The following is a 111055-nucleotide window of genomic DNA, read 5'->3' as shown; positions in this document are numbered from 1 at the left end:
CCGCGAGCGACGACTGGGACGCCCCGATCCAGCAGGGGTACGGCGAGGGCGACGCGGGCGTCGCCGCGGTGAACGTCTCGGGGACGTACGTCCGGAACGTCACGATCCACACGCCGGCCAACGGGGTGTTGCTCCGCGGCGTGCCGGGCGCCGTCGTCTCCGACCTTCGGGTGGACGGCTCGGCGGAGTGGCTCGACGGCTTCATGGGCGTCATGGCGATGCACGAACCGGTCGTCGTGCAGGACTCGCGGATCGAGGGGGGCCGCGACGGCGTCTACCTCCACCGCGCACACGGCACCGTCGTCAGGAACAACACCTTTCTCGACCAGCGCTTCGGCGTCCACCTCATGTACACCTCCGAGACGCTGATCGCGGACAACGTCGCCCGCGGGCAGGAGGGCAGCGGCGTGGTCGTCATGACGCGGCCGACGGCGAACGCAGTCGTCGGCAACGACGTGCGCCACGCCAACGGGGGCATCTTCGTCGGCGGCTCGCGGAGCTACGTCGCCCGCAACGTCGTCGTCGACGCCGACCGCGGGATGGTGGCCTACGCCACCCAGTCGCGGTACGAACACAACGTCCTCTACGGCAACGAGGTGGGCTTCGCCGCCTCGACGGTGGTCCCCTCGAACCGCGTCGTGGCGAACGACTTCGTGGACAACGACCGCCACGCCACTGCCGGTCCCGGGCCACTCCGCATCTTCACCGCGGACGGCCGCGGCAACTACTGGGACGGCGCCTACGACACCAGCCTCGCGGCGGACGGGTCGCCGACGCTGGACCGCGCCTACTCGCCGACGGACGAACTCGACCGGCGGCTCCACCGGACCGACGCGGCGGTGACGCTGAGCGCCGCGCCGTCGGTCCGCGGCCTGCGGGCGTTCCGCGGGACGACGCCCGGTTTCCGGAAGGCGAGCATCGTCGACCTCGCGCCGCTCCGGCGACCGGCGAACCCCGACCTGCTCGCACGGGCGCGAAACGAGACGGCCGTCGACGTGGAGGGACGGGCCGCGTGACCGACGAGACCTACCTGCGCGCGACGGGGGTGGACCGGACCTTCGGCGACGTGACCGCCCTCGCCGACGTCTCGGTCGAGATCCCGGGGGGAAGCGTCGTCGCGCTGATCGGCCCGAACGGCTCGGGAAAGACCACGCTCCTGCGGGTGCTCGCCGGGCTCCTCTCCCCCACCGACGGCGACGTGACCTACGAGGGGCCGTCGGCGACCCGTCCGCTCGGCTATCTGCCCCAGGAACCGGCGTTCCGGCCGGGGTTTACGACGGCCGAGACGGCGGCGTTCTACGCGCGTCTCGTCGACGACGATCCGACCGACCTGCTCGACCGGGTGGGGCTCGGGAGCGTCCCGGACCGCCGCGTCGAGGCGCTTTCGGGCGGCATGACGCGCCTCCTCGGCATCGCACAGGCGCTCGCCGGCGATCCGCCGGTGCTCGCGCTCGACGAACCGGCCAGCGGGCTGGACCCGGTGATGAGCCGACGGGTGTTCGACATCCTCGAGTCGCTCGCCGAGGACGGCCACGCCGTCGTCGTCACGTCACACGACCTGCCGCTGGTCGAGCGGTCGGCCGATCGGGTGATCGTCCTCGATCGCGGCGCCGTCGTCGCGGCCGACACGCCCGCGGCGCTCCGTGACCGCACCGGCGGCCCGCTCCACGAGACGTTCGCGAGCCTCGTCGAGGCCGACGACGCCGTCTCCGTTCGGACGGAGGTGACGCGATGACCGGCCCCCTGGATGCGTTCTGGGCGGTCTTCGCCCGCGAGGTCCGCGGCGCCGCCCGGAGTCGAACGTATCTCCTGCTGGCGCTGGCGCTGGCGCTCGTCGTCTTCGGCCTCGCGGGGGCCGGGAACGGGCCGTCCGCGGGCTACGTCCCGACGGTGGTGGACGTGTTACTCGTCGTCGAGGTGCTCGTCCCGGCCGTCGCCTTCGCCGTCGGCTACCGATCGATCACCGACGACGCGGTCCGCGGGACGCTGGACGTCCTCGCGACGTATCCGCTCCCGCCGTGGGCGTACGTCGTCGGCGTCTACGCCGGCCGTGCCGTTGCCCTCCTGTCGGTCGTGCTGGTGCCGCTCCTGGTTCTCGGCGGCGTCGTCGCCGTGAGTGCCGGTCCCGACACGGCGGTGTTCGCCACCCACCGTGGCGTCGACTCGCCGCTGCTGTTCGTCCGATTCCTGGCGCTCACCGCCGGCTTCGCGCTCACGGCACTGGCGATGGCCGTCGCCATCTCCGCGCTCGCCGACTCCCGTCGGCGGGCCATCCTCTTGGCGCTCGTCGGTCTGCTGGTCGTGGCCGTCGGCGCCGACGTGACCGTCCTGCGAGCGTTGGCGGGCGGTCTCGTCGACGCCGACCTCGGCACGCTCCTCGGCGTCTCGCCCGCGAGCGCCTACCGCGGGCTGGTGTTCGAGACGGTGCTCTACGTCGCGTTCTCGGAGCGTGCAGGCTTCGTCTCGGTGCCCGTCGCTGCCACCGGCCTCCTCGCGTGGAGCCTCGCCTCGCTCCTCGTCGCCACCCTCGCCGTGGGGAGTCGGCGCGCCTAGTCGTCCGCGTCGGCGACGCCGTAGCCCCCGCCGTCGGCGGGGGCGGCCCCCCCAGCGACCGAGGGCGCCACCTCTCGGCGGAGCCGGTCGGTCGCCGCGGGTCGGGCGAGCGACACCTCGATCCGTCCCCGGGCGCCACGACTCGTCTCGACGACGCCGGCGTTCGACAGCGAATCGAGATGCCAGGAGACCGTACTCCGCGCGAGGCCGAGGCGGTCGGCGAGCGTCGCGGCCGGGAGTCGGCCCTCGTCGAGCAGGAGCGTGACGAGTTCACGGTCGGTCTCTCGACGGTAGAGCGCGAGCGTCCGACGCTCCCAGGCGTCGTATTCGGGGAGGAAGTAGTGAGTCCGTCCCCGAATCCGCTCGGCGACGACGTCGTCGCGCCGGCCGAGGCGGTGGAGGTGGTACTGCGCCTGCCCGGTCGCGATGTCGAGGTTCCGCGCGAGGGCGTTGAAGTGGACGCCGGGGTTGGCCCGGACGTGTTCGCGCACCCGCCGGCGAACGTCGGTCATACTCTCGATATTGTGCTCTATAAACAATTCTACCGCGACGATTCCCGGTCGCTGGGAACGGCGTCGGCCAGTCGGCGCCGATCAGCCCTGCGCGACCAGTTCCCGCGAGACGGCCTCCGCGGCGATGACGTCACCGCCGTACGTCGACGCGAACTCCGCGGCGGCGTCGCCGTCGCCGAAGGGGACGATGGCGGGTCCCATCGCCCCCTCCACGTCCGACCCGACCACCACCTCTAGGTCCTCGGTGGCGGCGAAGTGCTCGGCGGCGAGATGTGCCGAGATGACCTGCGCGCCACCCTCCCGGCGGACTCGGTAGTCGACGGTAGCGTAGTCGGTGAGATACGTCACCTGTGGCTGCCAGCCACGGCCCTCGGTCGCGAATCGGTGACGAAAGGTACACACCGTGCTACAGAAGCGCGCGGGTGGGTCGTGTCCCTCGGGGCTGTTGTCGCGGTAGTAGGTCTGTCCGGACGGCCCCGGCTGCTGGTCGATGACCATCCCACACTGGTCGCAACTCAGCGATGCGTCCAGCGAGATGGGTGCCGGGCGGTCCGAGGAACCCAGACAGCCGGCGATCCCGACGCCGAGGGCGGTTGCCGTGCCGAGGAGGACGCGTCGGCGCGACGTGTTGCGAGCGTGTCCGTCCATACGGCGAGTACGGACCTGTCACCTTTAGTTATCGTGGTGTGGGCGTCGAAGAACCGCGGCGCTGTGTGGGTCGGCGGCGCCGAAAAGATCGGTCGAAGCGGCGCTACTCCTCGTCTTCGGCGACGAACGCGACGGTGCAGTCGGCGTTCAGCAGGACGAGCTGGGAGACGCTTCCCATCAGGGCCTTTCCGATGGGCGTCTGCTTGTGCGGACCGAGGACGATGTAGCTGGCATCCCGCCTGTCGGCCTCACTGAGGATGCGCGGCGCCGGGTCGCCGAGCGCCCCCGCCACCGAGACGTTCTCGGGGTCGTCGAGCGCCAGTCGGATGGCGTTGTTCGCCACTTCTTCCGCCTCCTCCCGGGTCTCCGTCTCGGGCAGGACGTGGAGCACCACCAGCTCCTCGCCGAACGCCTGCGCGAGTTCGTAGCCGCGCTGTACGACATCGGTGTTCTCCGGATCGTCGACCGCAGCCAGGATTGACATAGCATACGGCTGTCGTATCGGCGTTTAAATAAACATTGGTGATAATTATCATTTCTAGAGAATATCTGACGCCGCCGTCCGCTCCGGCCACCCGGAGCGGCCGACTCTCCTGTCATCCTCCGATCCGAGATATTATCAGACGAGCTACTGGTTATCGAACCCGTTTCCGGACCGATACTGGCACGGGCGCCGTCGGAGCGGCAGTCGTTCACCCGAACGTATAGGTGACTCCCGGCCGCGATACGGGTACGATGGGTCGGGTCGTCAGCCTCGGGAGCATCAACGTCGACCACGTTCGGCGGGCGTCCGACGCCGAACTCGCGTCGCTCGCGGAGCGGTACGACTGGTTTCCGAGACAGGGACAGACCGTCCGCGTCGAGACGCTTCCGGACGAGTTCGCCCCCGATACCGACGAGATAACTCACGGTGGCAAGGGCGCGAATCAGGCCGTGGCGGCCGCCGCCGCCGGCGCCACGACGACGATGCTCGGCGTCGTCGGCACGGACCACGAGCGGTTCGGCGTCCGCCCCGCCCTCACCGACGCCGGCGTCGACGCCGACCGGGTCGGCGTCGCCGACGCCCCGACCGGGGCGGCATACGTCTTCGTCGACCCGAGCGGCGACAACCGCATCGTCGTCAACCCCGGCGCCAACGCGGCCGTAGACGACGCGTACGTGGACGCCCACTACGACGCCGTCCGCGACGCGGACTGTCTGCTCCTCCAGAACGAGATTCCGGCCGAACCGGTCGCGGCGTTGCTCGACGACCTGGCGGCCGAGTCGACCCGGCCGACGGTGATCCTCGACCCCGCGCCGCCGGCGGGCGTCGACCCGTTGCTCGGTCGCGACGCAGTCGACTATCTCACGCCGAACGAGGGCGAGTACGCGGCCCTCGCCGACGCCCTCGACGCGTACGACGGGGTCGTCGTCCGCAAACGCGGCGGCGACCCGCTGATCGTGACGGCGGGCGACGACCGATTCACGGTCGACCCCCCGACCGTCGACCCCGCCGACACCACCGGCGCCGGCGACGTGTTGAACGGCTATCTCGCGGCGCGTCTCGCCGCCGGCGCGTCGTTGCGGGACGCCGTCGAGACGGCCGTCGTCGCCGGATCGATGGCGACGCGGACGGCGGGTGCTCGGGCGGGGATTCCGACCCTCGACGAGGTGCGGGCGTTCCGGACTGAGTGAGCGGGACAGATACAAATGCCGACGCCGCGAACGTCCGACGAATGGTAACCGACGCCGGGGAGTCGGGAGCGTCGCTCGGGGAACGGGTGGCGTCGCTGACGGCCGATCTCGTGGAGTACCGCACGACCGAGGACCGCCCCGCGGAGATCGACGCCTGCCTCTCGCACGTCCTCGACTTCTTCGCGGACGAGGCGGTCGACGTCGAGCGGTTCGACCACGCGGGCGTCCCCTCGGCCGTCGTCTCGCTCGATGGGTCGCGGTCGCCGGAACTCGTCTTCCACGGTCACCTCGACGTGGTGTCGGCCGCCGACTCCCTGTTCACGCCGCGATACATCGACGACGGCGAACTCTCGGGTCGCGGGACGGCCGACATGAAAGGCGGGCTGGCGGCCATGATGCACGTCGTACGCGACCTGTCGCGGCGCGCCGATCCGCCGTCGCTCGCGCTGATGGTCGTCACCGACGAGGAACGCGGCGGCCACCACGGCGCCCGCTACCTCCTCGACGAGGCCGGCTACGACCCCGCCTTCTGTATCACGGGCGAACCCAACAACCTCGACGGCTACCTGGATATCGTCCACCGACAGAAGGGGGTGATTCGGCTCGATCTGACCGCGACCGGGGCGTCGGCCCACGCGGCGACGCCGGAACAGGGCGAGAACGCCATCGCGGCCCTCATGGACGCCAACCCCGAGATACGGGCGGTGTTCGCGGCCGAGGACGACGACTGGCCGACGACCGTCAACTACGGCCTGATCGAGGGCGGCACGTCCGTCAATCAGGTGCCGGACACGGCGACGCTCCGACTCGACGTACGGTATCCCGACGCCGACGCCCGAGACCGAGTGTTGACCGCGCTCCGGGCCATCGACGGTCTGACCGTCGAGAGCGCCGGCCACGGGGCGCCGGTCGACACCGACCCCGACGACCCGTACGTCCGTGGCCTCCAGCGCCACGCCGAACGGGTGATCGGCCGGGACGTGAACCTCGTCCGAAAACCGCACACGAGCGACCTGCGTCACTTCGCCGCCCACGGCGTTCCGGGCGTGGCGTTCGGGCCGGAGGCCTACGGCTCCCACGAGGGCTACGAGTATCTCGTCCTCGACAGCGTCCCCGACTACTGCCGGACGCTCGCGGCCTTCGCCGAGGGCGCGCCCTACAGTTCGAGTTCCCAGTAACGGTCGTGGGCCGCGACGACGCGATACTCGAGCCCCAACACGTCCAGCAGCGCCTTCACGTCCTCGACGACGTGCATAGTCGTCGGCGCCTCGGTCGGCGGATGCTGGAAGACGAAGGCGTCGCGTTGCTCACCCTCGCGAGTCAGCCAGTCGGGGATGAAGCCAGCGGGGTAGAACCCCGCCCGTTCGAGCGGCTCGTACAGCGCGACGAGCTGTCTCGCGTTGGCGTCGATGGGGACCATCAGATGTTCGTCGTCGTCGCGAACGGCCGCCAGAAGCTCCGACTTCGTCTCCGCCCACGGCTCGCTCCCCTCCGGCGTCACCTCCCAGAGGAAGCCGGCTTCGTGCGAGAGCGCCATCCGAAGCTGGGCCGCAGTGGGGTACGTGACCGTGTTGACCGTCCGAATCCGGCGCCCCAGCAGGTCGAGCGACGCCTGCGCCAGCGTCCGCTCGACGATGTGGCGGTAGCGCGCGGGGACGTACACGTCGCGTTCGGCGTAGCCGATGCTCGGGGTGTAGAGCATGATCGCCTCGCTCTCGGCGTCCGGCCCGAAGTAGCCCTCCTGTAAGTGTTTGTGAACCGAGTACGGTTCGAATCCGCGCGCGATCAGGTTGTGCTGGGAGGCCGGATGCGAGGTGACGGCCGCGGAGTAGACGAGACCGTCGAACGTGGGGTCGGCGTGCAGGACGTTCAGCCGGTGTTTCAGGAGCTCGCGACCCAGCCCCCGTCCCTGGTGGTCGGGGTGGACCGCCAGCTTACAGATCTGGGCGTTCCCCTCGTCGAAGGAGTCGTACTCGACGGCGGCGACGCCGACGACCCGGCCGTCCGTCTCGGCGACGAACGCCGCCATGGCGTCGTCCTCGACGAACGTCTCCCGGACGGCCGACGCCTCGACCAGCGGGTAGTCGGTCGCCGACGGGTACGCGGCCCCGTACACCCGCGCGATGGCCGGTGTGTCCGTCTCGTGGGCGCGTCTGACCACGTATCCCGACGGGAGGTCCGGCGTGAACGGGCGAGTAACGGTCTGCATGGGTTGGCACGCTCCCCCAAAACTACGTGCTCGGCACCGAAAATCACGCCCACCGTTCCTGACATTCGAGAATCATACCGATCGTTCATGCTGAGGGGTGCGGCGGTCGCTCAGGGACGCTCGTCCAGATACGTCATCGCCTCCTCGTCGGTCACCTGATCGAAGCGGTCGTAGAAGGCGCCGACGGCGCCGAAGGAGGCGGGCGCCCGCAGGACGACCACCTCGTCGGCGACGCCGTCGAGTTCCGACACCGTGTCCGGCGGGCCGACGGGGACGGCCAGGACGACCCGCTCGGCGCCACCCTCGCGGACGAGACGGAGGGCGGCGATGGCGGTCGACCCCGTGGCGACGCCGTCGTCGACGACGACGACCCGTTTTCCGGTCAGGTCGGGTGGATCGCGGTCACCGCGGTAGCGCGACGCCTTCTCGCGGGCCGCCTCGAGTTCGCGTTCGCGCTCCCGCTCTACGTACGCGTCGGCCACGCCCAGTCGGGCAGTTGCTTCGTCGTCGAGCCAGACGTGCCCGTCGCTCGAGACGGCGCCGATGGCGTACTCCGGGTTGCCGGGGGCGCCGATTTTCGACGCGACCACGATGTCGAGGGGTGCGTCGAGGGCGTCCGCCACCTCTCGGCCGAGCGGAAGGCCGCCGCGCGGAATCGCCAGCACGAGGTCCGCGCCGATCCCCCGGTCGACGAGTTCGGCCGCCAGCCGCTCCCCCGCGTCGGTTCGGTCGGCGAAACGCTCACCAGGTGGCATACGCTACCGTACGACGTGGAGACTCAAATATCCGGAGTTCGTTTCCGATCGGCAAGAACGGGTGCGGCGTCCGGCTCAGTCGTCTCCGGCGCCGGCCGCTCGCACCCACCACGCCACGAGCGCGTTCACGTTGTAAAAGAGGATAGCGACGGTGAGCAGCGTCGTAAGAAGGTAGATGATAAAGCCCGGCGGGCCGCCGACGGTGTCGCCGAGGAGGCCGCCGGTGATGCCGACGAGCGTGAGTTCGATCCACGTCACCAAGATTCGGGAGCCGAGCCGCGGGCCGGGTATCGCGTCCGACACGTCGCCCATCAGTACGACTCCTCCGCCTCGATCGGGCCGCTGAACGCGGAATAGAGGACGACGAAGTAGACGAACACCAGCGGCAGGAGGAGCGCGGCGCCGATGGACATGAGGTTGAGCGAGAGCGTCGGCACGATGGCCGCCTCGACGGTCAGCCCCGTCGCGGGGTCGACCGACGGGTAGAGAAGCGCCGCGACGACGGCGACGAGGGCGAACACGAGGCCCGCAGCCGCGACGAAGGCGAGGTAGTACCGATTCCGTCGCGTCGCTAGCGCGTACGCGGCGGCGAGGACGAGCGTGAGTCCCACGAGGCCGAGGACGAGCGGCGAGCGCATCGTCGCCCGGAGACTGGGCGCGAGGGCGTAGATGCCGGCGAGCGTCGCGACCACCAGTACGAGGTAGGCCGCGAGGGCACGGTAGCCGTCGGCCTGCAAGTCGGCGCGCAGGTCACCGCGAGTCTTCAAGCGCAGGAAGGCGACGCCGTCGACGACGGTCAGCGCGACGACGGTCAGGCCGACGAGGACGCCCGGGAGCGTGACGAGCGCCGTCGAGCCGAGGAGCCAGTTGGCGGTGAACAGCCCGAGGAAAAATGGGGTGGCGAGGCTGCCGGCGACGAACGACCGTCCCCACCAGCGCTGCCACCGCTCGTCGTGGCGCTGTTCGTACATCTCGGGCGCGAGGCCGCGGAGCAGGAGCGCCCCGAGGATGGCGAACATCAGCAGATAGTGGCGGCTGAACAGGTTGGCGTAGACGGGGGGAAAGGCGGCAAAGAGGGCGCCGCCGAAGACGACCAGCCACACCTCGTTGCCGTCCCAGAACGGGCCGATGGCGGCGAGAAACTGCTCCCGTTCGGCCGCGTCCTCGCGAGTGACGAAGAGGGCGCCGACGCCGAAGTCGAAGCCATCGAGAAAGAGGAAGGTCGCGAAGATGAAAAAGAGGAGGCCGAACCAGAGGTCGGGAAGCGGGAGGCCAAAGAGCGGGCCGCTCGACAGCGTTTCGACGCTAGTCATCGGCGGCCACCTCGCTCTCGGTCGGCGCCGTCGTCACGAGGTCGGCCCGATCCGGCGGGCCGGCCCGGATCAGACGGGTGATCACGTAGCCATAGAGCGTGAGCAAGCCGAGATAGGCGGCGGCGAAGCCGACGAGCGTGGCCGTCGCCTCGGCGCCGGTGAGGCCGGGCGAGACCCCCTCGCTCGTCTTCATCACTCCCTGGATGATCCACGGCTGACGGCCGACTTCGGTGACGACCCAGCCGAGTTCGACCGCGAGGACGCCGAGTGGCGACGACGCCATCAGCGCCTTGTGCAACAGGTCGTCCGCGAAGAGTTCACCCCGGTACCAGCGGTAGCCGCTCCAGAACGCGAGCGTGACGAACCAGAACCCGAGCGCGACCATGATACGGAACGACCAGAAGACGACCGCGACGGGGGGTTGTGGTCCCTCGAACTCCTCCAAGCCCCGGATGGTCGCCTGCGGGTCGCCGCCGCTCGCGAGCCACGAGGCGCCGCCGGGGATGCCGATACCGAAAATTTCCTTCGCCCGCGGATCGAGCAGGCTCTCTATGCTCGTCGGGAACGCGATCAGATACTCGGGGACGTAGGAGTCCGTCTCCCAGACGGCCTCCATCGCCGCGAACTTCTGGGGCTGGGTCTCGTAGACGTGGCGGGCGTAGAGGTCACCGTGAAACACCTGCAGTGGCGCGGTGATCAGTAGGCCGACGACGGCGATTTTGAGCGTCGTCTCCCAGAAGGTCACGTGGTCGACTGGGCGTTCCCAGACGTGGTGTTTGAAGACGAAGTAGGCGCTCAGCCCCGCCATCGCGAGCGACACCGACTCGACCGAGGCGTTCTGCATGTGGACGAACATCCAGAAGAATCGGGGGGTGGCGTAGGCCGCGATGGGGTCGACGAGGTGGATCACCTGCTCGCCGTTCCGGGTGACCAGCTCGTACCCCCGCGGCATCTGCATCCACGAGTTAGCGATGAGAATCCAGACCGCGGAGAGCCAGGTGCCGAGACCGACGGCAACGGCAGAAATCATGTAGAGCGCGTCGCCGACGCGCTCCCGGCCGAAGACGAAGACGCCGAGGAAGGTGGCTTCGAGCATGAACGCCATCATCCCCTCGACGGCGAGTGGGCCGCCGAACAGCGGACCGGCCGTCGTCGCGAAGGCGGCGAAGTTGGTCCCGAACTCGAACTCGAGGACGATGCCCGTCACGGTTCCGACGACGAAACTGACGGCGAAGATGCGCGTCCAGAACCGGCGTAACTGCTCGTACACCGGTTCGCCGGTTCGGATGTCCTTCCACGTGAAGTAGAGCAGGAAGGGTGCGAGACCCATACTGACCACGGGGAAGATGATGTGGACGATGGTCGTAAGCGCAAACTGGAGTCGGCTGGCGATGACTGGATCAACCATAGGTGGGCTCTGTGGGGGTCGGTGAGCGGATCGGTGGATCTCCGGGCCGCCTGCGGTTTAACTGTGCCCTGGTTCCCAGGTAGCAGGAACGGTTCTTCTGCCGATACTATTGACAATCCAACAAAAGTTAAGTCCATCGCTGCCGTCGGTTTCGGTATGCTCCTCCGTCTCGCCGCGTTCGTACTGGGCCTCCTCGAACTGCTCCGGCCCCGCAGCGTCGTCGACTTCTGGATGAACCTCGCGACCAGCGACGACGTATCGCTCCGCCCGTGGGTCTACACGGCCGCTCGGATCGAGGGCGTCTTCCTCGTGCTGTGGGCGCTCCGCCGGTCGCGATCAAAGTCGTCAGGCGACGGGGAGTAGCCCCACCGCGCCGACGGTTTCGAGCGCGACCCAGCCGACGAAGGCGACGTAGGCCGCGAGCAAGACGTAGGCCTCCCGGTCGGTGAGCGACAGGTCGGTCCGGAGCAAGGTGAACAGGACGAGCGTCGCGACGGTCAGACAGGCCATCATCGGAACGGCGGCGGCGAAGTCGACGGTCGTCGTCCCGACGATCAACACGCCTGCGGGGACGGCCACGAGCAGGTCGAACGTGTTGCTCCCGAGGACGTTGGCGAGGCTCGTCACCCCGCCATCCGGCCCTTCCGACGCGGCCCGGAGGCTCACGAACAGGTCGGGGAGGCTCGTCCCCGCGGCGACGACGACGAGCCCCCAGACGAAGCTGGGCGTATCGAGCAGGTCGCCGAGGCCGATGGCCGCCCGGACCAGCCCCTCGACGGCGACGACGATGAGGACGAGTCCGACGCACAGTTCCAGCCACCGTCGCCCGACCGCGACCGACTCGACCGGTTCGCCGTCGTACTCCGAGAGGTCCTGATACTGGATGAAGACGTAGAGGCCGTAGAGGGCGACGGGGACGAACGCGAGCGGCCGCGTCATCGTCCCGACGAGTCGCCCGTTCCCCGCCGGATCGTAGATGACGGCGAAGGCGAAGGTCAACAGGAGGACCGACACCGCGAGCATGTAGAACTGCGCTTCCTTGTAGACGAGCGTCCGGCTCGCTTCGAGTTCGCGCCCGCGGGAGAGGGCGCTCGCGGCCGGAATCACGAGGATGTTGAAGACGGCCGAGCCGACGATGGCGCCGACGCCGAGGTCGAACTGACCGTGCAGGAGCGTCGCGAGGACGGTACTCGACAGTTCGGGCATGCTCGATCCGACGGCGGCGACGATGGCCCCGCGGACGATGGGCGGCAACCCGTAATGTCCCGCCAGCCGCTCGCTCGCGCGGTCGAGGAGGCCGCTTCCCTTCCAGACGACGGCCGCCGATCCGGCGACGACGGCGGCGTACCACACCCCGGTGGCGAGGGTCATCGGCCGGCGCTACTCGGCCCCCCGGCAAACGTGCACCGATAGCGGACGCCCTAGACGGACGCCTCGGCGTCTTCGATCCGTTCCGCCAGCGTCCCGAGGAAGCGGGCGGCGTCGGCGCCGTCGACGACCCGGTGATCGAAGCTCAGATCGAGGGGGAGCGTCTCGCGGAACGCCACGCCGTCGTCGGCCTCCGGCCGACTCTCCGTGGAACGTCGTTCCACGCCCGCCGGTCGTGCTCGCTTCCGAACCCGGCTCACGCCGAGGATGGCAACCTCCGGCGGGTTGATGATCGGCGTGAACCCGTCGACGCCGAGGGGACCGAGATTCGAGACGGTGAACGTCCCCCCACGGAGGTCGGCCATCGCGTAGTCGCCCGATCGGACGGCCTCGGACAGGCGCTCGCGCTCGGCGGCGATGTCGTTCGGATCGCGCCCCCGCACGTCGGCGACGACCGGCGCGACCAGTCCGTCCTCGATGGCGACGGCGATGCCGACGTTGTGCTCCTCGTAGATCCGGTGGGTGCCGTCCTCGAACGTGGCGTTGAATGCCGGGTGGGCGTCGAGGGCGTCCGAGAGCGCGCGAACGAGGACGTCGACGAGCGAGACGCCCGCGGCGTCGGCGGCCGCGACCAGCGCCCCGGCGTCCACCTCGCGGCTGACGGTCACGTGGACGGCCTCGCGGTAGCTCTTCCCCAGCCGGTCCGCGATGGTCCGCCGCATCGGACTCGGCCGACGCTCCTCGCGGAGGGTCCGCGGGGCGGGCTGGTCCCCCACGCTCACCCCTCCGGCTGGATCCACGCCAGCGTGTCGCCGATGGTGAACTCGTCGTCCTCGTCGCGGACGATTTCGACGAGTTCGCCGTCGACGGGCGCGGGCACGTCGATACTCACCTTCTCCACCTGCACCTCGCAGATGCTTTCACCGGCGGAGACGCGCCGCCCCGGCTTCGCGAACCAGTTGACGACGACGCCCTCCTCCTCGTCGACGTCGTCGGGCGCGTCGGCGACGACAGCCACGCGGTCACCCTCGCTCATTGGACGTTCCGGACCGCGGCTTCGATGTCGGCCGCGGCGGGCATCACTTCGGTCTCCAGTTCGCGGGCGTAGGGGATGGGCACGTCGGGCATCGCCACGCGTTCGACCGCCTCCAGGGCGTCGAGCGCCTCCTCGGCGACGCTGGAGACGATTTCGCCCGTCAGGCCAAAGGAGCGGTAGTCCTCGTCGACGACGACGAGGCGGCCGGTCTTCTCGACGCTCTCGATCACCGTCTCGCGGTCCAGCGGCACGAGCGTCCGCAGGTCGATCACCTCGCAATCGATGCCTTCCTCGGCCAGCGTCGCCGCCGCGTCGAGGGCGCGGTGGACGTGCAGGCCGAGGGTGACCACCGTGGCGTCGGCGCCCTCGCGTTTCACGTCCGCCCGGCCGAAGGGGATGGTGTACTCCGCCTCGGGGACGGGCGTCTTCGGCCCCGTCGGGGAGGGCAACCAGCCCAGCCCCATCAGGCGCTTGTGGTACATGTAGACCACCGGGTCGTCGTCGCGGATGGCGTTGTGCATCAGCCCCTTGGCGTCGTAGGCCGTCGAGGGGACGACCACCTTCATCCCCGGCAGGTGCGCGAAGGTGCCGTAGAGGGTCTGGGAGTGCTGGGCGGCGTCGCTGTAGGTGCCGCCCACGGCGGTGGTCAGGACCATCGGCACGCTCACCGACCCCCCGCTCATGTAGGTGTTCTTCGCCATCTGGTTGTAGATCTGATCCATCGCGACGCCGAAGAAGTCGACGAACATCAGTTCCGCGATGGGGCGCATTCCTTGCTGGGCGGCGCCGACGGCCGCACCGAGGTAAGCCGTCTCGCTGATCGGCACGTCCATGATGCGGTCGTAGCCGAACTCCTCCAAGAGCCCCTGGGTGCTGTCGAAGATGCCGCCGTAGTCGGCCACGTCCTCGCCCATGTAGAACACCTCGTCGTTCTCGCGCATCTCGGTCCCGATGGCCTCGACGACGGCGCGACTCATCGTCAGTTCGCGGTCGACGGTCATTCCCCCTCACCCCCCGTCTCCGCGAGGTCGAACTCCGGTTCCGTGTCGGTCACGCCCGAGGGGGGATTGGTGAAGACGTCCTCGTAGGCGCTCTCGGCGTCGGGTTTCGGCTGGTCTTTCGCCCACGCGATGGCGTCGTCGACGCGGGCGTGGGCGTCCTCGCGAATCTCGGCCATCGCCTCGTCGTCGACGCCGTGGTCCCGGAGGTGGGCCGCCATGCGCTCGATGGAGTCGCGGTCCATCGCCGCTTCCTGATCCTCGTCGGAGCGGTAGCTCTGCGGGTCGCCCATGAAATGTCCCATCCGGCGGTGGACCTGCACGGAGAGGACGGTGGGACCGTTGCCGTCGCGGGCGCGGCCGACTGCCTCGGCGGCCGCCTCGTAGACGGCGACGGCGTCGTCGCGGTCGACGTGGACCCCCGCCATCTCGAAGCCGTCGGCGCGCTTCGAGGCGAACTCCACGTCGGTCACGCGCTCTTGAGGCATGCTGATCGCCCAGTCGTTGTCCTCGACGACGAACACGACGGGCAGGTCGTGGACGGCGGCGAAGTTCAGGGATTCGAGGAACCCACCCTGGTCCACGGCGCCCTCGCCGAGGTAGGCGACGGCGACGCTGTCGGTGTTGCGCTTTTTCGCCGCGAGGCCGGCGCCCGCCGCGGGCGGACAGCCCTGCGCGATGATGCCGCTACACGCGAAGTTCACGTCGGGGTCGAACAGGTGCATGTGACCGCCCTTCCCCCGTCCGAGCCCCGTCTCGCGGCCGAATATCTCCGCCGTCATCCGATTCAGGTCGACACCTTTCGCGATGGCGACGTGGTGAGGGCGGTGCGGGGCCGTTACCACGTCGTCGTCGCGCAGGTGGTGACAGACGCCGACGGCGGCCGCCTCCTGTCCCGCGGCGAGGTGGAGTTCGCCGGGAATCGGGCCGGCCGAGATGTCGAATTTCGGTTGTTTACCCTCCAGATACTCCTCCTGCAGGCGCTCCTCGTAGTACCGCGCCGTCACCATGTCGGCGTACATCCTCCGAAGTCGCTGTTCGGATATCATACTCTCTAGATGTCGGGACTGTCATACATAATTGTGTAGGTGAGAATGCACGTCTCGGCGGTGGGAGCCGGGCGGCCGACTGTGGACGTCGCCGGCCTCAGCGTACGTCGCGGTCGGTGGGGTCCCGTCGGGTGACGGTGAGTTCGAAGCCGGCGTCGGCGTCGACGAGTATCTCGTCGACCGCACGCACGTACTCGCTGGTGTGTTTGCCGTCGGGGCAGAGCCGGGTCCGTTCGGCGAGCAGTCCGGTTTCGGTGAGCGTGTCGAGTTTGCGGTACGTCGTCGACAGCGGCAGGTCGCAGGCATCGGCGAGTTCGTTCGCGGACATCGACGCCTCGCCGGTCGCATCGAGAACGGCCCGGCAGCCGTCGTCCTGGAGCGCGTACAGAATCGCCTGCACCTCGTCGGCGTCGGCGACTGTCGTTTCGTCGGGTGAGCGTTCGACGCGGGGTGGAGTGGCGATAGCCATCGTCGTTCTATCCGGACGAACGGCCGGGGCCACAACCAGTCTACACCCACGATACTGTGGGTGGTTTATACCCCTTCCCCCCACGACGGAGCGAGAGACACACTTACCCGTGTTCGTCCCGAACCTGACTGGCGATGGGAACGGGGATTCGCGCGGAGCTACGGGTCGACGCCGACGGAACCTGTCCCGTGGCGACGGCCGCGGCGGACGCCGGAACGTCCACCCTCTCCGTCTCCAGAGGCGTCGATCCCGACGGAACGGGCACGGTCACCGAGGAGTTCATGCTCGACGAGACGGCGACCGACACGCCGAACGTCGACGAGGGGCTGCAGTCGGTGTTCACCTACGGCTCGAAAACCGTCTATCGCTTCACACGCAGCCGGGGACAGGGCTGTCCCTGCGAGTGCGTCGAGCAGTTCGGCTGCCCCGTCGTCGACATCCACGCGCGCGACGGGATGTTGTCTCTGGTCTTTCACGCGGCCGATATGGCCCAGCTACGCGATATCATCACGACGCTCCGGGAGGAGTTCCCACAGGTCGACATCCAGCGGCTGCTCCGGTCTCGGGGCGAGCACCCCGACAACGACCTCGTGTTCGTCGACCGCGGACGACTCACCGAGCGACAGCGGGAGGTACTGGAGACGGCCCACCGGATGGGGTATTTCGAGCGCCCGAAGGGAGCGAACGCGGGGGAGGTTGCCGACGCACTCGACATCTCGCGGTCGACGTTCGCGGAGCATCTGGCGGCCGCACAGACGAAGCTGCTCGATGCGATTCTGGAGGGCGATAGTGGCGCGTGAAACCGGTTTGACTTTCAGTCGCTACTATCGTCCACGTCGATCCGACGCCCGCTCAGTTCGTCGGGGTCGAGTTCGTAGAGCCGAACGTCGAGTTCGTCTTTCGCCCGGTCCCACATCTCGAAGAGCGGGCGCTTGGCCGCGCCGAACCGTTCGACGTGGCTCGGCGTGAGCGCCGACCGCGGGAGGAGTTCGAGCCGACCGTTCGCGATCACGCTCCGGTAGGTCGGTCCGTCTTCCTCGTACACGACGAACCGGACCCGTGGCGAGTCGGTGAGGAATCGCTCCTTCTCCCCCCCGGGCGTCGACACCAGCCGCATGACGAACTGCCGTTCGGACGCGTCGTAGCCGTACGAAATCGGGATCGCGTACGGTTCGTCGTCGCGAGCGAGCGAGAGCACGCCGGTTTCGCGGCGGCCGAGGAGCGCGTCGGTTTCGGCGTCCGTCATCGCGGTCTGTTGCTCGACGGTCATGCGTGTCGTCTGCCGGGGAATGGCGGGGGGACGGTTTATATTTGTCCACCTGCAGTCCGCGGAAGCGGGCCGGAAAGACGAGGCTGTCGATGTGGCGGGCCGGAAGGGCTACCGTGTCCGCTCACTCGGGGGCGAACGCACTCGCCGACACCGTGGTCCCACAGACGACACAGCCGTGGTCGAGTAAGGCGTCTCGCATCGGCTCGTTTACCGACATGTCCTCGCCACAGTCGGGACAGTGGAACCTGAGGTTGCCGCCGCCACTCATCGTATATGGTCGTACGTGAACCAGCGATATATGAACCCCTATCGTTCCAACCCGTTGGGAACACCGTTCGCGTCGGCGGTTATCACCCCAGTGAGATGTCGAGATACAGCATCACGATCACGCCGAGCATCGTCCCCAGCGTCGCGACGCGCTCGTGGCCCCGCGTATGCGTCTCGGGAACGATTTCGTCGCTGATGACGAAGAGCATCGCGCCCGCGGCGAAACCCATCGCGTACGGCAGGAGCGCGGACACCGTTCCGACGGCGTACGCCCCGAGCACCGCGAGCGGAATCTCGACGACGCCCGACCGAATCCCGGCGAACACGGCGTAGGCGCGACGGTCGAGGCCGGCGTTGATCGCCGCCACCGAGACGGCCAACCCCTCCGGCACGTTCTGGATGCCGATGGCGAGCATCAGCGGGATGGCCGTCCCGAGGTCACCGCTCCCGAATCCAACGCCGACCGCGAGTCCCTCCGGCATGTTGTGGAGGGTGATGGCGAGGACGAACAGCACGACGCCCGCGAGTCGTTCGTCGTCGATGGGGAGGCTCTCCCCCGGCGCCGCGGCGTCGGCTCGTCGGCGCCCGGTGACGAGGTAGTGAGCGTGTGGGATCAGGATGTCCGAGCGATCCAGAAAGAGCGCGCCGAGTCCCACGCCCAGCAGGACGGGAATGGGATTGCCGTTCGAGTACGTCTCGATACCGGGGATTATGAGGCTGGTGAAGGCAGCCGCGAGCATGACGCCGGCGGCGAAGCCGAGCGCCCCGTCGAGCGCGCGCTCCGAGGGGTCGCGCCAGACGAAGACGAGCGACGCCCCCAGCAGGTTGAGCGCCGCGATGACGACGCCGCCGATGAAGCCGTTGACGACGGGGTCCCCCCCGAACAGCTGGATGACACCGGCGACTACCACGCCGTCTCGGCCTCCACGAACATGCGTACGTCTTCCGGTTCGGCGCCGCCGGTCTTGAAGATTGAGGCCGAGCGACGCCGTTCAGTCGGCGCCGAGGCGCTGTACCGCCTCGTCGATGTCGCGGATCTTGGCCGTCTGTGTGCCGTTGATCTCCGCGACCCGTTCGACCTCGGCCGAGACGCGTTCGGCCTGGTCGACGAGACCGTCGATCATGCTCGCGACTTCCTCGGTCGACGCCGCCCCGTCGTCCGTCGCCTCCGACACCTCTCGAATGCCGCGCGAGGCGTCCTGTACGGCGTCGACGATGTCCTCCAGTTTCGACATCGCCGACTCGATCCGTGCCATCCCACGATCGATCTCTTCGGTCGTCGCCTCGAGACTGTCGACAGTTTCGGCCGTCTCCGCTTTGATGTCACCCACCATCTCCTCGATGTCGCTCGCGTGGCGCTGTGACTCGCCGGCGAGGCTCTTCACCTCGTCGGCGACGACGGCGAAGCCGTCGCCGCTCTCGCCCGCCCGCGCCGCCTCGATGGACGCGTTCAGCGCCAGCAGGTTCGTCTGATCCGCGATGTCGTTGATCACCTCGACCACGTCGTCGATTTCGTCGATCCGGCTCTCGAGCGCGTCGACGTCGCTCGCCACGTCCCGTGAGGCTTCGTTCACCCGTTCCATCGCCGCGATGGACTCCGTCGCCGCCTCCTGTCCCTCGGTAGCCAGGGCCGCCGCGCGCTCGCTCGTGGCCGCCACCTCGTCCGCCGTCGACGCGATCTCCTCGACCGTCGCGCTCATGTTCGACACTTCGCCGGCCACCTCCGACATCGACTCGACCTGGTCGTCGGTCCGCTCGTCGATGGACGTCGTGCGCTCCGCCACCTGTTCCACCGAATCGCGTAGCTCCCCGATCGGTGCGGCCAGGTCCGCCTCGACGTCGGCCATGAGCCGCTCGCGGTCCTCGACCGTCTCCTCGAGTTTCCGGCTGTACGAGTGGATGTAGGTGTCCGCGACCACCTGCATGTCGAGGTTGATGGCTCTGAGGGTCGCGAGTAACTCCCCTTCCGTCTCGTCACGCGTCCCGCCGATGGCCCGCTCGACGGCCGCCTCGTCGGCGTCTGTCTCCGCCAGCAGCCGGTCGGCCAGCCGCTCCTCCATCCGATCCAGCAAGAGTGGGACGAGGAGGTCGTAGTAGACGCCGTACTGGCCGATGTACTGTTTCATCGGCATCTCCAGCAGGTCGTGGAGCTTCCCGATCCGGGCGCGGTTGCGGAAATAGTCCATTCCGTAGTCGCCGGCAGCCAGCGAGATCAGATAGGCCGACTGCGTCCGCTTCAACTGGTCGACGGTCTTCTCCGAGCGGTCGATCACCTCGACCGTCTCCTCGTAGCTCGTCAGGTTGTCGTAGAAGTCGTCGGCGACGTCGTCGGCGTGCGCGCGGAACACGCCCTCCAGATCCGACAGTCGCTCGGCGTCGCGCTCGTCGAAGCCGACGAACTCCTTTCGCCACTCGATTTCCGCCTCGTCCAGTCCACACTCCGTCATGAGGTCGTCGACGGACAGGTGCTCGTTCAGCCCGCCCTGCCCGAACGCGGCCGCGAAATCCTGCATGGACGCCATCGACCGGTCGCCGAAATAAATCCTCTCGTCAGTCTCCACTGCGTGATAATTGGCCGCTCGACGCCGGACGCGTCACTCCGACACCGGGCCGCGGGCCGTCAGCACCGGCACCGGCGCCGTCCGGACGAGCGCCTCCGCGACGCTCCCGAGAACGTACCGGTCGAACCCCGTCCGCCCGTGCGTGCCGACGACCACGAGGTCGACGTCGTGGTCGGCGACGTACGTCCGGATCACGCGAGGGATCGACCCGCCGAACTCGACGGCGGTGGTGGGATCGATCCCGACCGCACTCGCCCGTTCCGCGGCCGTCTCGACGATTTCGTTGGCGCTCTCTTCGAGCGCATCCACCTGAATGTCCGCGCGCACGTCGACGCCGAGGCTCGTCACGTCGACGACCGAGAGCAGGTGGACGGCGGCCCCGGCAGCGTCCGCCACGCCGAAGCCGACATCGAGGGCCGCGTTCGCGGGGTCGCTTCCGTCGGTCGGGATCAGAACCGTCCGGTACGGATACCGGACGGTCACGTCGTCGTCCGGGCGGATCGTCAACACGGGCACCTCCGATCGCCTGACGACCCGTTCGGTCGTGCTCCCGAGAAGGAAGCGCTGGAGACCACGCCGCCCGTGGGTCGGCATGACCACGAGGTCGATATCGTACGTCTCGGCGTAGTCGACGATGGTGCGGTACGGCTCCCCCTGTAACACCTCGGTGACGATGGGGACGCCCCGGTCGCGTCCCCGGGTCGCCGCCTCCCGGACCGTCTCGGCGCCACTCTGTTCGAGGGCGTCGACGACCTGGCCCCGAATCTGCGTGACGCTATCACGGGTCGTGTCCGCCACGTTGAGGACGTGAACCGTCGCGTCGTGGGCCTCGGCCACGTCGAGAACGTGATCGAAGACGGCGGTCGCCCCGTCGCTCCCGTCGGTGGGAAAGAGCAGCTTGTCGAACATACGACACCTAACGCGGGCCCGGAACAAAAAACGGGGCGTCGGCCACGGTCCCGTCCGAACTCCACGAACGCCGAACTTCGGGACTCTCCCTGACAAGAGTTAACACCCGCCAGCGGCAACGAATGAACGATATGCCAACGCCATCCGACCCCGCCCCGTGTAACCAGGACGAACAGCTCTACGAATGTCTGGAGTGTGGGAAACGCCTCTGTAGCGCGGCGTCGCCCACTGCGTGTCCCGGCTGCGGCGGCGTCCTGCAGAACCTCAGCCGTCCGCGCCCCGAGTAGTCGGGAGGTGGTCGGCGCGGGCGCACGTCGGGCCAACCGTTTTGCCTCCCGCCGCCGACGGTGTTCGAATGCGCATCAGCGAAATCGAGATCGACGAGTTCGACTACCGCGTCGAGCGAACGGGCACCGTCGGTGGCAACTGGGTGTACGACCCCGATTCGACGCTCGAACCGCCGGGGTTCGTCCTCACCGTCCGCACCGCCGACGGGACCGAAGGTCACTACCGCGGTTTCGCGTTCACGCCGCCGAGTATCGCACAGGTGAAGATGGTCGCCGAGGAGCACCTGCTCGGCCGCGACCCCCTCGAACGGCGGGGCATCTGGCAGGACTGCTGGCGCGCGCTCAGACACACCGACCACTTCGGCCTCGGCGCCGTCGACGTGGCGCTCTGGGATCTCGCCGGCAACCACCACGACGCTAGCGTCTCGACCCTCCTCGGTGGGTACCGCGACAGCCTCCCCACCTACGCCTCGACGATGTTCGTCGACGACAATGGCGGCCTCGACGGCCCCGAAGCCTTCGCCGACTACGCCGAGGACTGTCTGGACCACGGCTACGACGGCTTCAAGTTCCACGGCCACCCCGACGTGCGTCCGGACGTGGACGTCGCCATCTGCGAGGCCCTCGCCGACCGCGTCGGTTCGGAGATGGCGCTGATGATCGACAGTTCCAGCCTCTATCGCACCTACGCGGACGCGCTGCAGGTCGGCCGCGCGCTCGACGACCTCGACTTCTTCTGGTACGAGGACCCGATGCACGACGGCGGCGTGAGCGAACGGACGACGAAGAATCTCGCCGCGACGCTCGATACGCCGATGCTCGGCCTCGAACACGTCCGGACCGGGCCGTACGGCGCCGTCGACAGTCTCGCCAGCGAGTCCACCGACCTCGTCCGCGCCAGCGCCCACATGGACGGCGGGATCACGGGCGCGCTCAAGACAGCCGAGGCCGCCGAGGCGTTCGGCACCGACGTGGAACTCCTGCTCGGCGGCCCGGCACACATGCATCTCATGAGCGCGCTTCGCAACTCGAGCTTCTTCGAGCACGGCCTTCTCAACCCCGAGAGTACGTGGATTCTGAATCAGGGATTCGAGGGCGAACCGGAATCGATCGACGACGACGGACGGATGGCCGTCCCCGACGGCCCGGGGTTGGGCGTCGACATCGACTGGGCGTTCGTCGAGCGCCGACGCACCGGACACACCCTGATCGACTAATCGGTCGTCAACTCCTCGACCTGCCCGTGCAGGTCGTCGAACGCCGCGGCGACGAGCCCCTCGACCGCCGGGCCGTGTGACGCGACGAACGTCGAGGCGCCGACGCCCGCGTCCCCACAGTCACGTCGAGTCGAGATCCGGCAGCCGGATCACCACGGTCGTCCCGTCGTCGGTCACGAACGAGAGGTCGCCGTCGAGTTCGTCGACTCCCCACTTCAGTTCCCAGAGACCGAGTCCGCGGCTGTGCTGTAACGGGGTCTCCTGATCGGTCGCCAGCGGTTCCAGTTCGGAGTCGGGGATCCCCGGCCCGTCGTCACGGATTTCGATGGTACAGCCCGAATCGGTCGACTCGACCGAGACGCCGACGCCCGAGTCGGTGTATTCGACCGCGTTCTCCAGCGGGCTCCGGAGGACGGTGGTGAGGATTTCGGCGTCGGTAACCACCGTCGCGTCGCCGGGGATCGAGGTACTGATCGTAACGCCGTCGGTCTCGACGTCACGCAGCACCGCCTCGATCCGGTCGGCGAGATCGATCCGCGTCGGCTGGGGGTCCTTCGAGAGGATGTGGTCGATGTGGCGGGCGCGAGTGCCCAGCCCCGCCAACGTCTCGGTGGCCGCGAGGATCGCCGCTCGATGCTCGCTCTCGTCGAGGACCTCGGCGTGGCTGTCGATGACGTCGAGTTGGTTCCGGAGGTTGTGACGGAGGATGCGATTGAGGACGTCGAGCCGCGTGATGAACTGTTGCAGGTCGTGGTGCATCGTCGCGACCGACTCGCCGACGCGACCGGGAACGTCGGCGTCTAAGACGTCGTCGTCGAACGACTGCCGGGAGAGGGCTTCGGCCTGTTCGGTGATCGTCTCGACGTAGGCTCTGATGTTGTCGAAGGCCGACTGGACCTCCCCGACCTCGTCGTTTCGATCGCCGCGGTCGATATCGACGCCGAGATTACCCTCGGCGATGGCGTTGCCCTGTTTCGACAGCCGCTTGATCGATCGGATCGGCCCTAGCTGGATGACGGCGCCGATGAGCAGGAAGCCGGCCATCACGATGCCGACCACCAGCCAGAGGTCACGCTGCACCCGGTCGGTCACCGCCAGGGCCTTCGAGCGCGGCACTTCCTTGACGACCACCCAGTCGACCTTCTCACCGGGGACGCTGTAGTACCCTTTCACCTCCGTGTCGGTGAGCACGGCCCCGTGGATGTCGGTGGTCGGATCGGACTGAAGGATCGTTCGCCCGATGGTCGTGTTCGCCCGGTCGCCCTCGTAGGGGGTAATCCCGTCGGACTCGTTCTCGTCGAACAGGACGTAGGCGGTGTACCCCCCGAGGACGAGCGTGTCGGTGCCGTTGATCGCGCTGGTGAAGCGTTCGGCCCGGACGCTGGTCTGGTACTCGGCGACGAGGACGTGTTCCCCGTCCGGCATCGGCGACGCCAGCGCGACGAAGGTTTCGTCGCCGTCCGTATACACCAGCGAGAGGATCACGTCGTCGGTGTCCTCGAAGTTGAACCCGACCGTCGGTTTCCAGTTGGCGTCCGTCACCGACAGCGGCCGGCCAACGAACTGCGAGTCGGTGCTGGCGACGATGGTCTCGGTCGTCCCGTTGGAGTGTACGTGGGGGCTCCGCTCGACGATCGAGAGCGACGCCGTCTCCGGGGAGAGCGCGTCGAGTTCGGTCGTGAGCGTGGCTTGCGTTCGGTCGTCGGCGACCGGCGTCAGCCCCTCGTGGTTCGAGAGCGTCCGCACCACCTGCTGTTTGCCGTCGATCCACTGGCCGAGCGCACGCGCTTCGAGTTCGGCGTTCGTCTCGACCGACCGAAGCTGGTTGTCACGAACGCGATCGGACACCTGGAACACGGTCACCGTGGTGAGCGCCGTGATCAGGAGGACGATGAGCAGCGAGACGCCGAGCAGTTTCAGCGCGTAGCGCGAGCGGACAGGGTCGGGAAGGTAGGATTCGAGACTCATACCGGCATCCAGTGCGGTTCCTCGCCAACCCCGATCATATGCGACGATACCGCACGAGAGTCTTAATTTCGTCGGTGACGCGGTCCCGCCGGGACCGAGCGTGCATCTCCGCGGCGACAACGACCGTCCCGACGACGCGCTGGTCTCGATCCGTTAGAAGATTCGGAGGAGGCGAACCCCACAGCCATGGAGGGCCGATCCGCGGGGGGACGCGCGGTCAGTGGAGGCACGCTGTGACGACCGATCACCCGTCGGAGGGAACGGGCACGAGAACGGTGTGGCCCGACGATAATAGAAGGCGCTCCCCTGTTTCACCGTCGGAAACAGTCCCGGTCCGACGCTCGGGTCGATCCCTGGGCGAGGGAACTTAGAGGTATCGTACCTGTCCAGAGATTCTCGCCGCGACGCCCCGGCGAGAATCTCCGACGACGTCGGAGAACCCTCTCAGTCGGCGACGTCGACCGCCGTCTCGAGGCCGTCGTCGAGGGAGATAGAGAGCGACGTGGCGACGCCCTCGAACCGCTCCTTGTGGTGGCCGTCGTCACAGACCATCGTCTCCGTCCGGACGAGCCCCGCATCACGCAGTTCGTTGAGGCGGCGATACGCCGTTGCCCGTGAGACGCCCGCCGCCTCGGCGACGGCGCGGCCGCTTCGTGGCTGCGCCGTGACGGCCTGATACACGCGCCGGGTGTACTCGTCCCCGAAGAGGTCGAACAGTTCGGCCGCCGAGAGGCAGACGTCGTCCGTTCGATCCGTCCGGTGAGTCGGTCGAGGGGGTGACTGAGCGGACATACTACCGGAAAGCGGTCCCTCCCTACTGGAGTGCGTGGCTAGGTATGCAGACGGCGCGATACCCGCGACTCTAGGAGTGCAGATAGCGACGCTCGACGAAGGCCATCAGTTATGGTGATCCAGTATCGACGCCCATGTGAGTACCCGAAACCGATGTCCGGAACCGACAGCGCGGCGGACGTACGCACGCTCGTCGTCGACGACGAGCAGGAAGTAGCGGACGCGTACGCACTGCGACTGCGTGATCACTGTGATATCGAGACGGCCTACAGCGGCGAGGCGGCGCTCTCGGCCGTGGAGGACTCGTCCATCGACATCGTCCTGCTGGACCGGCACATGCCGGGGCTGTCGGGCGACGACGTGCTGTCGGAACTCGTCGACCGCGACTACTACGGACGCGTCGTCATGGTCACCGCCGTCGACCCCGGGATCGAAGTCCTCGATATGCCGTTCGACGACTATCTGTGTAAGCCGGTCGACCGCGAGGACATCCGCGCCGTCATCGATCAACAGCGACGGATTCTCGCGTACGAGACGCTCGGGGAGTACTTCAGCGCCGAAGCCAAACGAGCGGTGCTCGAAGCCGAACTGGGCACCGAGAAACGCCGGGAACACGGGAAGTACACGGACGTGGCCGAGCGAGCGGAGCGACTCGAACGCCGCGTCCGGCGGCTGCTGACCGACGACGACGTCCTCGATCGGTTCGACGCAATCGACCGCGAAGAGGTGTGACGATCACTTCGACCCGCTGGCCGCCCCCGTCCGCTCCGCGAGATACGCATCCAGGAGCTTCCGCTGACTGGCACGGAGGTGGTGCAGGAGCGTCGACCCCGTGATGTCGAGCGAGGCGGCGACTTCTTCGGCCGTGCTTCCCCGCGGCGACTCGAAGTAATCGGCGAGGTACGCGGTTCGAAGCACCGTCTGCTGGCGCTCGGTCAGCCGGTCGTCCAACTCGTCGCGGAACTCGCGGGCAGTCGTCACCGACCGCTCCCGTTCCTCCTTGGCGACGAACTCGGCGTCGTACTCGTGGCTGATCGTCTCCACGATCCGGCGAACGTCGCCGTCCGGGGGCAGATCGGCCACGAGGCGTCCCGTTCCACCCTCGAAGGTCGCGCGTCGAACGGTCCCACCCAGCGCGGCGACGGCGAGCAAGGGCGTCCCACCTCGGACGGTGATGCCGACGGTCCCACCGGACTCGGAGTCGTCGATGATACGTGTCTTCGCTATCGCCTCGACGTCCGCGGCCTCGTGCTCGATCCGCTCCACGTCGCCATCCTCCACCGAGACGAAACAGAGCAGCGTATCGTCGTCCTGTGGCACCATGCCTTCGAGTTGCAACGTCGCGTCGAGTGACCGACTCAGTCCAGTCAGCACCGATCCCTCGCCGAGTTCGAACGTGATCTCCGCGACGCGGTCCGAGAGCAACAGGTTCCGATTCCGAACCGCCGTGATCGCGAACCCGGCCACCTCGCCCAGCGTCTCGAAACTGGCGCGCTCCCGGTCGGAGAACGTCTCGGTGCCGTCGGCATAGACCCCGACCACGCCGTGGACGTTCGGCCCGTAGACGAGCGGAATCGCCAACGCCGACTGGACGCCGTCGGCGAAGCCGGCCGTCCGCACCGATTCGGGGACCGAAACACTGGCAGTGAGTGGCTGAACGTCCCGCAGTCGGCCGTTCTCGACGGCACGCTCCTCGGGCGTCGTCACGGTTCCATCGTCGACCGCGTCACGGACGGCCTCGAAGGTCTTGCCGGTCTCGCCCGCGACGGCGCGGACGACGAGTTCGTCGCGTCCCATGTCGCGCTCTCCAACCCAGGCGAATTCGTACAGTTCGGTCTCACCGAGCCCTCGGCAGATCGTTTCGGCAATCTCCTCACGAGACGTGGCATCGACGAGTGCTGCGAGGATGTCCGACAGCACGTCGTCGATGAGCCCGGTTCGTTTGCGTTCCTGGCGTAGCTGTTCGAGGGACCGTTTCTCGCGGCGCCGTGCCGTCACGTCCCGGAGATAGACGATCCCTCCCCCGTCGATCCCGACGACGGAGACGGCGAGCCACCGGTCGAGGTCGGGATAGTACTCCTCGAACTCCGCCTCGGTGACGGACGCCCCCTCGAATGCAGTGAGGAGCGTGTCGTCGACGGACCGCGGAACCACGTCGTCGAGCGTGGCGCCAGTCGGATCGGTCGTGACGCCGATCAGTGTCCGACCGGTCTCGTTGATGTCCGAGACGGTCCCGTCGGCCGAGACGTCGAGCATGCCGATCGGTGCCCGCTGGAGTCGGTCGTCCATCGCTACGACCACCGCCTCGATCCGTCGGTTTCGGTGAGGTGTTCGGTCATCGGGGTTGGAATCGGATTTCGAATCGCACGCCACCGTGTTCGGCGGTGGTGAGGCTCATCTCCCAGTCGTGTGCAGCGACGATGCGCTCGACGATTGCGAGGCCGAGTCCAGTCCCACCCTCTCTCGTGGAGTATCCCGGCTCGAAGGCCACCTCCCGCTCTTCGGGGGGAATACCGGGGCCATCGTCGGCGACGTAGAACCCGTCTTCCAACGTGCCGACGGTGATCGTCACGCTGCTTCCGGGCGTCACTTCGCCGTCTCTGTCGGGGACATCCTCGCCTTCCAAGCCGCGCTCTACGGTGCTACCGGCGCGGAAGCGCCGGTCGTCCGTGGAGCTGTGCTCCACGCTATCGTCGGCCTCCGACCGACTGCTCGTCGAACCGTGTTCGACGCTGTTCCGAAACAGGTTCTCGAACAACCGCCGGACGCGGTCGGGGTCGGCGGTCGTCGCCGGAAGCGGGTCCGAAAGATCGAGCGTGGCTCGTTCGGTATCGACCGACTGCCACGCATCCGTCGCGGCGGTTTCGATCGAGACCCGTTCCGACGGGTCCACGACGGCATCCCCCCGCGTGAGGGTGAGGACGTCGCGGATGATCCGTTCCATCCGGTCGTGGGCGCTCGATATCGACTCGAAGTGTTCCGGATCGCCCGTCTCCCGTGCGGCCTGGAGATGTGCCTTGGCGACATCGAGCGGATTCCGGAGGTCGTGGCTGATCACGCTACTGACCTGGTCGACGGCGGGCGAGTCTGCGACGTCGGGGCACTGCCCCAGATCGGAGAGGACGAGATACCCGGCGTTCTCGTCCGACGGGATCACCCGTCCGAAGAACGAGCCTCGCTCACCGTCGAGATATATTCCGACACGATCACCCCGAACGAGGTGGGTGAGTGGATCCTCGTCACCGGACGTCTCGATAGTGCCGAATCGGTCGAACACCGTCGAGACTGGCGCGTCGGGCGTGACGTCGTCGAACCGTCGCTCGAAGGCCTCGTTCACCGTCGTTACGCGGGCGTCGCGACCCTCCACGGCGTAGGCGAGGACGGGATCGGGGAACTCGTTCAGCGAAATCGCCGCATGGCGCTCGTCTATCATCGGTCGCCTGTAGTCCCCCCGTGAATCCGCCGCGAGACCGCCGATCCCGCCGACCGATCGTCAGACCACCGAGCACGGGGCCGAACGACACTCATATCCCCACGTTAGTTCGGACGTGCGTTTAGTGTTACTTCCTGATTCTGGCTCAGAAACACCGTGCCGGAATTCACCCCTTCGCTCGTCTCGTGTGGTTCGAATCCTTCGGCACGGGAACTGATTCACCGGTGAGCGACGCCTGATCGACCGTTCCCTCGCCCGACGCGACGACGCCGTCGAGCGGAATCTTGTCGCCGGGGCGGACGACGAACACGTCGCCGACGGCGACGAGAACGTCGTCGCGCATACGCGTGGATTCCGAGACGCGTCGAGAAGAGTGTAGTGCCGAAAATTCGGCGGCTCGGAGTACGGTTAACTGCGATGTGCCCACAATCGGAGGTATGTCTAGTCTCCGTACGTGGATCGATCAGCATCGCCTCCTGAGCTTCGTCGCGATCGCGTATGCGTTCACCTGGACGATTCAGGGCGCACTCGCGTATTCTGGGATGGAAGCCTCCTGGACGCACTCGATTCTGATCGGCTTCGGCGGATTCGGCCCGCCCATCGGCGCGGCGGTCGTCGTCTGGGCCTCCGGTGGCAGTCTCCGCACCTGGATCGGGCAGATGTTCAAGTGGCGCATCGGCGCGAAATGGTGGGCGCTCGCGATTGGACTCCCGTTCGTCATCCTCTCGCTCGGCGTTTTGCTGTTCGTCGCCGCCGGTGGTCCGATCGATCTCGGCGAGTTCGAGTCGCCGTTCATCTACCTCTTCGCGATGGCGTGGGGGACCGTGTGGGGTGGCGGCCAAGAGGATCTCGGCTGGCGTGGGTTCATGCTGCCCATACTCCAGGATTCCTTCAGCGCGCTGGTATCGAGTGCCATCGTGGGCGTCACGTGGGCCGCCTGGCACCTCCCACTGTTCCTGAACGCGACGACCACCCACGGCGGCTGGCCGCTCTCCCAGCAACTCCTCTGGATGGTCTCCATCCTCGCTGGCTCGATCCTCTGGACGTGGATGTACAACAGCACTGGCGGAAGCGTCCTCGCCGTCGCGGTCTTCCACGCCGGCGTCAACGCCATGGGCATCTTTCACCCCGCCGACCCGGAGGCGCTCGTCCCGAACGGCGTGCCCGATCCCTGGCTGAACCTGCTCGCCGAAGTCACGGGGGCGCTTCCCCTCGTGTTGATCGCACTTCTCCTAGTCGTCGTCTACGGTTCGGATCGCCTCGCAAATCGCGACCCACCAACCCCCCAAGACGCCGGCCTTCCGCCCGAGACCGAAGCGGAAGCGATCACGTAACCAACGGGGACGTCGGTTAGTACGGGCGGGTGACGGTCGCCAACGTATTTGTCGCGACCACACGACTGTCCTCCGTATGGCAGCATCGAACCCGACCGGACCGATCGGTCGGGTGTCGAAACGAATCGGGCGCTACGTCAACCACGACGACGTCCTCGTCCGATTCGTCTCCCTGTGGATCGTCGTCGCGAGCGTGTTCACCGCGGCGTGGATCCTCAGCTACCTCTTCTTTCCCCAGGGGCTGTTACGCGGCGGGAATCCGGGCGCATCTACGGGGTACGCGGGGAGTATCACACGGGAGTTCCTGTGGCTGTTCGGGTGGAACGTCGGCGTCTCCCTGATCGCTATCGGCGCGAACACGCTCCGCTCGGTGAACACGCCGATGGGATACGTCATCGAGGTCGTCCAGGCGCCCTGGTACGGGGCCGTCTGGGGGACCGGGTCGCTCGCCATCGGGACGGGAGCGCGCATCGTGCCGTCGCTGACCGTACTCGTCGAGCGGAGCGGGCCGATGGAGATCACCGCCATCGTCGCCATCGTGGTCGCCACCAGAGGCGTCATGATCTGGCATCAGCCGTCCGGCCCACGGTGGCGGGAAGAGTTCGATCGCGTGCAGTCGCCCAGCGACTGGTCGCTGACACAACGCGAGTGGGCACTGCTGATCGGTGGGTATCTGCTGTTGGCAGTCGCGTGCTACCGCGAGGCGGTCGCGATAGCACAGATCGCCGGGTGAGCGGAACCGCGATCGTGTGACTCCGGATGGGTTGTCCCTGTTGAGTTACGAGAACAGCGAGATGCCGAGCGTGGTCGCTATAGTAGCGTTTGTAACTGTTTGCACACCCGATTGCACGAAGTCCTGCGATAGGGTGTGCGATGACTTACAAACGCTACTACAGTCGTTCGCAGGGTGACCTGCGCCTCGATTGAGGCCGTAGCCCACCACGTGAACGCACGGGTCACTACTGGTTTATTATCTCTCCCACCGTCCTAGTGGTAGATATGTCCTCAACAGCCATTTCGACGGATGTAGAGCAGTCGCTCGTCGCCACCGTCACCACCGAGACCGTCCCTGGCCACGAGATCGTGGAGGTGCTCGGTATCGCTCGCGGCAACACCGTCCGAGCACGGAATGTGGGACGCGACATCACCCAGGGGCTCCGCAATCTCGCTGGCGGAGAACTCAAGGCCTACTCGACGCTGCTCGCCGATGCTCGGGATCAGGCGATCGAGCGGATGGAAGCGAATGCACTCGAGATGGGGGCTGACGCCGTCGTGAACGTCCGGATGGAAACGTCCGAGGTTACCCAAGGCGCTTCGGAAGTGATCGCCTATGGGACGGCTGTCAAACTCGCCTGAGGAGACTGTCGTGGCCAGCGTCGAGCAGTCGGAGGTTGAGCTTGCGACTGCTCGATACTACTCGCGACTGATCCGGTCGGTACTACACGTCGAGAGAACTGAGAGGACGTGCTCGCGGAGCCGATCGGTCGCAAGCGATCCAGTGACATGGCCGTTCTCCAGTACGGACAGTGACATTCCCGCGTAGGCCGGGCGTTGTCGGTCGTACTCGATGATACGGTCGTACCGGGCGAGTAATGGGGAACAATCATCCGTCCCGACGGCACTGAACTCCGCCTCGAAATCGAGTATCTCGCGGAGGTAGTCCGGCCGTCTCCGAGCCGGTTCGGCAGTCATCTTCCGATAGATGGACGAGACGAACATCTCGCCGAGCGCCGCCCCGGCGAAGATCGGGACGTATCGGTCGACAATGTCGAAGCACGCCCGGTGGAGGTTGACGGCCCAGCCACCGAGGCTGAGACCCGAAGCGAGGACTGGGCAACTGGTACGATCGTTCGCCTGTGTCGCGAGCGCGTCGATGAGGCCGACCGAAGCGGAGAGCATCCCCACGAAGTTCTCGAGGTCGCCCATCGCCCGGGCGTACTCCGTGTTCGACCCGTCGTGGAACGGAGCCCTGACGGCGATGACGTTGGCCGGGATCGCTTCGTCGGCCGTGACGAACAACCGCCGAAACGAGTTCGAACTGAACCGCCCGAAGTCGAACGGCCGCTCGCCACTCCCGTGGTGATAGATGAGCGTCGGATAGTCCGGGCCACGCCACTGCCAGGGCATATACGCCGTCTCGAACGTCCCGATCGGTGTGTCGACGGTCACGGACCGCTCGCCAGCACGACCGAGGTCGTCGACGGTGGCCTCCGATTCACTCGCCACCTCGACGAGCGGTCGTGAGTCGAGCGATCGAGCGAAGAACGTCGCATCACGCAGGAGGAGGGCACTGACTTGTATGGTTCCGACATCGAGGAGTTCGTGGATGTTCGGCATCTGATTTGGACGTTGGTTCGGAGGCGCTGTGCGTTCCGGTCGGTTCCCCGGAGTCACACGCCGCGTGTGGTCGACGAATCACGACGCTCCCGCATCTCACGCCGAGCCAGCAACCCCGTCCCGGTGGCGCCGATGGCCACGAGGGCGAGCAGCCACATGAACACGGCGTGGGAGACGTTCATCGGCGCGAGAGCCACCCAGTCCGGAACGCCTTCGACGATCGCCCGCTCCAGATCCAGCGGGACCAGTCCGCCGGCAGCGTTCTCCGTCCCGTGCATGAGCATCGCAAGGAGGATACTTCCGCCGGAGCCGTTGTACACCCACGCGATCAGGATCGAAAACGCGACGATACCGACGAAGTAGGCGAGCTGTGATTGCAGCGGCCACTGCGAGTGGATTACCGTCGGGTCGAAAAAGAGCGGCAGGTGCCAGCTACCCCAGAGTACCCCGACGATTACGGCGGCCCGCAGTCCCCCGTACTGCTCCTGCAGTTCGGGTTGGGCGAAGCCACGCCAGCCGAGTTCCTCCTGACCGCCGCCGATGGTGGTTCCGAGGAGGATTCCGATACCCAGGGAAACCGGATCGAACGCGAACGACGCGAACTCGACCGGGCCGCCGACCAGTTGGAGGACGGCACCGGACCCCAGCGCGACGATCACGGGGACCCCGATGGCCGCCGCGTACCACTTCGGATGCACACGCCAGCGGACGACGCGCCTAAGCCAGCCCCGAAGACTCTCACCGCTGATGGAGAGGACGATCCCCGCGGCGATTGCCGGTCCGAGGGCGCTGAGGAATCCACTGATGATCCATCGCGTCCAGGAGGGTTCCATTCCGAGTACCAAGACCGCGGCGTCCAAACTCCAGGAGATGGCGTACGCGAGAAGGAAGAAGGACGCCACGCGGTGGCTTCGTATCCAATTCCCCATAGAGACCATATCGACACATCAGATATCGGGTGGGTATACTATAAATATGTTTTTCGAACGATAGGAATCGTCGGAACCGGTCGATAGACCGAGCCCACGTAACGGGAGACTGCGGCGGGAACCCCGAGTGTCGCGGTTACCGCTCCCGGTTCGGGCCACTCCCCGTCGCGTCCGTTTCCGTCCCGACGAGTCGGTCGGCTCGGCGCTGGATTCCCCGCAACATCCCGTCGGTCATCAGCGACGACACCGGGTCGAGGACTGCGAGAGAGGTGGCTCTGATCACGGGGTTCTCAGGCAGACGGATCCGCGAGCGAACGAGCAGTCGTGTCGTCGTTTCGTCGATCGGCACGGCCGAGCCGGACCGCATCGCCGATCTTGAGGGTCTGCCAGTCCGGAATGATCCGCTCCGCGTTGTGGATATCGAGTCCGACGAGATTCTCTGCCCACTCGTAGCTGTAGAATCCGCCTTGCTCTTGGCCGAGCTGACGCAGCCACGGCCAGATAGCGTCGGGCGGGGCGTCGATGGTTATAGCCATGGTCGACTCGGCGTCTGCGTTCGGGAGCAGGTCGTCACCTGGGAGCGACCGGCTAACCTCCGCGGGCGTCGCGCCCCAGTTCAACATTCGCGGACGGACTAGCACCCAATAGACGGTACCGAGGAGTACGACCCCGAACATCCGTCCGATTCGTCGCCGCCATCGTCCCATCGTCGTCGAGGCCGTGTTGTCCGATTCGAACTGATCACGCTCCCCAGCTGTGGTCATACGATTGCCTCCTGACTCAAGATAGTCGCGTTGACGACATAGTCGTGAACCCGTACTCGCTGAATCTATGCCTCTTGGCGACCAATGGGACGGCGTTAGAGATGGACGCCGCCCGGATTGCAATCGTCGTGCTCGTGCTCACCTTCGTGGCGACGCCAGCGCTCGCACACGTGCCGGCGTTTCCCGGCGACAACACGGATCCCGACCGGGCACTTGCGGTTCCGGACGCGACCAAATCGTGGTCGTTCTACGACCGCCTAGAGCGTGGACAGGTCAAGTACTACAGATTGACCCTCAGAGATGGACAGCGGCTACGATTCGGGACCTTTACGCCGTCGAGCGGTGAGTTTACCCCCTCGGTAGTCCTGATGAGCGAGTCGTTGAATCGGACCGATCGGGTGCCGAGCGGAGTGTCCATACCGGAGGGAATGGGTGCGGTGGTGTTCGAGGGTGACCGTCCTGACACAGCGACCTACGAGCCGTTCACCCCATCCGCGAACTATCACACGATCAGCGTCGAGCGGACCGTCGAGGAGGGCGGGGTGTACCTGCTGGCCGTCTACGCGCCCCGAAACGCGAGCGGTCCGGTCGGCGTAACCATCGGTTACGAGGAGGAGTTCTCGCCGGCCGAGTACCTAACCGTCCCGTTCGACCTCGTTCGAGTCCACCTCTGGGAAGGCCAGCATCCACTCGTCGTCGCCGGTCCCTGGCTCGTCACGCTTGTCGGTGGTGCCGTACTGCTTCGCGCTCGACGACACGATGGCTGGACACGTCCAGTAATTCGCTACGGGTTGATCGGCGCGGGAACGTTAGTTCTCGGGACGGGCGTGAGTACGCTCGTCCAGATGGGGATTGCGTTGTCTTCGATCGGCCCCACGGCGGGAATGCTCGTCACGGCGGTATTCATCGCCGTCCCGGCGGTGTGTGGCGGGTGGGTGCTACGGTTCACGCTCCGCGACGATTTCGTGTTGGGGTTCAGAACGCGGATCGGTCTTGCGGTTGCAGGCGCGGCGACTCTGGTGACGTGGGCCGGGTTCATCGTCGGCCCAGCAGTACTGCTTCTGGCTGCACTGGTACCGACGAGATGGATCGAACCATCGCGAGATCCGGAACGATAATCCGTCACTCGACCGCGATCGTCGTCCGTTCGAAGTCGGCTGTGACGGGGTCGGGCACCGTTCCCATCAGGTACCCAGCGAACGGGCCAATAGCGTCCAGTACAACCTGTGTCGCACTCACTGCGGCTATTGCATGTGTAGCAACTTGACTGATAGTAACGGAACGAACACAGAGACACGGACAACTTCGCGTCGTTCCTCTCGAAGAGAACTATACTGAATTGCTATGGATATTCCCGATAGTATATGAACCATGACCTCGATCGGCCGATTCGCGAGAAGCGCACCGAGACTCCCCCTTATCGCTGGCCTCTCTCCGTTCGGGAAAGCGCTCGTCGCTCTGGGAACGTACGCCACATGGACGGTGATCACGTGGCTGCTGGAAGGCCGCATTCAAACCTTCCTCCACCCCGAAGCCGTGACCGACCGCCTCGTGTACACGGGGGTTGCCAACGTCTTCGTCGGAACAATTCTCGCCCTACTCCTCGTCCGAGAATTCGTCGACTCCGAGTTCAGTTCCCGGGCAGAACTCGGCTTCCGCTCGGTCCCTCGTACCCTCGTGGCTGTCCTCCTCGCAGGAATCATTGGATTCGCTCTCTACGCACTCCAGCAACCGCCAACGACCGACCCCGTCGTCGTCATGAACGTGTTTGCGCAGGTGCTTCCGGTCTCCATCGCCGAAGTCGCCGTCTGCTGGGTCGTCGTTGGGGGAAGCGTTGCAGCGTTGTTGCGCTCTCGTGGTCTGAATCAGTACCTCGCACGCGGGAGTGCGCTCGTACTCTCGAGTGTTCTCTTCGGAGTGTACCACGTCGCACATAGCCCGCCGTTCAATTCGCTCGAGATGGTCGGCCTCCTCACGGTCGTTGGTGTCGGAACGGGCCTGATTTACTTCGTGGGCGGATCGTTCTACGGTGCGCTCCTCTTCCACAATCTCATGGCGCTGTTCGGTATCGTCTCGTCGCTCGCGGAAGCAGGGCAACTCGGAACGTACCAACAACCACTCGTGCCGCTCTTGGTGACCGCTCTCGTCGCCTTCGTCATCCTCGTCGGTTCGGAACGCCTGCTCGTTCGTCCCTAGCGAAACAGGTGTGACTCCCAGACAGCGGTGCGGAGAGTGAGGTTACGATTCGAACGAGCAACTGTTCAGTTGGTGGGTCTCATTACGGCTCAAATTTTTGTAATCGCGTAGTGTCATCTCAGATATGTCTCTGCTGACGCGCAAGACCATCCAGAACGGAGTCATCGGTGGCGTGGTTGGGTCCGCGCTCGGCTTCGTCCCACTCGTCCTCCTCGTCGCGCCACTGTTGGGTGGCGGTGTCGCGGGGTACCTCGAACGCGACGATACTAAAGGGGGATTAGTGGCGGGTGCCGTCGCTGGCGTCGTCATGGCAGCACTCAGCACCGTCGTCACGGGCGTGATTCTCTTCACACGCTTCGGCGAGTTGCCGTTCGGCCCGGAAACGCCGCTCGCAGGCCTCGGTATCGCTGCACTGCTGTCGCTTGCGGCCACCATTGGGCAAGTCCTCGTTGCGAGCATCGGCGGTGCGTTCGGCAGTCTCCTCGCAGGCGCCCATCCGTCCAAAGACGCTGCGGGTGAAGGTCACGAGCGTAACTGGAGCGTCGTCGTCGGAAGCTTAGTCGCCGGGATTCTGACGTTCGCCGTCGTCACCGTCGTCGTCGCCGTCGTGCTCGAAGCGTTCATCTGGTTGTCGCTGCTCGTCGCCCTTCCGATCGGATTCGTCGCTGGTGCCGGTGTCGCCGTCCTCGGGTACCGCTACGTCACGCGCGCCCCCGACAGCAGCGTCAACTGGCGTGGTGTCGGTATCGGCGTCGTCGCCGTCGTCGTCGTCTTCGCGTTACTGCTCGGTGGCGTCTACGCGCTGGGCCAGCAACGCGCCGAGCAATCAGAGCAGAGTACCTACGAGTATCAGGTGACGATCGCGACAAACCAGACGCTGACCAACGCGACGTTTTACGTGCCGGTTCCGGAGACGAACGGCGACGCGGAACTCGGCGAGCGGTTCGTCGAGGACGTCCAGTACAGCCGCGAGACTCCCGCCATTCGTGGGTCCGACGTCACCCCGGCGCGTGTGAACTTCACCTACGAACTCGTCGACACGGAGCACGGACGGATGCTCGCCATCAGTGCAGACCGTATCGAAGTTCAGCGCGCCTACTACCGTGAGGTGGAGAACGAAACGATGGGGTGGCGCGAACCGATCCCCGAGTCGCAGTACGACCCCTCCAACCCCTCGATGGGGGTGGTCGACGACGGCACTTTCACGTTCTCCGTGACCGCCACGAGCGAGGAGAGTATCGATACGGCAGCGCCGTTCGGAACGGAGCCACTGCTCACGCCGCAGTTCAACCGCACGGGGGTCGAGTGCAGGTATGGTCAACAGGAACGCCACCGTTGTTTCGAGTACGACACCCGCGTGTACGCCACCTACGGAGCCCCCGAGGACACGACGGTGTACGTCTCCGCGCAACTCGACGGTCGCAACGAGTGGGTCGCCGGCGAGTGGACGGGCAACGAGTACCGCGAGTGGGCCCACACGGAACTGCTGGGCCCGGGCCAAGGCTGGTACTTCGTGCAAGGCGAACTGGAGGTCGGAAGCGGTCGCTATCGGGATTAGTCCCGCGACTTGCGATTTCTAATTGTCGTCAAGTGACCTCTTCCAGTACTGTTTTCGGCGGAAGAGCGCGCCGACCAGTTCGAAGACGGGGCCCTGGAACGTCGACACGGACTGAACGAGCCACGCGGAGACACACTCCGTCTTGGCATCGCAGTTGAGACTCGCCCTCCGACGCTATTTATCCCGATTCCGCGTACTATCCACGCATGGACACCAGACTCGCTCTCGCTGTCGGACTCGTCGTCGGTCTGATCGTCGGTGCGGCGGGGGGCGCAGCGGCCGGTGCCGCGCTCGTTCCGACTCAGAGCGTCTCCTCGCCGACGTTCTCGACTTCGACTGGGACGGGTTGTGTGAGCAACCCCGCGACCGGCGGCTGGGTCGGACAGGCCCCTAGCGGAGAGACGCGGACGGTGGCCCTCAATCTCACGTTCACACACGACGTGACCGACGTGAACGTTCGGGCGAATCTCACGGAGTCGAGTCCGGGGCACTACCGCTTCACCGTCGAAGTCGCGCCCGGCGACGGGGTGAAGGGCCAGCCCTCGGCGGATTGTACGCCGCAGACCACATTCGACGCACTCGTCTCGCTTCCCGGCGACTTCCGGACGGTAACAGTCGTCCTCGACGGGGCCGTCGTGACGCAAGTCGAGCACCCAGAGGACTCGTTCGCCACGTTCCGCACGCTCTCGGGGAACTACAGCGTGGCCGTCGACGAAGACGGGGCTAGCCGACTCGACTCGTCGTGACCGACGAACGCCGTGGCGTCGCTCTCGCTCGTCTACCTCACCGGTGCGGGCACTCTCCTCGCCGGGCCGGTCGGAGTCGCCGAGATCGGGGCCGCACTGCTCGCCACCGCCGCCTGCGTCGTCCACGACCGATACGTGGCGGCCGTTCGAGTGACTGCGGGTGGGCCACTCGAATCGTGGTAACGACTGGTGACGGGGATCACGATCTGGCAACTGGGAGACCGGCTACTGGATGCATCGTCAGTGTCGGTTGGGAAGCCTGCAAGCTACGTACCAGCCGACGGTGAGTCGACGTCGTGAGTGCGGAGGCGTCGTTGACACCGGCCCCAATGGAGGGCCGCGACGGAACTCCCAATCGGTTCGACCGATTTCGATGCGCCTCGGCCGAGGAATCGGCGTCCAATTCGACACTTGTACGCCAACCGTTTTACCCGATTGCCGCCTCGTGCACCACAATTCGACCGCGATCCATCGCGGTCCGTTCGACTCGTATGCCCCTCGCACAACTCCTCGAACAGTACGTCAGCCTCGGCATCTTCCTCGTGGCCGCGGCGCTCAGTGCGCTCAGCTATCTGGCGTGGCGTCGCGAACGCGACCGCCGAATGGGTATCGTCACCGCTGGCTACGCGATGTTCGCCCTCTACGGCCTCGTCGTATTTCTCGAATATCCCCTGCTTCCGTACGTTCCGTATGCGACGCTCGAGTTACTCGAACACGGGAGTGCAGTCCTCATCCTCGGGGGCCTCGTCGCGTTCTTCCTCGCGCTCACACGGGACTGAGCAATGCCGGAGCCCGACCTCGAATTAGAATCTCGACGAGCGATCTATCGGGAGATCGCCGACACCCCCGGCAGTCACTTCCGTGCCCTACTCGACGAACTCGACTACGCACAGGGAACGCTCCAGTACCAGCTCCGCTGGCTGGCCGACGAAGGGTTGATCGACGTCTCCGAGGACGGCAAGTACACGCGGTACTACCCTGCTGCGGAGTTCGACGACGCCGACCGGACCGTGATGAACGCGCTCCGGCGGGAGTACAGTCGCCGCATTCTCGCCCACCTCCTCGTCGATGGCCCACTCTCGACGACCGAGTTGAGCGACCGACTGGAGAAGGCCCAGTCGACCGTCTCGTGGCACCTCTCGAAACTCGCCGACGCCGGACTCGTCACCAAAGAACGGGACGGCCAGCGCGTGCTGTACCGTGTGTCGGATTCGGACCACGTCAGGTATCTGTACACGATCCACCGTCAATCGTTCACCGACCGAATCGTCGACCGCCTCCTCGGACTCTGGGACAGTTACTGACGCGACGCTGCACTGGAGAACGTTCCCCGAAGCACGAGCACACGCAACAGGAGGACGTACACGACGAGCACGAGCGAGGGGCCCAGCAACGGACGAATCAACCCCGTCACGTCGGTGCCGATGGCCGCTGCGTGGATCGTGCCGAACGCGAACCCGGCGTACGCGAACGAATGCACGACGCGGGGACCCCACGGTCGCTCGAACCGCTTCGGATCGGTAAATCCGAGGACGGCGACGACGAGCAACGCCAGCGCCCCGACCCCGACGGCGAGACCGCCCACGAAGTACGGCATCGAGTACGCCGGCTCCGGGACCTGTCCGGTGAGGACGAACCACGCATCGACGACACCGAGGCCTGCGTGGAGAAGCGTCACCAGCATCGCGAAGACCGATAGTTCGACGTGGACACGACGGGCCGCCTCGTGCAAGGTGCCGAACGACGCCGTGTTGTACAGGATTCCCGTGAGGACGGCGAGATACAGGGCTGGATACGTGAGGAGGGCCGCCCCACGGTCCAGATACCAGACGATCGCCGACATCAGGACGCCCCCGTCGTCGCGACGACGTCCGGACAGCCGTCCGAATCCTGGAAGCCGTTCGTCGTCTCCGGACGCGTCGGGCACTGGTCAGTACTGTCGTCGAGCCCATCACCGTCGTAATCGGTCGGCGCGTGACGCGCCGTGACCGTCTGGTTCACGAGGTCGTGTCGTTTCTCTTCGGTCGCCTGGGCGACACGGACGTCTCCGATCCCCCAGAGCAACGGTACCGCACCGACGAGGACGACTATCGCGACGATCGTGATGCGTTGTTTCTCAGTCCAGGACATGTGTCTCGAACCCCTCGGTGGTGTGGAATACGCCGCCGTGCACGACGAGCGCTTCCGCATTCGCCCACGACTCGGCCAGCGAGAGCGCGTCGTCGAGCGGCAGGGCTGCCAGCGTCGTCGCGAGGGCATCCGCTTCCATGCAGTCACGCTCGGCGACGACGGTGACCGACTCGTGACGCGAGCCGATCCGCTCGCTCGTCGGGTCGTAGATGTGATCCGTCCCGTTCCGGGTGCGACGATAGTCACCTGAGGACGCGACGAACCAGTCCGTCTCCAGTACCTTCAGCGGTGTCTCGTCGCCGTAGGGACTCACCACGGCGACCGGCCCGGGCGGCGGAGACATGTCACCACCACCGCTCACGAACCCGCGTCGACCGACGCCAGAGAGCGCCGACGCCGCCCGATCGACGATGTAGCCTTTTGCCAGCCCGTTGAGGTCGAGCGGATGGTCGGTTCTGACCAGCGCCCCATCGAGTTCGATATCGCCCGCCTCGAACGTCTCCGGGAGCGACTGTCGGTCACCCCGGAGGAACGCCTTGAGGTCGTGCTCGATACGTCCCTGACGGATGTCGAACACGCCGTTCGTCCGTTCGTAGTACTCCAGTCCACGGCGCACGATGCGGGCCACGTGTTCGTTCTCGACGGATCCCGTCCGATCGAGTCGGCTGACGGCACTCTTCTCGTCGAATGCGTTTAATTCCCCTTCGAGCCGCCGTACCGTCTGCTGTGCAGCATCGACGCCCGTCGACGCCCGAACGCCGGTCGCCCGAATCACGAACTGCGTGTCACAGCACTCGAATTCACGGTGTGTCTCACCCGCGCGTTCGTACACCGACGACAACACACTCATCCGATCATCTCACTCCGCTTCATCTTCATCCTCGTACTCGTCGTCGTGTTCCGCCTCCCGCTCTTCGTGTTCGCCCTCGTCCTCGTCGTCTTCGTACTCTTCATGTTCGTCTTCGTCGTCCTCTTCGTACTCTTCGTGCTCCTCGCCCTCGTAACCGGTCTGGGTCTGCACCGCCGGCGTGAAGTCCTGATTCGGCGTCGGCACGTCGGCAGCGGACTGTGGTGCGCCGGTCGATTGCGTCCCGGAGTCGCTCCCAGTATCTCCCCCTGTCACACCCGGAATCGGGAACGCGAGGCCACCGGCGATAACCGCGGTCAGTAGGGCTCCGGCAAGTGTGAACGCCACGAGCTTGGTCTTCGGAATCGGGAGTCGCATACTACCACGCCTCCTCGATATCGTCCGTTCTGGGCACCAATCGACTGTGTGTGCGAGCCATCACGACAGCGAGTAGCCAATGGGTCACGTAAGCCGTTCGCGTCCAACAGTCGAATGTTCGTACAGTCGTCGAAACGTCTCCTCGGACGGTCACTACCGCTTGTGAGCGACTGGCGGTCGAGAACGCATCTGGTGTTCAGCACGGTCTCTCGAACGTTCTCGTTGAGTCACGTCGAGAGCGGGCCGTCGACGACCTATCGCCGCGCCGGACGTGGCGGCTTCGGTACCTCGTCGGCGCCGGCGAGGGTTTTCCCACCCCAGATCGCCACGATCACGACGGCGAACAGCACCCAGAGCCCGACGTTGTAGACGTCCGCTCTCGGGGTTATCGCGACGATTTCACCCGAGAAGTTGGCCGAGGAGTGCAAGAGTATCGCAGCGAGGATGCTCCGCGACGTGTTGTTGTAGACCCACGACAGCGCCATCGAAAGCGGGACGACGCTGACGAAGAATAGCCAGAATTCGGGCGTTCCGACGCCGAGTCCGGACTGGTACGTGTCGGCGACGAAAAACAGCGGGAGGTGCCAGAGCGACCAAGCCACGCCGAGGATCACGCCCGAGCCGAGCGCCGACCAGCGGAGTTGGAGTCGGTCGAGCACGTAGCCGCGCCAGCCGAGTTCCTCGAGAAACGGCGGGAGCGTCACGAAAAAGAGGGTCGGCAGGATCGTGAGCGGGTTGGCGGCGAAGCCGACGACGCCCTCGGCCCACGTCGCCCCGACGCCACCGAACAGTCGGTCGACGCCCGCGGCGAGGAGGCTCAACGCCAGTGGCACGGCGGCGATGACGAGCACCCACTTCAGACCGACTCGACGAAGGCTTCGAAGACGAATCCAGAAGTCCGCACGGCCTCGGTCGTCGTAGACGAGGTACGTGAATCCGATCCCTCCGAGACCGGGACCGGCGAGTCCCGCGACGAGCAACGCGACGCCTTCGACGGTGCTGAACGACACGTCGAAGACGATGGCTGGAAGCCAGAACGCCCACGTGATGGCGTAGGTAACCACGAAGAACGTCCACGGACTCCCGACGGAGAGCCCGGTCGCTCCGGCGTGTTCTTGCCGTGCCTCGTCTATCAACATCGAATCACTCCGTACCCCCTGCGTCGCCGAACCGTTCCTCGACGAACGTGGCGAACGCGTCGGCGAACGCGTCGACCGACTCCCAGTCGGTGAACTCCACGTCACCGGACGCGTCCACCTCCGGGAATCCGCTCTCGACGACGCGTTTCATCAGCGCTCCCAGCAGGAAGCCGTACTCCGAGAAGCGTATCGCTCCGCCGAAGAGACCGATGCGGTCGGGCCGCCAGTTCGTCGCCTCGACGAACTTCTCGACGTACGTCGTCGCTTCGGCCGCGCCGTTCTCGTTCGCGGACGCTCCGGACACCTGGAAGAAGCCGGTCGGCTTCGTCACCAGTACGTCGCGGTTGGCGGTGACGAATTTGCGGACGGCCTTCTGCTGTCGGCCGAAGTGGATCGACGCACCAACGAGTACGGCGTCGAAGTCGGCGACGTCGAGGTGGCTCCCGACCGCCTTTACGTTCACCGTCGTCGGGTCGTGCCCCCGCACCGTGAGTTCGTCGGCGAGTCGGTCGGCTACTTTCTCGGTCTGTCCCTCACCGGTGCCGTAGCAGACGAGGATGGATGCCATCGTTGGTTGCGAACTAATAGATTGGCTGTCATGATAACCGTAGGTGATGCCGAGGGGGATACCGGCTCGGCCGGCTGGATGGCGTTGTTCGGCACCGTGCGCGGTCTACCTTCATGAGGAAGCGATAGGAGTGAGGGGACGAGCGAATGACCGAGTCGACGCACACGGGCATCTCGACTGGGGCGCCACCGACGACCAGATGGACCGAGAACTGCCCGGTGACGAACTGGTGCCTGCCCCGAGCGGTGAGACGACGCGAACGTGCCGAGAAGCGACGTACACGCGTGCCGTCGAGAGCGTGCTACGGGCAGGGGAGTATCGGGGCAACGTCGCGAGGGACGACGCCGAACGACCGGACTGATCACCGTGTCCGAGCCGGTCGGCGTAGACCCACCGTCCTGCGATCGGGTAGGAATCACGTTCAATGGCACAATGATTAGATGCCATGCGCCACGCCGTAGAGGTAGCGAACCACGGGACGGAACCGCCACCTTTCCGATCGTTCAGTGGCTGAACGAAATCAACGCCAGTGCACCCAGAGACGATGACATCGGCGGTTACCCCGACGTTATCGTGCGATTACGAACGAAAAGTCGGCGATGGGCGCTGCAGGCGCTCGGTCGGTCGGTGAACGAATTCCCTTGTCGGGCCTGAGACGGTCGAAATCGGGGAATATAGAATACACCAAAAACACAGTATTCTGTGATCCCATAGATCTCCGTATGCCTTCGATCACGGTCAACGTGGACGACGACCTCAAAGAGCGAATGGAAAAGCATCCGAAGATCAACTGGAGCGAGGTCACGCGACAGGCTATCCAAGAGAAAATCGAGACGCTCGAAGTGATGGACGAACTCACCAGTGGGAGCGAACTCACCGAGAGCGACGTGCAGGAAATCGCCGACAAGATCAACGAGCGTGGACGGGAGCGCGTCGACGAGGAATCGGCGTAGACACGACGAATGAGGCTGGTCGTCGACGCCAACGTCGTCGTCTCCGCACTCGTCGCCGACTCGAAAACGCGCGAGCGCATCGTCACGCTCGACCCCGACCTCCTGACTCCCGCGTTCGTCTACGACGAAATCGAGAACTACGAGGAATTGATCGTGGAGAAGTCCGGGATGGAACCGGACCGAGTGGCGCAGTTCGTCGACCTCCTGTTCCAGTACATCGAGGTCGTTCCAGTCGACGAGTTCCATCGGGCTATCGAGGAGGCAGACGCGGCGATCGGCGACACCGATCCCGACGACATGCTCTACCTAGGTTGTGCGATCGCCAACGATGCGGTCATCTGGAGTGACGATTCCGACTTCGACGAACAGGATTTGGTCGAGCGATACTCGACAAGTGACGTGATCAGCTCGTTCGAGACTGTCTGACTCGATTTTCTGGGGAAGGATTAGCATGAGCCGGTCGCTCTCTCCATAGAGAACTCATCCGCGGACCGATCTTCGAGCCAATCCTATCAGGTTCCGCGTTAGAACGGTCCCCGTCCGACGAGGAGAACACCGTCACCGAAGTGACGATCTACGTGTATCGGTCTCGTTTTGACCACGTCGTTCGGTAGTGCAGTGAGCAAGGGGACCCACGACGGTTCCATCCGTTCCTGTCGGGTCCGTATGGACGGCGGGCGAGTGTTCGAAACGGACACACGGCAGACGAATGCCTATTAGTTCGGTCAGTGATGGCTGGGTATGACCGTTCAGGAACCCGTCGAGACTCCAATAACGGAGATCGAATTGGAGGTGCGGGACAGAAACTGTTTTTTCGTTCGTCTCTCGGCCGAAACCGACTGTCTCATCCGACTCGAGGAGTTGATCCACCGCGCGGATGGGGATCTGCTTCAATACTTCAGTATCCGTGAAACGCCTCCGGAGGACGTCCTCGACATGGCTGCGAGCGAATCCGCAATCGCAGAGGCTCGTCTCGTCAGGAAGGGTCCCGACGGCAATCTCTTCCAGTTCGTCGTCTCTGGGCCGTGTGTCACCGCGACGCTAGCGGACACCGGCGCAATCACCCGCGACGTTTCGGCCGCGGGCGGCGTCGGCCGTGTCGTCGCGACCGTTCCAGCTCACGTCGCCGTTCGAACTGTCGTCGAAACGTTTCGGGCACGCCATTCGGAAGCGGAGTTTCTCGCCAAGCGAGAACGTGACCAGTCCCCACCTGTTCGAACGAAATCGGGCGTCCACACCATCCTCGCGGACCGACTTACCGAAAAACAGTACGAGGTACTTCGAACGGCGTATCTGAGCGGCTACTTCGCGTGGCCGCGCGAAAGTGCGGCCCAAGAGTGTGCCGACGCGTTGGGGATTGCTCAGCCGACGTTCAGCCAGCACCTCCGAGCGGCTCAATCCAAGGTGTTTACCGCTCTCTTCGACGCCGCGGTCGACGACACGTGATCGGACCGTCGAGTCCGTCACGACAGAACGGACGGCGTCGATAATACCTATCCCTATAGGCAAGAAGCGTTTGCCGGGGGGACTGGAATGTATCGATGGGTGATTCAGGATGCCAAGCTACGCGGAGTGGACTGCAGCGCAAGAGACGGCGACCGTCACGGTCGACGGACACGAACTCGACGTCGCCTACTACGACGAGGGATCGGGCGATCCCGTCGTCTTTCTCCACGGGATCCCGACGAACTCCTACCTGTGGCGGGACGTGATCGGGCCGATCGCGGCGGAACGCCGCGTCATCGTGCCGGACATGATCGGATACGGCAACTCGTCGATGTTCGACGGATTCGATAGATCGATCCGCGCACAGGAGGAGATGATCACGGAACTTCTGTCGGCGCTCGATGTCGAAAGTTCCTCGCTGGTCGGTCACGACCTCGGTGGCGGCGTGTTCCTCCGCTATGCGGCCCACCATCCGGACGCAGTCGACGAGCTCGTGCTATCGAACTCCATCGCGTACGACTCCTGGCCGATCCAGTTGATCACCGACTTGGGACTTCCCGAGACGGCACGAGACACCAGCGTCGAGGGGTTGCAGACGATGCTCGACGACCTCTTTCGGGATACGCTCTACGGGTCGGAGCACAGCGACGCGTTCCTCGACGGCATGACCACGCCGTGGAACTCCGAAGAGGGAGTAACCTCTCTCGTTCGAAACGCGATCTCGACGAACACGAATCACACGACTGAGATCGATCCGGAAACGATCGAAGCCCGGACGCTCCTCCTGTGGGGGGCGGACGACCAGTTCCAGTCCATCGAGTGGGCCGAGCGCCTGCAAGCGGATATCGAGACGGCCGAACTGATCGGGCTGGACGACGCAAACCACTGGGTGATGGAAGATCGGCCGGACACCTACCGCGACGAACTGGCCGACTTCCTGCGCTAATCAGGTCGAACGTTCGGGCTGATACTGCCGGCTGTAAGTCGATCAAGATATTCGTCACCTCGGGGCGGCGAATATCTTGAAACAGTTACAGTCGGTAATGAGTCGCGGGCGACGGCCACGACTCGAAACGTCCGACCGCAGAGGCACCCTCTAACGGCGGGTCGTCCGTCGTGCCTTCCACCGGTTTCTCCCGACGAACGCTACCAACATAAATAGGTTACTCGTATTGGAAGTCCCTCTTCACACTCACAGAATAGTAAGGAGTTCCCGGTCGAGTTGTACAACCGTGTCCGACAGTTCGTGTATAAATCGGCAGATCCACCCGCCGAACCCCGACCACCGATAACGGGTTTTCACAGATACTCATGAGTACACACTCAGAATCGAGTGATACGAAATCGACGTCGGTCGTCACACCGAGCCAGTCACAGGAGACGCTCATCTCCATGGCAAACCTGCTCGGGCGCAAGTGGCACTTGGTCATCCTCCACCAGTTGCTGACGGAGGGCGCGATGGGATTCGGCGAACTCAAGGGAGAGATCGATCACATATCGTCGAAGGTCCTGTCGGACAGCCTCGACCGACTCGAGACGGAACACGAACTCGTCGAACGCCGCATCGTGAGCGAGAAGCCGGTGCGCGTCGAGTACGCGATGACCGAACGCGGCCGTGACTTCGCCCCCATCGTCGACCGTATCCACGAGTGGGGCGTCGAACACAAAATGAGGGAGTAGGCGGAGTGAGGGCGGGGTAACGTATCAACCGAATAGTAAGCGAGTGACGCATCGGTTACTACCTTACAAGTGTGATACAGCTGAAATATAATCCTCGAGCGTGACGTGATACCGTGGCCCAAGACGTGCAGAGCCGGGCCACGCGGAGCAACCAATGGACCGACGCAACACACTCAAGGCCATCGGAACGGTCGGTATCGCGGGTGCGCTCGGACTCGGCACGAGCGGAACCGTGAGCGCCGATCGAGCCGATGCTGCCGCCGGCGGCGACAGTAACAATCCCGGACGGATCGGGAACTACGGCGGTGCGAAGACGCTCACCCCATCGGATCTCGGCGGATTCGACCACGTACTGGTCTATCTCGCCGAACCACTCGTCGAGGGCGACTGGAGCGTCGTCGAGAACGCGGAGCGCTTCCAGCGCGAGATCATGGGGCGAGACGAGGAGACCATCGACGCGGATCGGCGAGCGGCAGAGGCGTTCTACGAGGAGCGCTTCGGACTGACGTTCGAGGGAGACGCAGGCCTGTTCGAACCGGAGGAGAGTACCGACGGCTCGGCCGTGCTGAATCCGTTCTACCAGGATCCCGACGTGGGTTACAACGCCTACGTGGTGTCGGGGCGGGCGATGCCGAACAACCACGACGACGGGGCGACCAATCGCGACGAGATGCTGGCCGGGAAAGTCAGAGACGGTGGCTGGATCGTCTCGATTACCGAAGACACGACGCTGGGCGGGAGCTACGGCGGTAGCGACGGCTTCGATGTCGGAGCCGGCGGCACGCTAGCCTACGGGAACTACAACGTCAAGATGGGCGACAACGAGGACCCCATCGTGATCCGGTACGAATCCGAACACCCAATCCTGCCACTGGACATGCCGGTCGCGTTCAACTGTGACCTGTTCCACGACGAGTGGGGTGAAGGGCAGGTTCGCGGGACGACAAACGTTCCGGGTGGTGGCATCCGCAACGTTCTCACGTTCCCCCCGTCGCTGTAGTCGAATCCCGTCTCCATTTTTCACCTTAGCGGGGGTCGCCGACCCGGCTAGCCGCGCCCCGGGTCGTTCCCTATTCGGCCGTCTCTGAGCCGAATCACGTCAAGTTACCTAATTTCTGTAGGTAACTATTATACTATCCCCGTCCGTACGAGGGAGATATGAGCAACGAGACGGAAGAGGTGGCTGCTGCCAAACAACTCGAAGTGTGGTGTGCCGGCGAGGACTGGTGTCCAGTCACGACGACGGCGTCGCTCATCTGTAAGAAATGGCACCCCGTGATCGTTCACCGACTGCTCGAACACGGCCCCAGCGGGTTCAACGAACTCAAAGCCGACGTCGACGGCATTTCGAGCAAGGTGCTTTCGAGCAGCCTCGACGACCTCGAAGAGAAGCAACTCGTCGACCGCGAGATCATCAGCGAAAAACCCGTACGGGTGCAGTACTCGCTCACGGATCACGGTCGCTCTCTCGAACCGGTGATCTTCGCGATGCGCGACTGGGGCCTCGAACATCTCACGGAACCCGACGACGATTCGTCGGCCGTTTAGGACGCGGGTCGTCGGGGACGAACTGTCACCTTTCCTCAACTCTTGGAAGCACGTGCTCGTACGGATCGTCGGGAGTTCTAGTCCTCTCCACGAGAGCCGCCTGATCGACCCAATGCGCAACTGTTCACGGGGTTACGAACGCGTTACCTGCTGAGCCCGTGGTTGTCCGAGATTCATTACGAGAAGAAACTAAGTTTCGGATAGTTATGCCAATCGACGACATCGACCGACGCGCGCTCCTCCGTCTCGGTGGGGCCGCAGCCATCGGCGCACTAGCGGGTTGTAACAGTCAGCGAGGCTCCGAGGCCACCTCGACGGCGACGGCGACTCCCACGTCGACCGCCACGGCGACGGAAACGTCCGGGACCAACCCCCCGGGGGCGGATCAACTCGGGGGACCAGACGACCTCCACTCCTCGGCGACGGTGGAAGCGACGATGCTCTCCTCGGATCGAGGTGCGGGTCAGCACGTGAACACGCCGGCCGTCGTCTGGGTCGAACAGGGTGCGACCGTGACGTGGAACGTCGCCGAGGGCTCGCATTCGATCACGGCTTACCATCCCGATTTCGACCGTGCACGCCGGATTCCCGACGGAGCGACGCCCTTCGATTCCGGGATTCTGCCGGCAGGCGAATCGTTCGAACACACCTTCGACACGCCGGGCGTCTACAACTACTTCTGTCGGCCACACGAGGGACTCGGGATGGTCGGTCTCGTCGTCGTCGGTCAGCCACAGGGTGGGCCGGGGACGACGGCCGTCGACGACGTCGAACTGAGCGCCGCCGCTCAGTCGCTCACCCGACTCCTCGACGTGGCGGGCATCGTCACCGGCGAGGGTGGGGGGACGAACGCGTACGCGTGGCAGGACGCCACCTGGGACTCCTACTGGTACTCCCTGTACAACATGAGTACCAACATCGCCATGAGCGGCAACGGCGTCCAGTTCCCGCACAACGACGCCCAGCGACAACAGTTCGAACAGCGAGTGCCCGCGATGTTGCAACACGCCGACGTGGACAAACCGCCGATCAAGAATCCGAACCTGAACATGGCCGCGTTCACGGCGGGCGACCCCCACTTCACCCAACAACCCGTCTTCGATTCCGGCGATGGGCGACCCGACGCGTCGACCCTGCAGTGGGACATGTCGAAGTCCTCGAAGGTCGTGAGTCCCTCCTCCGTCGCGTGGACGCACCTCAAGGGTGTGACGTGGGCGAAGAACTTCCAGAAACACTTCGAGACGCTTCCACCGGGGATTGCGGCGAAGTTCCGCGCGCAGATGCTCACCACCCTCGCCCAGATCGGGACGAACGCGACGCTCATCGCCGGCGGCCCGGACGGCAACGGCGCGCTCACGAAAGGCGACTCGCTCGAACTCGTCTCCGAGTTCCGACCGAGTGACGGCACGGTCGTCGACGACACGCCCCGGCCCAACCACCACTCGGCGATGCTCTGGTTCCTGTCGGATCTCACGAGTCTCGCGGGGAACGGCTGGTTCGGCTACGTGAACCCGGAACCGCTCGTGCCGAAGGGGAAGATCCAGCAACTGACCGACGGGATGGCGCAGACGACGATGAACCTCTTCGATCCCTCGGATGTCGTCGACATGGGGTCGACCCGGGATCTCGGACAGATGCTCGGGGCCGTGGGCTGGTACGGAACCCACGCAGGAGGCGACGACCTGCGTGCTGCCGCCGCGAGCTACGCCGACGACCTGGCGGCCGAGGTCGACGCCCACCTCGACGGCAACGGACGCGTGGCCGACGGCACGGCCAACGGGGCGGCGACGCAGGGCGCGGTCGGACAGGGTCTCCTCTGGGCCTCCCAGATCGACGGCGTCGATCACCGCGACACCGCGGAGACTGTCCTCGGCTACCTGCTCGACGAACTCTGGGACGAGGACGCAGGCACCTTCGCCACGGATTCCGGCGACTCCACCTACCGAATCACGTCGCGTGACGCCGGGGACGTAACCGGCGGTCTCAACGCCGCCGACGCGCTCCTCGATCTCGACGTGCAGGAGGTGTACGCCCGCTACTTCAACGGGACGTTCAACCGCGGGCGACTGCAACGGGCCGAACGTCCGAACAGCCGCGACGAGGGTGCCGAGTTCACGCTCCCTCTCCCGCCGGCCGCCGGCGGCGAGTACGGACAGGCCGCCGTGTACAACGACGTCGTGGAGTACGACACCGGCGCCGACGAGTGGTCGGTCGTCGACGACGCGTTCACGACGGCGTGGGCGCTGTACACCGCGAATCAGGACATCTGGATCGGCAACTGGGCCGGCGACTTCTTCCAGGGCCGTGGCGTGCCCGGACGGAGCGACCAGCCGCCCGGGGAGGCCTGATCGCGATGCTCCCCGAAGGCACCGCCGCACCGGCGTTCACGTTGCCCGGAACCGCGATGGACCGAGACGCGACCGAGATGTCGGAGTACTCGCTTACTGACGCGCTCGAGCGAGGACCGGTGATCATCAACTTCTACCTCTTCGATTTCCACCCCGAATGTACCGAACACATGTGCTCGCTCCACGATTTGCTGTGGTTCGACCTCGACGACCGAGTGACGGTGTACGGCATCTCCACGGATCGGTCGTTCAGCCATCGAGCGTTCGCGGAGACGGAGGAACTGGCCTTCGCCCTCCTCTCGGATAGCGACGGGAGCGTCGCCGAATCCTACGACGTGTTTTACGAGGAGTTCAACGGCCACAAACGGATCGCGAAGCGCTCGGTCTTCGTCGTCGACACCGACGGGACGATTCGGTACGCGTGGAGCACCGACGATCCCACCGTGCAACCGGACTTGTCGGCGGTCAAGGACGCACTCGAGGGGCTGCAGACCGTCCGCGCCGACGACTGATCAGGGGTCGGTCTTGACCCTTTCGAACCTGTAAATCAGCGAATAATCAGTCGCCAGTCGCCAGTTCGATCCACCACTCTCGGCCGAACGGGTCGTCGTACGGGATGTCGAGGCGGTCGTACACGATCCGCGGAATTCCGATGTCGGCGAGAACGAGCTGTCCCGGACAGGTTCGGAGTCCCGTCTTCGGTACGGCGAGCGTGACCGTCGTCTCCGGATGCACGGCTGCCCCGAGTGTCTCGCCGGTCGTGGCGTCGATGCCGGAGGGCACGTCGAGGGAGACGACTCTCGATCCGCGTCGGTTCGTTTCCTCGACGAGGCTGCGTGCCGGATCGCGGAGCGGGCCGTCGAGGCCGTAACCGATGAGCGCGTCCACGAGTACGCCGATCCGATCGAACGCCGCCAGTTCCTCGACGCCGCTCGTGACCGGAATATCCGTCGCGTCGAGAATCCGATACTGCTGTGCCGCGGCACCGGATAACGAGTCGGGGTCGCGGTCGAGGACGACAGCCACTCGAACGTCGTGGTTGTGGAGGTGTCGAGCACACGCCAACCCACCACCGCCGTTGCCGCCGTTTCCGGCCACGACCACCACCGGTTCCTCGCCCGTCGCAGCGACTCGATGGGCCAGCGTTCGGCCCGCGTTCTCCATCATCTGGAGTAACTGTAGTCCCACGTCCTCGACGGCAACCCGGTCGACGTCGCGCATCGTCTCCGCCGCCACAGCCGGAACGTGCGTCCCCGACGCCGTCACGAACGCGTCAGTGGTCATATCGCTTCTTGGACGCTCGAACATGATTACTGTGTGCCGTTGCGATCAACGACCAGGGGTTACCGACGGGTTAGCTGACGCTTTTGGTAGCTCAGGTAGTTACCTATCGATACCGACTATGGTATCCCGAAAACACCGAGTGCTGTTGGTGATCGCGCTGGCCGAACTCCTCGCCATGTCCCTGTGGTTCAGCGCGACCGCCGCGGCGCCGGAGTTGGCGGCCGAGTGGGGGCTCACCGACGGCGAGACGGCGTGGTTGACCATCGCGGTGCAGTTGGGCTTCGTCGCCGGCGCGCTCCTCTCCTCGGCGCTCACGCTCGCGGACGTAATTCGGCCCCGATATCTGTTCGCCGGGTCGGCCGTCGCCGGCGCGGCGTTCACCGCCGTCATCGCTGGATTCGTCACGTCGGCCATTCCAGCCATCGTGCTCCGATTTTTGACCGGCGTCGCCCTGGCCGGGGTGTACCCCACCGGGATGAAGATTCTCGCCGGCTGGTTCGAGGAGGGCCGCGGATTCGCAATCGGCATGCTGGTCGGCGCGCTGACCGTCGGCTCGGCGCTTCCGCACCTGCTCCGTGCCGTCGGCGGCGTCGGCCAACCGCGGGTCGTGCTGTACGGGGCCGCGGGCCTGTCCGTTCTCGGCGGGCTGTTGGTTCTCCTCGTCGAGCCGGGACCGCATCAGGCACCGGCGGCCCCGTTCGATCCGAACGCGATCGGTCGCATCCTTCGGGACCGGGGGACGATGCTGGCCAACGGTGGGTACTTCGGCCACATGTGGGAGCTCTACGCCGTCTGGACGTGGATCCCTGCCTACCTGATCGCGAGCATCGCGGCGAACGGCGGGAGTGGCGAATCGTCGAGTCTCGCCTCGCTCTTGGCCTTCGGGACTATCGCCATCGGTGGGGTCGGCGCCGTCGTCGCCGGCTCGGCGGCCGATCGGTTCGGTCGGACGGGGACGACGAGCGCGAGCATGGCCATCAGCGGCGTCGCCTGTATCGCCGCGGGATTCGTCTTCGGATCGTCGTTGCTCGTTCTCGTCCCCTTCGTCCTCGTTTGGGGATTCGTCATCGTCGCCGATTCGGCGCAGTTTTCCGCGGCCGTCTCCGAACTCGCCGAAGGGTCCTACGTCGGGACGGCCCTCACGCTCCAGACGGCCATCGGGTTCCTCCTGACGACCGTGTCGATCCAGTTGATCCCGATGGTTGTGGATCTGGTCGGCTGGCGCTGGGCGTTCGCGCCGCTGGCTCTCGGCCCGATTCTCGGCACGCTGTCGATGCAGCGACTTCGGAACCTTCCCGAGGCGACGAAACTCGCTGGCGGCCGCGGGTGACATCCTCCCCGGCATAAACGCCGAGGCTTCCCGTACCGCAGTTGGGATATTTGCTGGTCTACGACACGGCTTGTTCTCTCGTGCGAAACGTCCCGCTCTCGCGGTCGAACAAGTATGTCGATGGCTGTGCCACACAGCCGTTACTCCTATCCTCGCCGTGAGGACTCGGAGTTATCTTCTGGCGCATGTTCTCCGCCCCGTTACAATCCGCATTCCCGACCAGCTCGCACGCCGTGCAGACGTACAGACCACGTTCGACACGATTTGACTTCGTGTCGTCGCCACACCGTGAACACGTCTCCGAAGTGTTCCACTCGTTCTCCTTCAGTACCTCGACCCCACGCATCTCGCCCTTGTACGCAAGGTACTGGTAGATGCGGTCGAACGCCCACGAATGCAACTTCTTATTGCCGGTCTTGCCCCAATCGGACTCTCGCATATCTTCAGGCCAGCTCACCGCGAGCGTGCCAACCCCGCGTTCGACACACGCGGTGATGATGGCGTCCGTCAGCGTGTGGTAGAAGTGCGTCTCGCGGTCTGTGAGTTTCTGTCGTGCCCACCTCGACTTCTCGGACGGGCCGTTCTCACCCTCAGTAGCGTACTCTTCTCGGGAGAAGTAGTGCTTGTCTTCTTTGAGCGAGTTGCCGGGGTACAGAACGTATTCGTCGGGGAAGGCGACCGTGGCGATGTTCGTGATACCGAGGTCGATACCTGCCACTTCATCGCCTGCGGAGTCGTTGGGTTCGAGTTCGACCTTGCAGACGAAGTGCAGTTCCCACTCGTCGCCGTTCCAGACTGCTCGAACGTTCTGCACTCGGTTGACTTCTGAGAGGTCAACGTCGGGACGAGTCTGGTATTCACAGAGAATGAAATCCGACCAACTCTCTTTGAGGTTCGACCCCTTGCTGAGTCGGACGCGATTGTGTTCGGGGTCGTGTTTGAAGCCGTCTGTTTTGAACGTGACCGTACTCTTGGGTCGGGTGTCGCCGTGTTTGCGGTAGCCGGGCGGATTCGCCTCTGGGTCGTTCTGTCGCAGGTCGAACCACGACTGGAAAGCGTCAGAAAGTTCTTCGATGACTTTCTGACTGGATTGCGCGTTCAAGTCTTTCCAGCACGATTGGCTCTTCATATACGATTTCAACACCCTCTCGTCTGGGATTTCACCGATTTCGTCCCATACGCGGTCGGCCGTCCATCGTGCGATGTTCCAGATTTTCGAGGCGGAGTCTCCGAGCGAGTCAAGGTCATCGCAGACCTGTCGGTGGTTCTGGATGGAACCAACGTAGGTGCGCGTGACCTGAATCGCCACACATAGTCTATGTAGACAAACCTAGTTAATGGTGTGGATTAGCGTGGAATATCCAGCCTGTCATCGACGGTGGATTGTGGCGGTGTTGTCGGATTCACTCCCACCGTGAACGGTGGAGTTCTCTCCTCGTAGAAAGATAGTACGGCCGGAATCGTCGGGGCAACACTTACCGACCGGTAACGGGGTTACCCGATCCTCGGCTCGCACTTATGACGAAGCTGAGTGAAGGACACGCCAACCGATGGGAACGAGACGACTGTATCGACTCGCGGGCTGTCCCTACTGTGCGACCGTCGAGGGGAAACTGGACGAGTTAGGGCTCGATTACGAGACACGGGACGTCTTCCCCATCCGATTCTTCCGGTCGGAGGTGAAAGAAGTCAGCGGGCAGAAGGGCGTTCCAGTTCTCGTCGACCCGGAGAACGGCGTGACTGGAATGGCGGAAAGTGACGACATCGTCGCGTACCTCGAACGGACGTACGGTTGACGAGTGGGGGAGATTCCGAGATGAACACCGATCGGCACCCCACCGACACGGCCATTTCGACCGTCTTCGGCGACTGGCTACAGCGACACGTTTCTCGACGGTCGATGCTGTACGCTGGACTCGTACTGAACGTCGAGGTGATACTGGTGTTGGTGTACTGGGTCGCTTCGCCGACGACGATAACGAACCCATTGATTCTGGTGTATCCGTTCGTCTGGATCAATCTCTCCCTCTGGGCCGTCAGTTCGGTTCAGCGACCCGACGTGCCGCGACGACGGCAACTCGTCGTCGGCGCACTCACGGGACTGTATTTCGTCGTATTGATCGTCGCCGGTGGACTGATCGGGCCAGGGCACGCGTTTCACGGCCACTCCCATGGAACCGGCGCGGCCCGTCTCGCCCTCACGTCGATGCCCCCGGGATGGAGCCCGGCGCTCCTCTACGGCGGTGCTCTGGTCCGTTTCTCGCTGTTCCCGTACAAACTCGTGGGCTATCTCGCGCTCTCCTATCTCGTCTTCGTCACCCTTCTCGACGTGAACGGGTCTGCCCTCTCCGGCGCACTCGGCTTCGCGTCGTGTGTGAGTTGCACGTGGCCGATTCTCGGAACGGTCGTGACGGCGCTTTTCGGTGGCGGTTCGATACTCGCGACGGTCGCAACGAACCAGCCGTACGGCCTCTCGACGTTCGTCTTCGGGACGTCCGTCGGATTGCTCGTCTGGCGGCCGTTCGCGAACCTGCGAGGCTGGCTGCCGGGACGCTAGCTGGCGATGGCCGCCGCGTTTTCCGCGAAGCAGTTGTAATCCGATTGCACGGTCGCCGAAGCCGTATGTAACGACGGCGACGATATCGTTCGGAGGCCATCCGTGACACACCCCCTCGGTTCACAGTGTTCGGACGCGAGTCAACCGGACGGCGTCGACCACGGACAGCGCCTCCACGTGAGAGACCAAACCTGCGCGGTGTCGAGAGCAATGATGCCGAACGATATCCTCGTCAACGACGAAATTATAGTTCGCCTCAGATGAGGACGATACACGAACCAAGAGTCGCGCGACGTCGTCGAGCGCTGACCGAGCAGAATGAAGAATGTCAGTAACCCGTAGGGACGTGTTGGAGGAACTCGAGGGACAGAGCGACGCCAGCGCCGGGGAGCGAACGTCGATCGAGTCGCTCACGGACGCACTCGCCGTCGACGAGCGAACGGTCCGCGAACAGCTCGACGGACTGGAATCGTGCGCGCTAGCTGACATCGACGCCGACGGACAGGTCAGAATAACCGTAACCGGCGAAGAACTCCTCGCGCTCGATCTCGACGAGATGATCATCGTCGATGCGGAGACGATCGATCGTGGCTGAGCACACGGGGCAGACTTATGGATTCCGCCGTCGTCTCTGGGTACGAATGCTGGGAGTGGCCACCGATGTCTGAACACGAGACGAACGAAGCGGCCGAGGCAGTTCAGTACGATCCGGCGTCCAGCAGATACGACGTCTTCGAATGCCCCGACTGTGACAACGTAGTCCTCGCGCTCGGCCGCGACGACCCACCGATGTCCTGTCACGGGGAGTCGATGCAACGCGTGACCGACTGCGATATCACCGTCAAACCGCCCGACGTCAGACAGGTCCTCCTCGACGCGTTCGGCCTCCCCAAAGCCGGGCTCGACATCTGTCTGTGTGTCATCGGAGAGGGTCCGCTCTCGGCCAACGAAGTCGCCGAATCGCTGGGCTACGACCGGAGCACGGTGACGCGGTACCTCAACAAACTCGTCGACATCGGTCTGCTTCGCCGATCCGAATTGAACCGCGAAGAAGGGGGCGTCGTCAACGTCTATCACTCGGTCGACCTGGAGCGGATGCGCCGCGAAACGCTGATCGGCTTCTACATCTGGGCCGGAGAAGCGGCCGCACTCATCGAGGAAGCCAACGTGACGAAACAGGATTACATGGCCGAGAATCCGGACCGCGAACTCCCGGACGTGTTCTGGGAATCGTTCCCCGACGACTGAACGAGACACGCCACCTTCGGTGGTCGTGCAACACCGTTGCGGAGTCGCTACCCCTTATTTGATTCCGCCCGGCGTATCCGGAGTCACATGAGCGATTTCGACGTACTCGTCATCGGCGGGGGAACCGGAAACAACGTCGCCTCGGCGGCGGCGGACGCAGGACTCGACACGGCGCTCGTCGAACCGGGACCGCTCGGCGGCACCTGTCTCAACCGCGGGTGCAACCCCTCGAAGATGTTGATTCAGGCCGCGAACGCCGTCAACCACGTCTGCGATGCCGAACGCTTCCACGTCGACGCGACGCTCGACGGCGTGGACCACGCGGCCGTCGTCGACGAGATGGACGACCTGCTGGGCGGCATCGCCGCGGACATGGAGTCCCGGTACCGCGAGCGGCCCAACCTGACGCTGTTCGACGAGTACACCGAGTTCGTCGACGAACGGACCGTGGCGCTCGGCGGCGAATCCGTCACCGCCGACAAGGTCGTCGTCGCGACGGGAAGTCGCCCGGTCGTCCCACCCATCGACGGTCTCGACGAGGTCGACTACCTCACGAGCCAGGACGCGCTCTACCGGCGCGAACTCCCGGACAGTCTCGTCATCATGGGCGGTGGCTACATCGCCGTCGAATTAGGGTACGTGTTCGAGACGATGGGCACCGACGTGACTATCGTCGAAATGAACGACACGCTGATCCACCGGGAGGACGGCGACGTGGCGGCACTGTTCACGGAACTCGCATCCGCCCGCCACGACGTGAACACCGGACACCGCGTCACGGCCGTCGAGGAGTCGAGCGACGGCTACGCCGTCCACGCCGAAACCGAGGTCGGTGACGAACTGACCGTCGACGGGAGCGAGGTGCTGGTCGCACTCGGCCGCCGCCCGAACTCCGACTCGCTGAACCTCGACGCCGCCGGAATCGAGGTCGACGACCGCGGATTCGTCGAGACCAACGAGTATCTGGAGACGAGCGCGGACAACGTCTGGGCACAGGGCGACGTGGCGGGGAACGCGCTGTTCAAACACTCCGGAGACTACGAGACGCGACACACGGTGGCGAACGTCGTCCACGGCGACCGACGGGCGCTCGACCTCTCGGCGATGCCACACACCATCTTTACCGAGCCACAGATAGCCGGCGTCGGGAAGACCGAGGCGGAACTCGACGGTCAAGAGTACGTCGTCGGCCGGGCGGACTACGCCGACTCTGCGATGGGTCGCGCGAAGAAACTCGACGACGGCTTCGTGAAAGTGCTCGCGGCGACCGACGGGACCATCCTCGGCGCGCACGCCATCGGCTACGAGGCGTCGACCCTGCTGCACGAGGCCGTCGTCGCGATGCGACACGGCCTCACCGTCGAGGACGTCGGCGAAACCATCCACGCCCACCCGACGCTGAGCAAGGTCGTCGAAGCGGCGTTCAGAGACGCGACGACGTGATCGTCGCCAGTCAGCACGAATCGGTGAGTGATGCCGCAGTCACCCGTATCCGAGAGGGATGCGTTTCTCCGTGATCCGCGAGCGACTCGGGTCGACGATCCGTCACGGAACGACCCTCCGAGGCGCACTCGGCGAGCTGTTCACCCAGGAATTCTCCTACTCGACGGGCTATCTCGCGACGCTCCTGAACGGGTGTCTGTTCGCCCCGTCACTGCTCACGTTCTGGTTCGTCAACGGTGTGATCGACTTCTCTACCGCCATCGCCATCGGGGCCGTCGCGACGCCCGCAGGCCTGCAGCTGCGGCTACTCGCGTACGTCCTCCTCGTTCCGACGTTCCTCCTCGTTCGAACGTGTCTCCACCTCCTCCATCCGGGTCACCGAGCCCAGATTCTCGACGGATCGTGTCCGAGTTTCCAGCCGCTGAGTCTGGACTGGTTCAGTCTGGGCGTCCTCGCGACGGGACTCCCGCTCGCTCTCCAGAATCTCGGGCCGTGGATCGGGGTGAACGCCGTCTTCACGGTCGGTGTGTTCCTCGTCCCACGTCCGCTCCGAGGTCGTCGAGCGAGTGAAGCGAAACTCCTCACACTCGTTCTCGGCAGTGCGCTGTTTCTCTACGCGAATTATGGGGCTGTGGTCGCACCGCCGTTACCGTCGCCGGCGACGATACTCGGTCCGGTCGCGACGTTCGCGCTCGACGCCGAGACCACGCGGTGGCTGTTCCGGCTGGTAAACAGCCTCTTGTTCGGCCCTCTCGCTGTTGCCGTCTTCGGCGTGGGCACGAACCACGTGTTGACCCGCCCCGAACTCGCCGACATCCCGCTCGTCCGGCACGCGCTTCCACGCCGCGATCCCGACGTCGTCGTCGCGACGAACGCGGCGCTCGGGACCGTGTTCTACTTGGCCGTCGTCGGCCTCACAACGGGTCGCGTTATCCTCGTGCCATAGACTCGGCTCGATCAGTCCATATCCGGAGCGTCGACCACGTCTCCCGCTTCGAGGCGCCTGACACAATCCGCCACCGTCTCCGTCCCGCTCCCCGTCGAACACGGGAACACCGCGACGAGTCGATCGCCGGCGTAGACCGCCAGACACTGGAGCGGGAGGCGAATCACCTCGCGTCGCTCCGCCGAGACCATCGTCGACCGTTCACACTGCCCGAAGGCCGGTTCGAGGGAGTGGCCTTCGCGGTCGCCCCACGACTCGAACTCGGCGATTCGAGCCTGAATCGGCCCCTCCTCGTCCGCGGGAGTGTCGGCGGGCGGATCGACGTACTGCCCCCACACGCGAACCGACACGTCGTCGACGGCGCCGTCGGCTTCCAGTTCACGGAGCCGGTCGAGAACCCTCGAACGGGGATCGTCCGGCGGCGGTGGTGCATCTCGCATCCAGACCACGACGCGGACGGGGGCGGACCGTTCCATCGGCGATCACCGCCGCTCCCTGAACTCGGCCGCCCGCTGTTCACCCAGTTCCATCAACTCCCGGATGAACGACGGCCGCCGGTCGACTTTGGTCGAACAGTGGTACGTCTCGCCCATCTCGATTCGACGGACGGTCGTCTTCGTGAACTCGCTCTCGGGCAGGTATCCCTGCTCGACCCAGTCGTTCACCCGCTCGATCACCCGAAGCTCCTGGTTCAACGAGATGTTTCCCGAGAGTTCGTTGCGGCGGTCGGCGATCTCCTCGAGCGAGGACGGTTCGCCCTCGCGCACCTGCGGGTTGATCTGTATCACCCACAACTCGTCCGGTTTGCGAGACGCTTCGACGGCCATCAGGTCGTCGATAGGTGGGTTCTGCGAGAAGAGTCCATCCCAGTGATAGTGGCCGTTGATCTTGACGGCCTCGAACAGATTCGGCACAGCGGCGGAGGCGAGGACGGCCTCCGGCGTCACGTCCTCGTTGGTGAACGTCTCGAACGTACCGGCGTTGATGTTGACCGTGCCGACGACGAGTTCGGGCACGTCACGCCGACACAGATCTGGAATCTCCTCGAAGTCGATGTGGCGTTCGAGCGTCTCCCGGATCGCGTCTTTGCCCACTTCAGCGCCGGGAACGTCGTACGGGCTGACCTCGAACATCGGGACGCCGGCGCTCGCGAGCCGCGACAGGCCGACGACGAACTCGTTCATGAACTGGTCCGAGAGGTCGGACGCCGACAGATCACCCCAGATCGCGTCGAGAAGGTCGATCGACCGCTCCGCGTCGGCGGTGACGAGTCCGTACCACGTCGCCAGGGCGTTGAACGCCCCGCCCGAGGTGCCGCTGATTCCGACCAGTTCGTACTCGTCGTCCCACTCGCGGAGCAGTTCCTTCAGCACGCCGGCGGTGAACGCCGTGTGACTTCCACCGCCCTGACAGGCGATGGCGACGTTCGTCGGCCCGTCGTCACTCATAGGTGGTGGTGTATCCGCCGTCGTGGAGCATGTCGCCGCCGTTGAGGTGTTTGCCGTGGCTGGAGAAGCCGAAGACGAAGAGATTCGCCACCTCGGCGGCCGTCATCATCTCCTTCGTCCGTGCCTGGCCGAGCATCACGTCCTCGACGACCTCCTGCTCGGAGATACCCCGCTCTTCGGCCGTGTCCTCGATCTGGTTCACCATCAGCGGCGTCAACACGTAGCCGACGCTGACCGAGAAGCCCCGCAAGATTCCCTCACCCTCCGCGGCGATAGCGCGTGTCAGACCGGTCAGCCCGTGTTTCGCCGTGATATACCCGGGTTTGTCTTGCGTCGCGTAGTGACCGTGGACGGAGGACATGTTGCCGATGGCGCCGACCCCATCGTCGGTCGCCCGGATGTGCGGCATCGCGAGCTTCGCAGTGAGAAACGGCGCGCGGAGCATGATATCGAGCAGGAGGTCGTACTTCTCCATCGGGAAGTCGGGGATGGAAGCGATGTGTTGCATCCCGGCCACGTTGGCGACGTACCGTAGTTCGCCCGCTTCGGCTGCGGCGTCGACCATCGCCTCGACCGCGTCGTCGTCCGTGAGGTCGGTCGGGATGGGGTGGACGGTGCCGGTGGCATCCACGTCGTCGGCGAGATCGAGGGTGCCGTCGAGGCCGTCCTCGTCGATGTCGGCGCCGACGACGGTGAGGCCGTTCGCCGCGAGCGCGACCGCCGTGGCACGACCGATACCCGAGGCCGCGCCGGTGACGATGGCGACCGTCTCTGGTACGAAGTGGTCGTCGTCGAGGACGAGCAAGTCGGCAGCGGTTAACTCCGGTTCACGGAGGTCGAATTCGTCGGTGGACATGTGTTCACCCGTACCCACTCCACGAAGCCGTATAACCACACCTCGGCTGTGCAACGGACGGACAACGAACGTTGCTCGTTCGAGACTGAGTTACAATATCGGCAGTGTCAGTCGTCGGCCGGTCCGTCGGCCGAGGATTCGAGCAGGTCCAGTAGCTCGCGATTGCTGTCGTCGATCCCCTCGACTTCGTCGAGTATCATCTCCGTCTTCCGATTGGCCTCGTCGGCCATCATGGCGAGTTCCTCGGTGCTTCGGGCCTGCTGATCCGTCGCCGTCGCCACGTCCGCCATACTCTCCGACAGCTGGCCGTTGACCTCGTCGATCGCCTCGAACGTCTCGACGGCTCGAGCCGCCTCCTCACGCCCGGCTTCGGTCTGTTCGTGGACGCTCTCGATGTCGTCGACGACCTGCTCGACGGCGCCGTCGATCGTCTCGACCAACGATCGGATGCGTGCAGCTTCGTCCTGGCTCTCCTCGGCGAGTGATTTGACTTCGTCCGCGACGACGGCGAATCCCTCGCCCTCGTCGACGCGTGCCGCTTCGATCGAGGCGTTGAGCGCCAGCAGGTTCGTCTGATCCGCGATGTCGTCGATCGTATCCACGAACTCGCCGATGTCCTCGGTGTGATCGGCGAGCGTCCCCACGGCCTCGCGAACGCCCGTCGCTCGCGTATGAATCTCCTCGATCCGTTCGCTGAGTTCGCTCGCTCTGGTACAGCCCTCCTCGGCGAGGGCGGCCGCGTCGTCGCTCTGGGTGTCGATTTCGTCCACGGAGGCGGCGATCTCCTCGACGGCCGCGCTGATGTCTCCGACCTCTCCACTCAGGTCGTTCACGTTCGACGCCTGCTGTTCCGTGAGGGAGGCGATTTCCGCGGATCGGTCGGTTACGTCCGCCACCTGCGAGTGAACCTCGTCGATCACTGCGGCCCCTTCGCGATCCGACCCGGCTTTGCTCGCCTCGGCACACGCCGCACTGATCGCAGCGATGTCGCGGCTCGTGAGTCGCCGAAGCTCGACCGAGTCGACCGACGGTAGTCGTTCCGCGCGTTCGATCAACTGAGACTGTATCGCCACCAGTAGCTTCGAGAGGGTCTCGGGTCGGACGTCGCGTTCGACACAGTACTGGGCGAACTCCCGTCGCGTTCGGTCGGCCCCGTCGGCAAGAACCGACGTGAGATACTGGGTCACGGCGGAGTCGAGGAGAGCTTCAGAGACGCGACTCTCGTCCTGTAGTTCTCCGGACAGTACCTCGGTGACGAACGCCTGCCGTTGCTCCGGATCGTCGGGAACGAGCGTCGACAGCCCCGAACGATCGAGTTCGGAACGAGTCGTGGAACTCATATCAGCCGTAGGTGCGTTCGAGGTGGGTCACGATGGCGTCGCTGTCGGCGAGCCAGCCGTCGTCGAGCGACGGATCGAACAGCACCGGAACGCCTCGCTGTCCGGTGCGTTCGTGAACCTCATTGCGGTCAGTGTGTTTGTCCGGCACCACCGTCTCGTCGTAGTCGACGCCCAGTTCCTCGAGTTTGTCCCGCACCTTCTGCGAATACGGACAGTCCTTCCTGTCGTATAGTTCCAGACGGCTCATCACGGCTCGAACTGCGCTGGGAGTTTCATTAACGATACCGTGGGTGTGTGAATCGATTACACGAGCCGTCGCTCAGTTGGATTCGGTAGCAGTCACGGACACGAACGTCGAGCAGTCCAGCGAACCACCGGTACTGATACTGTCGGCTGTAACTGTTTCAAGATATTCGCCACCCCGGGGTGGCGAATATCTTAATTGACTTACAGCCGACAGTATGACTTCCGATAACCCGTATCAGTCGCCGTCGGGTTCGTAGGGATGGTGATCCTCGACCGACGGCGCGCCGATAGCGAGAACCCGGACGGGAGCGTCGGCGTCCGAGGGGTTGAACGCGCGGTGGGGGTTCCCCGACTCGACGAGGAAGACCTGCTCTTCCGGAACGGTGAGTTCTCCCTCCGGCGTCTCGACGTGGAGCGTCCCCTCGACGACGAAAAACGCCTCGACCTGCTCGTCGTGGTAGTGGTACATCGCCGGGAGTTGCTCGCCCGGAGCGGCGGTGTACGTCCGGAGACCGAGTTTGGCGTCGCGTTTTGGCAGGCCAGCCGCTTGGCTGATCGATCGCGGTTCGGCCTCACGGTCGGGAAACGGTTCGATCGTCGACGGGTCGACGACGTGATAGCCCATAGCTGACGTGGTTTCGGCGCCCAATTAACCGTTTGGACCTCCCTGTGGCCGAGAAGAGACCGATCTCGTCTATGAATCCACAGTGATTCTCCGAATCCCTCAGGTTCCGATTCCAGACTACTTTCCCCTGCCTTCGAGAACGACGCCGTATGTGGCCCTCGGGATTGATACCGACTGGAGAACGGCGATAATCGGTTTATCTCTCCCTCCTTGTCGTCGCCCCGGTGGTCCAATCTCGCAATCGAAATTCTCCTCGGTCGCTATCTAAACGTTCGGCTTGGCCTGATTCGTCAGTGAATCCCCCCGGCAGTCGGGTAACGCAGCGATGGGTCGGCAGCACTCTCCCGTACCACTCGAACCGTGAAATTACACGTACCGAACATATGTAGATGTGGGGACACTCCCAACGCTGAGGAAGCATCAGTGGCGTTGGTTTGACAATATCTCGACCTTCGAACTGCAATGCAACGGTCCCCGACCCGCAGACGAGTCCTCCGCAGTACCGCTCTCGCTGGCATCGTGGCGATAGCCGGTTGTAGTACGACCAACCGTAGCACGAACGCTCCCAGTACCACATCGCCGACAAGTCCGAACACCCCTGAAAAAACGGCAACGACTGCCACAGAGGCTACTCTGACGCCACCCGAGTCGACCGACGACTGGCTGACGAATGCCAACGGGTACCGGGAAGAGACGCCTCGATACGGGCCTGGCGAGCAACCGACGATCGACGTCGGCCACCCCGTTGAGGACGGGTTATCGTTCGATCCCCCAGTGATCGAAGTCGCTCCCATGACGAACGTGACTTGGGACTGGACTGGTCACGGCGGCCTCCACAATGTCGTCGCGCTTGATGGTACGTTCGACAGCGGCCGACCGAACGCCCAACCGGGTACGGCCTATCACTACATCTTCGAGGAACCGGGAACGTACCCGTTCGTCTCGGAACCGCACCGGGAGGAGGGAATGCGTGGCGCCGTGATCGTTAGAGAGCCTCCGTCGACGGGGAATCAGACCGTCGATATGTGGGTCGTCGACAGTAGTAACTTCGACGGCACGGTGGTCGATCGAACCGGTTCCGACGTGGCGAGAGTCACCGTCGGGTCACGAGGTAACAGGGGTCACTTGGCCTTCGACCCGCCAGTCCTGAAGATCTCGACGGGCACGACGGTCGAGTGGAAGTGGACTGGCAGCGGCGGGGGGCACAACGTGGTGTTCCTGAACGCCGACATCCACTCCGGGCAGGTGACCCACGAATCCGGTGTCCACTTCCAGCACACATTCGAGCAGTCCGGAACGTATCGCTACGCCTGTCAACCCCACAGAGCACTCGGACAGAAAGGAGCAATTATCGTCGAATGACTGTTGCCATCTAATTGAGACAGCAACGAGTGAGACAGCACGGGATTTTCCAACTGATGCGGTAGCACGGAATCCTCTTCCTCAAGCGCGAGCGCAGCGAGCGTCAGAGCGGGGTCGTTAACCAAGGTGGTCTCAGGCTACTCGTCGATAGAGCTCCCAGCACTCAGCGATACTGACACAGATGACCCCGAGAGCGAACGCTATCGTGCTGTCAATTTCCCCGAATTGCCAGCCGGATACGACGTATCCGATCACACCAACGATTGCGGCAATGACTCCGACATACTGGAGAATGTTCGACGACGAGGTGCGCCCTGGCATCGGTTTCTAGTGAGACGAGTCCCGGACAAATACCTCCGGAGAGACTGCTACGTCCGTTGACGGAAGGAGAGCCAGGCAAGATTTCCGAGGTCTGTGACGAGAAACGCCCCGGATGAGGCGTAGAGCGGTGTGAGATTGATGTACTCAGTCCCGACGATGTAGAGACCAATGAACTCGATGGTGACGACGACACAGGCGAGGAGTATCCAGCTGATTGCTTTCCACATCTGGTCGTACTGGGGCCAGTACTCGTCGTAGGCTGTCGGCACACCGACCGCGAGCGTGACCAACAGGAGGAAGCTCCCCGCTGATGCACTCTCGGAGACTATTGATTGGAACGCGTACGACAGTGGAAATGCGGCGAATATCGAGACGAAGGTCGTGAGGTTTCGTTGGCTCGTTGCCCAATTCGTCACTCTGGATCCGAAGCTTGTGGAGGGCATATGCGTGAGTGATGCTACCGAAACGTGAAATAAGTCAGGTTGAACGTGTCTCGAGACGTGCTACCGCAACCGACCGCTACCGACGTATGCGAGACCGAAGCTGCCGAGAAGTCGGAAGCGGGTTCGAAGCGAGTTGCTGTATGAAGACTCGAATCGACCAGTATCCCATCTCCAAATTCGATGTGAGGATCTCTCCGACTGGCCGATTCCCGTCGGGATTCTCAGCGGGAGTGAATCCGGTGAACTCGTCAATCGGAACGGTCACGACCTCGCCAGTGTGGGGACGTCGTTCGTCGGCGTCCGCGACGTGCAGGAGGGTTACAGCCTCCTCGTCACGTCCGAAGACGCGGTAAATACCGTCCGAAACGTCGGCGTTCATCGGCGCGAAGTGTTCGTACTGGTCGGGATTGTTCATCTTCGAGATTGGGTACGAGTCATGTCGTATGTCGTCGAACGAGGGATCTACCGCCAGGACGACACCTATTACGCTGTCGCCCCGGAGAACACTGGCGCAATCGCGGCGAACCTGTTCGAGGCGTTCCTCGGCTATGTTCTCACGCCAGTCGGTCGCGGTTACGTTGCTGTTGGACTCGGACTCTTAGCGTATCAGTATCGGGAGTCGTTCGCTGATCGTGTCCTAACCGTCCGTCGGGCGCTGGTCGTCGCCGCACTCGGTATTCCAGTCGCGCTCATCGGAACCGCCCTTTTTGAACGCGGGAGCCTCATACGATTTCTCACGTCGCCGGCGAGTACGTTCGTCGTGTCCGGCGGCGTCGTCGCGGGCGTTCTCACCCACCAGCAGCGCTGGGGGCGACTGGCAGGGTGGACCGTACTGGTCTGTGTCTTGAGTGTCGGTGCGTCTGTACTCGCTCTCGGCGCCGTCGGTGTGGTCTTTGGTGGATTCAGACTTTTGGTCGGGTTGGCAGCTGGCGTAGTGTCGCTCGTTTTCGGCGTGTGGTTCGGACTCGATCGGTAATTCTTACACAGCTCGTACGAGCCGGGTAACCGTCTGCGTTCGATCTATAACAGCCCTCAATCAGTCAACAACTCGTATCCTTGGCTTCCGAATGAAGGAGTTGAAACAATATGTTTGTTTGCTGCTGGCAGTGAACACGTAATCTGGTGTGATCTATTACTCTTCGAGCAGTCGAATAGCGAGGAGGCCAAGGATTGTAACGGGAATGATGTAGGCGAGGAGAATCGACAGAATCCCGATTGCGTTGAGTAGCGCCCCTGAGCCACCAGATCCGGTTTGTATGAATATCAGAATGACGAACCATAGAGTCGTTAACTGAATGATGGTGGAATTATTCATATTGCGTACCTACGGTGCTGTGGATGTCTGCAAATTCCTTTGGATTACTCACAACCGCTCTCTGCGCAGTGAATCCAGACTAGACGCTGCCGTACCCTGGACTTATCTTCATTTCTGCCCACGCTCTCGAACATGGCCCCCCATCCGATACTCTTGGCACCGCCAATCGTACTTCTCACGATGGCTGTCGTCTTCGGTGATGCGCATCGCCGAGAGCTCCCGGTTCGAACGAAAGCGGCGTGGACTCTCGGGGTTGGAACCCTGAGTCTCACCGGGTTCGTCGTGGTATTCGCGTTCGATAGTGCGTTGTATCGTCAGTATCTGCTGCTATTGGGCAAGCCACTGGTCGTTCGAACTCCGTACGAACTACTGGTGTGGCTGTTGACCGTCGGAACCGCGTTCAGCGCGCTGGGTTGTTTCGTCTATGCGATTGGAACCCGGGTTAGAGCCGGTCGTACAACGTAGTTTTATCCAACAAGAGTGGTGGCCGCATTCAGATACAGATAACAGCTCGTTCCTCCGCGAACGGGGCCGTGTATCGACCGTCTCGTTACGACAGTCACCTCTTTGGGCGTTTCCAACAGATATTCTATCTCAGCGAGACTTTCTCGGACCGATGCAACGTCGCACGCTTCTCGGACTAGCCGCCAGCGCGGGGGCCGTTGGCGTTCTAGGAGGTGCGAGTGGGCTCTCAGACGACCCCTCCGCTCCCCCAGCCAAGTATGCCGAGGAGCCGGTATCCCAAGCGCGGGACTGGACCCATCCCATCGTGGCCACCGACACGACGACAGCGGGAAACGAAAGGTACGGTACCGTCAGACAGCACGCATCGATTCTCGATCTCGAATCGACTGGTCGGCGCGCCCTCATCACACGGTATCGACTCATCCCTGGTTCGAACTACGATGCCACGAGCCGATGGAAAACAAAGTCGCTGACAGTCGAACATGCCTAGCGTTCAGGATCGCTCGTCTCCCACGTCGGAGACGTATTGTACGGTCGGGCGACCGAGCAACCACCATGCCACCCCGAGAAACACGATTCCCGTCGCACCAGTAATCGCCAGCGGTGTCGGATTGTCTGTCGGGGAGACGAGAGGGCCGCCGACGAACGCGCCAAACCCGAGTGAGAGAATTCCGATGATGAGACAGACCCCACCGAGTGTCTGCAGCCATGCTGACTGTTGACCATCGGTGGCACGAAATATTCGAGTGAGACTTGCCCCACCGACAGCCAGTACGTACAGGAACAGTGGGAATACGATTGGGTAGTACGGAGTGAGAACTGGAAGCGCTACTTCGACCAAGTCGTAAGCAACGATCAAAAGATAGGGTGGAATCTGTGTGGGTTGGAACGGAATAAATTTCAGAAGATACAGGGCGACGATGATCGCGTAGGCGATGGCGACGTCACGGCCGAGGGGGGCGTTTCGGAGTGTTCGTCGGGAGACCATGAGTGACTGGAGGCGGGGGGAGGTGGTAAACATCAGCCGTCTCTCGAAGCGAAAAAACGCGATAACTAGTTTGCGTCGTTGATATACAGGCCGTATCGGTACAACGTGTCGTCGTACCAGAGGTGATGACCGTTCGAGGCAGTCTCGACGTGTTCGAGGGCAAGTGCGTCGATCAGGTTCGTGTACTCCGTGGAGAGTGGGGTGGTTTCTCGGTACCTATCCCGGGCGACACTTTGCTCTAGTAACTGTCGGACCGGCATGTCGAGTTCGGTTGGATCGAGTCGGGTGTCGACTCTGGCGGCGAATGCAATATCGCGGAACGCGTCTGTCGTGTCCGCGACTTCGATTGCGAGTGTCGTGTAGGCGGGTTCGACGAGGTGCTCGGTAGCGATGTCGATTCGGTAGGCCCAGTGGCCGTCGGCGTCCATCGCGACGATTTCTCCGTCGAGATCTTCGGTCAGCCGACTGTTCAGTTCGTACGGTCGTCGGAGGACGTACGCGTCGTCGTGGAGTAGGTCAGAACTCCCGCTTTCCCCGTCAGAAACAGTGTGGCTGTGGAGAATCTTGATCACGCGGCCCACTGGTCGGGCGAGTGAGTCGACCGTGGGGACATCCGCAGGTACCTGCTCTTCAGGGATCGGAGTCACCCGGACGAACGGCCGTTCCATCCGCTGTTCGCCAGTGACGACGATTTTCGTCTGGTAGTACCGGCCGTCGTGAGCGACGTATGCGTCCTCTGGAAGTGGCTTGTAGCCATACGTCGTGTGTCTGCCGTCGGGGAGAATTTCGGATAAGGCACTGTGAGCAGGCTGGTCGTACACTGAATCGCCTGGTTGATAGCGGACGTACTCGACGAGCGGTTGCTCGATACGGTCGAGCGAGAGCGTGTACTCGTTCTTCTCAGTCGTGGACGTGCCCGACGTGAGTGAGGAACAACCTGCGAGCGCTGTGACTATCGTCGTTCCGGCGAGCTGGAGGGCCGTTCGCCGATGGAGGACCATACCGGCCATTTCGGAGAATGCGGTGTTAATCTGTCGTCTGCTCTGTTCTCGGCTCGAATCGATCGACAATTGAATTACCGATACAGAAGCGCCAGTAGTACGGCACAGAGGCCAGTCATGGTTACGAGTCCACGTGCTATCAGAATACCTCCTGTGTCCGCTCCTGCGACGTTCGCGACTGTGACTGCCAGGAATACTCCTGTCGTCAGAAGCCCGACCCCGAGAGCGAGTAAGCGCATCTTCGGGGCGTCGTTTCGTTTGAAGCCGCGATACGCCAGCAGTGCGACGAACAGACCGATGAGAGCAGTCAATCCTCGCGAGAGCCACGCAATACTGCCGGGCGAGAGAACCTCTGTACCCAGAGGCACAGGTATCACTGGGAGCCACCTCCGTAGATCGCCCAGAGGATGATTCCTAACCCGGTAAGCTCACTCCCGCTCACGAGTACAGACCGGCCGACTGTACCCACGCTCGTGAGAGTCGGCAGTCCGACTCGAAGGAGTTCCGGAACGGTCGTGAGCAGAATCAGGCCGAGCGCGAGATACAGCATTCCTGGGTGTCCTGGCCCCCGACGATAGCCGCGAAGGAGTACGAGGGCGATTCCGACAGAGAGACTGATCGACAACAGCGTCAGGAGAACGACGGTGAGTGCGATCACCGGGTCCGACGATGGCGAACGTAGTTGTAATAACACGTCCAGCATTCAGGACAACCCCTCGAACAGGTCCGTGAATCGGTCGGCCGGATTCGTCGCGGATCTCGTCACGGCAACTTCGTACGCACCACCTTCGAACGTGACCGACACTTCGTCTACGGTCGCCACGTATCGTTTGTAGTGGTGGCCATCTGGGTCGATCGTCTGTCGTTCGGCCACGAGATCGGCCTCCTGTAACCGTTCGAGGCGCCGGTACGCTGTCGGATCGGACATGTCACAGGCTGTGCAGAGTTCGGAGGCGGACATCGGTTCTGTGGTGAGTTCGGCGAGGATGGCTCGCGCGTACTCGTCGTCGAGCAACGCGAGGAGTTCATCGTCGCCGTCCTCGTCCATACTGTCTCCCTGAGTATGGTTGCAAATAAAAAGCCCTCCCGACTTCTGGATCGGAAGCCGATACTGGGGTGCTACTATGATGCCAGCTCTCCAGTTGCGTATGCCCTCCACAGAGACCCAAGGCAGGCCGACGTGGTGCGTCCGTTACTGGCTCACCTGGCCGGTTTGGAACCACGACGACCGACGACTTCGGGCCCCGATCCGGGCGCTGTTACCGCTCGCCCTGACGTTTCTGGCTCTTGCGGTTATCCAGACGGCGGTTCGAGCCCGGTTCGAGCATCCAATCCGCGAGTTGCTCGAGCTGAGCGGCTTGATAGTCGTTCTCGTTGGGGGGCTCCTCGTCGCCGCGAGGCTTCTCGATCGACGTCCGGTCGTCGATTACGGTCTGTCGTTCGACCGCGATTGGTGGAAAGCGGTCGCCGTTGGGTGCGTGACGGGCCTCGCAGTCAACGCCGGGGCTCTCGTGGTGTCCCTTCAGGCTGGCTGGGTTTCCGTGACAGGAGTCGCCGAAGCACCCGGTGTTCTCCCGTTCGTTCCGGCAGTGATCGTCACGTTCGCGTATATCGCTGTCGCGGCAATCTGGGAGGAATTCATCTTCCGAGCGACCATGTTGAAGAACCTCGCAGAAGGCGGAGCAGGATATGTGGGCCGGAAGCCAGCCGTACTTCTGGCCGTCCTCCTCAGCACGCTCGTCTTCGCGACACTACACGGTGGGAAGGTGACCCATGTCAGTCAGTATGGGTACTATGTGATCGCTGGTCTCGTGCTCGGATGCGTATACGTGCTCTCCGGCGATCTCGCACTTCCCATCGGCTTTCACGTGTTCTACAACTTCTCACAAGGACTCCTCGGACTCGGAGTCTCCCAAGTCACGCCCGAACTCGTCGTTCTCGAGATCGCCGGCCCCGACAAATGGATCGGCGAAGAGGGACTCGTCCACGTCATCTTTGCCCTTCTCGGTGGTCTATTACTTCTCGCGTACATCCGCTGGCGAGACGGACAGTTACAAATCGACGAACGTGTGACACAGTGGAATCCACTCACTGAGCAGTAGGACGGCAGTAGGGTGCGGTTCTTCGAAGTGTTCGAGAGGCAATCGGATTCACGAATCGGATTCCCAACAGAGCGCTAGTCTCCGCTGAGGTTCTCTTGACGTCCTCATCCTCTGACGGTATCGGTGTGCAAGATACAGAGGTTGTAGTCAGCACGGTGCATGTGTTTGCTTTACGTCGAAGTTGCTGAGCGAACCGCTCAGTATGGATGCGAACGTACCAAAGGAATTTGAGAATCCCGACGAAAAGTTACACCGGCCGGAATAGCTGTTCTCGCACCCGTTGTCTGTGTAGCGGTCACCAAACTTATTGGCGCTGTGACTGGCGTTCCGTACAACTCACTGACCAAGACCTCGATCGCTGCCGACGCGTCTGTACTGCCAGTCTTACTCGTTGCCGGACTTGGATTGATTATCGGTGTGCCAGTGCTGGTGGTGATTTGTCAGGTACTCATACAGGGGAGTTTTGATCAGGTCGTCAGTGCTAACGCAGCGATCGTCCTGACAACTGCATTGGCGGGATTCGTGATGGTGAGCAATACGGGCGGACTAGCGACCGTCCCCGAGTTTGGGAAACTCGTCGGTGCCGTTGTATTCACGATGGCGCTCGGTGTGGCAGTATATGCAAACGAGCGAGTTGGTCGTCGCTGGCTTCGGTATCTCGGGGGCGCTCCTGTTCTACTGGTGACTGCAATCATCATCCTCTCGAGTGTTGCCGAGATCGAGACGATAGCTGGCGGGTTGTACGCAGCTACGCAACTCACTGTCCTCGGTGTGGCTGCCTATACGTACAATGAAACGGAGTGTCTCATCATACCGGCTCTGGCATATGCGAGCCTTCTGCTGGCTAACAGAACTGTTGTGTTCGTCTTTGAGGCAGGTATACAGAGCTGGTGACTCTCCTGGAAGTGACTCGATTTACTCGCGCCGCTAAAGACTTAACACTCGATGAACCCTACTCCGAGATATGAGCCTCAGTATCTGGGAGGTCTTTCAGGCCCTGTTTCGAGGGGGTGAGAGTGCTGACGAGGAACCCAGTGAAGAGGCAGATGAGCGTCGCTTCGTTCCTTCGCCGTTGGATCTTTCCGTACGAGTCGCCCACGGTGGGTCGGACGATACCGTCGTGCGAGAACTCTCGAAGGTAGACGAGCAAGCGCGCGAACTCGAAGAGACGCACCGAGACGACTAACTCCGCTGTACGTTTTGGTCGGACGCAAGATACAGGCCATTGTGGTCTGTGATGGCACCTATGGAACAGTCACGCCCTGATAGCGATGGCGGGGAAGACGATGAAAAGGAGATCAACGAACGACTGGATCGCATCGTCAACTTCCTTGCAACGTATCTCCCGTGAGGCTCTTTACGTCCCGGATGAGGTGAGTGCTCGATTCTAGTCTCTGCTGTCTGTCTCCTCATTTATCACTCGGTGAACTACTGTGGGTAATTCTCACCTCGCTTCTCCACCACGGCGTAGATTGACAGGGGATTTCTTGGTGGTTCATCACCCCCGATCTTCTCGAGCCCGACTACGGAATTCCGTTCACGGACACCCCCGAAAGCGTGGCCAGACTCGCACCGAACGTCGCGTGTAGCGCGTGTCGACGTTCGTGCTAACGTTCTCTGTCGCAGTCTACGACGAATTCACCACCAGCTGAGTGACTAACCAAGGTGATTCATACCCATGGCGTCTCTCGACATCGTACCAAGAGGCTGTGACGATGGAAAGAATCGATGGGAGTACTGGAGTACGCGTGGCGCTGGTCACCGTGCTGGTGGGTCTCCTCCTACTGTCCGTAGCTGGCGTATCTGTCAGTGCTCGACCGCCGCCACAGGCAGTCTGTGGCGTCTGTAGCGACACGCTCGTCGAGACCGCCGCCGACAGCGGCGTCGATGTCAGCATCGCAGCGAGTTCGCTCTCCATTCGAATCGACGAATCCGGAACCGGGCACTGGACAGCACGAATCAGACTCACCGGTGACGGTGTCGAAACGCTTCGCGAGAATCACTCCCTTCGCGACCGTATCGTCCAGCAGGTGCCTGACCGCGGATACGTCGCAGTCGAAGAGCCCCAGTCGCTCACAACGTCGATGAACGGGGAAACCCTGATGGTGGAATACGAGGTTCCTGGCATGGCCCACGAGAGTGTGGGTGGTGTGTACGTGGTTGATTTCTTCTACTGGCACGGAGGTGAAGCGCGGTGGTTCTACCTCGCTGCGGATTCGATGACGATTCAGGGTCCACCAGGAACGGTCGTATCGCACGCACCTGCCGACGCGACAACCGCCGATCACGCCGTCACGTGGGAAGGCAGCGACGAGCAGTACGACCCCCTCGGCGTTCGGAGTCACGTCGTGTTCGCACCGGACGACGGTGTCGTCAGCAGTGTTGTGACGACGCTGGGCATCGGCATCGACGTCGCCCAGCTGAAAGCGCAGGACTTCGTCGCCGTCGTTGCTCCCCTGACAATCCTCGCCGTCGTTGTCGCGATGCTGCGGCGGTTCGAGAGTCGGCTGACTGAACTCTCACGGAGAGAGCTGATAGGGCTCGTGATCGGACCGCTGGCCGCCGTCGGCCTCACCGCAGCGACGGTCGAGACACTCGTCGGGGTGTCTGGTCCGGTGACCGACCAACTGGGAGATTTCTTGTTCTATCTAATCTTCATCGTCGCGGGGACGGGTGCCGGGCCAGCGCTCGTTATCGGCGGGCCGCTCGCCGTCGGCCAGATACTGTTGGCGAGACGTCTCCTCGAGGAGGAGGTGATGGGGACGACGGATTCGATGGAAGCAGTGACGCGTCTGCTTCTCTGGCCGACAGCGGTCCTTCTCGCCGGACAGTGGCTGCTCTTCCCTGCTGCTGCCGCAGGTGCAGCCGGGTACGACGCGATGTACGGGCTGGTGAGCCTCGTGGTTCCAACGTTGTACTTCGCCCCGCTCGCAATCACCCGGCAGAGGGAGACGTCGCTTCAGCTCGCATTCGTCACCGGCCTTCTGATTTCACCGATTCCAGTGGTCGTCGCACTTGCACCACACACGGCGGCGAATCTCGTGATCGGGTCGCTCGCGCTGCGATACGTTCCGTGGGGCCTCGTGGTTGCTGCGATGGGAGTCTTCGCATACGTGGCGGGATACCGAGTGGCTGCCACCGAGCGGGAACACACCAGCTGACTGCGCGCTTCACGACGCTCGGCCGGGCTTGGGGGCAATTCCTCCAAATCCGGCCCTGTTGAAACCCTCGAATATTGATAGTTCCGTGGAGTCGTGCTGAATACAGGGCGCGAATCTCGCACGGCAGCAGCTCCAAAGCTCGGGTAGTGGAATCGTTCGATACAGTGGACGCAGATCCCGACTACGCCCAGAATGAACCGATTTACTCTCACTCTGTGTGATAGGGCTTTTAAGCTATCCGGGAGCACCACCATCGGCATGCCTTCTCGCAGGTCAATACTCCTTGAGGAGATGGTATGGCCAGAAGTCGAATCGGTGCTCGAAAACGGGATACGGACGGCGATCGTTTCCGTTGGCTCGATCGAGCAGCACGGTCCCCACCTCCCGTTGAATATGGACACACTGGACGGTGACGAACTCTCGCGGCGGATCGCGGAGAAATTGGGGGACGCTCTTGCTGCACCGACGATCCGGCCTGGCTGCTCGGGACATCACATGGAGTTCCCGGGCACGATCACTATCCCGCCCGAGACACTGATGGATGTGATCCGGGCATACTGCCGGTCGCTCGATGACCACGGCTTCGAATATATCGTCTTAGTCCCCACCCACGGCGGGAATTTTGCCCCGGTCAAGACTGTCGCACCTGATGTGGCTCGGGAAATCGAAGCCACTGTGATTCCCTTGGCTGACCTCGATGAGCATATGCAGTTACTGAATGATGGCCTCAGCGAGGCTGGGATCAAATACGATCAAGACGTGATTCATGCTGGTGCAGCCGAGACGGCAGTGGTGTTGGCGGTGAATGAGGATCTCGTAAGGGTTGAGAACATCGAGTCCGGACCTGAAGGGGAGATCTCTACCGCTCGCCTTCTGAGCGAAGGGTTCAAAACCATCACCCAAAACGGTGTGCTTGGCGATCCGGCTGAAGCAACCGCTGAAGCCGGCGAAATGATCATTCAGAACGTGGTTGATACCTACGTTGATCACATCGAGAATGAACGCCGTTCTGCGTAGACACGCACCTCAACCGAGGTTGAACAGTTAACGCACAGACGTTCCTACTGCCTGTTTCAGCCAGTTCGACCTGAATCAAACGCATCCTCCGTGCTGCATCCACCCTCTCTATGCAGCACGATTCACCTGTCACGTTATGAGGATTTCAGCAGAACCCCAAATCCAATCCCGAGACATCTTCTCGGGATAACTAAGAAGCCAGAAGAGCCCGCAATCGAACGTATGCCCTCCAGACGAGCCGCCGGTTTCAGCCTCGCCATCGGCATCGTCCATGCGGTCGGTCTGCTCCTCGTCGCTGACAGCCTCGGCTATTCGATCGGACCATCGCAGTATTCGTTCGCCGGTCTCGTGTGGCGATACGGTGGGCTGGTCGTCGTCGCAACCGTCCCCGTTTGGCTCGCGGCTCGGTTCCGCCTCGTTACTCCCGTGGTTGCACTCGCGCTCACGACGGCCTACGTCCTCTGGATGGAACTCACGCCTCCCGGACCGACGTTTCACGACGTGGCCGAACTGGAACGCCTCGCCGAACCGACCGGAATCACGGTCGTCGAAAACGGGCTCTACATCGTCCGCTACATGGTCAACGCCTCGGTCTGGACGGTCGGCTTCCTCTTCCTTGGACTCGTCGAGTACGTGCTTCGGCACGCGTGGACACGTCTACCGTCGGTTCCGAAATCGATTCCGTTGCTGTCGACCCCGGCGCCACGACGACGAGCCATCGCCATCGCTTCTTCGGGTGGACTGCTCCACGCCGCCGTCATGGTCTGGTACGCTTCCCGCCTCGGAGTGACGATGTCCGGCGGACTTGAGTGGCTGTTGTATCTGTTCGGTGCGGTCGGGATGTGGGTACTCGCGGCGATTCCCCTCTATTTCCTCGTCCGGCATCGACTGGTCGCGCCAGCGACGCTACTGACGCTGTTCATCCTGATCGACGTCCACGCAGCCTTCACGGCGAGTGTCGAGGACCCCCATGCACTCTACTTCGGCGGCTGGTTCCTCTATCTGGGTATCCTCCTCGTCGTCGCAGGTATCGAATACGGCCTGCGTCGCCTCGGAGTATATCGACAGTTCGCATCCGAGACGTGAACTTGGATGGGTGGCTCGGTGCTATTGAAACTATCATCTGCGACATGAGGAGCATGCGAATAGCGCAAGTCTAGCAAGCGGTAGCTATCGTTTGTTTCAGTCGCTTAGTAGCGTGACAGGCATTAGATGATTGTGCGAATGAAGCGGGGACTCAGAACGCATTTATGAGTTCAACAAGCGCGTATATGATAGCAAGAGTTCCTAATACTATTCCGATTGAGCCCAAGAGTTGATTTCGCAGAACGACAGTCGTTTGTGATACGACGAACAGGGCCATCAATATCACGTGGAGGGCAAGCAGGCGGTCAGTCCGGTCTGACATACCGCATCTCCTTATCAATTTCATATGAACGTTCGGTTACTCAACTCTATTCAGCACGAATGCTGAAACCAATCAACCGAAAAGGTTTCACCAAAACCGAGATTCAGTAAATCTCTTCAGGAAACTCAAGCAGTATATGCGTACCAGAGCAACAGCACACCAAACAGACCGAACATCGCACCCGCATACAGTGCAATTGTTTTCCCATCACCCGGTGGGAGAACGAGCCAGAGAAGCGGCCCGATAGCGACCATCCCGAGTCCGAAGAGTCCAGCGACGATTCGTTCTGCCCGATCAATCGTCGGGCGTTCGTCGTTGGACGACTCTGGAACCGCGTCGATCAGAGTCGCAACTGCATCGACGTAGTCGGATGGAAGTACGACGATGCGAGGTGCGGTCGGGGACCCCCGGGTATACGAGAGCCAGCACACGGCGAACGTACCCACCGAAATAGTCCGGAACGTCCGCACTTCCTGGAGGGGCACCTCGGTCTCGTCGACGACGAGGGTCTTCGCCGCCAAGTCCGCGTGTCCGCTCGTCGGGAACGCCGCGGTGAGTACTAGCGGTATCCAGCTGGCGACGAACACCGCGAACGGTGCGGAGGGGTGTACCTGAGCGCTTCCGAGAAGCGTGAGTGCACCGAGGAGGCTTCCGACGAGCAGTCCGCGACGTGAAAATCGTTCGAAGAACGGCGTCTCCAGACCTGTCTCGAGTAAGGCAGGGAGATAACGGCGGGAGAGCAGCGCAAGTACTGCGACGACGATCAAGCCGATGGCTCGGCCAAGATCGCCGGCCCAGACTGCCTCTGAGACAAGCCACAGCAACAATCCGAAGGCGAGCACGATGACGCCACCGAGGATACTCGGAAAGACGTACGCGAGGCCAAGCAGGAGGGAGGAATCGTCGACATCGAGTTTCCAGTCGACCGTTTCGCCTTCGCTACGAGCGGACGGATTTACAGTCATTCTGTTACGTCTGGTCCGAGTCACGTTCGAGTTGCTCGTAGAGATAGTACGAGTACACGACAGTGATGCCTGCGGTGAGGAGAGCCGGTACCACGAGGAAATAGATCGCATACTCGCCGAAGAAGAGCCCGACGAGAGCGACGAGTGCTGTCAGTTTGAACAAGTGGCTCCCGAGACGGTGCGTTCGGTCCCAGACCTCCTCACTACTGAGTGTCCATGGCGTCCGGATGCCGACGAACCAGTTGCGTTCTGCGTGTTCGAGCACCACCCCGACGTAGTAGAACAAGCCCGAGACAGCCGCGAGGACGAGAAGCGTGAAGTCGAATTCGTAGCCGAGATTGAAGGCGATGACACCCCCGTGGATGACGGCCATGAACGCCGTGAACACGACGACGAACCAGTCGTACACGGGTCGGAACGCTGCGATGTTCTCTCGAAGCGGATCGATACGTGGGACGAGCGCGAAGACGACGAGCAAAACGGCAGTCATCGCAGGAAGAAATGCGAGTGCTGCGGCCTTCGGCATCGTGCCATCGGGCTGTCCCGCCGCGTTCCAGTGTGTCGCCATCCGCGTCGGCAACTCCGGCGCAGCAAGGGCACTCACCGCACCAGAGATGACGACGAATACCGTCGCGATGAGAAACCGATGGCGAGAATTCATAGTACTCGATAGGTCACGATTCCTGATGAACCGGACGGTTCCCCGTTGCGCTATGAAATCGGAACCCTGTCGTCTTTCCTTTCCACAACCGCTAATCAGAGGAGAGGCACTGTTGGGATCTTTGACTGGTTAGTGCTGGCGCGCTGAATGGAGAGGATGGATAGAGCAAACGACTTTTGCCGTATTTATCAACTCGAGTGGCACAGTCAGCCGGCGCTATACCTACGACGATCGAGGTGCCGCCTCGTCACTCCTCTGCTTCGAAATTTGAGATTTGGATGCCTTGACACCCGCGCCCACGAGCAGAAGTCCGCCGGCGGCGAGCAGGAACGGCTCTGCACCGAGGATGAACATGACGGTATCACCCTCAAAACCAGCACCTTGTACGGAGAACTCTCGATAAAGCGGTCTCGACGACTGAAACAGATTGAATACCGCTCGAAACGCGTAGAAGAGGACGATACTGCCCATGACGACAGAGACGATCGATAGGCGCTTCCATCGGAGTCCGGCAGCCACACTTCCAACACCAAGAGCCCCCAACTGCACGAGCAGCACCTCTTCGTGACTCAGACTCTCATCCCAGCCGGACATAATCGTCCCCTCGTATCCCGGTGCGACATGGACTAACCCCTGATAGACGCCAATACCGATAGCTGCAAACCCAGCGACGGCCATCGCCAGCGGAACAAGTCGGTGGGTTTTCATGAAAAAGGGTGGAACCCTTGATATTTAAAATATATAACCAGCTGACTCTGTCGAAACCCTCAGTCGCCGATATTTCGTTGAGGTAGTGCTGCATACACAGCGCGAGTCTTGCACGAGGGACTGCTCTGAATGATGCAGTCGTAACCAGTGGACAGAGAAGGACTCGGCAGGGGACTTCTGAAGGAACTCTCAAGAGTGGACGGCCCCTGTCAGTCTACGTGCTGTAGCGGCTTTTCTGTGCGCCGTCCCGGAATATCTGGGAGGGTTCCATCTTTTGTCAGCGTCTTCCAGCCAGCGTACAGAACGATGAGTGCCGCACAGGCGACGTAGAAGATGATGTTGCCAGAGACGACATCAAAGATGACGGGGAGTTCTCCTGTCACTTCACCGAACGGGGCCATGTTGCTCGCTGCGTGGGTGAGCATAACGACTGGCAACGCACCTCTGGTGTTGTTGTACAGCCAGCCGAGAATAACGGAGGTGGCCACCACCATCACGACGTATTCGTGGAATGCGCCGAAGTTGCCGGCATCAGCCAGTATCAGTGGGACGTGCCAGAACGTCCAGACGAGTCCGATGGCCACGCTCGTCGCGAGCGCACTGAACCGCTGCTGGAGGCGGGGTTGCATGAACCCACGCCAGCCCAGTTCCTCCAGTGCACCGGCTAGGAAGAGCGTGACTGCAAAAAAGAGGAGGTACTGTCCGATGGAGGCTGCCGGAGCCACGACATCGACACCGAGCCCCACCGCGACGATACTCTCGAGGTCAGTCGCGACAAGCATGATTCCGATACCGGCGAGATACCAGTGAATGCCTGTTCGAACGTTTCGGAGCTGTCCGAGCCAGTCTCGAACGCTATCGTCGAGCAACCAGACTGTTACTCCTGCGCTAGCCATCGGGGTCCAAGCGTACGGGATCGCCGCGAGAGTCGGAAAATCGGACCCGAATACCGTGTAGAGCGCTGTGACGACGAGTGCGGAGTTTACAATCAGCACAGCCAGGAAGGTCCCGACCGGTGTGCGGCGTGCTCGCTCTCGGAGTGTTACGAGCGCGCTCATACTGATTCCCTCATCGGACCTAGCGTGTTTTCTATCGCTCGGATGCTGTCATTTCGGGTGTGACTGACTGCACGGGGCGATTTCGCCCAGTTTATCCCCTGTAGTTGCTCTCGCATATGTAACCGTTCTCGTAGCGTGTCACCATCTGTGGTTTCTGGTTCATGCGCTTTGAGTGTTAGGACAACCCAGTGACCGTATCCAACGACGACAGTGACTCCCGACAGTACGACAACCGAAACCAGTACCCTCCCAAGATGTTTCCTGAACTGAACGTCGTAAGCCGTCGAATGTGCACCTATCATACTGTTATTTCTCCTCATCAAGAGCGTCGTATGTCTTGATAGGCGTCCACCAAGTCACGCGGTCGTTGATTCGAAGGTTTCCGTCTCGCCATCGGATGTATGCCACTAGTAGCACACCCCCAACCAGGGCAAAGATGACACGAGCAAGCCCCTCTTCACCGATCCAGAAGTCAGGACCGACGACGGTGAGCGCGATGAGTTCGGGTGTCTGCTGTGAGGCGCCCAGACCGAACACCGCGCTCATCGTGAAGTTGTAGAACACGTGAAACCCGATCGGAAGTGCGAGGTTTCCCGACAGCACGTAGATTCCGCCGAAAACCAGTCCGGCCAGCACGTAGTACCCGTAGGCCATTGGATCACTGACTTTCCCACTGTGCATGAACGCAAAGACGGCCGTGCTAAGCAGCACGGCGAGTCCGACAGCACCCCACCGCGGGAGGTATCCATCAGCGCCCTCAGCAAGGTTTTTCAACATCGCTCCGCGGAACATGAACTCTTCCCACGACGCCAATACGCCGACGTACCCGAGTACTAGAAGCATCGCTGGCAGGAACGGCAACGCGCCCGATCCCTGGGTAAAGCCCGATACCGTTGCCCAGCCGGCAGCCAGCGCGACAAGCATCGTTCCGGCGTTGGCAACCGTCGCAACCAGCCCGCCGACGACAAACGAGCGCGCCCACTTACGGTTGAACGTCAGTCCGTACTCGGCAACTGGTCGCCGGTCAAGCAGTCGCGCACTGGCCAGAACAGCAGCCACGAGCACCACGCTCATTATGCTGAATTCCATGAATTCCCGAACTGGATGGTCGAATCTTGGTCTGACAACTGTGACAACGAGTCCGAAAGCGAGAAACGTCATCACAAGGGGCAGGAACGCACGTAGTGGCGCGCGAAGCCGGTGTGTGTCGTGGTTCCAGACTGGGCAGGTAAAGAGTCGCCATCCCTGTTGGAGTCTATCCAACAACGTCTGATCGAGTGTCGATTGCAACGACATACTAACACAGAGGGGGAGAAGGAACCTATCACCACAGGGACGGCTTCTGGCCAAGAAGCTCTGAGGTCTTTTTATATTCCCGCGCTCGTACGGACACTGACTCTCGAATTCATGGCTCAGGATCCACGAACGGAGACAGTCTCAAGAGTAAATCCCCACTACGTAGCTACGCTAGCACTAATTCTCGCGTCGGTAGGAGCTGTCCTCGGAGATAGCTTCACCTCACCCCTTGTTCAAGATGAATTGATGGCGGTCTGGCTCACAATCGCTGGCCTGATGATCTGCGGAACATACGCTCTCTCACTCGTCTCGTGAACGCGTCTGGACTGAACTAGAGAGCCAGATATTTGTCTCACTCGGACACCACAATCGATGGATGGTCCCCCTCGAAAAAGTACGGCACAATAGTCCTTCGCCTGAAACGATCGCCGTCTTCGTGGCCAACGCGCTTCCACTCGTCGGCGTCGTCGCTCTGGGGTGGAATCTCGCCGCACTCGTGTTCCTGTACTGGTTCGAACTCGGGATTATCTCGTTTTGGGCACTCGTTCGAGCAGTGTTCGCAGGCCGACCCTCGGAGTTCGATGCCGACCCGTTGATTGCAGGCGCGCTGGCGAGCAAGCGAACGGAGATCCCGATCCCGTTCACCGAACTCGGAATCAGAATCTCGACGCTGCCCGTACTCGCCGTTGCGATCCCTCTCCTCACACTCGTGTGGTTCTTTGCGGGGGTCACGACCGTCGGTGTGGTCGGCCCCGAAACGCTCGATCCGAGCGCGCTGGAGATGGTGACGCTCGCCTCACTCAGCATCTTTCTCAGTGAGGGTGCCTCGACGCTGATCGAGTATTTGTATCGCCAAGGGCACCGCGAGCATAGTGCCCAGACCGCAATTCAGGGCAGTTTCATGCGCGCAGCGGTGATCGGTATCGGTGGGTTAGTCACAGCAACATTCGTCGGGCTCGGTACGGATTCAGTATCTTCCGACGCTTCGATCACGGCTATCGACCCGACTGTCGTCGGCCCTCCACTCTTGATCGGAATCGTACTCGTGAAGTTCAGCTTCGATCTCGGAGGGCTGTATCGCGAGCGCCTGGTTGCCTTCGATGAGGCGTCGTACTTCGAACTCGGGTGGGCATACGAACCACCGACCGATGAAGCGATCGAACCGGTTGAGCCTGTGACCGACCGACTGCGTCCTCCCATCTCGGCAAGGCTATTCGGGGGTGTTTCGGCCTCGAACGTACGGCGTCACCCCGGCACCTTGGCCGTCGGTGGATTCATTCTTCTCATTTCGCTTCTGTTCGTGATGGGACAAGTATGGGATATTGTCCTTGTCATTATGTTGGCTAGTCTGGTCGTTCCGATAGGGGTACTTACGATCGACTACTGGCTGCGGTACGGCAATATTGAGTTCCGAGTCTCTGAGGATGAGATAATCGCCTATGATCGGCTTTTTCGGACGCGTCTCTGGCGGATCGAGCCGTGGGACGAAAACGGATTACGCGTCGAGCGTGGCCGAATTCACAGACTGCTCGACACCTCGACAGTCGTTATCGAGTGTGTTGATCGAGAACTCCGGCTCCCGCACTTGAATAACTCTGCACCGATCCTCGACGTGTTCGATAGGCAGCCCAGTGGTGTCTAGCGTTCAAATGGGGGAAGTTGAAACGTTGCTCTGTCGAGGAGCAAAGTGCGAGGAAAAGAGCGAACTATCGCCGACCACTCCACGGAATCAACGGGCGCTCCGAGGGGTAGTAGTATCTGCTAAATCGAGGCGTCAACGGAACTCTTGACGGCCGGCAGTGTTCCGTGTAGTGCCATATCCCAGATGTCCACGAGTAGCGACGATAAGCACGATGGCAACGACCCAGACCGCGAGATCAACCGCGATCAGGACCGTCATGAAGCTCTCGCCAGTGATCGCCTCGATCGGGAGCGGGACGAGCGTGCTATTGGCCGTGTTGATGCCCGCGTGGAGCAACAGGGCGAGCAGCACGCTCGCTGTCCCGTTGTAGATCCACGTCAGGAGGAACGCGAAGCCCACGATATTGATGACGCGAAGGACGATCCCCGGAATCTCCTCGGCGAGCCACGCGAAGCTGTAGACTGCATTCGGGTCCGCGACCAGTTGGGGGAGGTGCCAGAACGCCCAGACCACACCCAGAATGAGCGTGGCCGGGACCGGCGCGTACCGTTCCTCGAGCCTAGAGAGAGCGAACCCACGCCATCCCGGTTCCTCGTTCCCCCCGCCGATCAACGCGACGAACACGTACGACCCAAGCACGAGCGAGAGCCGTCCCGAGAGTACTGTGGGGTCGACGGTAGTGCCGAGGAGGACGATAACTACACTAGCCAGGCTGACGACGAGCAGCGGGAGGAGGAATGCAGCGAGGTACCACCGCGCTGCGACCCGCCAGCGGACGATCTGTCGAGTCCACGCGCGGACGGACTCACCGTCGAGCCACGTCACCACCGCGCCGGCGAGAGCCGGGCCGAATCCCCCAGCGATGAAACTGAGCGTCCGAATCGGTTCCCCCATCCCGATGACGACCGGAAACCACCCGATCCAAGAAAAGGCATACGCGAAGAAGAAAAACGTTGCAACGGGGCGAGCGTCCACTATACCACGAATCCGCTGCTGGCTCATGGGTCGATACTCCGGCTGAGGATTGGTATGATGGTAATCATGTCGGTACTGTGGATTTCTACAAGGGAAGACCGCGGAGCCGATACAGCTACCGGGCGACGAATTGGTGACCTCGATCCGTCAGGCCTGCTCGTCCCCGAATGCGTCACTCCGGGGCATTCAGCCCTTTCGACTCAGTAGGCGAAACGAAGTCGAGGCCTCCGTCGGGTAGCGGTTTCGAGGCGAGCCGTTCGGTCCCATACCGCCAGACGAGGATAGCCACGATCACCCAGACGACGACCAGGAGGACGATCTGCGAGACGACTTCGCCACCGACCACACCGGTAGCAGCTGTGACGGATACGGCGTTCGAGAGCGTGTGGACGACGACTGGGACTATGACGCGTCCGCCAGCGGCGTTGTAGAGCCACGATGCCATGACGCTGATGCCGACGACGACCGGCGCGTACAACCAGAACGGCGTTCCCGCCTGTGAGATTCCGGGCATCAGGAACAGCGGCACGTGCCAGAGTGCCCAGACAATCACGATGGCGATGCTCGCCCAGAACGCGCCGGTGGATCGCTGGAGTTCGTACCATTCTTTCTACGAGCGCGTGGGGAATTGTCGTACGACCGTGATATCTTTCCAGCAGTGATTTTCAGTGCGTTCAGTACCCTTCGATTTCGATCGTATCAGGCCCAGCAAGGGACTTCGTTCACCGACCGACCGAGCGCCTGCAGCGCCCATCGCTGATTTCTCGCTCCTAATCGCACGATAGCGACGGGGTGAACATTGGTGTCGTCGTCTCTGGGTGCACTGCCGTTAATTTCGTTCAGTCACTGAACGATTCCGATCGGCGGTTATTTTCTCCTCTGGTTCGCTGCCTCTACGGCGTGACGCATGGCTGCTAATCATTGGGTCGTTGATGTCTCTCGGCTGCAATCAACTGAGCCCAGCAGTATTGAGAGCTGGGAGTGGTTGGTCACGAGCCACCTACTATTGCTGATTGAGGCTTCTGACGGAGCGTATCGAAGAAATTCTCGGTGCTCTACGCCGATTGTATCGTGAAAACGAAGTAACCGGATCGTAGTTCGGTCGTGGAATCTACTGGCAGTTGTTACCTATGGGCGTTCCACATCGCGAACCGACTAGTAGACACACTCTGCAGAGCACTGGCTACCGTGGTCGATGCACTGAATTGAGTCCCACAATCTCTGATACGAGTTTGGAGGGCGGCTGAGGACAGAGTGCAAATTAATTAGGCTACGATCACCGCTCAACGCGGGGCTGCTGACAGGGTCGTATCTCCCGGGGGCGCTGGACCGAGAGCGTACACAGTCCCGGACTCCCCGCCGGCGAACAGGTAGTCCTCAGCAATCGCTGGCGACGTCGTCAATGGGATATCGTACTACCACGAGATAGTCGCATCACTCGGGTCGAGTGCGGGGAGACCCGTATCGCGTCTCTGATCGAGCCGACACACTGCGAGTTCTCATGGTACCGGTGTCACTCACGGTTGATCTATCGCCCTGATACCCCATGACATCGGGGTGGAAAATACGTGGAGTGTCGTCACGGAGCGAGAAACAGGGATTCTGCTTTTACCATCCAATAGTTCCACACCTCGGGTATGGAATTCAACTTCAACGGCCCATCGGGGACCCTCCAGATCGCGTTTGCGCTGGCCGTTGGGCTCGGGGCGATGGGGTACGGTGCGTACAGTTATTCGTCTCAATCAGCAGCATTACACTCCACAGAAACGGTCGATGCGACCATCGTTTCTACCTCGATCGAACGGGTCAACGAACGGCGCGGAACCGACGACTACAGACCCCAAGCGACGTTCAATTACACATACGAGGGCGAACCCTACACATCTTCAAATATGTATCCCGGAGGCATATCCCACGAGTTCGAGACCAAAGAAGACGCTAGAGCACAATTAGAGGGATACGAATCGGGAGCCACCGTAACGGCTTACGCCCCGACGGATTCACCCGATAAGGCGTTTCTCAAGCACGAGAGTAGCAACAAACCGTTGTACATCATTGGGTTCGGTGGTCTCTTCGTCCTTGGCACGATCGTGTCGATTTTCCGAAACTAAATACCTACGCTCGCATCCGCTGTCGGATCAATCTACAAATGACCCAAGGGGAGTGCCCCGAGGCAGTTCACACACGAGTGTCGTGATTATTCGAGAGCCAAGTCATGAAAATCAGGGCACGGTGTTTCTGAGTCAGCATCAGGAAGTAACACTAAACGCGCGTCCGAACTACCGAGGAGACATGAGTTGTGTTGGGATCGGTTACGGTCGTCGGTATCCTCCCCAGCCGTCGGGATCGGCGGTCTCTCTGCAAATTCATCGGGAGAATGTCGGATACCGATGACCGACGCGGGTAGTGTGGCGATTCCGTTGGACGCGTTTCAAGATCCCGTTCTCGCCTACGCTGTTGAGGGTCGTGATGCCCGTGTAATGGCGGCGAACGATGCCTTCGAGCGACGTTTCGACGCTCGTTCGTCCGGAACGTCAGTCTCGACGATATTCGGGCGATTTCCCACTATCGACACGACGGCTGATGAGGAGCCACTTAGCCACCTCGTTCGGGATGATCGTGCCGGTATTTATCTCGACGGGTACCGCGACCACGGACCGTACTTCGTACGGGTGATCCCTTCGGACGGGACAACTGGGTACCTCGTGTTTTCGGATTTGGCGCAGTGCCCCAATCTCGGAGAGTCGCCTGCCATCGATCAAGTCAGTAGCGTGATCAGCCACGACCTCCGTAATCCGCTCGACGTCGCCAAGGCCCATCTCCAGGCGGCACGAGAGACGGGCGACGCCAAACACTTCGACTCGGTTTCGAACGCACACGATCGGATGGAACGGATCATCCGCGATGCCCTCACACTCACGCGAGAGGATGCCGTCGTGGACCCATCCCAACAGGTTTCGATCGAAACCGCCGCGACGGATGCGTGGCAATCGGTCGAAACCGATCACGCTACGCTCGACCTTCCGGATTCGCTTCCGACGACCACCGCCGACCCCGATCGCATTCGGCGATTGTTCGAGAATCTATTTCGGAACAGCGTGGAGCATAGCTCCACGAGTAGCCGGGCGGACCCCGGCGACAGCGTCGAACACGGTTCGACGAGCCCTCGGTCGCAGACTCCCGAGGACAGCGAGGGACGAAGTCCCTCGGGCAGTCGGCCGGGGGCCGATGACAGCGTGGAGCATGGTTCCACTACTAACCGGCGCGGGAGCGCGGGTGACAGCGTCGAACACGGACCCGAGGTCGGGGATACCTCTGCTCGAGGCGACGGGACGGCTCCCGAGGGTGACGTGACGATCACTGTCGGCACGTTAGCGGACGGGTTCTATGTCGCCGACGATGGCCCCGGTATCCCCCCCGAAAAACGGGCGGATGTCTTCGAACCGGGATACTCCACCCAAGATGGCGGCACGGGACTTGGCCTCGCGATCGTCGAACGAATCGTCGCTGCGCACGACTGGGAACTGCGTCTCACCGCAGCCGAACTTGGTGGTGTGCGGTTCGAGATCCAGTTCTAACATCGATGACCGGACGCAGTACTACAACCGACAGACAAAGCACGGACGAGAGGGGTGAAATCTTCGAAGCCATCCGTGACGCGGTCGACGATGGGACCATGACAACGCGTCCGTAGTAGTTGATCACGCAGTCGCAGTGCATACGCGTCTGCCACTTCCTGCTCGTCGTCGACGAGCGTGCACACGTCCGCCGCCCTATCGTTTTCGGACATCAGTTTCGGAGGCCCAGATGGGCCTCGATACTGAATCCACATAACTGATGGCCTCCGTGGAGCCTCGCTATCTGCACTCCTAGAGTCATAGGTATCGTGTCGTCAGCATACCTAGCATCACCATCCAGTAGGAACGGGACGCTCTCCAGTAGTATGTCCGCCCACGCAGCCTTCCAATCGAAGCCCTCCGCTGATCGAACCGACGACATCGACCTCTCGGCGACCGAACTGTTCGATCTCTTCGGAGACGAATACACGCGTCGTGTGTACCAGGCCGTCACGGCGCAACCGCGAAGCGGTCGTGCTGTCGCCGAGGCAGCAGATGTCTCACGGGCAACGGCGTATCGACGCCTCAACCAGCTTTCTGCTGCAGGACTCGTCCGTACTGAGATGATGATCTGTGACGACGGTCATCACAAAGAACGATTCGAGGCAGTCACTACGTCGCTCTCCGTCGCCCTCGGCGACGGATTCGAGACGACGGTCGACGTTGCCGACTGATTCGGTGATGCACGGAGCCCTCTAGCGGTCCGCAGTCCCGTAGATGCTGGTCGTTCGGTTCTCGAAGCACCTCGTTTTCACGTGGCTACAGTCTGATCTAAGCGGGAGTGAGAGCCCGGAGCTGTCGATACTCGTGGAAGAAGTCGACGATGACTTCGTTTCTGATGGCGAAACAGAGCGTATCCTTCTATTATTTCCGGAGTAGACCGTTCTCGTGCCCGCTCCCTCCCCAGCGGGTGAGTGATCTCCCTCGAATCCCACACGCCGCCGCTGACCGCGCCTCCCCCGCGCGTCAGCCCTCCACTTTCAGCAATCGAAGCTAGCTGGACGTTCGAACCGGAGTAGAACGAATACGCCATCATCATGCTCGACCGACACAACCGTCAAACTGTAGTCTGAGGCATTGACCAATGGTTCCCGTTGTGACGTTGAGTACGCTAGCTCTCAACGCTCTTGCAGCCGTGCTTCTGGGCTGGACGACGTGGACGGCCTACCAGTCCCGGGAGCAACCCAGCGCGACCCCGTTCATCGCACTTCTCGCGACCCTGACGCTCTGGGCGGTCTTCTCGCTAGGATCGGAACTTCCCGGTGTGTCGACCGTGAGCCTGCTCTCGTCGGCCTTCGATCTAGCTCAATTCGGTACTGCCCTCGCCGTTCCTGGTGCTTGGACGGTGTACGCACTCAGCTACACTGGTCGTGGGACCGGACTGACGTGGAAACGAATCGTTCTGCTAGCTGGGATCGTGTTTCCGGTGGCTATCAGTGCTATCGTGATCGCGGTCGGTCCCTCCGAAACCGCCGTCGAACGGGCAATTGCGCCGTTGATCGGGTGGGAGATCCTGTATCTCTTCGCCCTATTCGTGTATGCGACGTATCTTCTGTTCGACCTCGGTGGCAGCCACGCCCGCGTCTCGAACACACAGGTGATCGTTCTCACGACGGGTGTCGCTGCACCATATCTCGTGAGCTTGCTCGGTAACAATATCTCCCCTGTCGGCAATACGACGATGGGGCTACTCTTGTCCGGGGGACTACTGGCCGCTGCCGTACGACGATATCCGTTGACGACTGGCTTCCCGAAAGCCGATTACATTGCCCGAACACGCGTGGTCGAAACCTTACAGGAGGGCCTCGTCGTCCTCGACTGGGACGACCACGTCCTCGACGTTAACGAGGCGACGGTGGAACTGTTCGACTGTCCTGCGGAGACGATGATCGGGGCCCCGATCCGAACTGTCATCGACGGACTCGATGGAACTGATCTTCCTCCAGGAGCGACGGGAACGGTCGCGCTTCGGACGTCGAACGGCCGTCGACAGTTCCAGTTTAGCGTTTCCGCAGTCCACGAGGCGACGACGGATGACGAGGATAACCCCGTCGCCAGAACCGTTCTCTTCCGGGACGTCACCGACCGACGAACCCGGGAACAGCGTCTCACGGTCCTCAATCGCATTCTCCGTCACAACGTGCGGAACGACTTGGACGTCGTCCTCGCATACGCCGATCAGATCGGCGACGAGGAAATACGGGCGGGGGTTCGGGAGAACACCGCTTCTCTCCTCGAACTGAGTACGAAAGTCAGAGATGCGGCGGAAGTCATGGCCGAGAGTACCGAGCCACCGGAATCGGTCGATCTGGCCGATGTCGCCCACACGGTCGTCGATCAGTTCCGAGCCGACGACGAGGCGTCCGATATCTCGCTCGTCTGTCCTGACGAAGTGCTAATCTCCTCCCATCGGGCGGTGATTCGACAGGCACTCTCCGAACTGGTCGAAAATTCACTCGAACACACGACCACGGACTCGCCACACGTCGAAGTCAGTGTTCGGGAGGCGTCGGACGAGACGGTCGAACTGTCTGTCGCGGACGATGGGCCCGGACTTCCCGAACGGGAACGAGATATCCTCGACGCCGGGACTGAGACCCAACTCAAACACGGTCAGGGCATCGGGCTCTGGTTCGTCACCTGGGCGGTCACCCAGTTGGGAGGCGACCTTCAGTTTCGGGAGAACGACCCCGAGGGAAGCATCGTCACGATTCAACTCTACGAGACGGTATGATAACCCCACGCTATCCGGAGATCTGCCCACCGACTATACTTCGGATGTACGGGACGGTGTTTTCGGACCAGCAACACTACAACGGGGGTTTTAGTAGAAGCGTCAAATACTTTGACTGTGGTTCAAATTGGTCCCCTCCGGATGACAGAGACGTGGAAATACGCCCTCATCGGCGGGCTACTTGCGCTCCCATTCACTGCGCTTGCAGCGTGGCGTTCGCCGGAGAATATATCACTCGGAATGGTCGTGGTCGGGAGTGCAATCGCTGGCTATCTGGTTAAGCGACGCGGTGGGAACAGTACCGCAACTGGACTTCGAGCCGGACTTATTGGTGGCTTTCCGGCAATCTGGGTAGTAAACAAATTATTTTGGGCAATCCCCTCCATCCCGAATCCACCGTGGTTCCAAGCGGTCGGCGTCGCAATGATACTCGTGGTCGGAGGTATTATCCTCGTCGTTGTGGCTCTCTTTGGGGTGATCGCCGGGCGTTTCGGCGGTTGGCTGGCGGAACGCCGGGGGCACGGCGGAACGGCCAACGCCCGTGGGAGTGCCTAGTGGCGCAGTTTCGAATCTGAAACATCGGCTCTGTTGAAATCCTCAGTTACTGCTAGTTTGTTGAGGCCGTGCTGCATACAGGGCGCGCATCGGGCACGTAACGGATCCTCCGGTACGAACGGATACGCAACACACCAGTGACGGATCTCTCCGAACCAGAGCCACTACCGGAATCGTGCCGTCGCTACGAGGTTGGGTGGCAGAGACTGTCTTCCTCGAACGGCCGCCGCGGACGCCTCGTGGCTCGTACTCCTCATCGGTCGAGTGGCCGAGAATGGTCGACTCCCCGTACAACAGACGACGCGTCGTCCCGAACAGGGAACGGAGGAAGCCGCTATATGTCCTTCCCGCGAGCGCTCACGTTCCAGACCTCCTCGACGCGGCTGTCGCGGATCCCCGGCAGGGTGTCGTGGAGGTTGATCGGGCCGTAGGCGTTCGGAACGACGAACTCAAGGCGGTCGCCGACGGACACGCCGGAGGCGTCGGCCACGTCTAAGAAGCCGTGCTCGGAGGACACCCGGTAGAACTCGATGTCGTCCCGATACTTCGGAACCGGCTTCGGATCGGCGATGTACGACAGGGTCTTTCCGCCGGCGTCGACGATAGCGCGGTCCCGGGTCGGCTTGGAGATCACCGTGGTGAGGACTGTGAGCGCGCAGTCCACGCGGTCGACTTCGGGACACGCCGCGAGCAGGGTGGCGTCGTTGAACACGTATCGACCGGGATCGAGTTCAGTCACGACGGGCTCGCGAGCCATGTACTGCGCCGTCGAGGAAGCGCCGGAGATCACGGTTTCTACCGGGAGACCCTTGGCTTCGATCGCCTCGACCGTTCGCTCGAGCTTGTCGGCGACTCCGGCGCACTCGCGCTCGTACCCCTCGACCGTCTTCCCCGCGGCCGGGACGTGACTATCGTGTCCGAGGATCCCCCGGAACTCGAGGGCGGGCTCCTCGGCGATCAGGGCTGCCAGTTCGCTCGCTCCCTTGCCGGGGGCGACGCCCATGCGCTCAACTCCGACGTCGACCTCGATGATGACCCCGACGGTCGTCCCCTGACGGGCCGCCACGTCGGCGAGCGGGCGGACGTTCCCAGGACAGTCCACGAGCGTCGCGAATCGGTCCGCGTGGTCGGCCACCCAGAGCAGCCGTTCGAGCTTCGGCCCGCTTACCACCGGGCAGACCAGCATCACGTCGCGCACGCCAGTCCGGACCATCACCTCAGCCTCGCTCAACTTCTGACACAACACGCCCGGGCCGTAGAGATCCTCCTGCTGTCGGGCGAGAGTCGGTATCTTGTGTGCCTTCGTGTGCGGGCGCACGCCAACTCCGGCGTCGTCGGCGAGGTGGGCGATGTCCCGGAGGTTGCGGTCGATGGCGTCGAGGTCAGCCACGACCGTGGGCGTCTCAAGCTCGTCCGTCGGAGTGCCGAGCGCCGGTCGAGTATCCGAGAAGGTCGGGAGCGACATGGAACCCACTTCCGAGCCGACAGCAATAGCGGTTTACATGGTGCGATTCCCGAGGGGTCTCGGCGACGGCACCGCCCTCGCTGCGAACGAGGCCGGGTGAACAGCGAACGCCGGTGTGGCGAGCCGTGGAGACCCTTCTCCGAGGAGCATTCACCCGGTCGTGAATGACAACCACGAGTCGTAGAACGGCGTCCATCCGCGCATCGCTGCGGAGTTCTGGCGGGTCGTGGACGAAGCCGATTCGGGGATTCGTTCATATGGTTCTCCCGTTCTGTCGAAATCCTCAGCTGAAAACAGTCGTGGAGCCGTGATGTATGTATTCAGCACGAACCGCTGAGTATCAACTTTAACTGAGGGGCGTCTCAGAGGTCAATTCGCACATCTACCGAACAGCTGTTTCATATCGAGGATGGGAAACGAATGGTGGCCGCTTGCTGAAGATAGCCTCTGTATCTCGCACGCCACACTTATCAAGGTCTGAGGGCTTCAACAGCGCCAATAATCCGTATCAGTGCCCACTTCCGCAGTGGAAGATCGGACGGTGTGCTCCCACTGAGCGGCGGTCACAACATCGTTTGGGCGTGGACGCTCACGCGAGGGAACTCGTCGAGGGTGCTGCTCCGCCACGCAGTTGTACGAACGAATCGGCGAGAATGCCGTACATCACGATAATGAGCACCGAATTGACGACGAGCGAGGCGAGCTGTCCCGCCGATGGCGAGACGAAGGCGAACAGCGAGCCGACTACGCCACCGATGCCGCCGAGGATGCCGAACAGGACGACGAGTGCAAGCAGCCGCCACCGGCTCCCGCTCGCCAGTTCCCAACTTCGCCGAAGCGCGTCGATGGGGCCGGTATCCTCGACCGCGACAGCGAACAGCGCGAACTGGAGACTTACCGTCAGAAACAGGCCGGGAATGAACAGGAGTGCGAACCCGAGTGGGATCACCACTGCGAGGACGACACTAACGATGCCCGCGGACAGGAACGCACGCCCGATGCGGCGGGTGAACAGTCCGGAGGGCAGCGACGAGAGCGAATCGAGATCCCGCGTCAACAACCGGGCGGTCGCGAGAAACACGCCGATACCGAACAACATCGCGACGAGACCCAGTGCGGCTGCTACCTCGGTCGATAGCGGGAGGGTGAAGCCGATCGTGCCGATATCACTTGGCTGGACGCTCGCCGGGAGTCGGTTCACGATGATCGTGTTGAACGATCCGACGAAGACGACCTGATAGCAGATCGTCAGTACGAGCGCCACGATACCACTGACCGAGAACGCACGTCGAGCACCACGCCCGAGTGCCTGGCCTAACTGGAGTGCCATACGGCTGGCTTCGAACACACGGTGTGTGAAAGCCACACCAGAGTTTCTCGTTCAGAAGATCGACAGACTGCTATATCCGGGCGGGCAATAACCTCACCTGAGATTCCGGCTGGGAAGTGTGATGTATTGGTTCGTCCGTGGAACCTCCCCAAGTTGCTACATGGGAAACAGTGAGGCACGTTGAACTGCGTCGACAACTATCGACATCCATGCCCATTTCTGATACCGAGTGGAACGACGGTGTCCGAGCGGATAGCGCGTCGGCGACCGGGACGACCCCAGTTAGCGAGTACGAGGACGAGAAGGAGTTGGTCGTCGCGTTCCTCTCCGAAAACGTCGATAATGCATACACGAAGACGGAGATCGTCCGAGGCGTCGACTTCGGCAACGACGCCCGTCCCGAGACGATCCGCGAAGTGCTGACCGAGATTCAGGACGAACTGGTCGACGTCGTCGGCGACGTCGTCGCAAGTGGAATGCTGGTCGACGACGTCGACGAGGCACTCGACGAACTCGTCGCCGAAGGTATGGTCGCGGAAAAGGAAGTCGAGACGGCCGACGGGGCAACGACGTACTACCGACTCAACACCGACGAAGCCTGGGAATGACCTCGCCGAGTCAGTCCACCGACCGTTCGGACGCTGGGTCCGAACGGATCGAATCCCGGCGTCCAATTTCCCGGAGAACGACCCTCCAGTCTCTCGGTGTGATTTTCACCGGCGTTGGCGCTGGGTGTATCGGTGGATCCGGGCCATCCTCTGACCGAATCCGCTGGCGCAAGAGTATTCGTGGACAACCTCTCCTCGACGGGGGGACGCTCTACGTCATGGGTCGACTGACGCTCCACGCGCTGTCGCCGACCGACGGGAGCAAACAGTGGGTGACTGAGTACAGCGAGGACGATTTCGATCAGCGACTCTGTCTTCACAGCGACATCGCCGTGGACGACCGACGGATCTACGTTCCTGGCTGCGACGGCCTCCGTGCCATCCGTCGATCGGACGGCGAGCAGGCGTGGTTCGTCGACTCGCCGCTCCGACAGGGTGTCGGCGTCGGCGGCGGGCGGGTGTACGCGAACGCCGAGGAGCTCCTCGCTATCGACGCCAGCAGCGGTGCGGTCGTCTGGCGCGCGGACACCGGCGGCGACCACCTCACGACGCCGGCAGCGACGGCCGATGGTGTTGTCTTCACCAATCGCGTCGACGGCGTCGTCACCGCATTCGACGTCGACGGTGAGCGACGGTGGGAACATCGGACCGACGCCGAGACCCGGGGTCCGACGATCGCGGGCGATACCGTCTACGTGGCCATGTCGACCGAGCCAGGTAAGGCAGGAAGGCTGCTCGCGTTGAACCGTGCTGACGGCACCGTTCGATGGACGGTCGACACCCCGTCACCGAAACGGGGGACGGCTCCGGTCGTCGACGGCGACGCGGTGTATCTCGGCTGTAGCGGGCGGGAGCACGGAACGCTCGTCGCACTCGACCGTAGAGATGGCACCGAACGGTGGTCGTTCACAGACGAGAATAGCACGGTGTACGAACCCGCCGTGACCGACGACGCGGTGTACGCCGGCTCGAACGACAACCAAGTCTACGCGTTCTCGCGGACGGGCGAACTCCTGTGGCAGGTCGAGACGAACAGCGTCGTTGGGACGGTCGTCGCGGGGAAGGAGTTCCTCTACGCGGCGAACAACGAACGGCTCTTCGCCATCGACCCGTCGTAGTCGCCTCCCGGTTGGCGTACGCTCGTTCCCCGCGGGAGAGATTATAAAGATTAAGGACCGCGCCTTTAGGCGCGGGATGAATCCAACACTCTGACCGGCAATCCACCGACGATATTACGGCCGGATATTCCACGCCCGGTCGTTGATTTTAATGAGTATTCTCTCATAACGTGTTCTCGATTGCTCCCAGGGATGTTGCCGTTAGATCGTATCTACGTCGGCGGCCAGCAGAAAGGGATCCTCGCCTTCGCTAGGGACTGACCACCTTCCAGCGGTTAATTACGGATCGTCTGAATCACTGGTCTCGCGTCCCCAGAGCACATAGCCGAGACCGACGCCGCTCAGCGAGACGCCGGCACCGACTCCGGCTCCGACCAGGAACTCCCCGTCCTCGTCTTCGGACGAACTCCGGCCGTACCTGTCTTGGAGGTCACCTTTGCTCTGAACGGAACTATCTCGTGGAGCATAATCTTGGCCGTTCACCACGCCGTCATTATCGGTGTCTCCTTGACTGCGATCAGTTCCTTCTGAGGCAGGTATCCGACAGGAGCCACTTTCAGCGCCGACGTTCGAATCCTCGTTCGCCAGCGCGTACAGTCGCCCCGAATTATCACCGATGTAGACGACACCGTCGACGACCACGGGCGGTGTGTTGACCCGATCCTCGAGTTGGTGAGTCCAATACATCTCGCCGGAGGCGGGGTCGATACTGAATACGTTCCCCGCATCGCTTCCGAAGATGACACTCTGGTCGTCGGAGCCGACGACGGTGGGAGGTTGGCTGAGTCGTTTCCCCCCATCGAATCGCCACTGCTCTTCTCCCGTGTCCCGATCGAGGGCATACAGGTTTCCATCGGTCGCGGCCACGTACACGGTTTTAGTCGCAACCGCCGGTCGGGCTCGAACGGCGACCTCGTCACCCTCTAGCGTCGTGCGCCATCGTTCGTCCCCCGTGGTCCGATCGAGTGCGGCTACGACTCCTGTGTGGCTTCCAGCGTAGACAGCTTCTGCGGTCGCTGCGACCGAATTGACGTACTCTCCGAGGTACGACTGCCAGGCGACCTCGCGTGCATCGAGGTCGAACGCGACGACAGAGCCGGTCGTCGTTCCACCGTATACGTACGTCCCGCGGCCAGCCAAGTGGCCGTATATCGCCGATATCTCGCTCGAAATACGATACGAAGTCTCGCCTGTCGAAGCGTCCAGGGCGTGCAACACCGCGCCTTCGGTATATCCGTCTTCATCCGTTCGTTCGGTGACGATGAGCACCTTCGTTCCCTGCGTGTCGACGTTGAGAAGCAACGGCTCACCTGTCACGTTGGACAATCGGCGAGTCCATAGCTCGCGCCCCGAATCGAACCCGAGACAGTAAACTGCATTATCGGTAGCGACGTATACCCGCCCATCACGAATCGTCGGAGCCCCGCCGTCGATCTCTGCTTGCCACCGACGTTCGCCGCTCCGGGCGTCGAGCGCGCGGAGTCCCTCAGGGGTCGCTGACAGCACCGTTCCGTCTACGACTGCGACCTCGGATTGACGATGTGCGACTTCGGTCCCGACGCACCAGCGACGAGAAATCGGTGCTCGTGCTCGTGGCCGTGATCCGTCTGCATCGTAGCCGATCCGTGCTGGTGTGACACTACTCGTCTGGTGGTTTCCAATCGGAGGCTGTGTCTGCTGGTCCGTCTCGGTTGCTGTGGCTCCGACAGCTTCGGTCGGCGTCGCTGTGGGCGTTTCCGTCGCCGTCTCGGACTGGTCTTCGGGTGTCCCTGCGGCAACGCCGCTCAAGGTAACTGTCGCACCGAGCAAGGAGAGCAACTGTCGTCGGGAGTGGAGGGCTGGCACGGAAGTGAGTGGAATCCTCCCGTCAAAAGGGATGGCGGTCTCGCTTGCTGTTGGTCTGCGAGATATCTGTTGACTGGAGCGCGAAGCCGATGGAATGTGAATCGATAGACTACGACGAACGTTATAGTCATCCAATCTTTGATAGGTTGATCTCTCTCAATGTCGACTATGCAGATAGAATTCGATGGAACCACCGCTCGCAGTAGGCTGCGAGCAATCTATCGCTACCTGTTCGTCCTGTTTGGCTGGGTATACCGCGGTTGCTCGTGGGTAGCGGGGCAGACCACAAACATGACTCGGGAGGTGCGACGCTGGGCTGGCTCAGTAACGAGCACTCTGTCTGACTCCGTCAGCGCTGCTCTCGGGGCCGAGAGAACGAGACGTGTCCTGGAACGCGTGACGAATGGTCTCATCGGGATTCGCCGGGAGATTTCGGTCGTGGCCTTCCTGAGCGCACCGTTCCTCGCCTTTGGAACCGAGTGGTGGGTCGTGACCAGCTCCAGTTACCGCCACGTCGAGTCGATGGCAGTCGGTACGTGGACGGGAGCGAATCCGGCACCGCTCGTCTTCGTGGGCGTTGCCACAATCGTTGCTGTCGCGACTCTGTTCACGGTCTTCAATTCCGGATTGATCCCAGCCACCGTCCTCGCGATGGCACCGACGTTCGGTATCGGATTCGCGCGCTATGGTCTCTCGACCGAGTACTATGGCACAGTCGGAATCCCAGACGCGACAGCCATCGGTCTGATGATTGCTGTAGTGGTCGGTCTCCCACTGGGGGTGACGGGGTTCTTGATCGGTACCGTACTTCGACGAATTCGGGGGTACTTCGAGAATCAGTCGGGCGCTGGCGAGGCGTCGATGCAGGCCTAGCCCTGAACAGGAACCCGATACACGGCGGAGAATTGCGGAAGACCTAACGAACGCTTCTGCTCACCAGCGTGGATACCAGACCGCCTGTCTCGGCGTGTGGTGGTGCCACAGGTCGTCGTCGAACAGCTCCGACTTTCCCCACCGGAAACGCCCATTTGCGGTGTAACTGAACTGTTCTTCGACGGTGTCTGCCGTCACAAAAGCTCTGCTCTTGTACGCTCAGCGTCTGCTTTCGCCCCCGTCTTCGCGCGGGACCGCTGCCCCACCCATCACGACAACGTCCAATTCATTTTTACGCCGTCCGTTGGGCTACCCAGTATGCAGAGACGTGCCCTCCTCGCGTCACTACCGACCGTTCTCGCGGGCTGTTCGGTCGCGCCTGCGGGTCCCTCGACGAAGTATGGTACTGCGAGTGCTCCTCGCCCTTCCGGTGACATCGAGGGTGGTTTCCGAACGAACGTGAAGGGACTCCTGTCGGATCTGCTCCGGTACTAGGCTCAGCGTGGATCGATCCCAGTTATTCGATATGCTCACCACCGAGACGGCCGCAGGTAGGTGTTCATATCTATCCGTTTTCCTCCTGTTGGAAGGCCATTCGCTGTTGCGCATCGGCAATCGCTTCCACGGCAACGAGACATCTCCACAAGAAGTACAGAAACACGAAGACGAATCCCGACAGGACACCGAGTAACAACTGCCCCACGATGAGCACCGAATACGCGATGAGGAGGACGTAGAACACCACTATCGCCACGAACCAGTTGCGTGGAATCGAAGGAGGGGACCAGTTCGTCATGACGTATCGATAAACTATCAGCGGCTTAACGGTTGCGCCGCGCGAGTGAACCGTCGATCCCCTGTTCGTACACCGAGATCGGGAAAGCTACGTAGCCTATACGCGGTCTGTGTGCCGAACAAGGAGCCGTTACCGACCCGACTGCTACTCGAAGTACCGTGTCGACCTACGAGAATTGACCGTTCTCACACGCAAGAATCGACGACGGGCGACCGTCCGTCATAGTGATCATTGTAAGTCAGTACCGGTGGTTCGCCAGAACGGGTCGGCGAACCACCGGTAAACAGTTACAATAAACACTATCAGACCAGCAGTTCGCTCCCGAGGACGATCAGGCCGACGCCGACGAACACGACCCCAAGTGCCCACTCCATGAGGTCGCTGGGGAGGTACTTACCGATTCGGGTCCCGATGGTGCCACCGATGAGGACACCGGGGATGGACCACGCTACGACGTACCAGACGGGTGTCGCAGCGAGGGCGTGGACGATGGCGCCGGCCATGGCGGCAATACCGAGGACGAACACGCTCGTCGCGATGGCCACGCGAGGTGGGAGTCGACACCGGACGATGAGCTGGGTCGTCGTGATTTCGGGAAGTCCGGCGCTGATGAGGCCCGTGACGAACCCACCGACGGTGGCCAGGATGACTCCGGGCAGTCGCCAGCAGGTATCGTAAGTGAAGGTCTCGCCATCGGCCGCCTCGACGACCGTCGTACCCCGGCCCGCGTTCTTTCGTTCGAGGAACTCGCCTTCCTCCTCACCGGGCACACACGCCTCCGGCGGATCGTGAACGACGAGGAAGCCACCGAGTCCGAGGAGACCGACGCCGAAGGCGAGCGTGAGAAGCGTCGTCGGGACGTAGTGCGCGGCGAGCGCCCCGACGACGATGGACGGGACGGCCCCGAGTAGGAGCCACTTCGCCGTCGCGTAGTCGACGACGTTCTGACGGACGTAGTTCAGGAGGCCGTTTCCCATGCCGAACACCTCGGTCATGAGCCCGGCGCCGATGGCCTGTGCGGGCGACAGGCCGACGACGAGAATGAAGAAGGGACTGAAAAATAGGGCACCCGAGACGCCCGAGGAGAGCGCGATCATCGAAAAGAGGATCGAGGCGGGGAACACCCACCAGTGCGCGAGGAACTGATCGACTGGAAACCCGGCGGGAACCGGGAGACTCGTGAGTAGCGAGCCAGCCGTCCCGACATCGAGTGTTCCAAGCGCGACGAGCGGAATCCCCGCTCCGAGTACAGCGACGAGGTGCCCAGCACCGACGGCGCGATCATCCATCATGTATGTCACCGGCAGTTCATCGAGCAGTCACGCGTCATCGAATAACTCCGCCACGGTGTCTGGATCGGGATGCCAGCCGACGAACTCGCCGCCTTCGAAGGGTAGATCGACGGACGCGATGTAGTTGCACAGGCCGACGTAGAAGTCGACGAGGAGGCCGATCGCGACGATCTCAGCCGACGAGTAGTGCCGTTCCAGTGCGTCGTGGATGGGGTCGGTTACGGTCCCCGATTCGACTGCGCGGGCGTACTGGAGCAGGACGAACTCCGCGTCGTCGAACGGCGAGAGGTCGTCACCCCCGATCGCTCGCATCTCCTCGACGGTAACGCCCTTGTCGCGGGCGATGTCGACGTGCTGGTGCCACTCGTATCGGGCACCGCGTGCTCGCGCCACGGTGAGGATGACCAGTTCCTTGCGGCGCTGGCCGATCCCTTCGTACAGCGTGTTCAGATACTCGAGCGTCGCCTCGAGAATTTCGGGGTTGTGCGCCCACGCCCGGAAGATGTGTCGGTCACCGAGGTAGTCGTCCGTGAACAGGTAGTGGTACTCTTCCGGAATCTCGTCCAGTTCGAGTAGTGGTAGTCGTGACATTGGTTTCGTGTGGTTGTGGTGTGATCGGTTACAATGCTATCCAGTGATTCATACGGATTATTGTAAGTCAGTACCGGTGGTTCGCCAAGACAGGTCGGCGAACCACCGGTAAACAGTTACACTAATCCGTATCACGCGAGGATGCCGGCCCCCAGGAACCCGACGAGGACGACGGCGTAGACCATGTGAAGGATCATTCCCGGCGTGGCGTGGTCGTTCGGTTCGCCACCAGCGAATTTCTCGACGAGAGCAGCCGTCGGCGGTGAGCCGCCATCGCCTAGCATCATCATTACGGCGGTCATGACGATCGTCGCGAGCAATCCACCGGCCAAGCCAGCGATGATTGAGGCCATGCGACGGCGTACGGTACGACAGACGTGTATTAAACCGAAGCGCGGGCGTTTAACGCCGCTACACACTCGGGATAGTACGTTTAGCTCCCCCACCGACGGTCGTCGTATGGCTGTAGACCAGCAAGAGTACGAAGTCGTCGTCGTCGGTGGCGGACCAGCGGGGCTCTCGGCGGCACTGTACAGCGTGCGACTCGGGCACGAGACAGCACTCGTCGACCGCGGCGGTGGCCGGGCAGCGATGATGAAAGACGTCCACAACCTCGTCGGAACGACCGAAGAGACGAGCGGAATGGAACTCCTGCAGATCGGGAAGGAGCAACTGGAGGGGTACGGCTGTACGGTACTCTCTGATCGAATCGGATCGGCCGGCCGAACCGACGACGACCGGTTCCGTCTGTGTGGGACCGACGTGGACTACGTGGCCGACGCGGTCGCGCTGGCGACGGGCATGAACGACGTGCGACCGGACCCGCCGCTCCCTCGGACCGGTCGCGGACTCCACTACTGCCTCCACTGTGACGCACACATGTTCGCGGACGAGCCCGTGTACGTGATGGGATACGGCGAGAGCGCGGCGCACGTCGCTGCAATCCTGCTCAACTTCACCGACGAGGTCGACCTGCTGACTCGAGGTGACGAGCCAGAGTGGAGCGACGACACCGACGAGATGCTCGAAACACATCCGATCGACGTGATTCACGAGGACGTGACCGGTGTCCAGAACGGGAGCGACGGGTGGCTGAAGGCGCTGGAATTCGAAGATGGAGCCGTCCGCGAGTACAAGGGTGGCTTCGCGCTGTACGGGGCCGACTACAACAACGGACTGGCGACCGACCTCGGCTGTGAACTGAACGACGACGGGACCGTGGAGGTAGACGACCACGGCCGGACGAGCGTCGACGGCGTCTACGCGGTCGGCGACCTCACGCCCGGCCACAACCAGGTGCCGATCGCGCTGGGAGACGGCGCGAAAGCGGGTATTTCGATCCACTGGACGTTGCGGGATTTCCCGCGAGATCCCGACCTCGTCGCCGAACAGGGCCCCGTCCGAAGCGACGAAGTGCCCGGAATGCCGGACGAACTCCTCGAACAGGCCACCGAGTTCCACACGTACGATTAGGTGTGTGAGTCCGTGGTCGATCCCCGTGGCGGTCGCCACACCGCTGGACCACAACGAGGACGACAACGGACCGGTCTCGTGCAACGGTGCCGCACGCCTGCCGAGCGTATATACACCCGCGCGTCCCGGGTAGGAGTGCAATGCTCGTCGTCCATGCGACGTTTCCGATCGATCCGAACCACCGCGACCGAGCGGTCGAGCTGATGCGGGAGCTGGCCGAACACTCCCGGGCTGAGGACGGAATCATCGACTATCGGGTCAACACCGATATCGACGACCCGAATCTGTTCCGGTTCGTCGAACAGTACGAGAGTGAAGCGGCGTTCGGCGCACACGTCGAAACTGATCATTTCGGCGAGTTCGAGGCGGCGCTTCCCGAACTGCTCGACGGTGAGCCCGACGTAACTCGATTCGACGTCGAGAGCGTCAGCGACGTCGAACTTTAGTCCTCCCGGCCGAGATTGTGTCGACTCTCGAGAACCACTCCCTGTGGATCCCGATCACTAGCCGACTGGCCTCGAAGGCCAGTCTCAATCTGCGCCCCCGACAAGAACTATTTAAATAAACGGGGACAGCGTGTACGGATTGCACAGCCACGCGGTCCCTATATGAGACGGCTCCGTATCGACACCTAGAATGACGAAAGCAGCAGTTATCATCCTCGCAGGCACCGACTCGCACGCCGACCAGGGTCGTCTCGCGAACGGGCTCGAAACGGCCAAGGAGTTCGCCGAGACCGAGGGCGACGACGTCGAACTCATCTTCGACGGCGCCGGGACGCAGTGGATTCCCGAACTCGAAGACGAAGACAGCGACTACCACGAACTCTATCAGACAGTCCGCGACGACACGTCCGTCTGTGACTACTGCGCCGGGGCGTTCGGCGTCGACGACGTCGTGAACGACGCCGGACTGGTAACGCTCGACGACCACGATGGGCACCCGAGCATTCGGTCGCTCGTCGCCGACGGGTACGAAGTTATTACGTTCTGATAACTGTCGTCTCTCACACCGCGCGTGAACTTAGAGACGGACCATTCGAGGACAGTCAGTCGATTGCGGGCTACCGACGATTACGGATCGTCGTCCATCATACGACGAACTGATTCGATACGTGATCGGATCGACCGACACTCAAGTGTCGAGTATAAATTAGAGATACGTTTTACTGCGGCGCTTATCCGCCGGCACGCATCGCCTTCTGGGCGAAACGTTCGATGAGCGAATCGAGGGCGTCGGGATCACCCTCGAAGATCAGGTCGACCTGCGTCAACGAAACGGACGGGCCGATCCCGACGGTCTGTGAGGAGAGCGTCACCATCCAGTCGTCGGCTTCGACGTGGTCGTCGTCGACCTGTTCGGCGCCGAGATTTTCGAGATAGTTGATCGCGAGACGTTCCGAAATACCGCGGAACGAGCGCTCCCGTCGTACCCAGTTCTCGTTCGCATTCATGCGCTCTGCATCCCCCGAAGAGGAATTCGTGCTCGGAAATCCATACCGTCGATGGATGCTCCGGTATAAAAAGCCACGCGGCGGCGTGCAACGACGGTACACGACCGATCACAGGATTTCGGGGAACCCCATGTACCGGTCGGCGAGAACGTCGGTGCCCTGGTGTTCGGTGACGAAGTCGATGATGGCATCGGCACCGAGGTGGGGTTGATCCACCAGGGCGAGGTGGCCCGCCTCCTGGAGTGGCTGGATGCGAACGGGCGCGTTCGTGATGTCGTATCGGAACCGGAACCGGATCGCCGAATCCATCATGATGTCCTGCAACCCCCAGAGGAGCATCGTCGGGGCGGTGATGTCCTCGTAGGGAATGTCGAGCATCCAGTCGGGATCGAGCGACGCCCCGCGAAGCGCGAGGGCGCGGATGGCGTCGAGTTTCGGCGAGCCGTAGCCGGCGTCGCCGTTGAGCTGTGAGCCGCCGGCGGCGTAGTCGACCGTCTCGTACGGTTCGCGAAGTTTCCGGAGGTCGTGGGTCGTTCGCGCGGTCGGAACGTCCTCTTTGACCGCTCCACCCCGGAAGTTGCTCGGTTCGTGCACCATCGTCCGAAGCGTCTGGACGAGTTTCATCGGGAAATCCGCGACGGCCTTCCGGAACTCCTCCTCGTCGTCGACGAAGGCCAGCCGGCCGATGGATTCGATCTCCGCGACCGGCCAGTTGTCGTAAGCGACCGGATCGACGGCGACACAGATGTCCGTCTTGTCTGGGTAGCGAGCGGCGAAGTCGAGCGCGATACCACCGCCCCAGTCGTCGCCTGCGACGATCATCGAGTCGTGGCCCCACTCGTCCATCAGCTCCGCGATGATGTGGGAGTCGTTCTCCCAGGAGTACTCCCAGTCGTCCAGTGGTTTGTCGCTCTGTCCCATACCGATGAGGTCGATGGCGTACGTCTCGAAATACGGCGAGAGGAGGTCCTGAATCGGTTCCCACTGGGAACTGTTGGTGGGCACACCGTGGACCATCACGATCGGGGGCCCCTCGTCGCCGTCCTTTCGGTAGTGGATCTCGTGTCCGCGCACGGTTGCTGTTGGCATTGCACACGCTCGGACGCAGCGTGGTATCTAATACCTGAAGCGACGTTGGGACGGCGTTGCACAGGCGAGTGCGAAGGGGAGTGTAGGAGCAGTTGTTAATCAGTGGACCCCGATCGCATGATCGCGTGCGATCGGGAGTTCAAAGGGTTCCAAACGCTCCTGTAGAATCACCCTACGTCGACATCGCGTACGCGACGGTGAGGGGGATCGCGTAGACGATGTGGCCGATCGTCGAGACGACCGTCGCCGGGAACGCGACGTTCGGGAACGGGGGCGCGGCGGGGAAGCCGACGGCCGCGAGCCACAGCGGCATCACGAGTGCCGCGAGGACGAGCGTCGTCAGGACGCCGTAGACGACGCCGAGACCGATCGATCCCGTGAGTTCCCGAGCGGGTTCACGGAGCGGTCCGAACTGGACGAGCGCGACGTACACGAGACCGAGGACGACACCGTGGAACTGGTGAATCGCCCAGCCTGCGAGCAACGCCGGGCCTTCGATCCCGTACATGGCCGGGATTACCACCTCCAGCAGCGGGGCCGGCATGACGAACATCATCATCAGCCCGAAGAGGATACTCCCGACGAACCCGCCGACCGCTCCGGCAATCCATTGTTCGGATGTTACTGACGATACTGGCGACGCGGTTGTGGTTTCTGTTGCCATAGTAGTCTCCGTTACAGTCCACGCACGCCACAACAATAATCAATTGGCTAACCAATTGGTGAGTAGGTTACCACGAAGAAATGTCGGGTTGCAACCGGACGTTCATACTCCAGGGCGTGTGAACGGGCGTATGGAAGAGTTCGACTTTCTGGTGATCGGCTCCGGGTCGGGGCTCGACGTCGCCAACGTTGCAGCGAATCAAGGGCAGTCCGTCGCCGTGGTCGAGAAAGGACCGTTGGGCGGGACCTGTCTCAATCGCGGCTGTATCCCATCGAAGTTACTGCTCTATCACGCGGACGTCCTCGAAACGATCGAGCGCGCCGGAGAGTTTCACATCGACGCTCGCGTCGAGGACGTCGGCTTCGCCGATATCGTCCGGGAAGTGAACGAGGAAGTCGAGGCGGACGCGGAATCCATTCGACAGGGCCTCCGCTCGTCTTCCCAACACAGCCTGTTCGAGGGAGAAGGACGGTTCGTCGACGACCACACGGTCGAAGTCGTCGACGGCGAAGACGACGGGGCCCGACTCCGGGCCGAGACGATCCTCATTGCGGCGGGATCACGGCCGTCGATTCCGGCCATCGACGGCATCGACGAGGTCGGTCATTTGACGAGCACGGAGGCGCTCCAGCTCGAAACGCCCCCCGACCATCTCGTGATCGTCGGTGGGGGCTACATCGCTGCCGAACTCGGCCACTTCTTCGGGACGTTCGGAAGCGACGTGACGATCATCGGCCGTCGACCGAACCTGCTTCCGGAAGCCGACGACGAAGTCGCCGAGTCCTTCACCGAACGCTACGCCGAGCGATTCACCGTCCACACCGGCCACATGGCCACTGCAGTCTCCGAGAGTAACGGAACCGTGTCCGTCGAGGCACAGCCGTACGAATACGGAGACGATGGGGGCATCGTCGACGAGGAAGCGGGTGTCACCGTGACGGGCGACGAGTTGCTGATCGCCGCCGGGCGCGTGTCGAACGCCGACACGCTGAATCTCGATGCGACGGCAGTCGAGACAGACGAGAGAGGCTTCGTCGAAACCGACGAATACCTCCGAACGGCCGCGGACGGCGTCTGGGCGCTGGGCGACATCGTCGGCGAATACCTGCTGAAACACAACGCCAACCACGAAGCACGGACCGTCGCGCGAAACGTCTTCGGGAGCGACCTCGAAGCGATCGATTACAGCGCGATGCCCTTTGCCGTGTTCGCCTCGCCGGAAGTGGCGGGCGTCGGCGCCAGCGAGAGCGAGCTACAAGCCGAGGGACGGGACTACGCGACCAACACCTACCGATACGAGGAGACCGCCCGCGGCGACGCGATGAAAGCCGAAGGCTTCGTGAAGGTGCTCATCGACCTCGACGGTGAAATACTCGGTTGCCACATCATCGGCCCCGACGCCTCCACGCTCGTGCAGGAAGTCGTCGTCGCGATGACGGCCGGTTCCGGAACCGTGCAGGACATCCGCGAGAGCATTCACATCCACCCGGCCCTCCCCGAAGTCGTTCAGCGGGCGTTCTCCGGGCAGTTCACCCGCGGCGGGCACGATCACTGATTGCGTGCAGTAGACAGGACTGATCCCCTCCCCTCTCGCACCCCTACGATTCTGCGGTCGTGAGCGAGTAGACGCGCTGTCGGGCGTCGGCAAACGAAATCCGGGAGGTCACCAAGTCCTCGTCTTCGAGTTCTCGCAGTGCATACCGAACAGTTCGGTCCGGAAGTCGCGTCGATTCGACGAGTTCCGCTTGGGTGAGTCGACCCTCGTATTCGAGTGTCTTGACGACCAGTTTCGCGCTCGGCGGGAGTGCTCGTAACGACGATGGTTCCGGCGACGACGGGACGGTAGCGTGACCAGCCATTGGTACCAGCGACGACGGGAACCCTCTTAACCCCGTATCGGCTGTGCATCGGAGCCACACGCTCGGATGCGGCATCTCATCCGGTCGAGGTCGCCACCGACGTGAACACGCGGGTATCCGGTCTGAACGCCGCCCAACTGAACCAGAAGAGGTCGTCCCAGTGGGGATGTTGGTCGAGCGTCTGCCCCGCGAGCTCCCCAGCGACGGCCTCCCCCGAGAGCGTCCAGTACGTCCCGGTTTCGTCGTCCCGAGCGACGGCCTCGTCCGGACCGTCGGGCGCGGGACGAAACGTGAGAACGTGTTCCCCAACCTGTCGGTAAAAGACGTTGCCAATTTCCCGTTCGGGATCGTACAGCACGGCGATAGCCGTCCCGCCGACCGTTTCGTTGATGACGGATCGCTCGTCGAGGACTGCCCGCGGAATCGCGACCCGCTCCCCGTCGCGTTCGATCCCGAGGACGTACGACATCGCCGGGAGTCGGTCGTCGACGGCAGTTGTGAGACCGTGGAATGGCGTGTCCCTCGCTTCGAGTTTCGGGATGGCGACCATCATATCGAGCATGACGGCGACGATTCTGTCCCGGAGGGATTGCGGTGGAGCGGACACCAGCGTCGTCTCCGGATGGAGCCGTTTCCACTCTCCCCACTTGGCGATCTGGACGGGGATCGACTCCAGTACCGTTCCGTCGTCGGGCCCCGCGACGACGCGCGCCTCGAGTTGCTGAATGTAATTTCCGGTGTTCCGGTCCAGCAACAGGATGTTGTTGTCGGGAGCCGTGATGGGGAGGATATCCATCGGCTCGCCGTCGAAGTCCGCGTGAAACGCGACGCCGCTGTTACAGAGCACACAGTACGTGACGACGAGCGAATCCCCCTGGACGACATCGGGAAGATAGTGGGGCCGAGCGATGTGTTTCCGCGGATACGCCCTCGCCTCGCCATCGTGGTCGAGACCGAGCACCGTCTCGTCCGGAGCGAGCAGTTCGTCTCCCTCCGCCGCCGAGAGCACGGTTCGTTCTTTCGGGGGCGACATGACCGAGGGGACGTAGCCGATCCAGAACGCGACGGCCGACACGAGTGTCGTCGCTCCGAGAAGCCCGATCCAGCGGAACTGCCCGTCGGCGAGCGCACGTACGAACAGGACGAGCAACGAGAGGATGCCGACGCCTCTGAGTAGCCACCGGCGTTCGAAGAGGGCAATCTGTTTCTCGCGCGAGTACAGCACCAGGTCGACCGTAGCCGGTGAAAACGGGAGATACGTGACGGCCAACAGCGCGACACCGAAGGTGTAGAGCCCGACGTTGAACAGGTCGATCATGGAGTACCTCCGGGGATGGACAGCGACATCTGGAGATCAAACGTGACCGACACTGACCGACAGTCGATTCGAACACCCATGACAGCAGACTGCAGGACAGGGTGGCTGTTTAATCCAGTTCGCTCGCTACAACGACCCTCCCGTGCGCGAAAAGCATATATTGGCGTCTACTATCCCGCCAATCGTGGCTGTTGTCGTCGTGGCGACTGTCACGAAAACGGTCGTATCGGATCGTCTCATTCGACGCAGCAACTCATCGTGGACGTGTCCCTGCGGAACGCCTGACAGGCGTGTTTGAACGCCTCGCTGAACGTCGGGAAGGGGTGACCGGTGTCGAAGATGTCGTCGATGGTGATTGGCCGCACGGATCGAGAGGCCATCGTTCCCCCGTTCGAACGAACTACGGAAGAAGCTCTCGACACGAGGATATACGCTTCGTTCACCGAAGATTCCCGGCACCTCCCGAATGTAGTATAGCGATCAGCGCGACTGGACACCAGACGGACCCGCTGATTTTTGTAAGTCGACTCTGATGTACGGAGTATGCATTCACCGTCGCTGGGTGGA

Annotated in this window: 123 protein-coding genes and 3 pseudogenes (1 of these 126 only partly in view); 59 read left to right on the top strand and 67 right to left on the bottom strand. The window is 63.0% G+C overall.

What is annotated here, in order from left to right:
* The 3 genes in view from DU484_RS12660 to DU484_RS12650 are tightly spaced (each overlapping or abutting the next) and all read left to right on the top strand, a layout consistent with a single transcriptional unit that may run on beyond the window.
* Positions 1-1016 carry the 3' portion of a NosD domain-containing protein gene (locus DU484_RS12660; RefSeq protein WP_114606105.1) on the top strand. Its footprint begins 910 nt before the window's first position, so 1016 of the gene's 1926 nt are visible here — the last part of the coding sequence; the start codon falls outside the window, past its left edge; it ends in the stop codon at positions 1014-1016.
* Positions 1013-1735 (top strand): ABC transporter ATP-binding protein, encoded by a 723-nt coding sequence (locus DU484_RS12655; protein ID WP_114606104.1) that lies wholly within the window; start codon positions 1013-1015, stop codon positions 1733-1735. The genes DU484_RS12660 and DU484_RS12655 overlap by 4 nt, the downstream gene beginning before the upstream one ends.
* Positions 1732-2553, top strand: coding sequence for an ABC transporter permease subunit (locus DU484_RS12650; RefSeq protein WP_114606103.1), 822 nt, complete (start codon positions 1732-1734; stop codon positions 2551-2553). The genes DU484_RS12655 and DU484_RS12650 overlap by 4 nt, the downstream gene beginning before the upstream one ends.
* Here DU484_RS12650 and DU484_RS12645 read toward each other — a convergent pair.
* From DU484_RS12645 to DU484_RS12635, 3 genes are all read right to left on the bottom strand, one after another.
* Positions 2550-3065, bottom strand: a complete 516-nt coding sequence (locus DU484_RS12645; RefSeq protein WP_114606102.1) for a winged helix-turn-helix transcriptional regulator — start codon at positions 3063-3065, stop codon at positions 2550-2552. The genes DU484_RS12650 and DU484_RS12645 overlap by 4 nt on opposite strands.
* 81 nt (positions 3066-3146) lie before the next feature.
* A complete protein-coding gene (locus DU484_RS12640) occupies positions 3147-3713 on the bottom strand; it encodes a nitrous oxide reductase accessory protein NosL (RefSeq protein ID WP_114606101.1) in 567 nt (188 codons plus the stop codon).
* Positions 3714-3816: 103 nt separating this feature from the next.
* The gene (locus DU484_RS12635; RefSeq protein WP_114586337.1) at positions 3817-4197 is read right to left on the bottom strand and encodes a universal stress protein; all 381 of its coding nucleotides are present in this window, start codon (positions 4195-4197) and stop codon (positions 3817-3819) included.
* A gap of 251 nt (positions 4198-4448) precedes the next feature.
* Here DU484_RS12635 and DU484_RS12630 point away from each other — a divergent pair, with 251 nt between their 5' ends.
* Together DU484_RS12630 and DU484_RS12625 are read left to right on the top strand one after the other, a co-directional pair.
* Entirely contained in the window at positions 4449-5387 is a 939-nt protein-coding gene (locus tag DU484_RS12630; protein WP_114606100.1) for a PfkB family carbohydrate kinase, read from the top strand.
* A 41-nt stretch (positions 5388-5428) separates the two neighbouring features.
* Positions 5429-6565, top strand: coding sequence for a M20 family metallopeptidase (locus DU484_RS12625; RefSeq protein WP_114606099.1), 1137 nt, complete (start codon positions 5429-5431; stop codon positions 6563-6565).
* Here DU484_RS12625 and DU484_RS12620 read toward each other — a convergent pair.
* The 5 genes from DU484_RS12620 to DU484_RS12600 form a co-directional block, all read right to left on the bottom strand.
* The gene (locus DU484_RS12620; RefSeq protein WP_187347702.1) at positions 6544-7596 is read right to left on the bottom strand and encodes a GNAT family N-acetyltransferase; all 1053 of its coding nucleotides are present in this window, start codon (positions 7594-7596) and stop codon (positions 6544-6546) included. The two genes, DU484_RS12625 and DU484_RS12620, sit on opposite strands and share 22 nt — an antisense overlap.
* 110 nt (positions 7597-7706) lie before the next feature.
* Positions 7707-8351, bottom strand: coding sequence for a phosphoribosyltransferase (locus DU484_RS12615; RefSeq protein WP_114606098.1), 645 nt, complete (start codon positions 8349-8351; stop codon positions 7707-7709).
* Between the two features lie 75 nt (positions 8352-8426).
* Positions 8427-8663: a hypothetical protein gene (locus tag DU484_RS12610; protein WP_114606097.1), complete on the bottom strand. Its 237-nt coding sequence runs from the start codon at positions 8661-8663 to the stop codon at positions 8427-8429.
* Positions 8663-9664: a cytochrome d ubiquinol oxidase subunit II gene (gene cydB / locus DU484_RS12605; RefSeq protein ID WP_114586332.1), complete on the bottom strand. Its 1002-nt coding sequence runs from the start codon at positions 9662-9664 to the stop codon at positions 8663-8665. Before cydB ends, DU484_RS12610 begins: the two co-directional genes overlap by 1 nt.
* Positions 9657-11072, bottom strand: a complete 1416-nt coding sequence (locus tag DU484_RS12600; RefSeq protein ID WP_114586331.1) for a cytochrome ubiquinol oxidase subunit I — start codon at positions 11070-11072, stop codon at positions 9657-9659. Before DU484_RS12600 ends, cydB begins: the two co-directional genes overlap by 8 nt.
* A gap of 156 nt (positions 11073-11228) precedes the next feature.
* Here DU484_RS12600 and DU484_RS12595 point away from each other — a divergent pair, with 156 nt between their 5' ends.
* Positions 11229-11435 carry a hypothetical protein gene (locus DU484_RS12595; RefSeq protein ID WP_114606096.1) on the top strand — a complete coding sequence of 69 codons (207 nt, stop codon included), beginning with the start codon at positions 11229-11231 and terminating at the stop codon, positions 11433-11435.
* On the opposite strand, the gene DU484_RS12590 is transcribed toward DU484_RS12595, so the two are convergent.
* From DU484_RS12590 to DU484_RS12565, 6 genes are all read right to left on the bottom strand, one after another.
* Positions 11418-12443: a sodium:calcium antiporter gene (locus tag DU484_RS12590; protein WP_114606095.1), complete on the bottom strand. Its 1026-nt coding sequence runs from the start codon at positions 12441-12443 to the stop codon at positions 11418-11420. The two genes, DU484_RS12595 and DU484_RS12590, sit on opposite strands and share 18 nt — an antisense overlap.
* Positions 12444-12493: 50 nt before the next feature.
* The gene (locus DU484_RS12585) at positions 12494-13216 is read right to left on the bottom strand and encodes a 2-oxo acid dehydrogenase subunit E2 (RefSeq protein ID WP_316043092.1); all 723 of its coding nucleotides are present in this window, start codon (positions 13214-13216) and stop codon (positions 12494-12496) included.
* A 2-nt stretch (positions 13217-13218) separates the two neighbouring features.
* Positions 13219-13476 carry a lipoyl domain-containing protein gene (locus DU484_RS12580; protein WP_114606094.1) on the bottom strand — a complete coding sequence of 86 codons (258 nt, stop codon included), beginning with the start codon at positions 13474-13476 and terminating at the stop codon, positions 13219-13221.
* On the bottom strand, positions 13473-14477 hold the full coding sequence (locus tag DU484_RS12575; protein WP_114586327.1) for an alpha-ketoacid dehydrogenase subunit beta: 1005 nt from the start codon (positions 14475-14477) through the stop codon (positions 13473-13475). The genes DU484_RS12580 and DU484_RS12575 overlap by 4 nt, the downstream gene beginning before the upstream one ends.
* A complete protein-coding gene (locus tag DU484_RS12570) occupies positions 14474-15496 on the bottom strand; it encodes a thiamine pyrophosphate-dependent dehydrogenase E1 component subunit alpha (RefSeq protein WP_114606093.1) in 1023 nt (340 codons plus the stop codon). The genes DU484_RS12575 and DU484_RS12570 overlap by 4 nt, the downstream gene beginning before the upstream one ends.
* A gap of 124 nt (positions 15497-15620) precedes the next feature.
* Positions 15621-15992 (bottom strand): winged helix-turn-helix domain-containing protein, encoded by a 372-nt coding sequence (locus DU484_RS12565; RefSeq protein ID WP_114586325.1) that lies wholly within the window; start codon positions 15990-15992, stop codon positions 15621-15623.
* A gap of 134 nt (positions 15993-16126) precedes the next feature.
* Between DU484_RS12565 and DU484_RS12560 the strand changes: the two genes are divergently transcribed.
* Entirely contained in the window at positions 16127-16792 is a 666-nt protein-coding gene (locus DU484_RS12560) for a helix-turn-helix domain-containing protein (RefSeq protein ID WP_114586324.1), read from the top strand.
* 14 nt (positions 16793-16806) lie between these two features.
* On the opposite strand, the gene DU484_RS12555 is transcribed toward DU484_RS12560, so the two are convergent.
* From DU484_RS12555 to DU484_RS12540, 5 genes are all read right to left on the bottom strand, one after another.
* Positions 16807-17262 carry a pyridoxamine 5'-phosphate oxidase family protein gene (locus DU484_RS12555; RefSeq protein WP_114606092.1) on the bottom strand — a complete coding sequence of 152 codons (456 nt, stop codon included), beginning with the start codon at positions 17260-17262 and terminating at the stop codon, positions 16807-16809.
* 121 nt (positions 17263-17383) lie between these two features.
* Positions 17384-17530 (bottom strand): DUF7560 family zinc ribbon protein, encoded by a 147-nt coding sequence (locus DU484_RS20025; RefSeq protein ID WP_187347701.1) that lies wholly within the window; start codon positions 17528-17530, stop codon positions 17384-17386.
* A gap of 82 nt (positions 17531-17612) precedes the next feature.
* The gene (locus DU484_RS12550) at positions 17613-18440 is read right to left on the bottom strand and encodes a ZIP family metal transporter (RefSeq protein ID WP_114586322.1); all 828 of its coding nucleotides are present in this window, start codon (positions 18438-18440) and stop codon (positions 17613-17615) included.
* An 81-nt stretch (positions 18441-18521) separates the two neighbouring features.
* Positions 18522-20042 (bottom strand): globin-coupled sensor protein, encoded by a 1521-nt coding sequence (locus DU484_RS12545; RefSeq protein WP_114586321.1) that lies wholly within the window; start codon positions 20040-20042, stop codon positions 18522-18524.
* A gap of 81 nt (positions 20043-20123) precedes the next feature.
* Positions 20124-20999, bottom strand: a complete 876-nt coding sequence (locus DU484_RS12540; RefSeq protein WP_114586320.1) for a universal stress protein — start codon at positions 20997-20999, stop codon at positions 20124-20126.
* A 131-nt stretch (positions 21000-21130) separates the two neighbouring features.
* On the opposite strand from DU484_RS12540, the gene DU484_RS12535 reads away from it, so the two are divergent.
* Positions 21131-21286: a rubrerythrin-like domain-containing protein gene (locus DU484_RS12535; protein ID WP_114587263.1), complete on the top strand. Its 156-nt coding sequence runs from the start codon at positions 21131-21133 to the stop codon at positions 21284-21286.
* Positions 21287-21354: 68 nt separating this feature from the next.
* Positions 21355-22503, top strand: coding sequence for an enolase C-terminal domain-like protein (locus DU484_RS12530; RefSeq protein ID WP_114606091.1), 1149 nt, complete (start codon positions 21355-21357; stop codon positions 22501-22503).
* A 120-nt stretch (positions 22504-22623) separates the two neighbouring features.
* Here the strand turns inward: DU484_RS12530 and DU484_RS12525 are convergent, their stop codons facing one another.
* Entirely contained in the window at positions 22624-24471 is a 1848-nt protein-coding gene (locus DU484_RS12525) for a sensor histidine kinase (protein WP_114606090.1), read from the bottom strand.
* Between the two features lie 444 nt (positions 24472-24915).
* Positions 24916-25263, bottom strand: a complete 348-nt coding sequence (locus DU484_RS12520) for an ArsR/SmtB family transcription factor (protein ID WP_114586317.1) — start codon at positions 25261-25263, stop codon at positions 24916-24918.
* 153 nt (positions 25264-25416) lie between these two features.
* On the opposite strand from DU484_RS12520, the gene DU484_RS12515 reads away from it, so the two are divergent.
* Complete coding sequence (locus DU484_RS12515; protein WP_114606787.1) at positions 25417-25995, top strand: response regulator transcription factor; 579 nt, start codon at positions 25417-25419, stop codon at positions 25993-25995.
* 3 nt (positions 25996-25998) lie between these two features.
* On the opposite strand, the gene DU484_RS12510 is transcribed toward DU484_RS12515, so the two are convergent.
* The 3 genes and pseudogenes from DU484_RS12510 to DU484_RS12500 form a co-directional block, all read right to left on the bottom strand.
* Positions 25999-27552 carry a bacterio-opsin activator domain-containing protein gene (locus tag DU484_RS12510; protein ID WP_114606089.1) on the bottom strand — a complete coding sequence of 518 codons (1554 nt, stop codon included), beginning with the start codon at positions 27550-27552 and terminating at the stop codon, positions 25999-26001.
* 46 nt (positions 27553-27598) lie between these two features.
* Positions 27599-28696, bottom strand: a complete 1098-nt coding sequence (locus DU484_RS12505) for a sensor histidine kinase (protein ID WP_114606088.1) — start codon at positions 28694-28696, stop codon at positions 27599-27601.
* A 199-nt stretch (positions 28697-28895) separates the two neighbouring features.
* Positions 28896-29021 (bottom strand): annotated as a pseudogene (locus tag DU484_RS12500) (P-type ATPase); the annotation flags it as partial.
* Between the two features lie 112 nt (positions 29022-29133).
* On the opposite strand from DU484_RS12500, the gene DU484_RS12495 reads away from it, so the two are divergent.
* From DU484_RS12495 to DU484_RS12485, 3 genes are all read left to right on the top strand, one after another.
* Complete coding sequence (locus DU484_RS12495; RefSeq protein WP_114606087.1) at positions 29134-30030, top strand: CPBP family intramembrane glutamic endopeptidase; 897 nt, start codon at positions 29134-29136, stop codon at positions 30028-30030.
* 76 nt (positions 30031-30106) lie between these two features.
* Entirely contained in the window at positions 30107-30763 is a 657-nt protein-coding gene (locus tag DU484_RS12490) for a hypothetical protein (RefSeq protein ID WP_114606086.1), read from the top strand.
* A gap of 266 nt (positions 30764-31029) precedes the next feature.
* Positions 31030-31386 (top strand): YbjQ family protein, encoded by a 357-nt coding sequence (locus tag DU484_RS12485; RefSeq protein ID WP_114586312.1) that lies wholly within the window; start codon positions 31030-31032, stop codon positions 31384-31386.
* 57 nt (positions 31387-31443) lie between these two features.
* Here the strand turns inward: DU484_RS12485 and DU484_RS12480 are convergent, their stop codons facing one another.
* From DU484_RS12480 to DU484_RS12470, 3 genes are all read right to left on the bottom strand, one after another.
* Entirely contained in the window at positions 31444-32367 is a 924-nt protein-coding gene (locus DU484_RS12480; protein ID WP_114606085.1) for an alpha/beta hydrolase, read from the bottom strand.
* 53 nt (positions 32368-32420) lie between these two features.
* The gene (locus DU484_RS12475; RefSeq protein ID WP_187347700.1) at positions 32421-33200 is read right to left on the bottom strand and encodes a CPBP family intramembrane glutamic endopeptidase; all 780 of its coding nucleotides are present in this window, start codon (positions 33198-33200) and stop codon (positions 32421-32423) included.
* A gap of 386 nt (positions 33201-33586) precedes the next feature.
* A complete protein-coding gene (locus tag DU484_RS12470) occupies positions 33587-33973 on the bottom strand; it encodes a hypothetical protein (RefSeq protein ID WP_222844845.1) in 387 nt (128 codons plus the stop codon).
* Positions 33974-34161: 188 nt separating this feature from the next.
* Here DU484_RS12470 and DU484_RS12465 point away from each other — a divergent pair, with 188 nt between their 5' ends.
* The 7 genes from DU484_RS12465 (at position 34162) to DU484_RS12440 (ending at position 39864) form a co-directional block, all read left to right on the top strand.
* A complete protein-coding gene (locus DU484_RS12465) occupies positions 34162-35178 on the top strand; it encodes a hypothetical protein (RefSeq protein WP_114586310.1) in 1017 nt (338 codons plus the stop codon).
* 253 nt (positions 35179-35431) lie between these two features.
* A complete protein-coding gene (locus DU484_RS12460; protein WP_114586309.1) occupies positions 35432-36256 on the top strand; it encodes a CPBP family glutamic-type intramembrane protease in 825 nt (274 codons plus the stop codon).
* A gap of 124 nt (positions 36257-36380) precedes the next feature.
* A complete protein-coding gene (locus DU484_RS12455) occupies positions 36381-37814 on the top strand; it encodes a DUF5518 domain-containing protein (RefSeq protein ID WP_114606084.1) in 1434 nt (477 codons plus the stop codon).
* A 206-nt stretch (positions 37815-38020) separates the two neighbouring features.
* Positions 38021-38560: a hypothetical protein gene (locus tag DU484_RS12450; protein WP_114606083.1), complete on the top strand. Its 540-nt coding sequence runs from the start codon at positions 38021-38023 to the stop codon at positions 38558-38560.
* Positions 38561-38572: 12 nt separating this feature from the next.
* Positions 38573-38743 carry a hypothetical protein gene (locus DU484_RS19580; RefSeq protein WP_157969568.1) on the top strand — a complete coding sequence of 57 codons (171 nt, stop codon included), beginning with the start codon at positions 38573-38575 and terminating at the stop codon, positions 38741-38743.
* 308 nt (positions 38744-39051) lie between these two features.
* Entirely contained in the window at positions 39052-39339 is a 288-nt protein-coding gene (locus DU484_RS12445) for a hypothetical protein (protein WP_114606082.1), read from the top strand.
* Positions 39340-39342: 3 nt separating this feature from the next.
* Positions 39343-39864, top strand: coding sequence for a winged helix-turn-helix transcriptional regulator (locus DU484_RS12440; protein WP_114606081.1), 522 nt, complete (start codon positions 39343-39345; stop codon positions 39862-39864).
* Here DU484_RS12440 and DU484_RS12435 read toward each other — a convergent pair.
* The 6 genes from DU484_RS12435 to DU484_RS12410 form a co-directional block, all read right to left on the bottom strand.
* Positions 39858-40403: a hypothetical protein gene (locus tag DU484_RS12435; RefSeq protein WP_114606080.1), complete on the bottom strand. Its 546-nt coding sequence runs from the start codon at positions 40401-40403 to the stop codon at positions 39858-39860. The genes DU484_RS12440 and DU484_RS12435 overlap by 7 nt on opposite strands.
* Positions 40403-40690, bottom strand: a complete 288-nt coding sequence (locus DU484_RS12430; protein WP_114606079.1) for a hypothetical protein — start codon at positions 40688-40690, stop codon at positions 40403-40405. The genes DU484_RS12435 and DU484_RS12430 overlap by 1 nt, the downstream gene beginning before the upstream one ends.
* Complete coding sequence (locus DU484_RS12425) at positions 40677-41540, bottom strand: FAD:protein FMN transferase (protein ID WP_114606078.1); 864 nt, start codon at positions 41538-41540, stop codon at positions 40677-40679. Before DU484_RS12425 ends, DU484_RS12430 begins: the two co-directional genes overlap by 14 nt.
* Positions 41541-41549: 9 nt before the next feature.
* Positions 41550-41915, bottom strand: coding sequence for a hypothetical protein (locus DU484_RS12420; RefSeq protein WP_114606077.1), 366 nt, complete (start codon positions 41913-41915; stop codon positions 41550-41552).
* Positions 41916-42169: 254 nt separating this feature from the next.
* Positions 42170-43054: a type II CAAX endopeptidase family protein gene (locus DU484_RS12415; protein ID WP_114606076.1), complete on the bottom strand. Its 885-nt coding sequence runs from the start codon at positions 43052-43054 to the stop codon at positions 42170-42172.
* Between the two features lie 4 nt (positions 43055-43058).
* Positions 43059-43622, bottom strand: coding sequence for a flavodoxin domain-containing protein (locus tag DU484_RS12410; RefSeq protein ID WP_114606075.1), 564 nt, complete (start codon positions 43620-43622; stop codon positions 43059-43061).
* 199 nt (positions 43623-43821) lie between these two features.
* Here DU484_RS12410 and DU484_RS12405 point away from each other — a divergent pair, with 199 nt between their 5' ends.
* The 10 genes from DU484_RS12405 to DU484_RS12360 all read left to right on the top strand — a co-directional run bounded on the left by DU484_RS12405 (position 43822) and on the right by DU484_RS12360 (position 52109).
* A complete protein-coding gene (locus DU484_RS12405) occupies positions 43822-43983 on the top strand; it encodes a hypothetical protein (protein WP_157969567.1) in 162 nt (53 codons plus the stop codon).
* A 361-nt stretch (positions 43984-44344) separates the two neighbouring features.
* Positions 44345-44575 carry a hypothetical protein gene (locus DU484_RS12400; RefSeq protein WP_114606073.1) on the top strand — a complete coding sequence of 77 codons (231 nt, stop codon included), beginning with the start codon at positions 44345-44347 and terminating at the stop codon, positions 44573-44575.
* Between the two features lie 9 nt (positions 44576-44584).
* Positions 44585-45001, top strand: a complete 417-nt coding sequence (locus DU484_RS12395) for a PIN domain-containing protein (protein WP_114606072.1) — start codon at positions 44585-44587, stop codon at positions 44999-45001.
* A 315-nt stretch (positions 45002-45316) separates the two neighbouring features.
* Positions 45317-46021, top strand: coding sequence for a bacterio-opsin activator domain-containing protein (locus tag DU484_RS12390; RefSeq protein ID WP_114606071.1), 705 nt, complete (start codon positions 45317-45319; stop codon positions 46019-46021).
* 109 nt (positions 46022-46130) lie between these two features.
* On the top strand, positions 46131-46967 hold the full coding sequence (locus DU484_RS12385) for an alpha/beta fold hydrolase (protein ID WP_114606070.1): 837 nt from the start codon (positions 46131-46133) through the stop codon (positions 46965-46967).
* A gap of 365 nt (positions 46968-47332) precedes the next feature.
* Positions 47333-47701: a winged helix-turn-helix transcriptional regulator gene (locus DU484_RS12380; protein WP_114606069.1), complete on the top strand. Its 369-nt coding sequence runs from the start codon at positions 47333-47335 to the stop codon at positions 47699-47701.
* A 154-nt stretch (positions 47702-47855) separates the two neighbouring features.
* Positions 47856-48701 carry a hypothetical protein gene (locus tag DU484_RS19575; protein WP_157969566.1) on the top strand — a complete coding sequence of 282 codons (846 nt, stop codon included), beginning with the start codon at positions 47856-47858 and terminating at the stop codon, positions 48699-48701.
* A gap of 158 nt (positions 48702-48859) precedes the next feature.
* Positions 48860-49249 (top strand): winged helix-turn-helix transcriptional regulator, encoded by a 390-nt coding sequence (locus tag DU484_RS12370; protein ID WP_114606068.1) that lies wholly within the window; start codon positions 48860-48862, stop codon positions 49247-49249.
* 206 nt (positions 49250-49455) lie between these two features.
* A complete protein-coding gene (locus tag DU484_RS12365) occupies positions 49456-51597 on the top strand; it encodes a cupredoxin domain-containing protein (RefSeq protein WP_114606067.1) in 2142 nt (713 codons plus the stop codon).
* Between the two features lie 5 nt (positions 51598-51602).
* Positions 51603-52109 (top strand): redoxin domain-containing protein, encoded by a 507-nt coding sequence (locus DU484_RS12360; RefSeq protein WP_114606066.1) that lies wholly within the window; start codon positions 51603-51605, stop codon positions 52107-52109.
* A 46-nt stretch (positions 52110-52155) separates the two neighbouring features.
* Here DU484_RS12360 and DU484_RS12355 read toward each other — a convergent pair whose 3' ends face one another.
* Entirely contained in the window at positions 52156-52881 is a 726-nt protein-coding gene (locus DU484_RS12355; protein WP_114606065.1) for an NAD(P)H-hydrate epimerase, read from the bottom strand.
* Positions 52882-52999: 118 nt separating this feature from the next.
* On the opposite strand from DU484_RS12355, the gene DU484_RS12350 reads away from it, so the two are divergent.
* On the top strand, positions 53000-54211 hold the full coding sequence (locus DU484_RS12350; RefSeq protein WP_114606064.1) for an MFS transporter: 1212 nt from the start codon (positions 53000-53002) through the stop codon (positions 54209-54211).
* 58 nt (positions 54212-54269) lie between these two features.
* Here DU484_RS12350 and DU484_RS12345 read toward each other — a convergent pair whose 3' ends face one another.
* Positions 54270-55520, bottom strand: a complete 1251-nt coding sequence (locus DU484_RS12345) for an RNA-guided endonuclease InsQ/TnpB family protein (protein WP_114606063.1) — start codon at positions 55518-55520, stop codon at positions 54270-54272.
* 241 nt (positions 55521-55761) lie between these two features.
* Here DU484_RS12345 and DU484_RS12340 point away from each other — a divergent pair, with 241 nt between their 5' ends.
* The 6 genes from DU484_RS12340 to DU484_RS12315 all read left to right on the top strand — a co-directional run bounded on the left by DU484_RS12340 (position 55762) and on the right by DU484_RS12315 (position 60405).
* Positions 55762-56007: a glutathione S-transferase N-terminal domain-containing protein gene (locus DU484_RS12340; RefSeq protein WP_114606062.1), complete on the top strand. Its 246-nt coding sequence runs from the start codon at positions 55762-55764 to the stop codon at positions 56005-56007.
* Between the two features lie 20 nt (positions 56008-56027).
* Positions 56028-56768 (top strand): DUF7546 family protein, encoded by a 741-nt coding sequence (locus tag DU484_RS12335; protein WP_222844844.1) that lies wholly within the window; start codon positions 56028-56030, stop codon positions 56766-56768.
* A 325-nt stretch (positions 56769-57093) separates the two neighbouring features.
* Entirely contained in the window at positions 57094-57363 is a 270-nt protein-coding gene (locus DU484_RS12330; RefSeq protein ID WP_157969565.1) for a hypothetical protein, read from the top strand.
* 65 nt (positions 57364-57428) lie between these two features.
* Positions 57429-58016 carry a helix-turn-helix domain-containing protein gene (locus DU484_RS12325; protein ID WP_114606060.1) on the top strand — a complete coding sequence of 196 codons (588 nt, stop codon included), beginning with the start codon at positions 57429-57431 and terminating at the stop codon, positions 58014-58016.
* A gap of 87 nt (positions 58017-58103) precedes the next feature.
* Positions 58104-59459, top strand: a complete 1356-nt coding sequence (locus DU484_RS12320) for a dihydrolipoyl dehydrogenase (RefSeq protein WP_114606059.1) — start codon at positions 58104-58106, stop codon at positions 59457-59459.
* Between the two features lie 58 nt (positions 59460-59517).
* Positions 59518-60405 (top strand): hypothetical protein, encoded by an 888-nt coding sequence (locus DU484_RS12315; protein ID WP_114606058.1) that lies wholly within the window; start codon positions 59518-59520, stop codon positions 60403-60405.
* Between the two features lie 11 nt (positions 60406-60416).
* Here the strand turns inward: DU484_RS12315 and DU484_RS12310 are convergent, their stop codons facing one another.
* The 6 genes from DU484_RS12310 to DU484_RS12285 form a co-directional block, all read right to left on the bottom strand.
* Positions 60417-60881: a L,D-transpeptidase gene (locus tag DU484_RS12310; RefSeq protein ID WP_114606057.1), complete on the bottom strand. Its 465-nt coding sequence runs from the start codon at positions 60879-60881 to the stop codon at positions 60417-60419.
* 6 nt (positions 60882-60887) lie between these two features.
* Positions 60888-61853 carry a patatin-like phospholipase family protein gene (locus DU484_RS12305; protein WP_114606056.1) on the bottom strand — a complete coding sequence of 322 codons (966 nt, stop codon included), beginning with the start codon at positions 61851-61853 and terminating at the stop codon, positions 60888-60890.
* Entirely contained in the window at positions 61846-62709 is an 864-nt protein-coding gene (locus DU484_RS12300; protein ID WP_114606055.1) for an SDR family oxidoreductase, read from the bottom strand. Before DU484_RS12300 ends, DU484_RS12305 begins: the two co-directional genes overlap by 8 nt.
* Before the next feature lie 107 nt (positions 62710-62816).
* Complete coding sequence (locus DU484_RS12295) at positions 62817-64049, bottom strand: methyl-accepting chemotaxis protein (RefSeq protein ID WP_114606054.1); 1233 nt, start codon at positions 64047-64049, stop codon at positions 62817-62819.
* A gap of 1 nt (position 64050) precedes the next feature.
* Entirely contained in the window at positions 64051-64296 is a 246-nt protein-coding gene (locus DU484_RS12290; RefSeq protein ID WP_114606053.1) for a glutaredoxin family protein, read from the bottom strand.
* A gap of 234 nt (positions 64297-64530) precedes the next feature.
* Positions 64531-64920 (bottom strand): cupin domain-containing protein, encoded by a 390-nt coding sequence (locus tag DU484_RS12285; protein WP_114606052.1) that lies wholly within the window; start codon positions 64918-64920, stop codon positions 64531-64533.
* A gap of 462 nt (positions 64921-65382) precedes the next feature.
* Between DU484_RS12285 and DU484_RS12280 the strand changes: the two genes are divergently transcribed.
* Positions 65383-66282, top strand: a complete 900-nt coding sequence (locus tag DU484_RS12280; RefSeq protein ID WP_114606051.1) for a halocyanin domain-containing protein — start codon at positions 65383-65385, stop codon at positions 66280-66282.
* Between the two features lie 368 nt (positions 66283-66650).
* Here DU484_RS12280 and DU484_RS12270 read toward each other — a convergent pair whose 3' ends face one another.
* Entirely contained in the window at positions 66651-67046 is a 396-nt protein-coding gene (locus DU484_RS12270; protein WP_114606049.1) for a hypothetical protein, read from the bottom strand.
* Between the two features lie 277 nt (positions 67047-67323).
* Between DU484_RS12270 and DU484_RS12260 the strand changes: the two genes are divergently transcribed.
* Positions 67324-68022 (top strand): hypothetical protein, encoded by a 699-nt coding sequence (locus tag DU484_RS12260; RefSeq protein WP_157969564.1) that lies wholly within the window; start codon positions 67324-67326, stop codon positions 68020-68022.
* A gap of 1297 nt (positions 68023-69319) precedes the next feature.
* Here the strand turns inward: DU484_RS12260 and DU484_RS12245 are convergent.
* The 4 genes from DU484_RS12245 to DU484_RS12225 all read right to left on the bottom strand — a co-directional run bounded on the left by DU484_RS12245 (position 69320) and on the right by DU484_RS12225 (position 71863).
* Positions 69320-69814, bottom strand: coding sequence for a hypothetical protein (locus DU484_RS12245; protein WP_157969563.1), 495 nt, complete (start codon positions 69812-69814; stop codon positions 69320-69322).
* A 65-nt stretch (positions 69815-69879) separates the two neighbouring features.
* On the bottom strand, positions 69880-70815 hold the full coding sequence (locus tag DU484_RS12240; protein ID WP_114606044.1) for a hypothetical protein: 936 nt from the start codon (positions 70813-70815) through the stop codon (positions 69880-69882).
* Between the two features lie 74 nt (positions 70816-70889).
* Complete coding sequence (locus tag DU484_RS20825; protein WP_114606043.1) at positions 70890-71183, bottom strand: DUF7521 family protein; 294 nt, start codon at positions 71181-71183, stop codon at positions 70890-70892.
* 335 nt (positions 71184-71518) lie between these two features.
* Positions 71519-71863 carry an ArsR/SmtB family transcription factor gene (locus tag DU484_RS12225; protein ID WP_114606041.1) on the bottom strand — a complete coding sequence of 115 codons (345 nt, stop codon included), beginning with the start codon at positions 71861-71863 and terminating at the stop codon, positions 71519-71521.
* A 100-nt stretch (positions 71864-71963) separates the two neighbouring features.
* Here DU484_RS12225 and DU484_RS12220 point away from each other — a divergent pair, with 100 nt between their 5' ends.
* From DU484_RS12220 to DU484_RS12195, 6 genes are all read left to right on the top strand, one after another.
* Positions 71964-72917, top strand: a complete 954-nt coding sequence (locus DU484_RS12220; RefSeq protein WP_187347699.1) for a CPBP family intramembrane glutamic endopeptidase — start codon at positions 71964-71966, stop codon at positions 72915-72917.
* Positions 72918-73232: 315 nt separating this feature from the next.
* Positions 73233-73811 carry a hypothetical protein gene (locus tag DU484_RS12215; RefSeq protein WP_114606040.1) on the top strand — a complete coding sequence of 193 codons (579 nt, stop codon included), beginning with the start codon at positions 73233-73235 and terminating at the stop codon, positions 73809-73811.
* Positions 73812-73881: 70 nt separating this feature from the next.
* On the top strand, positions 73882-74103 hold the full coding sequence (locus DU484_RS12210; protein ID WP_114606039.1) for a hypothetical protein: 222 nt from the start codon (positions 73882-73884) through the stop codon (positions 74101-74103).
* A 562-nt stretch (positions 74104-74665) separates the two neighbouring features.
* On the top strand, positions 74666-76078 hold the full coding sequence (locus DU484_RS12205; protein ID WP_157969562.1) for a hypothetical protein: 1413 nt from the start codon (positions 74666-74668) through the stop codon (positions 76076-76078).
* A 258-nt stretch (positions 76079-76336) separates the two neighbouring features.
* A complete protein-coding gene (locus DU484_RS12200; protein WP_114606037.1) occupies positions 76337-77095 on the top strand; it encodes a creatininase family protein in 759 nt (252 codons plus the stop codon).
* Between the two features lie 222 nt (positions 77096-77317).
* Positions 77318-78181, top strand: coding sequence for a hypothetical protein (locus DU484_RS12195; protein ID WP_114606036.1), 864 nt, complete (start codon positions 77318-77320; stop codon positions 78179-78181).
* A gap of 151 nt (positions 78182-78332) precedes the next feature.
* Here the strand turns inward: DU484_RS12195 and DU484_RS20020 are convergent, their stop codons facing one another.
* The 6 genes from DU484_RS20020 to DU484_RS12170 all read right to left on the bottom strand — a co-directional run bounded on the left by DU484_RS20020 (position 78333) and on the right by DU484_RS12170 (position 82984).
* Positions 78333-78503, bottom strand: coding sequence for a hypothetical protein (locus tag DU484_RS20020; protein WP_187347698.1), 171 nt, complete (start codon positions 78501-78503; stop codon positions 78333-78335).
* Positions 78504-78628: 125 nt separating this feature from the next.
* On the bottom strand, positions 78629-79468 hold the full coding sequence (locus DU484_RS12190; RefSeq protein ID WP_114606035.1) for a hypothetical protein: 840 nt from the start codon (positions 79466-79468) through the stop codon (positions 78629-78631).
* 4 nt (positions 79469-79472) lie between these two features.
* On the bottom strand, positions 79473-80129 hold the full coding sequence (locus tag DU484_RS12185; protein ID WP_114606034.1) for an SdpI family protein: 657 nt from the start codon (positions 80127-80129) through the stop codon (positions 79473-79475).
* A 222-nt stretch (positions 80130-80351) separates the two neighbouring features.
* The gene (locus tag DU484_RS12180; protein WP_114606033.1) at positions 80352-80837 is read right to left on the bottom strand and encodes a hypothetical protein; all 486 of its coding nucleotides are present in this window, start codon (positions 80835-80837) and stop codon (positions 80352-80354) included.
* Positions 80838-81046: 209 nt separating this feature from the next.
* On the bottom strand, positions 81047-81895 hold the full coding sequence (locus DU484_RS12175) for a CPBP family intramembrane glutamic endopeptidase (protein ID WP_114606032.1): 849 nt from the start codon (positions 81893-81895) through the stop codon (positions 81047-81049).
* Positions 81896-82201: 306 nt separating this feature from the next.
* Positions 82202-82984: a CPBP family intramembrane glutamic endopeptidase gene (locus tag DU484_RS12170; protein ID WP_262342786.1), complete on the bottom strand. Its 783-nt coding sequence runs from the start codon at positions 82982-82984 to the stop codon at positions 82202-82204.
* A gap of 583 nt (positions 82985-83567) precedes the next feature.
* Between DU484_RS12170 and DU484_RS12165 the strand changes: the two genes are divergently transcribed.
* Positions 83568-84833, top strand: a complete 1266-nt coding sequence (locus DU484_RS12165; RefSeq protein ID WP_114606030.1) for a DUF6498-containing protein — start codon at positions 83568-83570, stop codon at positions 84831-84833.
* A gap of 132 nt (positions 84834-84965) precedes the next feature.
* Here the strand turns inward: DU484_RS12165 and DU484_RS12160 are convergent, their stop codons facing one another.
* Entirely contained in the window at positions 84966-85835 is an 870-nt protein-coding gene (locus tag DU484_RS12160) for a CPBP family intramembrane glutamic endopeptidase (RefSeq protein ID WP_114606029.1), read from the bottom strand.
* 145 nt (positions 85836-85980) lie between these two features.
* Positions 85981-86391: pseudogene (locus DU484_RS12155) on the bottom strand (CPBP family glutamic-type intramembrane protease); the annotation flags it as partial.
* A gap of 1054 nt (positions 86392-87445) precedes the next feature.
* Between DU484_RS12155 and DU484_RS12145 the strand changes: the two are divergent.
* The 6 genes and pseudogenes from DU484_RS12145 (at position 87446) to DU484_RS12125 (ending at position 92714) form a co-directional block, all read left to right on the top strand.
* Positions 87446-87919: a DUF3592 domain-containing protein gene (locus DU484_RS12145; RefSeq protein ID WP_114606026.1), complete on the top strand. Its 474-nt coding sequence runs from the start codon at positions 87446-87448 to the stop codon at positions 87917-87919.
* Between the two features lie 279 nt (positions 87920-88198).
* Positions 88199-89386, top strand: coding sequence for a sensor histidine kinase (locus DU484_RS12140; protein ID WP_114606025.1), 1188 nt, complete (start codon positions 88199-88201; stop codon positions 89384-89386).
* A 365-nt stretch (positions 89387-89751) separates the two neighbouring features.
* On the top strand, positions 89752-90099 hold the full coding sequence (locus tag DU484_RS12135; protein ID WP_114606024.1) for a winged helix-turn-helix domain-containing protein: 348 nt from the start codon (positions 89752-89754) through the stop codon (positions 90097-90099).
* A 410-nt stretch (positions 90100-90509) separates the two neighbouring features.
* Positions 90510-91154 (top strand): annotated as a pseudogene (locus DU484_RS20455) (histidine kinase N-terminal 7TM domain-containing protein); the annotation flags it as partial.
* Positions 91155-91205: 51 nt separating this feature from the next.
* The gene (locus DU484_RS20450; protein WP_262342911.1) at positions 91206-92159 is read left to right on the top strand and encodes a sensor histidine kinase; all 954 of its coding nucleotides are present in this window, start codon (positions 91206-91208) and stop codon (positions 92157-92159) included.
* A 141-nt stretch (positions 92160-92300) separates the two neighbouring features.
* A complete protein-coding gene (locus DU484_RS12125; protein ID WP_114606022.1) occupies positions 92301-92714 on the top strand; it encodes a DUF5518 domain-containing protein in 414 nt (137 codons plus the stop codon).
* Between the two features lie 334 nt (positions 92715-93048).
* Here DU484_RS12125 and DU484_RS12120 read toward each other — a convergent pair whose 3' ends face one another.
* Both DU484_RS12120 and DU484_RS12115 read right to left on the bottom strand, forming a co-directional pair.
* Positions 93049-94179 (bottom strand): alanine racemase, encoded by a 1131-nt coding sequence (locus DU484_RS12120; RefSeq protein WP_114606021.1) that lies wholly within the window; start codon positions 94177-94179, stop codon positions 93049-93051.
* 589 nt (positions 94180-94768) lie between these two features.
* Positions 94769-95509 carry a hypothetical protein gene (locus tag DU484_RS12115; RefSeq protein ID WP_114606020.1) on the bottom strand — a complete coding sequence of 247 codons (741 nt, stop codon included), beginning with the start codon at positions 95507-95509 and terminating at the stop codon, positions 94769-94771.
* Positions 95510-95718: 209 nt separating this feature from the next.
* Between DU484_RS12115 and DU484_RS12110 the strand changes: the two genes are divergently transcribed.
* Together DU484_RS12110 and DU484_RS12105 are read left to right on the top strand one after the other, a co-directional pair.
* The gene (locus DU484_RS12110) at positions 95719-96117 is read left to right on the top strand and encodes a hypothetical protein (protein ID WP_114606019.1); all 399 of its coding nucleotides are present in this window, start codon (positions 95719-95721) and stop codon (positions 96115-96117) included.
* Entirely contained in the window at positions 96114-97235 is a 1122-nt protein-coding gene (locus DU484_RS12105) for an outer membrane protein assembly factor BamB family protein (protein WP_114606018.1), read from the top strand. Before DU484_RS12110 ends, DU484_RS12105 begins: the two co-directional genes overlap by 4 nt.
* A gap of 279 nt (positions 97236-97514) precedes the next feature.
* On the opposite strand, the gene DU484_RS12100 is transcribed toward DU484_RS12105, so the two are convergent.
* A complete protein-coding gene (locus DU484_RS12100; RefSeq protein WP_157969559.1) occupies positions 97515-98741 on the bottom strand; it encodes an outer membrane protein assembly factor BamB family protein in 1227 nt (408 codons plus the stop codon).
* 735 nt (positions 98742-99476) lie between these two features.
* Here DU484_RS12100 and DU484_RS12095 point away from each other — a divergent pair.
* Positions 99477-99953: a hypothetical protein gene (locus DU484_RS12095; protein WP_157969558.1), complete on the top strand. Its 477-nt coding sequence runs from the start codon at positions 99477-99479 to the stop codon at positions 99951-99953.
* Positions 99954-100518: 565 nt separating this feature from the next.
* Here DU484_RS12095 and DU484_RS12090 read toward each other — a convergent pair.
* From DU484_RS12090 to DU484_RS12075, 4 genes are all read right to left on the bottom strand, one after another.
* Positions 100519-100749 carry a hypothetical protein gene (locus DU484_RS12090; protein ID WP_114606015.1) on the bottom strand — a complete coding sequence of 77 codons (231 nt, stop codon included), beginning with the start codon at positions 100747-100749 and terminating at the stop codon, positions 100519-100521.
* Positions 100750-101051: 302 nt separating this feature from the next.
* Positions 101052-102038 carry a sulfite exporter TauE/SafE family protein gene (locus tag DU484_RS12085; RefSeq protein ID WP_114606014.1) on the bottom strand — a complete coding sequence of 329 codons (987 nt, stop codon included), beginning with the start codon at positions 102036-102038 and terminating at the stop codon, positions 101052-101054.
* 30 nt (positions 102039-102068) lie between these two features.
* Positions 102069-102632 carry a carboxymuconolactone decarboxylase family protein gene (locus DU484_RS12080; RefSeq protein WP_114606013.1) on the bottom strand — a complete coding sequence of 188 codons (564 nt, stop codon included), beginning with the start codon at positions 102630-102632 and terminating at the stop codon, positions 102069-102071.
* Positions 102633-102763: 131 nt separating this feature from the next.
* Positions 102764-102985, bottom strand: a complete 222-nt coding sequence (locus tag DU484_RS12075) for a hypothetical protein (RefSeq protein ID WP_114606012.1) — start codon at positions 102983-102985, stop codon at positions 102764-102766.
* A 106-nt stretch (positions 102986-103091) separates the two neighbouring features.
* Between DU484_RS12075 and DU484_RS12070 the strand changes: the two genes are divergently transcribed.
* The 3 genes from DU484_RS12070 (at position 103092) to DU484_RS12060 (ending at position 105098) form a co-directional block, all read left to right on the top strand.
* Positions 103092-104105, top strand: a complete 1014-nt coding sequence (locus DU484_RS12070) for an NAD(P)/FAD-dependent oxidoreductase (protein ID WP_114606011.1) — start codon at positions 103092-103094, stop codon at positions 104103-104105.
* 140 nt (positions 104106-104245) lie between these two features.
* Positions 104246-104551, top strand: coding sequence for a putative quinol monooxygenase (locus DU484_RS12065; protein ID WP_114450527.1), 306 nt, complete (start codon positions 104246-104248; stop codon positions 104549-104551).
* A 190-nt stretch (positions 104552-104741) separates the two neighbouring features.
* Entirely contained in the window at positions 104742-105098 is a 357-nt protein-coding gene (locus tag DU484_RS12060) for a DsrE family protein (protein WP_114606010.1), read from the top strand.
* A gap of 184 nt (positions 105099-105282) precedes the next feature.
* Here the strand turns inward: DU484_RS12060 and DU484_RS12055 are convergent, their stop codons facing one another.
* From DU484_RS12055 to DU484_RS12045, 3 genes are all read right to left on the bottom strand, one after another.
* Entirely contained in the window at positions 105283-105558 is a 276-nt protein-coding gene (locus DU484_RS12055; protein ID WP_114606009.1) for a hypothetical protein, read from the bottom strand.
* A gap of 108 nt (positions 105559-105666) precedes the next feature.
* Positions 105667-106647 (bottom strand): alpha/beta fold hydrolase, encoded by a 981-nt coding sequence (locus tag DU484_RS12050; protein ID WP_114606008.1) that lies wholly within the window; start codon positions 106645-106647, stop codon positions 105667-105669.
* Between the two features lie 172 nt (positions 106648-106819).
* The gene (locus tag DU484_RS12045; protein ID WP_262342784.1) at positions 106820-107206 is read right to left on the bottom strand and encodes a hypothetical protein; all 387 of its coding nucleotides are present in this window, start codon (positions 107204-107206) and stop codon (positions 106820-106822) included.
* Positions 107207-107441: 235 nt separating this feature from the next.
* Between DU484_RS12045 and DU484_RS12040 the strand changes: the two genes are divergently transcribed.
* Positions 107442-108866, top strand: coding sequence for a dihydrolipoyl dehydrogenase (locus DU484_RS12040; protein ID WP_114586307.1), 1425 nt, complete (start codon positions 107442-107444; stop codon positions 108864-108866).
* A gap of 43 nt (positions 108867-108909) precedes the next feature.
* Here DU484_RS12040 and DU484_RS12035 read toward each other — a convergent pair whose 3' ends face one another.
* The 3 genes from DU484_RS12035 to DU484_RS19570 all read right to left on the bottom strand — a co-directional run bounded on the left by DU484_RS12035 (position 108910) and on the right by DU484_RS19570 (position 110868).
* Positions 108910-109170 (bottom strand): winged helix-turn-helix domain-containing protein, encoded by a 261-nt coding sequence (locus DU484_RS12035; RefSeq protein WP_114586306.1) that lies wholly within the window; start codon positions 109168-109170, stop codon positions 108910-108912.
* A gap of 76 nt (positions 109171-109246) precedes the next feature.
* Entirely contained in the window at positions 109247-110488 is a 1242-nt protein-coding gene (locus tag DU484_RS12030; protein WP_114606006.1) for a DUF3179 domain-containing (seleno)protein, read from the bottom strand.
* 236 nt (positions 110489-110724) lie between these two features.
* Entirely contained in the window at positions 110725-110868 is a 144-nt protein-coding gene (locus tag DU484_RS19570; protein ID WP_157969339.1) for a hypothetical protein, read from the bottom strand.
* Positions 110869-111055 lie beyond the last annotated feature (187 nt).

Source organism: Haloplanus rubicundus (genome assembly GCF_003342675.1).
GTDB classification, from domain to species: domain Archaea; phylum Halobacteriota; class Halobacteria; order Halobacteriales; family Haloferacaceae; genus Haloplanus; species Haloplanus rubicundus.
This window is presented reverse-complemented; position numbering and strand designations above follow the sequence as displayed.

Coding starts and splice junctions, on each gene's coding strand:
- DU484_RS12650 (WP_114606103.1), top strand. CDS start 1,732: ATGACCGGCCCCCTGGATGCGTTCTGGGCGGTCTTCGCCCGCGAGGTC.
- DU484_RS12645 (WP_114606102.1), bottom strand. CDS start 3,065: ATGACCGACGTTCGCCGGCGGGTGCGCGAACACGTCCGGGCCAACCCC.
- DU484_RS12640 (WP_114606101.1), bottom strand. CDS start 3,713: ATGGACGGACACGCTCGCAACACGTCGCGCCGACGCGTCCTCCTCGGC.
- DU484_RS12635 (WP_114586337.1), bottom strand. CDS start 4,197: ATGTCAATCCTGGCTGCGGTCGACGATCCGGAGAACACCGATGTCGTA.
- DU484_RS12630 (WP_114606100.1), top strand. CDS start 4,449: ATGGGTCGGGTCGTCAGCCTCGGGAGCATCAACGTCGACCACGTTCGG.
- DU484_RS12625 (WP_114606099.1), top strand. CDS start 5,429: ATGGTAACCGACGCCGGGGAGTCGGGAGCGTCGCTCGGGGAACGGGTG.
- DU484_RS12620 (WP_187347702.1), bottom strand. CDS start 7,596: ATGCAGACCGTTACTCGCCCGTTCACGCCGGACCTCCCGTCGGGATAC.
- DU484_RS12615 (WP_114606098.1), bottom strand. CDS start 8,351: ATGCCACCTGGTGAGCGTTTCGCCGACCGAACCGACGCGGGGGAGCGG.
- DU484_RS12610 (WP_114606097.1), bottom strand. CDS start 8,663: ATGGGCGACGTGTCGGACGCGATACCCGGCCCGCGGCTCGGCTCCCGA.
- cydB (WP_114586332.1), bottom strand. CDS start 9,664: ATGACTAGCGTCGAAACGCTGTCGAGCGGCCCGCTCTTTGGCCTCCCG.
- DU484_RS12600 (WP_114586331.1), bottom strand. CDS start 11,072: ATGGTTGATCCAGTCATCGCCAGCCGACTCCAGTTTGCGCTTACGACC.
- DU484_RS12595 (WP_114606096.1), top strand. CDS start 11,229: ATGCTCCTCCGTCTCGCCGCGTTCGTACTGGGCCTCCTCGAACTGCTC.
- DU484_RS12590 (WP_114606095.1), bottom strand. CDS start 12,443: ATGACCCTCGCCACCGGGGTGTGGTACGCCGCCGTCGTCGCCGGATCG.
- DU484_RS12580 (WP_114606094.1), bottom strand. CDS start 13,476: ATGAGCGAGGGTGACCGCGTGGCTGTCGTCGCCGACGCGCCCGACGAC.
- DU484_RS12575 (WP_114586327.1), bottom strand. CDS start 14,477: ATGACCGTCGACCGCGAACTGACGATGAGTCGCGCCGTCGTCGAGGCC.
- DU484_RS12570 (WP_114606093.1), bottom strand. CDS start 15,496: ATGTACGCCGACATGGTGACGGCGCGGTACTACGAGGAGCGCCTGCAG.
- DU484_RS12565 (WP_114586325.1), bottom strand. CDS start 15,992: ATGGCTATCGCCACTCCACCCCGCGTCGAACGCTCACCCGACGAAACG.
- DU484_RS12560 (WP_114586324.1), top strand. CDS start 16,127: ATGGGAACGGGGATTCGCGCGGAGCTACGGGTCGACGCCGACGGAACC.
- DU484_RS12555 (WP_114606092.1), bottom strand. CDS start 17,262: ATGACCGTCGAGCAACAGACCGCGATGACGGACGCCGAAACCGACGCG.
- DU484_RS20025 (WP_187347701.1), bottom strand. CDS start 17,530: ATGAGTGGCGGCGGCAACCTCAGGTTCCACTGTCCCGACTGTGGCGAG.
- DU484_RS12545 (WP_114586321.1), bottom strand. CDS start 20,042: ATGCAGGATTTCGCGGCCGCGTTCGGGCAGGGCGGGCTGAACGAGCAC.
- DU484_RS12540 (WP_114586320.1), bottom strand. CDS start 20,999: ATGTTCGACAAGCTGCTCTTTCCCACCGACGGGAGCGACGGGGCGACC.
- DU484_RS12535 (WP_114587263.1), top strand. CDS start 21,131: ATGCCAACGCCATCCGACCCCGCCCCGTGTAACCAGGACGAACAGCTC.
- DU484_RS12530 (WP_114606091.1), top strand. CDS start 21,355: ATGCGCATCAGCGAAATCGAGATCGACGAGTTCGACTACCGCGTCGAG.
- DU484_RS12525 (WP_114606090.1), bottom strand. CDS start 24,471: ATGAGTCTCGAATCCTACCTTCCCGACCCTGTCCGCTCGCGCTACGCG.
- DU484_RS12520 (WP_114586317.1), bottom strand. CDS start 25,263: ATGTCCGCTCAGTCACCCCCTCGACCGACTCACCGGACGGATCGAACG.
- DU484_RS12515 (WP_114606787.1), top strand. CDS start 25,417: ATGTCCGGAACCGACAGCGCGGCGGACGTACGCACGCTCGTCGTCGAC.
- DU484_RS12510 (WP_114606089.1), bottom strand. CDS start 27,552: ATGGACGACCGACTCCAGCGGGCACCGATCGGCATGCTCGACGTCTCG.
- DU484_RS12505 (WP_114606088.1), bottom strand. CDS start 28,696: ATGATAGACGAGCGCCATGCGGCGATTTCGCTGAACGAGTTCCCCGAT.
- DU484_RS12495 (WP_114606087.1), top strand. CDS start 29,134: ATGTCTAGTCTCCGTACGTGGATCGATCAGCATCGCCTCCTGAGCTTC.
- DU484_RS12490 (WP_114606086.1), top strand. CDS start 30,107: ATGGCAGCATCGAACCCGACCGGACCGATCGGTCGGGTGTCGAAACGA.
- DU484_RS12485 (WP_114586312.1), top strand. CDS start 31,030: ATGTCCTCAACAGCCATTTCGACGGATGTAGAGCAGTCGCTCGTCGCC.
- DU484_RS12480 (WP_114606085.1), bottom strand. CDS start 32,367: ATGCCGAACATCCACGAACTCCTCGATGTCGGAACCATACAAGTCAGT.
- DU484_RS12475 (WP_187347700.1), bottom strand. CDS start 33,200: ATGGAACCCTCCTGGACGCGATGGATCATCAGTGGATTCCTCAGCGCC.
- DU484_RS12470 (WP_222844845.1), bottom strand. CDS start 33,973: ATGTTCGGGGTCGTACTCCTCGGTACCGTCTATTGGGTGCTAGTCCGT.
- DU484_RS12465 (WP_114586310.1), top strand. CDS start 34,162: ATGGACGCCGCCCGGATTGCAATCGTCGTGCTCGTGCTCACCTTCGTG.
- DU484_RS12460 (WP_114586309.1), top strand. CDS start 35,432: ATGACCTCGATCGGCCGATTCGCGAGAAGCGCACCGAGACTCCCCCTT.
- DU484_RS12455 (WP_114606084.1), top strand. CDS start 36,381: ATGTCTCTGCTGACGCGCAAGACCATCCAGAACGGAGTCATCGGTGGC.
- DU484_RS12450 (WP_114606083.1), top strand. CDS start 38,021: ATGGACACCAGACTCGCTCTCGCTGTCGGACTCGTCGTCGGTCTGATC.
- DU484_RS12445 (WP_114606082.1), top strand. CDS start 39,052: ATGCCCCTCGCACAACTCCTCGAACAGTACGTCAGCCTCGGCATCTTC.
- DU484_RS12440 (WP_114606081.1), top strand. CDS start 39,343: ATGCCGGAGCCCGACCTCGAATTAGAATCTCGACGAGCGATCTATCGG.
- DU484_RS12435 (WP_114606080.1), bottom strand. CDS start 40,403: ATGTCGGCGATCGTCTGGTATCTGGACCGTGGGGCGGCCCTCCTCACG.
- DU484_RS12430 (WP_114606079.1), bottom strand. CDS start 40,690: ATGTCCTGGACTGAGAAACAACGCATCACGATCGTCGCGATAGTCGTC.
- DU484_RS12425 (WP_114606078.1), bottom strand. CDS start 41,540: ATGAGTGTGTTGTCGTCGGTGTACGAACGCGCGGGTGAGACACACCGT.
- DU484_RS12420 (WP_114606077.1), bottom strand. CDS start 41,915: ATGCGACTCCCGATTCCGAAGACCAAGCTCGTGGCGTTCACACTTGCC.
- DU484_RS12415 (WP_114606076.1), bottom strand. CDS start 43,054: ATGTTGATAGACGAGGCACGGCAAGAACACGCCGGAGCGACCGGGCTC.
- DU484_RS12410 (WP_114606075.1), bottom strand. CDS start 43,622: ATGGCATCCATCCTCGTCTGCTACGGCACCGGTGAGGGACAGACCGAG.
- DU484_RS12405 (WP_157969567.1), top strand. CDS start 43,822: ATGGACCGAGAACTGCCCGGTGACGAACTGGTGCCTGCCCCGAGCGGT.
- DU484_RS12400 (WP_114606073.1), top strand. CDS start 44,345: ATGCCTTCGATCACGGTCAACGTGGACGACGACCTCAAAGAGCGAATG.
- DU484_RS12395 (WP_114606072.1), top strand. CDS start 44,585: ATGAGGCTGGTCGTCGACGCCAACGTCGTCGTCTCCGCACTCGTCGCC.
- DU484_RS12390 (WP_114606071.1), top strand. CDS start 45,317: ATGACCGTTCAGGAACCCGTCGAGACTCCAATAACGGAGATCGAATTG.
- DU484_RS12385 (WP_114606070.1), top strand. CDS start 46,131: ATGCCAAGCTACGCGGAGTGGACTGCAGCGCAAGAGACGGCGACCGTC.
- DU484_RS12380 (WP_114606069.1), top strand. CDS start 47,333: ATGAGTACACACTCAGAATCGAGTGATACGAAATCGACGTCGGTCGTC.
- DU484_RS19575 (WP_157969566.1), top strand. CDS start 47,856: ATGGACCGACGCAACACACTCAAGGCCATCGGAACGGTCGGTATCGCG.
- DU484_RS12370 (WP_114606068.1), top strand. CDS start 48,860: ATGAGCAACGAGACGGAAGAGGTGGCTGCTGCCAAACAACTCGAAGTG.
- DU484_RS12365 (WP_114606067.1), top strand. CDS start 49,456: ATGCCAATCGACGACATCGACCGACGCGCGCTCCTCCGTCTCGGTGGG.
- DU484_RS12360 (WP_114606066.1), top strand. CDS start 51,603: ATGCTCCCCGAAGGCACCGCCGCACCGGCGTTCACGTTGCCCGGAACC.
- DU484_RS12355 (WP_114606065.1), bottom strand. CDS start 52,881: ATGACCACTGACGCGTTCGTGACGGCGTCGGGGACGCACGTTCCGGCT.
- DU484_RS12350 (WP_114606064.1), top strand. CDS start 53,000: ATGGTATCCCGAAAACACCGAGTGCTGTTGGTGATCGCGCTGGCCGAA.
- DU484_RS12340 (WP_114606062.1), top strand. CDS start 55,762: ATGGGAACGAGACGACTGTATCGACTCGCGGGCTGTCCCTACTGTGCG.
- DU484_RS12335 (WP_222844844.1), top strand. CDS start 56,028: ATGAACACCGATCGGCACCCCACCGACACGGCCATTTCGACCGTCTTC.
- DU484_RS12330 (WP_157969565.1), top strand. CDS start 57,094: ATGTCAGTAACCCGTAGGGACGTGTTGGAGGAACTCGAGGGACAGAGC.
- DU484_RS12325 (WP_114606060.1), top strand. CDS start 57,429: ATGTCTGAACACGAGACGAACGAAGCGGCCGAGGCAGTTCAGTACGAT.
- DU484_RS12320 (WP_114606059.1), top strand. CDS start 58,104: ATGAGCGATTTCGACGTACTCGTCATCGGCGGGGGAACCGGAAACAAC.
- DU484_RS12315 (WP_114606058.1), top strand. CDS start 59,518: ATGCGTTTCTCCGTGATCCGCGAGCGACTCGGGTCGACGATCCGTCAC.
- DU484_RS12310 (WP_114606057.1), bottom strand. CDS start 60,881: ATGGAACGGTCCGCCCCCGTCCGCGTCGTGGTCTGGATGCGAGATGCA.
- DU484_RS12305 (WP_114606056.1), bottom strand. CDS start 61,853: ATGAGTGACGACGGGCCGACGAACGTCGCCATCGCCTGTCAGGGCGGT.
- DU484_RS12300 (WP_114606055.1), bottom strand. CDS start 62,709: ATGTCCACCGACGAATTCGACCTCCGTGAACCGGAGTTAACCGCTGCC.
- DU484_RS12295 (WP_114606054.1), bottom strand. CDS start 64,049: ATGAGTTCCACGACTCGTTCCGAACTCGATCGTTCGGGGCTGTCGACG.
- DU484_RS12290 (WP_114606053.1), bottom strand. CDS start 64,296: ATGAGCCGTCTGGAACTATACGACAGGAAGGACTGTCCGTATTCGCAG.
- DU484_RS12285 (WP_114606052.1), bottom strand. CDS start 64,920: ATGGGCTATCACGTCGTCGACCCGTCGACGATCGAACCGTTTCCCGAC.
- DU484_RS12280 (WP_114606051.1), top strand. CDS start 65,383: ATGCAACGGTCCCCGACCCGCAGACGAGTCCTCCGCAGTACCGCTCTC.
- DU484_RS12270 (WP_114606049.1), bottom strand. CDS start 67,046: ATGCCCTCCACAAGCTTCGGATCCAGAGTGACGAATTGGGCAACGAGC.
- DU484_RS12245 (WP_157969563.1), bottom strand. CDS start 69,814: ATGGTCTCCCGACGAACACTCCGAAACGCCCCCCTCGGCCGTGACGTC.
- DU484_RS12240 (WP_114606044.1), bottom strand. CDS start 70,815: ATGGTCCTCCATCGGCGAACGGCCCTCCAGCTCGCCGGAACGACGATA.
- DU484_RS12225 (WP_114606041.1), bottom strand. CDS start 71,863: ATGGACGAGGACGGCGACGATGAACTCCTCGCGTTGCTCGACGACGAG.
- DU484_RS12220 (WP_187347699.1), top strand. CDS start 71,964: ATGCCCTCCACAGAGACCCAAGGCAGGCCGACGTGGTGCGTCCGTTAC.
- DU484_RS12210 (WP_114606039.1), top strand. CDS start 73,882: ATGAGCCTCAGTATCTGGGAGGTCTTTCAGGCCCTGTTTCGAGGGGGT.
- DU484_RS12200 (WP_114606037.1), top strand. CDS start 76,337: ATGCCTTCTCGCAGGTCAATACTCCTTGAGGAGATGGTATGGCCAGAA.
- DU484_RS12195 (WP_114606036.1), top strand. CDS start 77,318: ATGCCCTCCAGACGAGCCGCCGGTTTCAGCCTCGCCATCGGCATCGTC.
- DU484_RS20020 (WP_187347698.1), bottom strand. CDS start 78,503: ATGTCAGACCGGACTGACCGCCTGCTTGCCCTCCACGTGATATTGATG.
- DU484_RS12190 (WP_114606035.1), bottom strand. CDS start 79,468: ATGACTGTAAATCCGTCCGCTCGTAGCGAAGGCGAAACGGTCGACTGG.
- DU484_RS12185 (WP_114606034.1), bottom strand. CDS start 80,129: ATGAATTCTCGCCATCGGTTTCTCATCGCGACGGTATTCGTCGTCATC.
- DU484_RS12180 (WP_114606033.1), bottom strand. CDS start 80,837: ATGAAAACCCACCGACTTGTTCCGCTGGCGATGGCCGTCGCTGGGTTT.
- DU484_RS12175 (WP_114606032.1), bottom strand. CDS start 81,895: ATGAGCGCGCTCGTAACACTCCGAGAGCGAGCACGCCGCACACCGGTC.
- DU484_RS12170 (WP_262342786.1), bottom strand. CDS start 82,984: ATGGAATTCAGCATAATGAGCGTGGTGCTCGTGGCTGCTGTTCTGGCC.
- DU484_RS12165 (WP_114606030.1), top strand. CDS start 83,568: ATGGTCCCCCTCGAAAAAGTACGGCACAATAGTCCTTCGCCTGAAACG.
- DU484_RS12160 (WP_114606029.1), bottom strand. CDS start 85,835: ATGAGCCAGCAGCGGATTCGTGGTATAGTGGACGCTCGCCCCGTTGCA.
- DU484_RS12145 (WP_114606026.1), top strand. CDS start 87,446: ATGGAATTCAACTTCAACGGCCCATCGGGGACCCTCCAGATCGCGTTT.
- DU484_RS12140 (WP_114606025.1), top strand. CDS start 88,199: ATGACCGACGCGGGTAGTGTGGCGATTCCGTTGGACGCGTTTCAAGAT.
- DU484_RS12135 (WP_114606024.1), top strand. CDS start 89,752: ATGTCCGCCCACGCAGCCTTCCAATCGAAGCCCTCCGCTGATCGAACC.
- DU484_RS12125 (WP_114606022.1), top strand. CDS start 92,301: ATGACAGAGACGTGGAAATACGCCCTCATCGGCGGGCTACTTGCGCTC.
- DU484_RS12120 (WP_114606021.1), bottom strand. CDS start 94,179: ATGTCGCTCCCGACCTTCTCGGATACTCGACCGGCGCTCGGCACTCCG.
- DU484_RS12115 (WP_114606020.1), bottom strand. CDS start 95,509: ATGGCACTCCAGTTAGGCCAGGCACTCGGGCGTGGTGCTCGACGTGCG.
- DU484_RS12110 (WP_114606019.1), top strand. CDS start 95,719: ATGCCCATTTCTGATACCGAGTGGAACGACGGTGTCCGAGCGGATAGC.
- DU484_RS12105 (WP_114606018.1), top strand. CDS start 96,114: ATGACCTCGCCGAGTCAGTCCACCGACCGTTCGGACGCTGGGTCCGAA.
- DU484_RS12090 (WP_114606015.1), bottom strand. CDS start 100,749: ATGACGAACTGGTCCCCTCCTTCGATTCCACGCAACTGGTTCGTGGCG.
- DU484_RS12085 (WP_114606014.1), bottom strand. CDS start 102,038: ATGGATGATCGCGCCGTCGGTGCTGGGCACCTCGTCGCTGTACTCGGA.
- DU484_RS12080 (WP_114606013.1), bottom strand. CDS start 102,632: ATGTCACGACTACCACTACTCGAACTGGACGAGATTCCGGAAGAGTAC.
- DU484_RS12075 (WP_114606012.1), bottom strand. CDS start 102,985: ATGGCCTCAATCATCGCTGGCTTGGCCGGTGGATTGCTCGCGACGATC.
- DU484_RS12070 (WP_114606011.1), top strand. CDS start 103,092: ATGGCTGTAGACCAGCAAGAGTACGAAGTCGTCGTCGTCGGTGGCGGA.
- DU484_RS12065 (WP_114450527.1), top strand. CDS start 104,246: ATGCTCGTCGTCCATGCGACGTTTCCGATCGATCCGAACCACCGCGAC.
- DU484_RS12060 (WP_114606010.1), top strand. CDS start 104,742: ATGACGAAAGCAGCAGTTATCATCCTCGCAGGCACCGACTCGCACGCC.
- DU484_RS12055 (WP_114606009.1), bottom strand. CDS start 105,558: ATGAATGCGAACGAGAACTGGGTACGACGGGAGCGCTCGTTCCGCGGT.
- DU484_RS12050 (WP_114606008.1), bottom strand. CDS start 106,647: ATGCCAACAGCAACCGTGCGCGGACACGAGATCCACTACCGAAAGGAC.
- DU484_RS12045 (WP_262342784.1), bottom strand. CDS start 107,206: ATGATGATGTTCGTCATGCCGGCCCCGCTGCTGGAGGTGGTAATCCCG.
- DU484_RS12040 (WP_114586307.1), top strand. CDS start 107,442: ATGGAAGAGTTCGACTTTCTGGTGATCGGCTCCGGGTCGGGGCTCGAC.
- DU484_RS12035 (WP_114586306.1), bottom strand. CDS start 109,170: ATGGCTGGTCACGCTACCGTCCCGTCGTCGCCGGAACCATCGTCGTTA.
- DU484_RS12030 (WP_114606006.1), bottom strand. CDS start 110,488: ATGATCGACCTGTTCAACGTCGGGCTCTACACCTTCGGTGTCGCGCTG.
- DU484_RS19570 (WP_157969339.1), bottom strand. CDS start 110,868: ATGGCCTCTCGATCCGTGCGGCCAATCACCATCGACGACATCTTCGAC.